112 protein-coding genes, 4 pseudogenes and 2 riboswitches are annotated in these 108,833 nt (G+C 37.5%); of the genes and pseudogenes, 33 read left to right on the top strand and 83 right to left on the bottom strand.

The genetic code is table 11. The annotated features are described in order from the left end of the window. Window positions 1–120: 120 nt before the first annotated feature. Window positions 121–1,170, bottom strand: a complete 1,050-nt coding sequence (locus tag B2R82_RS22325; RefSeq protein ID WP_286927121.1) for a DUF418 domain-containing protein — start codon at window positions 1,168–1,170, stop codon at window positions 121–123. Between the two features lie 279 nt (window positions 1,171–1,449). Here B2R82_RS22325 and B2R82_RS22320 point away from each other — a divergent pair, with 279 nt between their 5' ends. Next, window positions 1,450–1,734, top strand: a complete 285-nt coding sequence (locus tag B2R82_RS22320) for a Parvovirus coat protein VP1-like protein (protein WP_286927119.1) — start codon at window positions 1,450–1,452, stop codon at window positions 1,732–1,734. Window positions 1,735–2,173: 439 nt separating this feature from the next. Here B2R82_RS22320 and B2R82_RS22315 read toward each other — a convergent pair. Next, window positions 2,174–2,431: pseudogene (locus B2R82_RS22315) on the bottom strand (GNAT family N-acetyltransferase); the annotation flags it as partial. Window positions 2,432–2,660: 229 nt separating this feature from the next. On the opposite strand from B2R82_RS22315, the gene B2R82_RS22310 reads away from it, so the two are divergent. Beyond that, window positions 2,661–3,173: a GNAT family N-acetyltransferase gene (locus B2R82_RS22310; protein ID WP_286927117.1), complete on the top strand. Its 513-nt coding sequence runs from the start codon at window positions 2,661–2,663 to the stop codon at window positions 3,171–3,173. A gap of 39 nt (window positions 3,174–3,212) precedes the next feature. Here B2R82_RS22310 and B2R82_RS22305 read toward each other — a convergent pair whose 3' ends face one another. The 4 genes from B2R82_RS22305 to glnA (B2R82_RS22290) all read right to left on the bottom strand — a co-directional run bounded on the left by B2R82_RS22305 (window position 3,213) and on the right by glnA (B2R82_RS22290) (window position 6,279). Next, window positions 3,213–4,076: an AraC family transcriptional regulator gene (locus tag B2R82_RS22305; protein ID WP_286927116.1), complete on the bottom strand. Its 864-nt coding sequence runs from the start codon at window positions 4,074–4,076 to the stop codon at window positions 3,213–3,215. 341 nt (window positions 4,077–4,417) lie between these two features. After that, complete coding sequence (locus tag B2R82_RS22300; RefSeq protein WP_283871331.1) at window positions 4,418–4,624, bottom strand: hypothetical protein; 207 nt, start codon at window positions 4,622–4,624, stop codon at window positions 4,418–4,420. A gap of 34 nt (window positions 4,625–4,658) precedes the next feature. Further along, window positions 4,659–4,835 carry a sporulation protein Cse60 gene (locus B2R82_RS22295; protein WP_286927115.1) on the bottom strand — a complete coding sequence of 59 codons (177 nt, stop codon included), beginning with the start codon at window positions 4,833–4,835 and terminating at the stop codon, window positions 4,659–4,661. A 109-nt stretch (window positions 4,836–4,944) separates the two neighbouring features. Next, window positions 4,945–6,279: a type I glutamate--ammonia ligase gene (glnA, locus tag B2R82_RS22290; protein ID WP_286927114.1), complete on the bottom strand. Its 1,335-nt coding sequence runs from the start codon at window positions 6,277–6,279 to the stop codon at window positions 4,945–4,947. Window positions 6,280–6,704: 425 nt separating this feature from the next. On the opposite strand from glnA (B2R82_RS22290), the gene B2R82_RS22285 reads away from it, so the two are divergent. From B2R82_RS22285 to B2R82_RS22270, 4 genes are all read left to right on the top strand, one after another. Further along, window positions 6,705–7,835, top strand: coding sequence for a SpoIIE family protein phosphatase (locus B2R82_RS22285; RefSeq protein WP_286927113.1), 1,131 nt, complete (start codon window positions 6,705–6,707; stop codon window positions 7,833–7,835). Window positions 7,836–7,841: 6 nt separating this feature from the next. Next, window positions 7,842–8,273 (top strand): ATP-binding protein, encoded by a 432-nt coding sequence (locus B2R82_RS22280; RefSeq protein ID WP_286927123.1) that lies wholly within the window; start codon window positions 7,842–7,844, stop codon window positions 8,271–8,273. A 78-nt stretch (window positions 8,274–8,351) separates the two neighbouring features. Then, on the top strand, window positions 8,352–10,046 hold the full coding sequence (locus B2R82_RS22275) for a methyl-accepting chemotaxis protein (RefSeq protein ID WP_286927112.1): 1,695 nt from the start codon (window positions 8,352–8,354) through the stop codon (window positions 10,044–10,046). A gap of 140 nt (window positions 10,047–10,186) precedes the next feature. Continuing rightward, on the top strand, window positions 10,187–10,573 hold the full coding sequence (locus tag B2R82_RS22270) for an STAS domain-containing protein (RefSeq protein WP_283871326.1): 387 nt from the start codon (window positions 10,187–10,189) through the stop codon (window positions 10,571–10,573). A 65-nt stretch (window positions 10,574–10,638) separates the two neighbouring features. On the opposite strand, the gene B2R82_RS22265 is transcribed toward B2R82_RS22270, so the two are convergent. From B2R82_RS22265 to B2R82_RS22205, 13 genes are all read right to left on the bottom strand, one after another. Then, window positions 10,639–11,985: a sodium-dependent transporter gene (locus B2R82_RS22265; protein ID WP_286927111.1), complete on the bottom strand. Its 1,347-nt coding sequence runs from the start codon at window positions 11,983–11,985 to the stop codon at window positions 10,639–10,641. Window positions 11,986–12,189: 204 nt separating this feature from the next. Next, the gene (locus tag B2R82_RS22260) at window positions 12,190–12,777 is read right to left on the bottom strand and encodes an ECF transporter S component (RefSeq protein ID WP_286927110.1); all 588 of its coding nucleotides are present in this window, start codon (window positions 12,775–12,777) and stop codon (window positions 12,190–12,192) included. 217 nt (window positions 12,778–12,994) lie between these two features. Then, window positions 12,995–13,185, bottom strand: a riboswitch (FMN riboswitch). 194 nt (window positions 13,186–13,379) lie between these two features. Then, window positions 13,380–14,663, bottom strand: a complete 1,284-nt coding sequence (locus B2R82_RS22255) for an RNA polymerase subunit sigma (RefSeq protein WP_286927109.1) — start codon at window positions 14,661–14,663, stop codon at window positions 13,380–13,382. Beyond that, window positions 14,660–15,193: an RNA polymerase sigma factor SigX gene (gene sigX / locus B2R82_RS22250; RefSeq protein WP_376781218.1), complete on the bottom strand. Its 534-nt coding sequence runs from the start codon at window positions 15,191–15,193 to the stop codon at window positions 14,660–14,662. Before sigX ends, B2R82_RS22255 begins: the two co-directional genes overlap by 4 nt. 89 nt (window positions 15,194–15,282) lie before the next feature. After that, window positions 15,283–17,058 carry an ATP-binding protein gene (locus tag B2R82_RS22245; protein WP_286927108.1) on the bottom strand — a complete coding sequence of 592 codons (1,776 nt, stop codon included), beginning with the start codon at window positions 17,056–17,058 and terminating at the stop codon, window positions 15,283–15,285. Further along, a complete protein-coding gene (locus B2R82_RS22240; protein WP_049668637.1) occupies window positions 17,051–17,767 on the bottom strand; it encodes a response regulator transcription factor in 717 nt (238 codons plus the stop codon). Before B2R82_RS22240 ends, B2R82_RS22245 begins: the two co-directional genes overlap by 8 nt. 259 nt (window positions 17,768–18,026) lie before the next feature. Next, window positions 18,027–19,214 (bottom strand): c-type cytochrome biogenesis protein CcsB, encoded by a 1,188-nt coding sequence (gene ccsB / locus B2R82_RS22235; protein WP_286927107.1) that lies wholly within the window; start codon window positions 19,212–19,214, stop codon window positions 18,027–18,029. After that, on the bottom strand, window positions 19,211–20,884 hold the full coding sequence (gene resB / locus B2R82_RS22230; RefSeq protein WP_286927106.1) for a cytochrome c biogenesis protein ResB: 1,674 nt from the start codon (window positions 20,882–20,884) through the stop codon (window positions 19,211–19,213). Before resB ends, ccsB begins: the two co-directional genes overlap by 4 nt. Before the next feature lie 6 nt (window positions 20,885–20,890). Then, on the bottom strand, window positions 20,891–21,430 hold the full coding sequence (gene resA, locus B2R82_RS22225; protein WP_286927105.1) for a thiol-disulfide oxidoreductase ResA: 540 nt from the start codon (window positions 21,428–21,430) through the stop codon (window positions 20,891–20,893). 317 nt (window positions 21,431–21,747) lie between these two features. Beyond that, window positions 21,748–22,479, bottom strand: a complete 732-nt coding sequence (locus B2R82_RS22220; RefSeq protein ID WP_283871319.1) for a pseudouridine synthase — start codon at window positions 22,477–22,479, stop codon at window positions 21,748–21,750. A 326-nt stretch (window positions 22,480–22,805) separates the two neighbouring features. Beyond that, window positions 22,806–23,876 (bottom strand): D-alanyl-D-alanine carboxypeptidase family protein, encoded by a 1,071-nt coding sequence (locus B2R82_RS22215; RefSeq protein ID WP_286927104.1) that lies wholly within the window; start codon window positions 23,874–23,876, stop codon window positions 22,806–22,808. 209 nt (window positions 23,877–24,085) lie between these two features. Further along, window positions 24,086–24,679 (bottom strand): SMC-Scp complex subunit ScpB, encoded by a 594-nt coding sequence (gene scpB / locus B2R82_RS22210; protein WP_286927103.1) that lies wholly within the window; start codon window positions 24,677–24,679, stop codon window positions 24,086–24,088. Next, a complete protein-coding gene (locus B2R82_RS22205) occupies window positions 24,651–25,430 on the bottom strand; it encodes a segregation/condensation protein A (RefSeq protein WP_283871317.1) in 780 nt (259 codons plus the stop codon). The genes scpB and B2R82_RS22205 overlap by 29 nt, the downstream gene beginning before the upstream one ends. Window positions 25,431–25,485: 55 nt before the next feature. Between B2R82_RS22205 and B2R82_RS22200 the strand changes: the two genes are divergently transcribed. After that, a complete protein-coding gene (locus tag B2R82_RS22200) occupies window positions 25,486–25,989 on the top strand; it encodes a DUF309 domain-containing protein (protein ID WP_286927102.1) in 504 nt (167 codons plus the stop codon). Here B2R82_RS22200 and B2R82_RS22195 read toward each other — a convergent pair. The 12 genes from B2R82_RS22195 to B2R82_RS22140 all read right to left on the bottom strand — a co-directional run bounded on the left by B2R82_RS22195 (window position 25,986) and on the right by B2R82_RS22140 (window position 37,095). Next, the gene (locus B2R82_RS22195) at window positions 25,986–26,360 is read right to left on the bottom strand and encodes a GNAT family N-acetyltransferase (protein ID WP_286927101.1); all 375 of its coding nucleotides are present in this window, start codon (window positions 26,358–26,360) and stop codon (window positions 25,986–25,988) included. The two genes, B2R82_RS22200 and B2R82_RS22195, sit on opposite strands and share 4 nt — an antisense overlap. 199 nt (window positions 26,361–26,559) lie before the next feature. After that, window positions 26,560–27,879 carry a diaminopimelate decarboxylase gene (gene lysA, locus B2R82_RS22190; RefSeq protein ID WP_286927100.1) on the bottom strand — a complete coding sequence of 440 codons (1,320 nt, stop codon included), beginning with the start codon at window positions 27,877–27,879 and terminating at the stop codon, window positions 26,560–26,562. A gap of 512 nt (window positions 27,880–28,391) precedes the next feature. Next, window positions 28,392–29,840, bottom strand: a complete 1,449-nt coding sequence (locus tag B2R82_RS22185) for a spore germination protein (protein WP_286927099.1) — start codon at window positions 29,838–29,840, stop codon at window positions 28,392–28,394. A 15-nt stretch (window positions 29,841–29,855) separates the two neighbouring features. Further along, window positions 29,856–30,599 carry an RNA polymerase sporulation sigma factor SigF gene (gene sigF / locus B2R82_RS22180; RefSeq protein WP_376781219.1) on the bottom strand — a complete coding sequence of 248 codons (744 nt, stop codon included), beginning with the start codon at window positions 30,597–30,599 and terminating at the stop codon, window positions 29,856–29,858. Window positions 30,600–30,657: 58 nt separating this feature from the next. Then, window positions 30,658–31,098 (bottom strand): anti-sigma F factor, encoded by a 441-nt coding sequence (gene spoIIAB, locus B2R82_RS22175; RefSeq protein WP_054772225.1) that lies wholly within the window; start codon window positions 31,096–31,098, stop codon window positions 30,658–30,660. Further along, window positions 31,091–31,444: an anti-sigma F factor antagonist gene (spoIIAA, locus tag B2R82_RS22170; RefSeq protein WP_286927097.1), complete on the bottom strand. Its 354-nt coding sequence runs from the start codon at window positions 31,442–31,444 to the stop codon at window positions 31,091–31,093. Before spoIIAA ends, spoIIAB begins: the two co-directional genes overlap by 8 nt. 329 nt (window positions 31,445–31,773) lie before the next feature. After that, window positions 31,774–33,024: a thymidine phosphorylase gene (locus B2R82_RS22165; RefSeq protein ID WP_286927096.1), complete on the bottom strand. Its 1,251-nt coding sequence runs from the start codon at window positions 33,022–33,024 to the stop codon at window positions 31,774–31,776. Between the two features lie 11 nt (window positions 33,025–33,035). Further along, the gene (gene deoB, locus B2R82_RS22160) at window positions 33,036–34,217 is read right to left on the bottom strand and encodes a phosphopentomutase (protein WP_286927095.1); all 1,182 of its coding nucleotides are present in this window, start codon (window positions 34,215–34,217) and stop codon (window positions 33,036–33,038) included. Between the two features lie 90 nt (window positions 34,218–34,307). Then, on the bottom strand, window positions 34,308–35,210 hold the full coding sequence (gene xerD / locus B2R82_RS22155; RefSeq protein ID WP_286927094.1) for a site-specific tyrosine recombinase XerD: 903 nt from the start codon (window positions 35,208–35,210) through the stop codon (window positions 34,308–34,310). A gap of 173 nt (window positions 35,211–35,383) precedes the next feature. Beyond that, entirely contained in the window at window positions 35,384–35,848 is a 465-nt protein-coding gene (locus B2R82_RS22150) for a Fur family transcriptional regulator (RefSeq protein ID WP_004232171.1), read from the bottom strand. A gap of 124 nt (window positions 35,849–35,972) precedes the next feature. Further along, the gene (locus B2R82_RS22145; RefSeq protein WP_286927093.1) at window positions 35,973–36,485 is read right to left on the bottom strand and encodes a hypothetical protein; all 513 of its coding nucleotides are present in this window, start codon (window positions 36,483–36,485) and stop codon (window positions 35,973–35,975) included. 73 nt (window positions 36,486–36,558) lie between these two features. Beyond that, the gene (locus B2R82_RS22140) at window positions 36,559–37,095 is read right to left on the bottom strand and encodes an NUDIX domain-containing protein (RefSeq protein WP_286927092.1); all 537 of its coding nucleotides are present in this window, start codon (window positions 37,093–37,095) and stop codon (window positions 36,559–36,561) included. Between the two features lie 76 nt (window positions 37,096–37,171). On the opposite strand from B2R82_RS22140, the gene B2R82_RS22135 reads away from it, so the two are divergent. The 4 genes from B2R82_RS22135 to B2R82_RS22120 all read left to right on the top strand — a co-directional run bounded on the left by B2R82_RS22135 (window position 37,172) and on the right by B2R82_RS22120 (window position 39,139). Then, complete coding sequence (locus tag B2R82_RS22135; protein WP_286927091.1) at window positions 37,172–38,071, top strand: aldo/keto reductase; 900 nt, start codon at window positions 37,172–37,174, stop codon at window positions 38,069–38,071. Further along, window positions 38,068–38,523, top strand: coding sequence for a VanZ family protein (locus B2R82_RS22130; protein ID WP_286927090.1), 456 nt, complete (start codon window positions 38,068–38,070; stop codon window positions 38,521–38,523). Before B2R82_RS22135 ends, B2R82_RS22130 begins: the two co-directional genes overlap by 4 nt. A 107-nt stretch (window positions 38,524–38,630) precedes the next feature. Further along, window positions 38,631–38,804 (top strand): Zn-dependent hydrolase, encoded by a 174-nt coding sequence (locus B2R82_RS22125; protein ID WP_286927089.1) that lies wholly within the window; start codon window positions 38,631–38,633, stop codon window positions 38,802–38,804. A gap of 110 nt (window positions 38,805–38,914) precedes the next feature. Next, a complete protein-coding gene (locus B2R82_RS22120) occupies window positions 38,915–39,139 on the top strand; it encodes a hypothetical protein (protein WP_286927088.1) in 225 nt (74 codons plus the stop codon). 86 nt (window positions 39,140–39,225) lie between these two features. Here B2R82_RS22120 and B2R82_RS22115 read toward each other — a convergent pair whose 3' ends face one another. Together B2R82_RS22115 and B2R82_RS22110 are read right to left on the bottom strand one after the other, a co-directional pair. Further along, window positions 39,226–39,495, bottom strand: a complete 270-nt coding sequence (locus B2R82_RS22115) for a YqkE family protein (RefSeq protein WP_286927087.1) — start codon at window positions 39,493–39,495, stop codon at window positions 39,226–39,228. Window positions 39,496–39,517: 22 nt separating this feature from the next. Next, window positions 39,518–40,702 (bottom strand): acetyl-CoA C-acetyltransferase, encoded by a 1,185-nt coding sequence (locus B2R82_RS22110; protein WP_286927086.1) that lies wholly within the window; start codon window positions 40,700–40,702, stop codon window positions 39,518–39,520. Window positions 40,703–40,906: 204 nt separating this feature from the next. Between B2R82_RS22110 and B2R82_RS22105 the strand changes: the two genes are divergently transcribed. Continuing rightward, window positions 40,907–41,878, top strand: coding sequence for an alpha/beta hydrolase (locus B2R82_RS22105; protein WP_286927085.1), 972 nt, complete (start codon window positions 40,907–40,909; stop codon window positions 41,876–41,878). 44 nt (window positions 41,879–41,922) lie between these two features. On the opposite strand, the gene B2R82_RS22100 is transcribed toward B2R82_RS22105, so the two are convergent. The 3 genes from B2R82_RS22100 to sirA form a co-directional block, all read right to left on the bottom strand. Next, window positions 41,923–42,426: an S-ribosylhomocysteine lyase gene (locus B2R82_RS22100; RefSeq protein WP_286927084.1), complete on the bottom strand. Its 504-nt coding sequence runs from the start codon at window positions 42,424–42,426 to the stop codon at window positions 41,923–41,925. Window positions 42,427–42,559: 133 nt separating this feature from the next. Further along, window positions 42,560–42,778, bottom strand: coding sequence for a YneF family protein (locus B2R82_RS22095; RefSeq protein WP_004232154.1), 219 nt, complete (start codon window positions 42,776–42,778; stop codon window positions 42,560–42,562). A 99-nt stretch (window positions 42,779–42,877) separates the two neighbouring features. Further along, window positions 42,878–43,303, bottom strand: a complete 426-nt coding sequence (sirA, locus tag B2R82_RS22090) for a sporulation inhibitor of replication protein SirA (RefSeq protein ID WP_054772231.1) — start codon at window positions 43,301–43,303, stop codon at window positions 42,878–42,880. 353 nt (window positions 43,304–43,656) lie between these two features. Between sirA and B2R82_RS22085 the strand changes: the two genes are divergently transcribed. From B2R82_RS22085 to B2R82_RS22060, 6 genes are all read left to right on the top strand, one after another. Next, on the top strand, window positions 43,657–44,010 hold the full coding sequence (locus B2R82_RS22085) for an ABC transporter permease (protein ID WP_286927083.1): 354 nt from the start codon (window positions 43,657–43,659) through the stop codon (window positions 44,008–44,010). A gap of 15 nt (window positions 44,011–44,025) precedes the next feature. Then, window positions 44,026–44,664, top strand: coding sequence for a PspA/IM30 family protein (locus B2R82_RS22080; protein ID WP_286927082.1), 639 nt, complete (start codon window positions 44,026–44,028; stop codon window positions 44,662–44,664). Between the two features lie 171 nt (window positions 44,665–44,835). Then, a complete protein-coding gene (locus B2R82_RS22075; RefSeq protein ID WP_286927081.1) occupies window positions 44,836–45,894 on the top strand; it encodes an alpha/beta fold hydrolase in 1,059 nt (352 codons plus the stop codon). A 91-nt stretch (window positions 45,895–45,985) separates the two neighbouring features. Further along, window positions 45,986–46,669: a cell wall-active antibiotics response protein LiaF gene (gene liaF / locus B2R82_RS22070; protein WP_283871296.1), complete on the top strand. Its 684-nt coding sequence runs from the start codon at window positions 45,986–45,988 to the stop codon at window positions 46,667–46,669. Beyond that, window positions 46,666–47,703, top strand: a complete 1,038-nt coding sequence (locus B2R82_RS22065) for a sensor histidine kinase (protein ID WP_286927080.1) — start codon at window positions 46,666–46,668, stop codon at window positions 47,701–47,703. Before liaF ends, B2R82_RS22065 begins: the two co-directional genes overlap by 4 nt. Beyond that, entirely contained in the window at window positions 47,678–48,310 is a 633-nt protein-coding gene (locus tag B2R82_RS22060; RefSeq protein WP_054772235.1) for a response regulator, read from the top strand. The genes B2R82_RS22065 and B2R82_RS22060 overlap by 26 nt, the downstream gene beginning before the upstream one ends. 64 nt (window positions 48,311–48,374) lie before the next feature. Here the strand turns inward: B2R82_RS22060 and B2R82_RS22055 are convergent, their stop codons facing one another. Next, window positions 48,375–49,028 carry an HAD family hydrolase gene (locus tag B2R82_RS22055; RefSeq protein WP_286927079.1) on the bottom strand — a complete coding sequence of 218 codons (654 nt, stop codon included), beginning with the start codon at window positions 49,026–49,028 and terminating at the stop codon, window positions 48,375–48,377. A gap of 130 nt (window positions 49,029–49,158) precedes the next feature. On the opposite strand from B2R82_RS22055, the gene B2R82_RS22050 reads away from it, so the two are divergent. Beyond that, complete coding sequence (locus tag B2R82_RS22050; RefSeq protein WP_286927078.1) at window positions 49,159–49,506, top strand: hypothetical protein; 348 nt, start codon at window positions 49,159–49,161, stop codon at window positions 49,504–49,506. 30 nt (window positions 49,507–49,536) lie between these two features. Here the strand turns inward: B2R82_RS22050 and tkt are convergent. Together tkt and B2R82_RS22040 are read right to left on the bottom strand one after the other, a co-directional pair. Further along, window positions 49,537–51,499 (bottom strand): annotated as a pseudogene (tkt, locus tag B2R82_RS22045) (transketolase). A gap of 310 nt (window positions 51,500–51,809) precedes the next feature. Next, the gene (locus tag B2R82_RS22040; RefSeq protein ID WP_286927076.1) at window positions 51,810–52,043 is read right to left on the bottom strand and encodes a DUF896 domain-containing protein; all 234 of its coding nucleotides are present in this window, start codon (window positions 52,041–52,043) and stop codon (window positions 51,810–51,812) included. 190 nt (window positions 52,044–52,233) lie between these two features. Here B2R82_RS22040 and B2R82_RS22035 point away from each other — a divergent pair, with 190 nt between their 5' ends. After that, a complete protein-coding gene (locus B2R82_RS22035; RefSeq protein ID WP_286927074.1) occupies window positions 52,234–52,746 on the top strand; it encodes a GNAT family N-acetyltransferase in 513 nt (170 codons plus the stop codon). Between the two features lie 102 nt (window positions 52,747–52,848). On the opposite strand, the pseudogene B2R82_RS24125 reads toward B2R82_RS22035, so the two are convergent. Beyond that, window positions 52,849–52,929 (bottom strand): annotated as a pseudogene (locus B2R82_RS24125) (IS3 family transposase); the annotation flags it as partial. A gap of 229 nt (window positions 52,930–53,158) precedes the next feature. Between B2R82_RS24125 and B2R82_RS22030 the strand changes: the two are divergent. Both B2R82_RS22030 and B2R82_RS22025 read left to right on the top strand, forming a co-directional pair. Then, window positions 53,159–53,500, top strand: a complete 342-nt coding sequence (locus B2R82_RS22030; protein WP_286927072.1) for a hypothetical protein — start codon at window positions 53,159–53,161, stop codon at window positions 53,498–53,500. A gap of 186 nt (window positions 53,501–53,686) precedes the next feature. Further along, the gene (locus tag B2R82_RS22025) at window positions 53,687–54,034 is read left to right on the top strand and encodes a hypothetical protein (protein ID WP_286927071.1); all 348 of its coding nucleotides are present in this window, start codon (window positions 53,687–53,689) and stop codon (window positions 54,032–54,034) included. Window positions 54,035–54,272: 238 nt separating this feature from the next. Here B2R82_RS22025 and B2R82_RS22020 read toward each other — a convergent pair whose 3' ends face one another. Both B2R82_RS22020 and yneA read right to left on the bottom strand, forming a co-directional pair. Beyond that, a complete protein-coding gene (locus tag B2R82_RS22020; RefSeq protein WP_286927069.1) occupies window positions 54,273–54,938 on the bottom strand; it encodes a YneB family resolvase-like protein in 666 nt (221 codons plus the stop codon). Beyond that, window positions 54,935–55,249, bottom strand: a complete 315-nt coding sequence (yneA, locus tag B2R82_RS22015) for a cell division suppressor protein YneA (RefSeq protein ID WP_054772316.1) — start codon at window positions 55,247–55,249, stop codon at window positions 54,935–54,937. The genes B2R82_RS22020 and yneA overlap by 4 nt, the downstream gene beginning before the upstream one ends. A gap of 164 nt (window positions 55,250–55,413) precedes the next feature. On the opposite strand from yneA, the gene lexA reads away from it, so the two are divergent. Both lexA and B2R82_RS22005 read left to right on the top strand, forming a co-directional pair. Beyond that, entirely contained in the window at window positions 55,414–56,031 is a 618-nt protein-coding gene (lexA, locus tag B2R82_RS22010) for a transcriptional repressor LexA (protein ID WP_283871287.1), read from the top strand. A gap of 118 nt (window positions 56,032–56,149) precedes the next feature. Then, on the top strand, window positions 56,150–56,647 hold the full coding sequence (locus B2R82_RS22005; RefSeq protein ID WP_286927068.1) for a DUF4303 domain-containing protein: 498 nt from the start codon (window positions 56,150–56,152) through the stop codon (window positions 56,645–56,647). Window positions 56,648–56,724: 77 nt separating this feature from the next. Here B2R82_RS22005 and B2R82_RS22000 read toward each other — a convergent pair whose 3' ends face one another. The 10 genes and pseudogenes from B2R82_RS22000 to B2R82_RS21955 all read right to left on the bottom strand — a co-directional run bounded on the left by B2R82_RS22000 (window position 56,725) and on the right by B2R82_RS21955 (window position 66,534). Continuing rightward, entirely contained in the window at window positions 56,725–57,447 is a 723-nt protein-coding gene (locus B2R82_RS22000) for a gamma-glutamyl-gamma-aminobutyrate hydrolase family protein (protein ID WP_286927067.1), read from the bottom strand. Window positions 57,448–57,477: 30 nt separating this feature from the next. Further along, window positions 57,478–58,230 (bottom strand): prepilin peptidase, encoded by a 753-nt coding sequence (locus B2R82_RS21995; RefSeq protein ID WP_286927066.1) that lies wholly within the window; start codon window positions 58,228–58,230, stop codon window positions 57,478–57,480. A gap of 57 nt (window positions 58,231–58,287) precedes the next feature. Beyond that, the gene (locus tag B2R82_RS21990; RefSeq protein ID WP_286927065.1) at window positions 58,288–58,977 is read right to left on the bottom strand and encodes a hypothetical protein; all 690 of its coding nucleotides are present in this window, start codon (window positions 58,975–58,977) and stop codon (window positions 58,288–58,290) included. Beyond that, a complete protein-coding gene (locus B2R82_RS21985; protein WP_286927064.1) occupies window positions 58,974–59,567 on the bottom strand; it encodes a PilN domain-containing protein in 594 nt (197 codons plus the stop codon). The genes B2R82_RS21990 and B2R82_RS21985 overlap by 4 nt, the downstream gene beginning before the upstream one ends. Further along, the gene (gene pilM / locus B2R82_RS21980; protein ID WP_286927063.1) at window positions 59,564–60,541 is read right to left on the bottom strand and encodes a type IV pilus biogenesis protein PilM; all 978 of its coding nucleotides are present in this window, start codon (window positions 60,539–60,541) and stop codon (window positions 59,564–59,566) included. Before pilM ends, B2R82_RS21985 begins: the two co-directional genes overlap by 4 nt. A gap of 110 nt (window positions 60,542–60,651) precedes the next feature. Next, on the bottom strand, window positions 60,652–61,107 hold the full coding sequence (locus B2R82_RS21975; protein ID WP_286927062.1) for a prepilin-type N-terminal cleavage/methylation domain-containing protein: 456 nt from the start codon (window positions 61,105–61,107) through the stop codon (window positions 60,652–60,654). Between the two features lie 142 nt (window positions 61,108–61,249). After that, window positions 61,250–62,455 (bottom strand): type II secretion system F family protein, encoded by a 1,206-nt coding sequence (locus B2R82_RS21970; RefSeq protein WP_286927061.1) that lies wholly within the window; start codon window positions 62,453–62,455, stop codon window positions 61,250–61,252. Continuing rightward, window positions 62,452–63,498 (bottom strand): type IV pilus twitching motility protein PilT, encoded by a 1,047-nt coding sequence (locus B2R82_RS21965; protein WP_286927060.1) that lies wholly within the window; start codon window positions 63,496–63,498, stop codon window positions 62,452–62,454. Before B2R82_RS21965 ends, B2R82_RS21970 begins: the two co-directional genes overlap by 4 nt. 12 nt (window positions 63,499–63,510) lie before the next feature. Next, a pseudogene (locus tag B2R82_RS21960) lies at window positions 63,511–65,188 on the bottom strand (GspE/PulE family protein). Between the two features lie 17 nt (window positions 65,189–65,205). Continuing rightward, entirely contained in the window at window positions 65,206–66,534 is a 1,329-nt protein-coding gene (locus B2R82_RS21955; protein ID WP_286927059.1) for a VanW family protein, read from the bottom strand. Between the two features lie 397 nt (window positions 66,535–66,931). Here B2R82_RS21955 and B2R82_RS21950 point away from each other — a divergent pair, with 397 nt between their 5' ends. The 3 genes from B2R82_RS21950 to B2R82_RS21940 are packed head-to-tail and all read left to right on the top strand — an operon-like array spanning window position 66,932 to window position 69,550. Continuing rightward, the gene (locus B2R82_RS21950; RefSeq protein WP_054772309.1) at window positions 66,932–67,360 is read left to right on the top strand and encodes a type IV pilus modification PilV family protein; all 429 of its coding nucleotides are present in this window, start codon (window positions 66,932–66,934) and stop codon (window positions 67,358–67,360) included. Window positions 67,361–67,368: 8 nt separating this feature from the next. Further along, window positions 67,369–67,794 (top strand): PulJ/GspJ family protein, encoded by a 426-nt coding sequence (locus B2R82_RS21945; protein ID WP_286927058.1) that lies wholly within the window; start codon window positions 67,369–67,371, stop codon window positions 67,792–67,794. 52 nt (window positions 67,795–67,846) lie between these two features. Beyond that, window positions 67,847–69,550 (top strand): DUF7305 domain-containing protein, encoded by a 1,704-nt coding sequence (locus tag B2R82_RS21940; RefSeq protein ID WP_286927057.1) that lies wholly within the window; start codon window positions 67,847–67,849, stop codon window positions 69,548–69,550. Window positions 69,551–69,620: 70 nt separating this feature from the next. Here B2R82_RS21940 and B2R82_RS21935 read toward each other — a convergent pair whose 3' ends face one another. After that, complete coding sequence (locus B2R82_RS21935) at window positions 69,621–71,720, bottom strand: DUF2339 domain-containing protein (protein WP_286927056.1); 2,100 nt, start codon at window positions 71,718–71,720, stop codon at window positions 69,621–69,623. Between the two features lie 91 nt (window positions 71,721–71,811). Then, entirely contained in the window at window positions 71,812–72,063 is a 252-nt protein-coding gene (locus tag B2R82_RS21930) for a phage holin (protein ID WP_286927055.1), read from the bottom strand. Between the two features lie 425 nt (window positions 72,064–72,488). Between B2R82_RS21930 and B2R82_RS21925 the strand changes: the two genes are divergently transcribed. The 4 genes from B2R82_RS21925 to B2R82_RS21910 all read left to right on the top strand — a co-directional run bounded on the left by B2R82_RS21925 (window position 72,489) and on the right by B2R82_RS21910 (window position 75,143). Next, complete coding sequence (locus B2R82_RS21925) at window positions 72,489–72,848, top strand: GntR family transcriptional regulator (RefSeq protein ID WP_286927054.1); 360 nt, start codon at window positions 72,489–72,491, stop codon at window positions 72,846–72,848. A gap of 3 nt (window positions 72,849–72,851) precedes the next feature. Further along, complete coding sequence (locus B2R82_RS21920) at window positions 72,852–73,718, top strand: ABC transporter ATP-binding protein (protein WP_286927053.1); 867 nt, start codon at window positions 72,852–72,854, stop codon at window positions 73,716–73,718. Next, window positions 73,715–74,413 (top strand): hypothetical protein, encoded by a 699-nt coding sequence (locus B2R82_RS21915; protein WP_286927052.1) that lies wholly within the window; start codon window positions 73,715–73,717, stop codon window positions 74,411–74,413. The genes B2R82_RS21920 and B2R82_RS21915 overlap by 4 nt, the downstream gene beginning before the upstream one ends. Window positions 74,414–74,597: 184 nt before the next feature. Beyond that, on the top strand, window positions 74,598–75,143 hold the full coding sequence (locus B2R82_RS21910) for a CPBP family intramembrane glutamic endopeptidase (RefSeq protein ID WP_286927051.1): 546 nt from the start codon (window positions 74,598–74,600) through the stop codon (window positions 75,141–75,143). Window positions 75,144–75,206: 63 nt separating this feature from the next. On the opposite strand, the gene B2R82_RS21905 is transcribed toward B2R82_RS21910, so the two are convergent. The 5 genes from B2R82_RS21905 to B2R82_RS21885 all read right to left on the bottom strand — a co-directional run bounded on the left by B2R82_RS21905 (window position 75,207) and on the right by B2R82_RS21885 (window position 80,014). Further along, on the bottom strand, window positions 75,207–75,650 hold the full coding sequence (locus B2R82_RS21905; protein WP_286927050.1) for a DUF4362 domain-containing protein: 444 nt from the start codon (window positions 75,648–75,650) through the stop codon (window positions 75,207–75,209). Between the two features lie 339 nt (window positions 75,651–75,989). Beyond that, window positions 75,990–76,790 (bottom strand): ABC transporter ATP-binding protein, encoded by an 801-nt coding sequence (locus B2R82_RS21900; RefSeq protein WP_286927049.1) that lies wholly within the window; start codon window positions 76,788–76,790, stop codon window positions 75,990–75,992. 56 nt (window positions 76,791–76,846) lie between these two features. Continuing rightward, window positions 76,847–77,887, bottom strand: a complete 1,041-nt coding sequence (locus tag B2R82_RS21895; protein WP_286927048.1) for a FecCD family ABC transporter permease — start codon at window positions 77,885–77,887, stop codon at window positions 76,847–76,849. Next, a complete protein-coding gene (locus B2R82_RS21890) occupies window positions 77,880–78,896 on the bottom strand; it encodes a FecCD family ABC transporter permease (protein WP_313373165.1) in 1,017 nt (338 codons plus the stop codon). Before B2R82_RS21890 ends, B2R82_RS21895 begins: the two co-directional genes overlap by 8 nt. Before the next feature lie 116 nt (window positions 78,897–79,012). Continuing rightward, entirely contained in the window at window positions 79,013–80,014 is a 1,002-nt protein-coding gene (locus B2R82_RS21885; protein ID WP_286927046.1) for an ABC transporter substrate-binding protein, read from the bottom strand. Window positions 80,015–80,395: 381 nt separating this feature from the next. Between B2R82_RS21885 and B2R82_RS21880 the strand changes: the two genes are divergently transcribed. Further along, entirely contained in the window at window positions 80,396–80,746 is a 351-nt protein-coding gene (locus B2R82_RS21880; RefSeq protein WP_286927045.1) for a CotD family spore coat protein, read from the top strand. Between the two features lie 248 nt (window positions 80,747–80,994). On the opposite strand, the gene glnA (B2R82_RS21875) is transcribed toward B2R82_RS21880, so the two are convergent. The 3 genes from glnA (B2R82_RS21875) to B2R82_RS21865 all read right to left on the bottom strand — a co-directional run bounded on the left by glnA (B2R82_RS21875) (window position 80,995) and on the right by B2R82_RS21865 (window position 84,176). Next, entirely contained in the window at window positions 80,995–82,329 is a 1,335-nt protein-coding gene (gene glnA, locus B2R82_RS21875; protein ID WP_286927044.1) for a type I glutamate--ammonia ligase, read from the bottom strand. A gap of 61 nt (window positions 82,330–82,390) precedes the next feature. Beyond that, window positions 82,391–82,765 carry a MerR family transcriptional regulator gene (locus B2R82_RS21870; RefSeq protein WP_286927043.1) on the bottom strand — a complete coding sequence of 125 codons (375 nt, stop codon included), beginning with the start codon at window positions 82,763–82,765 and terminating at the stop codon, window positions 82,391–82,393. A 160-nt stretch (window positions 82,766–82,925) separates the two neighbouring features. After that, window positions 82,926–84,176 carry an aminotransferase class I/II-fold pyridoxal phosphate-dependent enzyme gene (locus B2R82_RS21865; RefSeq protein ID WP_286927042.1) on the bottom strand — a complete coding sequence of 417 codons (1,251 nt, stop codon included), beginning with the start codon at window positions 84,174–84,176 and terminating at the stop codon, window positions 82,926–82,928. A gap of 256 nt (window positions 84,177–84,432) precedes the next feature. On the opposite strand from B2R82_RS21865, the gene B2R82_RS21860 reads away from it, so the two are divergent. Next, the gene (locus tag B2R82_RS21860; protein WP_286927041.1) at window positions 84,433–85,038 is read left to right on the top strand and encodes a trimeric intracellular cation channel family protein; all 606 of its coding nucleotides are present in this window, start codon (window positions 84,433–84,435) and stop codon (window positions 85,036–85,038) included. A 67-nt stretch (window positions 85,039–85,105) separates the two neighbouring features. Here B2R82_RS21860 and cobT read toward each other — a convergent pair whose 3' ends face one another. The 21 genes from cobT to cotE form a co-directional block, all read right to left on the bottom strand. Continuing rightward, on the bottom strand, window positions 85,106–86,167 hold the full coding sequence (gene cobT, locus B2R82_RS21855; protein ID WP_286927040.1) for a nicotinate-nucleotide--dimethylbenzimidazole phosphoribosyltransferase: 1,062 nt from the start codon (window positions 86,165–86,167) through the stop codon (window positions 85,106–85,108). Between the two features lie 89 nt (window positions 86,168–86,256). After that, a riboswitch (cobalamin riboswitch) is annotated at window positions 86,257–86,433 on the bottom strand. 56 nt (window positions 86,434–86,489) lie between these two features. Next, a complete protein-coding gene (locus B2R82_RS21850; RefSeq protein ID WP_286927039.1) occupies window positions 86,490–87,350 on the bottom strand; it encodes a DMT family transporter in 861 nt (286 codons plus the stop codon). 204 nt (window positions 87,351–87,554) lie between these two features. Next, entirely contained in the window at window positions 87,555–88,859 is a 1,305-nt protein-coding gene (locus B2R82_RS21845) for a response regulator transcription factor (RefSeq protein ID WP_286927038.1), read from the bottom strand. Between the two features lie 26 nt (window positions 88,860–88,885). Further along, a complete protein-coding gene (locus B2R82_RS21840) occupies window positions 88,886–90,226 on the bottom strand; it encodes a sensor histidine kinase (RefSeq protein ID WP_286927037.1) in 1,341 nt (446 codons plus the stop codon). Window positions 90,227–90,250: 24 nt separating this feature from the next. Then, entirely contained in the window at window positions 90,251–91,009 is a 759-nt protein-coding gene (locus B2R82_RS21835) for an SDR family NAD(P)-dependent oxidoreductase (RefSeq protein WP_286927036.1), read from the bottom strand. Between the two features lie 20 nt (window positions 91,010–91,029). After that, entirely contained in the window at window positions 91,030–91,776 is a 747-nt protein-coding gene (locus tag B2R82_RS21830) for an SDR family NAD(P)-dependent oxidoreductase (RefSeq protein WP_286927035.1), read from the bottom strand. A 14-nt stretch (window positions 91,777–91,790) separates the two neighbouring features. Then, window positions 91,791–92,786 carry an ABC transporter permease gene (locus B2R82_RS21825; protein WP_286927034.1) on the bottom strand — a complete coding sequence of 332 codons (996 nt, stop codon included), beginning with the start codon at window positions 92,784–92,786 and terminating at the stop codon, window positions 91,791–91,793. After that, window positions 92,786–94,312: a sugar ABC transporter ATP-binding protein gene (locus tag B2R82_RS21820; protein ID WP_286927033.1), complete on the bottom strand. Its 1,527-nt coding sequence runs from the start codon at window positions 94,310–94,312 to the stop codon at window positions 92,786–92,788. The genes B2R82_RS21825 and B2R82_RS21820 overlap by 1 nt, the downstream gene beginning before the upstream one ends. An 84-nt stretch (window positions 94,313–94,396) precedes the next feature. Further along, complete coding sequence (locus B2R82_RS21815; RefSeq protein WP_286927031.1) at window positions 94,397–95,344, bottom strand: sugar ABC transporter substrate-binding protein; 948 nt, start codon at window positions 95,342–95,344, stop codon at window positions 94,397–94,399. 12 nt (window positions 95,345–95,356) lie between these two features. After that, window positions 95,357–96,217 (bottom strand): nitrilase-related carbon-nitrogen hydrolase, encoded by an 861-nt coding sequence (locus B2R82_RS21810; protein WP_286927029.1) that lies wholly within the window; start codon window positions 96,215–96,217, stop codon window positions 95,357–95,359. A gap of 16 nt (window positions 96,218–96,233) precedes the next feature. Next, window positions 96,234–97,088: a polysaccharide deacetylase family protein gene (locus B2R82_RS21805; RefSeq protein ID WP_286927027.1), complete on the bottom strand. Its 855-nt coding sequence runs from the start codon at window positions 97,086–97,088 to the stop codon at window positions 96,234–96,236. Between the two features lie 441 nt (window positions 97,089–97,529). Further along, window positions 97,530–97,748: a hypothetical protein gene (locus tag B2R82_RS21800; protein ID WP_286927025.1), complete on the bottom strand. Its 219-nt coding sequence runs from the start codon at window positions 97,746–97,748 to the stop codon at window positions 97,530–97,532. A gap of 88 nt (window positions 97,749–97,836) precedes the next feature. Next, window positions 97,837–98,139 carry a rhodanese-like domain-containing protein gene (locus tag B2R82_RS21795; RefSeq protein WP_286927024.1) on the bottom strand — a complete coding sequence of 101 codons (303 nt, stop codon included), beginning with the start codon at window positions 98,137–98,139 and terminating at the stop codon, window positions 97,837–97,839. Between the two features lie 108 nt (window positions 98,140–98,247). Continuing rightward, the gene (gene hfq, locus B2R82_RS21790) at window positions 98,248–98,478 is read right to left on the bottom strand and encodes an RNA chaperone Hfq (RefSeq protein WP_054770660.1); all 231 of its coding nucleotides are present in this window, start codon (window positions 98,476–98,478) and stop codon (window positions 98,248–98,250) included. A gap of 109 nt (window positions 98,479–98,587) precedes the next feature. Further along, on the bottom strand, window positions 98,588–99,490 hold the full coding sequence (gene miaA, locus B2R82_RS21785; protein ID WP_286927021.1) for a tRNA (adenosine(37)-N6)-dimethylallyltransferase MiaA: 903 nt from the start codon (window positions 99,488–99,490) through the stop codon (window positions 98,588–98,590). Further along, a complete protein-coding gene (locus B2R82_RS21780; protein ID WP_286927019.1) occupies window positions 99,477–100,394 on the bottom strand; it encodes an alpha/beta fold hydrolase in 918 nt (305 codons plus the stop codon). The genes miaA and B2R82_RS21780 overlap by 14 nt, the downstream gene beginning before the upstream one ends. 4 nt (window positions 100,395–100,398) lie before the next feature. Beyond that, a complete protein-coding gene (locus B2R82_RS21775) occupies window positions 100,399–102,045 on the bottom strand; it encodes a glycerol-3-phosphate dehydrogenase/oxidase (protein ID WP_286927018.1) in 1,647 nt (548 codons plus the stop codon). An 18-nt stretch (window positions 102,046–102,063) separates the two neighbouring features. After that, window positions 102,064–103,560 (bottom strand): glycerol kinase GlpK, encoded by a 1,497-nt coding sequence (gene glpK / locus B2R82_RS21770; RefSeq protein ID WP_286927016.1) that lies wholly within the window; start codon window positions 103,558–103,560, stop codon window positions 102,064–102,066. 24 nt (window positions 103,561–103,584) lie between these two features. Next, entirely contained in the window at window positions 103,585–105,453 is a 1,869-nt protein-coding gene (gene mutL / locus B2R82_RS21765) for a DNA mismatch repair endonuclease MutL (RefSeq protein WP_286927014.1), read from the bottom strand. A 14-nt stretch (window positions 105,454–105,467) separates the two neighbouring features. Next, window positions 105,468–108,035, bottom strand: a complete 2,568-nt coding sequence (gene mutS, locus B2R82_RS21760; RefSeq protein WP_286927012.1) for a DNA mismatch repair protein MutS — start codon at window positions 108,033–108,035, stop codon at window positions 105,468–105,470. Between the two features lie 128 nt (window positions 108,036–108,163). Beyond that, window positions 108,164–108,817, bottom strand: coding sequence for an outer spore coat protein CotE (cotE, locus tag B2R82_RS21755; RefSeq protein ID WP_283871248.1), 654 nt, complete (start codon window positions 108,815–108,817; stop codon window positions 108,164–108,166). Window positions 108,818–108,833: the final 16 nt, after the last annotated feature.

Below are 108,833 nucleotides of genomic sequence, written 5' to 3'. Positions count from 1 at the left end.
ACAACTTCAGAAATGCTTTAATTCACTTCAGAGAATACCACATATATAATAGAAGAAACTCTTAATTATTAAAATCCCTAACAGTCTCAAAAACTAGCTGTTAGGGATTTTTTACATGCTTTATTTTTTATTTGTAGTGCCCTTTCTTCCGTATGTCATAAAGCGCCATACCTTTTCAAACGGACCCATTTTAAAGAATTTAAACCAAATAACGCTAAAGATTATTTGAATCACAAAGACTAGGCTTGCTATTAGCACAGTATCCGAGGGTGAAACAACCTCTAGTCCCATTAAAGATATAATCGCTAGTCCAATAAAGCTTTGAGCTAAATAATTGGTAAACGCCATTTGTCCAACCCTTCCAATCGGTTGAAGAAATTTAGCAATTTTTTCGTTCTCTAAAATAGTAAATAAACAAGCTAAATAAAAATAAGTGGTTGGAATGACCCCTAAGCCTATTAGTAATGATAGATTTTCATTATCCCCTTGAGACGCAAACCAAATACATATCGAGATTCCTATAAAGAAAGGGAATGTTATAAATTGTACCCATTTTATTTGTTTGGAATAGTCACTTACATGATTAATCCACCCTGCTTTTGCCACTAAAAAACCAGTTAAAAACATAATAAAAATAGTTACTGCATCATTTCCAACTAAACTAAATGCTGTTGATAGAGCATCGTTATTCGGCATAAAAATTTGTCCCAGAATACCAAGCACATGAATAGTTATAAATGCAAAGAGCCATTTACCAATCGTTGCAACCTTTGCATTATAAAAAGGTAATAAAAAGAAACCTATTACGGCATAAATGGCAAGAATTGAACCCCAGAAAATAAAAATATGAATAATGCCTATTAAAAGCAAGGCTAATAAACGTCTTGCGAAACGCCATTTTGGTTTATCGCCCCGAGCTTCTGCACGAGAAGCAAAAATATAAAAGCCTACACCAAACAGGAAGGAAAAAATTGAAAAGAATTTCTTCTGAATAAACATATCGATTAGTCGATCGATTAGACCATTTATTCCACTATAGTCAGGCATCGGTCCTCCCTCTACAATTAACTGATAGGCAGCCACATTAATAAATAAAATACCAAACAGTGCTAATCCTCGAATAATATCTAAGGAAACTATTCTTTCTTTTTGTGAAACGGATGAATTCATACAGTAAAACTCCTTATCTTTCAAACTTTTTTAGCATAAGTGAAGCTCTTGGGCAAGCCGAATTGGATCGACAGCTGCTTGTGCCCCTTAATCTTATTGTGCTATTGCTATCATAGCTTTCCATCCTTACACCTATTTTTTTTAAAGCTTACAGTAACCTTACAAATTATTATTCTGTATTACCCTTCATTTTTTCACCTTTACTAGTTTTAAATCCCCTTTTTCAATTCAAAATTTCATATTTTATAATAACTATTTCTTTTAGAAAGGAGTTTGACGATGAACAGACAGCGTAAGCTTGGTTTTTGTTACCCAGGCTATAAATATTGTTACCCAGGCTATAAATATTGTGGACCAGGTTGTTCAGGACCAGGTGCACCAACGAATGCTGTAGATGCATGCTGTAAGCAACATGATGAATGCTATGCTCGATACGGTAGTACAAAACATTGTGATGAATTGTTTCAAAACTGCTTACGGCCTTATATGAAGACAAATAATAAAATGGCTAGAGATGCTAAATTATTTTACAATATTTTCGAAATACGTAATCGCTTCTTTTAAGATGAAAAAGCTCACATTGTGTGAGCTTTTTAACCAGTTATAATTTAGTATAAACTGTGTATTTTCTTGGATTTGTAAAGCCCAGCTTAGTGACTAAATGATACAAGATCACAATTCCAGCAAGGCTTCATATTGTTTAAAAGGCAATAGTCTATAAAAATGTCTCTGCAATCATGTTTGCGAACCCTTCTCCTCAATAATTCTGGTCATTTACAATATATCCACCTCTGCCTATTGCATCGACCTAAAAATAGATACCGCTTCACTAATCATTTTACCTTCATGCTGAAAACAAAAACCAAAACCATCTTCAAATTATCCCAATATTCTTAATAGTATTGATAAGTACATTCTTTACTATGATCAATATATTGCTGATTAATCTTAAAGCATTCAAAATCAATTGAATGATGTTTTTCCCTCTCATTAAACATTCTTATCAATGCATAACGTATATCGTTGTAATTTCATCCCCTATTAATTCTTGATTAATCTTTGCGCTCCAATCATCCGAATAAGTAAATAATGTGAAGCGTTTGTTGTGTTCATGCGATTCTTGTTGCAGCGTTACAATTTTACTTACATCAGGAGAATCGCCATAAATATAATATATTCCCGATTTTGTCTGTATTAGTATTGAATGATAGTTTGCATTATCGGCATAAATGTTGCCTTCTATAATCTGTTTAAGTACACTGTAAAGGAATGTCGGTGCCTCTTAAATAATCTCTCTTATTTCCAAAAAATCCTCTTCTTTCACTTTTATCATTTCTTTTCTCCAATCTTATTATAATGTATATTGTAAATAGTAGAACTGTTGTTTACTATTGGAAATGCGTCTAGTATAAACATTTGAAGGGACTGAATGATGCACAGATAGCAATATTTTTCATCCAAACAAAATGAAAAACTTGGAGGTAAAAGTATTGATAGAACAAATTGACACGAATAGACTGTATTTAAGAAAAATGAAAATAGAGGATGCCGATAATTTATTTCAAATTTGGTCTGATCCAGACGTAACGAAATACATGAATATTATTAATTTAACGGATATTAAACAGGCACAAGAGATGATTACACTACTTAATGAATTAGCGAAGGAGCAGAAAGCTATTCGTTTTTCAATTATTGAAAAAACATCTCATAAGATTATTGGCTCTTGTGGATTTAATTCATTTAATGTGGAGAACCATACCGCAGAAATTGGTTATGAGCTTGCGAAAGCTTATTGGGGAAAGGGTTATGCGCAGGAAAGTATTACAGCTTTAATTCATTATGCCTTCACAACTTTGAACATAAAAAAAATTGAAGCCAAAGTTGAGTCTGCAAATAAGAACTCTATAAAAGTATTAGAGAAGTTAAATTTCAGTTATGTAGGAACATCGCCCGAAGCTGAAACATCGGATGATATTAGTCTTTATGCTTTAATACAATAAATTCGTAAGGCCAAGAATCATCATTCTTGGCCTTTTATCTTACTTAATCGGTATCCAAATTTCAGAATAGCAATCAGGGCTAAATGGATCCTGTTCAGAATACACTTCAAGCTCTGCGGATGCTATCGGTTCGTAAGGATTAGATGGGAACCATTCAGAATATATTTGTTTCCAAGTATTCTGCATAGCATCTGGCATTGGACCATGCACTTCAAAGACAACCCATTTAGATGCTGGTATGTCCATTGCCAGTAAATTATCTGGTACATCTCCTACATGATCAGCGGCAATCCAATAATCGATCAGGCTATTCTGTGCATAGTTTGAATCAGGAACACAAACACCAAGTACACCCTTAATTTCTCCATTATTTAATTGAATTAACTGCTTATCAAAGTCTTTACTGTTCATTTCATTCCAAAATTGAGGAATCTCTCTCGTATTTTCACCACTTTGACAATTATAAGTTCTTTTTACCCCTACTACTTGAAATGCTTCTTTTTCTTCAATTCTATACTTCATTGGTTCTGCTCCTTTCAGGCTTACCTGGATGACCAGGCGATTGTATGATTGTAATGGACCTTGCTTTTTTCTAGCTTCACTAGGCGTTACATGATGTTGCTTGCGAAATGCCTTTGTGAAAGCTTCAGGAGAGTCATAGCCATATTTGTAGGCGAGATCGATTATTTTTTCATCAGTATTTAGCAACTCTTGTGCAGCCAATGTTAATCTCCTACGTCTTATATACTCTGCAATGGACATATCCGTTAAAATTGAGAAAGTCCGTTGAAAATGAAAGACTGAAGAATGAACCTCTTGTGCAATTTGCTCCATAGTAATATCCTCTAATAAATGCACTTCGATATAATTGATAGCTTTTTGAATCGACTCAATCCAACTCATTGCTCTCACTCCTTGTATATAGATTAACGAAACGACAGTATTTAATCCTGTTTTTTTATGCTTTCTTTGGACAGATTCATTCATACTCTTTGAAGAAATGTTTACTAAATAAATTCTTATTGATATCCAGTTATTGAAGGGTAGATATACTCATTCTTAAGACGATATCAACAAATAGTTATCACTTAATTTTTGGATGCCTAATAGCGTTTCGAAACAATAAATTTTGAGTATCCGTATGTAAAATAATCGTAACAAAAAGTCACGCTCTATGAACATGACTTAATATTTCTTTATAGTTTTTTGGTAAGATTAATATTCGTTTCTAGTTGTGCATTGCTTCAAAGCTTTATTTTTTCAATTGCTGCTTCATATATCGATTCATTTTTGATTTTTATATATTGATTTTTCGCTGCTTTGCAATAGCCTTCCTTTTCTAGAAATTCCTTTAATGCAGATTTCCTGGGAAATATTTTTTCCATTACACTTTGTACTTCTTCAAGCTCATCTATTCTTTTAGTAACGGACAGCATAAAAATTTTTGACAAAGGACATGCCCCTTTCAATTAGTTATGAAACGTATTATTTATAAATAATTAGAGCTGAATGTATAACAGTCTGTTCTCCAATGTATAAAGTATTATATTTAATATCGATTATTAGATATTCACTTAAATCTAAAAGTGCGTTATTAATATCATTTTCAAAATGTACAATATCATTATTTTGGATTGTTACTACTTGAGTCGGTTGCACCATATATTTTCCTCCCCCTCTATTTATATTAAATTAAAAGGAAAGGTTTGTCACAAAAAAACCAATCAAGCGGAAAAGAAGTGCTAGAGCGAAAAAGCTCTAACACTTCCTTTTAGTACATTCTTAAATATTCTTCACGTTCCCAGTTATGGACACGTGTACGGTATTTATTCCATTCTATTTCTTTAGCAGTTGTGAACTTTTCAAAAATATGTTCTCCAAGTGCCTCACATACAATATGATCCATTTCTAATTCAATTAGTGCAAATTCCAATGATGATGGTAAACTATCAATACCATTTAATTCCCGTTCATTTCGAGACATTTTATAAATATTTCGATCAACAGCGTCTGGAGGTGTTAAATCATTGCGAATCCCATCGAGCCCTGATGCTAAAATAACAGCCATCGCTAAATATGGATTTGCTGCAGGATCAACAGAACGAAGCTCAATGCGTGTTGAGAGGCCTCTTGCAGCCGGAATGCGAATGAGTGGTGAACGGTTTTGAGCAGACCATGCAATATAACAAGGAGCCTCATAGCCAGGCACTAAACGTTTGTAGGAATTCACAAGCGGATTCGTGACTGCAGTAAAGCCATGGACGTGCTTAATAATGCCAGCCATAAAGCTACGTGCTGTTTGGCTTAATTGCAGTTCTGCATTTTCATCATAAAAGGCATTTTTACTTCCCTCAAATAAAGATAGATTGAAATGCATTCCAGAGCCGTTAACACCATATAATGGCTTTGGCATAAAGGTTGCGTGTAAACCATGCTGTGCTGCAATAGTTTTTACAACAAGTTTAAATGTTTGAATATTATCACATGCTTCAATTGCATTGGCATACTTAAAGTCAATTTCATGCTGTCCAGGCGCCACCTCATGATGTGATGCTTCAATCTCGAAGCCCATTCCTTCTAGCTCTAATACAATGTCACGACGACAATTTTCACCTAGATCTGTTGGCGCTAAGTCAAAGTAGCCTCCACTATCATTTAATTCGAGTGTTGGATGCCCTTTTTCATCAAGTTTAAATAAGAAAAACTCAGGTTCTGGTCCTAAATTAAATGAAGTAAAACCAAGCTCCTCCATCTCTTTTAATACCCTCTTTAGATTAGAACGTGGATCACCTTCAAACGGTGTACCATCAGGTCTTGTGATATCACAAATAAAGCGCGCTACCTTGCCCTTTTCAGCTGTCCAAGGAAAAATGACAAAGGTATTAAAATCTGGACGTAAATACATATCTGATTCTTCTATGCGTACAAAGCCCTCAATGGATGAACCATCGAACATCACTTTATTGTCCAATGCTTTCTCTAATTGACTTACAGGAATTTCAACATTTTTAATTGTTCCTAATATATCTGTAAATTGTAGGCGAATAAATTTCACATTTTCTTCTTCCACTTGGCGTATAATATCTTCTTTCGTATAATGTTTCATTTTCCACCACTCCAATGTAATTTTAATTAACATACATTATTAATAACTGCTTTTAAATTACATTATAAAAGAAAAAAACGCAATACACATGTAAATTTTTATTACATTGTTTTTTTCGAAGATATTTATCTTTTTTATAGATATATAGAGCCTCATTTAAGATTCCTTTTACATATGAACGAAAGCTGTACAACAAAGATTTTCATAATTTGTTTTATGGAATTTAAATAAGAAATAATATTTCTGCATTTTATATCACAATAGTCTTGTATAATGCCATATTTATTGGTAAATTTATAGCAAATTAGAATTTCTATATTGTTCATCAGCTAAGTAAATAAGGCGTATATAATATAGTTAGAATGAAACTTAAAATTCCTAAAAATCTTCTATTAAAGATACATAAGGCGGTGAATGTAAGAAGTATGTCAGTACTAATTATTGGCGGCGTAAGTAATGATGTATTGCGTCTACAAAAATATTTTCATCGTATAGACATCAAAGATATTCATTGCTTTTCCTCCCCTGATGCAGCAATGAATTATTTATTAGATTCTTTGAAAGAAGAGCTGGAACTAATTATTCTTGATGCAAAATTAACACTTAAAAATTGCGAAGAAATATGTCAGCAAATTAATCGTTTAATAAACTGGATTGATGTCCCAATCCTTCTTGCTACTACTTATGAAAAAACAATTACGATTGATAGAGTTTTTGAAGCCGGAATATTTGATTTTATTTTAAAGCCATTTGATTTCACACAATTTAAAACTCGAATTCAAGTAGCCACTAAATATCAAAATGAAGCAAAACTTCGAAGGCAGCAAGAGAGCATGATTCAAAAAGACTTAATCGTTGCAAAAAAGTTTCAAAAAAACGCTTTATCACCACCATTAAATCTCGAGTACATACAGATTGATGGGCTTTATGTTACATCCAATACATTAGGAGGTGACATGTACTGTTGGTTCAAGATTAATGAACATTTGACGGCTATTCTCTTATATGATGCTATGGGGCATGGCATCGCCGCATCGCTTGTTACCATGTCCGTTCGATCTCTGTTAAAAGGCATGATTACAAAATTAATCGACCCTGTAACAGTTATTCGGGAGCTGAATCGTCAAATTTACGAGCTTTTTTCTGATGAAGATATGGACCGTTTTTTAATGACCGCTATCTACATACTTATTGATACAAAAAATGGAACATTACACTATGTGAATGCAGCCCATCCAGCTGGTTTTTTATTTGGAAAGTACGGAGAGACAGTATTTCTTCAAGCGAACACACCCATTCTTGGTCTATTTCCTACAATTCCTATCATAAAAAAAACAATTCCTTTATCTGGCTGGCATCGCATTATACTTTATACGGATGGATTATTGACATTAAATAAACAACACGATATCGATATGGATTTTTTCCATTCCTATGCCTCACAAGAAAATAGCTATGCCTTACAAAAATTTTCTCAAAAGTACAATTTATTCGACAATGATCACAGTGATGATATAACAGTAGTTTCAATAACAATTACATTACAGGGTAGGTGATTGGTGATGAAATTCACGCTCAATGTAAATCCTGATACACAAGCTATAGCATTCGTAGACCAAGTTATGGACAATTATGCAAATGTTTATAATCTACCTTATAAAAAAGAATTACGCTTTGTTGTACATGAATTAGTTATAAATGCTGTTGAAGCAATGGGGAAAATGGATGCATGCTCAGAAAAGGAAATTCAAATACATGTATACCAATCCAATGAAGAAATAAAAGTAACTGTTACAGATGAGGCAAAAGGGATAGCTGAAAATGATTGGGATAAGGTTCTTCAATACGATTTAAATGAAATTGATTATTCAGATCGTGGGCGTGGTTTATTTTTTGTTAAAAATATGGTTGACGATATTTGGTTTGAGCATATTTCGGAAACAAAATTTTTAGTTGGTGTCTCAAAAAAAATATATATAAATGAAGGGCTTTGATGAATCTTTAAACATTACTCAACTCTGGAATAAGATTCAACATCACACCCTATAAACGTATAATTGGGAGGAGTTTTAATGAGAGTGTCAATCCGAAAAAAAATAAGCCTGCTAATCTTTAGTTGTATATTACTACTTACCTCACTTTTAGCAGGAATAAATTATTATGTTGCGAAAAAAAATCTTTTAGAAAGCGCTAATACTAAGCTACTATCAGATATTCAGGTAAGCTATGAATATTTAAATGCAAAATTCCCTGGAGATTGGTCCATCAAAAATAATCAATTATATAAAGGCGATGTCAATATGGTTGAGAATTTTGAAATCGCTGATAAAGTCGGAGAACTAACAAACGGTAATGCTGTATCAATCTTCCAAAAAGATACACGAATTAGTACTAATATAGTTGAAAACGGACAGCGTGCCTTAAATACGAAAGTATCTGACGAAGTTGCCACTGTAGTATTAGGAGAAAAAAAACGTTTTATTGGTTCAGCGAGTGTTTTAGGAAGCATGCACCAGGGAGCCTATGACCCTATTTTAGATAGCAAAGGTGATGTAATAGGCGTATGGGCAACGGCCGTTCCAACAGCTCCTTATTTAAGCATTGCAACAAAATCTGCCCTTGAAAATATAGCCGTTTCCTTAGGGATTGCCATTCTATTAATTGTCGGTATTAGTTGGTTTTTACAACGACAAATCATTAATCCAATTAATATCCTAAGTTCCAATGCCCAAGAGCTTGCAGATTTAAATTTGAATGTAAAATTATTAAATCCTAAAGGCAAAGACGAGATAGCAGATTTAGCACAAGCATTCAGTAATATGAAGGATCGTTTAACAGAAACAATAACAATTGTGGCTGGCAGCGCTAATCAGATCGCTAACTCTTCCCACTCATTGGCTGAATCATCACACCAAACAAGCGAGGCTTCTAATCAAATTGCATTAACGATGAATGAAATTGCTGTTGGAACAACAACACAATCCGATCAAGCTGAGCAAATTGTATCAATGATGCAAAAAACAATTGAAGAAGCATCGAGTAGTTTACAAAAAGCTGAAATGACTTTGACTAGTGCAATAGAATCATCGAAAATTGCACGTAAAGGAGAAGAAGCGATTAATGAAGCAATTAAGCATTTAAGTGCTGTAACGCAAACCGTCTCTTATGCAACAGACTCTATTCAAAAACTAGGTAAACGCTCTGAAGAAATTGGTGGTATTATCACCGTGATTACGGGTATTGCAGAGCAAACAAATTTACTTGCCCTTAACGCAGCCATTGAAGCTGCACGCGCAGGAGATCAAGGAAAAGGCTTTGCGGTTGTTGCCTCAGAGGTACGTCAGTTAGCCGAGCAATCAAGCCTGGCATCTGGACAAATTACAAATCTTATAAATGATATTCAAGCCGAAACGTCAGTAACAGTTCGTACAATGGAAAGTAATCTACTTGCGGTAGAGGAGCAAGTAACAATTATCAACAAGGGGGGAACTGCCTTAAAAGAGATTGTGGAGAAGGTTGTAGAGACGGAAAAAGGTGTTGAACAAATGAAGTCAGCATTTTCACATGTCAATGACAACTCCTTAGGTGTTCAACAAGCTATTCATGACATTTCTCGCATCATTGAAGACGCTGCGGCAGCAACAGAGGAAATCGCAGCTACCTCCGAGGAGCAATATGCAACCGTAGCAGAGATAACACAAAACTCAGATGAATTAGCAACAATTGCTGATAAATTACAAAACGAGGTCAATAAATTTAAGTTTTAATTAAGGCTTAAATGATACTATGTATGTTAGAATCAGTGGGAGTTTATTAAAACAATTGCTTATACGGACGTGCACGACTCCCACAATGCCAAATATAAATTAATCGATAAACATGAAAAGGAAAATGGAGGCGCTATAGTATGAATCAGAAGAAAATTGCGATGGATGTTGGCACAAAGGCTGATTATATCTTAATTGCGTTTACTGGCGATTTAGAATACGGGCTGATTGAGGATATAAAAAAAGATCTTCAATCCCTTAATTTAGAAACAAAGCATGGCTATATTATCGATATGCAAAAGGTAACAAATATTGATAGTACTGGCTTTGGTATGATTGTCAACTTTGCCAAAAAAGTATCTTTAAAAGAAAAGAAAATCGCCATTATTGTCGTCGATGATTTCATCCGCAACTTATTCGCTATTTCACAGGTTGATAAAGTTTTTCCTATTACAAACAGCGAAGAGCAAGCAAGAAAGATGATTAAAGAAGACTGGCTAGGAGAATTATCACTTAACGAATATTAACCCTATCGTTGCCCCCATTATTACAATAGGGTGTATTCCTGAGAATGGAATACACCCCTGCTTTTTTAATATTGTAAAAGCATATTTAGTAAAACAACAAGAATAACTATCGGTACTACAATTAACATTAATAATCGATATGTAGAATAGTACCCCTGCCCCATCTGACTTCCCATCAGTAATTCCTGTTTCACAAATTCTTTATCGGCTATATGTGCAATAAAGAAAGCTATTAATAAATTTCCTAATGGAAGCATTAAATTCGATACTAGAAAATCTGTCGCATCAAAAATTGTTTTCCCGAAGAATGATACATCAGCTAAGGTACTAGATGACAGTGCTGCTGGAATTGCAGCAATAAAGACTACTATACCTAATAAAAGTGTTAATGCTGAACGAGACATTCGCCCCTTTTCTATAAATGCTGCAACGATAATTTCATATAAACTGAAGGAAGATGTTAACGTTGCAAATAAAAATAGTAATAAAAACAACGCTAAAAATACTTCACCAAATGGCATTTGGCTAAATGCTGTCGGTAGCACCATAAACAGTAAGCCTGGTCCAGAAGCTGGCTCTAAATCAAAGGCAAATACCACCGGGAAAATCGCTAATCCTGCTAAAAACGATACAAGTACCGTTAAAAGAACAACTGAGCCCGCCGAGTTAGGTAAACTTACATCCTTCTTTAAATAGGAGCTGTAGGTTACAAGGCAGGAAAAACCTACTGCTAAGCCAAAGAAGGATTGTCCTAACGCTTCTAAAATAGCCTTTCCCGTAATATTAGAGAAGTCCGGCCATAAGAAAAATTTCACACCCTCCATCGCCCCGTCTAATGTTACTGCTCGGACAACAAGTACAATAAACATAATAAACAATAGTGGCATCATAAACTTATTGGCCTTTTCGATCCCATTTTGCACACCAAGAGATATCACTAGTACATTAGCTAGCGTAAATAACCCTAAACCTAGTAAAGTAATCCAAGGCGTACCTATAATCTTTCCAAATAGTTCACTAGGATTATTAGCGGGATCAATAACTGTTCCAGCCACACCAAGACCACTATAAATAAAAATCCAACCACCCACAACACTATAAAAAGTTAATAATAAAAAACACCCCAGTACACCCATGCGGCCAATCCATGCCCAGCCTAGCTTCGTTGGTGCCACTTTTTTATAGGCAGTGACCGCCTCAGATTGGGTGCCACGACCTAACACATATTCTGATAATCGCATCGGTAAACCAATTAACAACGTAAATAGAACAAAGATTAGGAAAAATGCTCCCCCACCGCTTTGACCAGTAACATATGGAAGCTTCCAAATTGCCCCTAATCCGATTGCTGCACCTGCGGATGCCAAAATAAAGCCTAGTTTACTAGACCATTGTCCCTTTTTCTCACTCATCTCTTCAAACTCCTCTAGCATTTCTAAACTCTTTCTTAATTCTACATGAAATTACTGGGCTCGACTAGATTAAGTTCATTTGATGAATCTATCCATTATTTCAAAGATTCTATCCTTCACCTTCACATTGCTATTCATTACTTCAAGCGTTCTATCTATAAAAAAACCTCGAGCCTATGAAATCACTCGAGGTTAACTATAATCTTATTTTGATAAATACATATGACGCTGACGATCAATCCATTTGCGCATAGTTGTAAATAATAAAGCCATGATAACAGTTAATAAAATACCTTTGACAATATTAAATGGCAAGATTCCAGCCACAATCATTGTATATAATGAATCCCCTACAACAGGCTCCATCCCTAAAAAGTACGTGTACATCGGTAAAAATACAGCATAGTTAAGAACACTCATACCAACCGCCATAACGATTGTGCCTGCTGCCAAGCCCCCAATAAGACCCCCAATGTTTTTAAAACGCTTAAAAATAAAGGATACTGGTAAAATAAATAAAATACCTGTTGTGAAGTTAGCAATATGTCCTACTGGTACTCCCGTTGGCGTGCCTGAGAAAATCCAATCCAATACATTTTTAAATAACTCTACTAGGATTCCCGCTACAGGTCCCATAGTGATGGCTGCTAATAATGCAGGCATATCACTGAAATCCACTTCCAAAAACGCCGGGAATGGTGGAATTGGGAAATTAAATAGCATTAATAAAAACGAAATACTACTCAGCATGCCAATCGTAATAAACGATTGAAGTTTAACATTTTTCTTCATTGAAAACTCTCTCCTCTTTGCTGATTCAATCTCGCAAGAAGAAAGGCTACGACCTAATCATATGTTATTCACAAAAAAACCCTTATGCATTTTTGCATAAGGGAGAATAGGCATGATTAATAAACGCCATTAATTAGCTATTTTTGAGCAGGCTTTAAAGCCATATTGAAAAAACGCTCGTTCATAACCAATGTAAAATAACAAATGACGATCGTACCTCCATCTTCTCCCATCCAGACTCTAACTGTCGGCCTTGGAATTACACCAAGTCAGCCATGCAAAAAAAATTTTGCACAGGTCGCGGGCTGAAGAGTCTTTGGTAAATCCTTAGAGCCAATGTTTTTCACATTAGCGATTTACAACTCTATTACCGCCGGTCGGGATTTTCACCCTGCCCCGAAGATGAATCAATATATTATTTTTGTTCTACAGCTTTACTATAATGAATTATTTAGAAAAAGTAAATAGTTCTGCTTAAAAAATCCTATTAGATTTGTATGTTTTATGGATAGTTCGATGATTTATTACCACAAAATCAATAAGGAGTATTCTCGTCCCACTGTCGATGTACGAGAATACTCCTTAAACTTCACCATAAAGTTCTATGGCGTCTCCATATATTGCTTGTTTGGGCCAACTGGCTTGGGTAGGAAATTTTTAAAATCAAAGCCTTCCCAGCTTTCCTGAACTACATTATCTAGACGTAATTGTTTATCAAAGCTTGCAGCCGTTAGCATCATTGCTTCGATTAATTGTGTTGCCCGAACTGGGTCCATTGTTGTGAAATCAAGAGGATCATTAAAGGTTACAATTACACCCTCAGCAACCTCTTGCACAGTATAAGTCACATTTTCAGGAACGACAGGAACATAGAAATCATCATTTTTATTGCGCATACCCGTAATCGCTTCTGTTACCGAGGAAAAAGTTTGACGAAAATCAGGTGATAAATATTCAGCCCCATTATTCTGGTCCTTATATAAGTAATAATTAAAATGTCTTGGACCTGTTAACGACATGGCCTTACTCTGCTCTCCTTCTTGAGAGAACTCGTATGGTGTACCGTCTGCGTTTTCAAACTCAACCTCTGTATATTCTGAGTCTGAAAATGTATCCTGCAAGGTTCCCTTGTACTCATTCACAGGTGCAGAAGCTACATCATAATCATTTTTCTCAGGTAATACATGAATCAACTTATCATCCTTTTCCTTCAATTCACCTTGATATGGATGATAGTTCGTAAAGCCTTTTGCTTCCTCTTCAATTTGTGGTGCATATTTTTTATACATTTGTAATGTAGAAGGTTTTTCTTTCCCAAAATCTGCTTCAACCCGTTCATTGGGAATAACATATGTCATTGGTACACTTTCTACATCCCTGCTTGCTAAACCAATACGGAAGACAACGGCATCCGTTAAGTCTTCTTCATACACAGAGGTACGTAAAGACATAATTTTAGCATGTTCTGCAACAATGCTCGAATCCAAAAAACTATCATGATTTTCAGCACTTTTGACAGCTGGCGCATCTTCCATAGTAGAATACGGAGCAATGTCAGGTGCCGTTTCCTGATCTAGCTTAGAATGATTATTATTCATAAACATAGAGCCTACACCTACTGTTAATCCGAAAACAGCGGCAACACTCATAAGGATTGGCCATTTCCGGTTTTTGCGCTTTGTTGTTTTTGTACTTTGCTGTTGTTCCTGGACTGACATTTCTTCTATTGGCTGCTGGATGGCTTCTTGCAGATGAACATTATCCTGCAAGCGGGCATCTGCCAATAAGCGATTTAATATTTCTTCTTTAGAACGGCGGTCAGAAAGCTTAGGGGCATTGTTCAATACATGTTCTAGCTGGTCATCATCAAACTGGTTATGTGTCATTGCCTTTTCGCCTCCTGTTCTCTAACCTGTTGTAGCTGTTGCCTCAAAAATTTGATGGCACGATGCTGTGTCGTTTTTACCTTCGCTTCTGTCCAATCTAGTATTTGTGCTGTTTCTGCAATCGATAAATCTTGAAAGTAGCGCATAATGATAACCATTTTTTGGTCTCCTGTACAGTTTTCAAGTGCAGACTCTACCTGCATAAATTCATCACTGGCTTCCAACATATCTTCCGGTGATGGTGTGTTTGAATGGAGTTGTTCCGTTTCCCAGTCAAAAAAATCAAGTGAATGCTTCTGGCGTACTGCCTGCTTCCGAAAGTGATCAATTGCAACATTTTTAGCAATGGCAAATAGCCATGTCTTTTCACTGCTATTTCCTGCAAATTGATCGTATGAGCGCAACACTCGTACATAAACCTCGTGCGCTAAATCTTCAGCAAGTGTACGGTTTTTTACTAAATAAATAAGAAACTGGAACACGTCTTGATGGTATGCATCGTACAGTCGATGGAACACGGAGTCATTCAATGCACTCCACCCCCGTTCTATTATATTTGTCGTCTTTATGTTTACAGAAGTTACAGCCAATTAATACCACTAAAAGGCAATAATATGAATTACTCGAAAGGTAAATAAAACGTAAAGGTCGTACCCTCTTTCAGCACACTGTCTACCATAATCGTTCCTGAATGTGCCTTTACAATATTTCTAGCAATAGCTAAACCTAGGCCAGTTCCGCCTTTAGAACGCGTTCGGGCTTTGTCAGCTTTATAAAATCGTTCAAATACATAAGGTAAGTCATCATGTGGAATGCCATGTCCTGTATCCTGAACAGATATTTTTGCAAAGGTTGGCTCCTGCTCAATTTTGACAGTAACTGACCCTTCATCGGTATGACGGAGTGCGTTGTCAACTAAATTGGTTAACACCTGTTCAATCCGATCCTCGTCAATACTTATCCTAGCGTCATCATTAAATTCACTATCAAATAGTAGACGAACATGCTTCTCTTTAGCGACTTGAGCAAATTTTTGTGTTATCCGTTCAAATGTAGAATTAATTGGGAGCTCATCCTTATAAAGTGTCATATGCCCCGATTCCATACGAGCTAGATCCAATAAATCTGTTACTAGACGTCCCATACGCTTCGATTCATCATAGATAATTTTTGTTATCTCGTTACGTTCTTCCTGATCCTGGATAAAATCATCATCCATTAAGGCCTCAGAATAGCCCTGAAGCATTGAAATTGGCGTTCTAAGCTCATGAGATACATTAGCTATGAAATCTGAACGCAGCTTTTCTAAGCGATGCTGCTCTGTCATATCACGAATAACAGCGACTGCTCCACGTATCAATTCCCCACTATAAAGAGGACTAATCGTAAACGTATAATAATTTCCATCCATCTCAATTTCTTCTTCCAATTTATCCTCAAACATCAGAACATGATCCAGCATATGATATAGCTCTGGTGGAATTGGCTTCGCACTTTGAGAGCCCTTATTAACAAACCATTTTTGCATTAAACGCTCTGCTGGTGGGTTACTTAATAATATTGTACGATCCCGATTAAATGTAATGACTGCATCTGTCATCGATGTCAATATATTTGAAAGTTGTTCATTTTCCTGATTGATTACTTCAAGATTATGCTTTAATTGTCGACCCATTTGATTAAAGGCAACGGCAAGCTGACCAATTTCATCATTTTGTGTTGTTGGCATTTTCGCTTCAAAATTCCCTTTTGAAATTTCAAATGCCAATTCACGCATTTTACGCAATGGCGAGGTAATACGTGAGGATAGGAAAAAGGCAAAGAATGTCGTCAGCACAAAGGCTATAAAGGCAGATAAAAAGACAATTTTAGTTGTTTCTTTCGATGTTTTATGAAGAGCATCCGGACTTTGATATATAAAGACAGCACCATGCACCGCATTCTCTACATTTAATGGGAAGCCGAGGACAACATACGATTCTATTTTTTCCTTTTCTGTAGATGATGGCATCATCATTTCTTTCGTAATCGGTTCATCTGATTGGAAAATTTTATGGAAGGATTTATTCGCTAAAATTGTATCCTGTATTTCTTTTTTATTAACACCCTCCTGTAAAGCAAACGATACTTCGTTATCACCATTAGCAATAAGTGCATTCGTGCTTTCGGGTAAAATATCTTTTAATAATTCCGACGTTGACTCTGCTGTTTCATTATCATCTACTATACTTGCTACCGTTGCAGCAGTTTGACGTAACGAAATCTCTGCTTGCTGCATATGGTAATTTTGTAGAAATTCGAGCATCAAAACCGTGAAAACAAATAATACAAATGAAACGAGAAGCAATATGGTTACCCATAGCTTCCCGACAACACTATTCCATATTCTATTCATTGACAACCTCAAATTTGTAGCCAACGCCCCAAACAGTGACAATCATCTTTGCAGCGTTTTCAGATACTCGATTAAGCTTTTCACGTAAGCGCTTAACATGCGTATCCACGGTACGTAAATCTCCAAAGAAATCATAATGCCACACTTCTTTAAGTAATTGTTCACGGTCAAATACTTTATCTGGTGATTTCGCTAGGAAATAAAGCAATTCATACTCTTTCGGTGTTAAATTTACCTCAATTCCCTCTGCTGTTACACGATGGGCATCATGATCAATCATTAAATGCTGGAATACAACCAAATCTTTAGAGGAGGATGCATTTGTCGAAGGTGAGAATGCCTGTGAACGGCGTAAAATAGCCTTCACACGTAATACTACCTCACGTGGACTAAATGGTTTTACAATATAATCATCTGCCCCAAGCTCAAAGCCCTGTACACGGTTTGCTTCTTCGCCCTTAGCAGTTAATAAGATAATTGGTGTTGCTGCACGTTCACGGATTTCTGCACATACTTCAAGTCCGTCTTTTTCAGGCATCATGATATCTAGTAAAATACAGTGATACTCTTTTTCTAAAGATTTTTCGATCGCTTGTTCACCATTTTCTGCTTCGTCTACAAGGTACCCTTCACGCTCCAAATACATTTTTAATAAGCGTCGAATACGATCCTCGTCATCTACTACTAACACTGAAATATTTTCTGACACTTTCACGATCCCTCTCTTCCAATCTTTCTCTACATTCTATTGTACATGGTTCGACACATATTGAAAAGAAAAGAAAGCCCTCTTGCCACAAGCAAGAAGGCTTATCTTTCTAATACTAGCGACGTTGAAAATCCATATGTGCTTCCATACTAGTTCATCCTGCAAACTCTTAATGTAGACAGGACGTTATTATACAAGCGTTTTCATAGTAGATATAGGTATTAGCTTAAATTCCTCTACCCTAAGTACTGGTTTCGCTTTAGTTTGACGCGTATGAGTGTAAGCCTGCAAGAATTAAATTAACAGCAATTAGGTTAAATAAGATAATACCGAAGCCGATTAATGCCAACCAAGCTGACTTTTTACCTTCCCATCCTTTTGAAAGGCGTAAATGTAAGAATGCTGCATAAAATAGCCATGTGATAAGCGCCCATACCTCTTTAGGATCCCATCCCCAGAAACGACTCCAGGCAATTTGTGCCCAAATCATCGCAAAGATTAAAGCTCCTAATGTAAATACTGGGAAACCAATTAATACGGAACGGTAACCGATTTCATCTACTAATTGTAAATTGACACGTTTAACAAATGGTTGGAATATTGCACTAATACGTTGTCGTGCAATTAAACGAATTAATAAATACAAAATAGATCCTACTAATAATGACCAAACAACTGTTGTTAATTTCTTCGCATTAATAAGTGAAGGCATTTCTACAATTGGCGACATACCCTGTTCTTCAATTGCTTTAAATTCATTCATCCCAAAAATCGGTGGCATATTATAAGTAATTTGACGCTCCGTACCTTCTTTATCCACATAAGAATACTTAGATTCATAATCCATTGCATTAAATGTAGACGTAGCAATGACAAAGCCAACTACTACTACTAAGCAAAACATCACTGTTTCTAACCAAAAACGTTCTTTAGTAGGCTTCGTAACATCTACTACTTTTAATAAATAAATCAGTCCAGCTACTGCACTTATTGCCAAAATTGATTGCCCCAAAGCCGCAGTAATAACATGAATTGTTAGCCAATGACTTTGCAAAGATGGTACTAATGGACTTACTTCGTTCGGGAACATCGCTGCATAGGCAATAATTAAAAGAGCCACAGGTAATGCCACTAATCCTAATGCTGTCATGCGATAAATAAAGTAAATCAAAATAAATGCAGCAACAATGAACATACCAAAGGCTGTTGTAAATTCAAACATGTTACTAACAGGTGCATGCCCTGTATGAATCCAACGAGTAATAAAATACCCGAGCTGTGAAAGGAAACCAATGATAGTTATAGCAATAGCCAGCTTGCCCCATTTATCTGTATTTTTGCCTGTAGCATTTGATTGCTTAATCGAGCCACCAAAGAATAATGTTGCTACAAGATAAGCTATAAATGCTACATACAATAGATTTCCGCTTATATCAATCAAACTCATAAGGTGTTGTCACCTTCCTTTTTAGTAATGGCTGGTTTTGTCGACTTCTCGACATCTTCTGACTTCTCTAGCTGATCTATATACGGTGGTAAATCAGCGAAGGATGAAACAGCATCTAAATCTTTCTTCATGCTGAACATGTTTTTATTGACATGAGCTGCCATGATCACTTTTCCATCCGGCTCTACCTGTAACCATAAACGTCGGTGATTCCAATACGAACCAATTGCTACACCAATCATGAAAATAATACCCCCTACAAATAAAATAGGTATTGTACTATCTTTACGTATGGTAAAGTTTGCTGTATTTCGTGTGTCAGCACTAGCAAATTTCATTCGATATTTATTTTCTCCAAGCGGTTCAAGGGGCGGCTTCATAATTTCAACAAAACTTACCTCTCCCTCTGGTGTTTCTGGTGTTTTCATTTTAAATAAAAATGCTGGATTATTAGGGATAGAAGTTTTCGTTTGCGGTTCCCCATTCTCAAAACCAGAAAAATCTGGTGTATAAACTAGAATCTGTACAGAGGAACCATTTCCTAAGTCATATTCCTTTTTAGGATTTGTTAGATCAATTTCAGCCTTACCAAGTGATTCACCAGTTTCTTTATTCACCAAATCAAAATTCATCTGCTTCAATTCATTCAGTCGGTAATTCATTTGATATAAGGCAAAACCCTCTTCTTTTAAAGGATGGTTCACGCGAACTGAGTAATCTCTCACCTTTTCAAGATTATCTAAGTCACCAGGAAGGGAGCCTTCAGGTTGTTTGTACAATGTGACATCAGTTTGGAAGTTTTTCGCTACTACATTGACACCTTGTGCCACTTGCTCACCCTGTGGCTTGTTGTTATGAGTTTCTAAAATAAATTTATTATTTTTAATAAAATAGCCTTCCATCCCTGGTATAGCTCTTGTCTCACCTTCACGAATCCAAATCGACTCATCTACGTAAAAGCCAGGTACTAAACGTATCATGACCCCTGCTAAAAAAATAATAAGGCCGACATGGTTTATGTATGGGCCATACCTAGAAAAACGGCCGCGTTCTGCTAAAAGTGCGCTTCCATCACGTCGAACATTATATTTTAAGTCAGTCATTTTTTGCTGAACTTTTTCGAGTGTTTCCTCAGGATTTGAAACTTGTCCTTCCGCTATAATGCGTTGACGTTTCAAGAAACTTTCATGCCGTTTAACACGTTGATTTTTCAAAGACTTATGCAATGGTATCCCACGGTCTAAGCTTGCGACAATGATCGATATAGCTAGCATCCCAACCAAGATTTGGAACCACCAAGTGCTATACAAATCAGATAATCCTAAATAATTATAAAGTTTTCCAAACCAGCCGTAGACCTTCTCATAATACTCGGCCTTTCCTGCATCCGGAGCATTTACATATATCTCTTGCGGTAGAATAGTTCCGATTGATGCAGCAACCAAAGTGATAATAATCAGGGCGATTCCTACTTTTACGCTCGAGAAAAAATTCCAAATTTTATCGATAAATGTTTTGTTGTATGTTTTCGATCGAATTGCTGATCCATCATAGCGCATATCAACAACTTTTGTTTGCTTACCTTCCTCAGTTAAAGGGCGACCACATTTTTCACAGAGCTTCGTGCCATATGGGTTACTATGACCACAAGCACAAATGATATTTTCCATAGTCATTTACTCCTTATTCGGCTTCACTAATTCCATGTACGAAGCGATATTTGCCTCCGTCATTTCACCCGTAATAATTTTTGCTACCTTACCATCTGGATCAATAAGAACAGTTGCTGGTAATTGTCCAACATTGTAGGCAGTCATAACACTTTTCGTTTTGTCAATAACTACTGGAAATGTTAAGTCGTATCTATCGACAAAATTTTGTACTTCAAAATCGGTTTGTGCAATATTGACAGCCAGTGTTTGTACACCTTGGTTTTTAAACGATTTATACTGACGGTCCATTGCAGGCATTTCCTTTTCGCATGGCTTACACCAAGTTCCCCAGAAGTTCAAAAATACCCCCTGCCCTTTATAATCAGACAGTTTATGTTTCTCACCGTTTAAATCTACTAACGTGAAGTCCGGTGCTTTAGAGCCTATTGCTACTAACTCTACCTTCTCCTTTGTCGCTGTTCCATATACAGTGTACCCAATTGCAAAGACCAAAACTGCTAAAATAATGGTACGGATGACGAGACGTTTTTTCTTTTTCTCCAAGTTAATAAACCCCCTATACGGCTTAGAGTAACATTTTTTGACGCTAAGCTTTTATAAATTTGTATAGATTCCTTATTAAAAGCTTTTATGTTTGTCGGATTCTATACAATACAATTGCTTCTACGCCTAAGCTATTAATCAGAAGTGAATACTTCTAAACTTAATGTAGGTGTACTGTTCTCACCTATTATAGCAAAATGATTCAAAAACGCTTAGCTAATAATTATGAATGATTTATGAACGATTACACCACTAAGAAAGTGAAAACATTACCATACGGATAGTGGTATGCTCACTTTCTACTGGTTTATGTTCAATTAACCGATTTTCCCTGTCTCTGCTAACACTCTTAATTGCTTTACTTCATGCTTTGTCAATTCACGATACTCTCCAGGTGCCAGGCCATATAAATCTAAAAAGGCAAAGCGCTCACGTTTTAATTTGACAACAGGTGTACCAATTGCCTCAAACATGCGACGCACTTGACGGTTTCGCCCTTCGTGAATGGTAATTTCACAAATTGCCTTACCTGCTTTCTCGTCAAAGGAGGTCATACTTACTATCGCTGGTGCCGTTTTACCATCCTCTAGCTTAATTCCTCGTTGCAGCTTTTTTAAACCTTCAATCGTCGGAACACCTTTAACACGCGCAATATAAGTTTTGTCGATTTTAAATTTCGGGTGTGTCAACATATAGGAAAATTCCCCATCATTTGTTAGCAACAATAGGCCAGATGTATCATAATCAAGACGCCCGACTGGGAAAATGCGTTGCGGAATATGCTTAAATAAATCTGTGACAGTTTTGCGTCCTTTATCATCTGTTACAGCTGAGATGGTTCCACGAGGTTTATATAATAGGTAATAAACCTTATCCTCTTTTTCAAGTTTTACGCCCTCAACTTCAATCGTATCTGAGTTGGACACCTTTGTACCTAGCTCACGCACTACAACGCCATTTACCTTTACTTTACCTTCTAAAATCAATTGCTCGGCCTTCCGCCTTGATGCAACACCTGCATACGCAATGACCTTTTGTAATCTCTCCATACTTTCACCTCTAGTTTTCATTCACACTGGCATTCATGCCAATTTATAAACCTTATAGAATCAGGTTATTTTTCCCGCTAATCTGTGAAAATTATGTCATACTTTTGTGTATTATTAAAGAAAAACTAATTATCAATGAGTAATTAGAGTATTTGAAATAATTTTTTATTAGCTAGTTTCTATAATTTTTAACACCTAACATTTACATTAGATCCTTTTTATCCAGGTTTAGTATGCTCGTTTCTTTAAATGACAAATCGACTGTGTTTCTAAAAAATTTTTTTCTAAGGGAATATTCGAATGTCAAAAAAATCAGCGTCTCGCTTTTAACGATCCGCTGATTCAACAGTTACTGCCTTTGCATATATTCGTTCCTCACCGATAAAAATCGATAGAACAGCCTCCTGACGTTTCCTTGAAACATGTAACACTTGCCTTACGTTATCTTTTTCCTCTTTCGTTAACTGTAAACGAATTGGTTGCTCTAAACGAATGGCTACCTTCTTGTTCACATTATATTTCCCTTTTTTCACCACTGTCTCAAGGTGGTACTCTTCCCAGACTTTATTGGCTAACCCACGATGTACATTCCAATCATCGGATTCATTCAGCGTGACAACAATACAGGTTTGCCCATCCTTTTGAAAGGCGGTAGCAAGTGTGCGACCAGCGATCTTTGTAAAACCTGTTTTTCCAGCAAAGGCTGAACCCATTGCAGTTTTTAAGGAACTCACTTGCAATTTGCTGTTGCTATCTAAGTCAGCGGCGGTCCCTGCTCCCTCTCTCAATAAACGATGCTTATTTTCCCAAAGCATGCCATTCTCTGTATTAGCTCGATATAAAACAGTTGAGGCGATTTTCTTGAATGTTTTATTTTGAAGGGCAATTCTCAGCATTTCTGCAGTATCCCTCGCTGATGATAGATGCTCATCATGATGTAAGCCAGAAGGGTTCATAAAAACGGTATTTGTGAGACCGGAGATAACAGCTCGCTCATTCATTAATTTGACAAATCCCTCTACTGACCCTCCAGCGTGCTCTGCTAAAGCCGTGGCCGCATCATTTCCTGAGCGTAGCATTAAACCATATAATAGCGTTTCAACCGTCACCTTTTCACCTGCTTGCAAGTAAATTGATGAGCCTTCTGCCATTGCAGCCCTTGGTGAAATAACCACTTCATCCTGTAGATTGCTATTTTCAATAGCAACAAGCGCTGTCCAAATTTTTGTTAGACTTGCAATGGGTAGCCGTGCATCACTATTTGATTCTAATAAAACACGGCCCGTATCCCCATCTAGGACAGCATATCCGCTCCCTCCTCTTGCTAGGCTGGTTTGCGGAAGCATAAGTATTAACCCGACTAACATGAACAATAGTACACGTACTAACCGAAGCAACGAGCCACTCCTTATTAAAAGTAATAGGAAAATATAAATAATATGAAATCCGATCTAATGGTGGGTTTTTCCAACCATTTGATAGCTCAACTAATGAAATTTCTAAAAAACGATCTTACACGATTTCAGCTTCCATTTAAAAGGATTTTACTAGATGTTTTGTTAGATACATATTTATGTTGAAAGTAATGTTTGATATGCCTTAAATATTACTTTACCCCACTAAAAGTTTCTTGAAATTTCGTCATAAATAAGTCTGTTTCCTGCTCTGTTTCCACGTTATCCTCTTCAGGTAGAGGTGGCATTTCTTCAATACTATTTAAACCAAAGTAGTTTAAAAATTCTTTTGTGGTACCATAAAGAATTGCACGACCTGTCCCTTCTGAACGGCCAACCTCTTTAATTAATCCTCTAGAAACAAGCGTTTGTATAGGTCTTTCACACTTCACACCGCGTAAATCTTCTATGGCTACACGTGTAATCGGCTGCTTATAGGCCACAATCGCAAGTACCTCAAGTGACGCTTGAGATAATGATTGAACAGTAGGGTTTTCTACTAATCTTTGAATAGAGTCTGCTAGTTCGGATTTTGTTATTAGCTGATAAACGCCTGCCATCTCTTTGACAGTTATGCCCCTTGCTAAATCCTCTTCATAGTTTGCACGTAATGCCTGCATAGCCTGTACAACCAGTTCTTCGGCCTCGCCTAGTAGCTGTGATAATTGTTTGATGGTTAAGCCATCATCTCCGACAACAAATAATAAAGCTTCAATTCTACTCTGTAGCATCATTGTTTTCGTCATCATCCCAATCCTCCTTCTGTAAGGTAACCGTTAATTCTTCAAAGTTACCGTCTTGCTCTACGATGACGACCTGACGTTTCATCAGCTCAAGTAGGGATAAAAACGTCAGAATAAGCGTTGGCTTATCTTCATAGGGAAAAAGCTCGAAAAATGATGCACGTCCACCTGTGGAACGTAATGAATCAACAACTGAGCGCATTTGGTCACTCACTGAACGCTCCTGTCTCGCAACAGTTGTCTTTAATGGTTTTTTTAATTTCTTCCGACGCATCAGCTTTTGAAAGGCACCAAGCATATCATAGATGTTGATATTCATATCAAATAACGCCATTTGTTCATCTGAGGCCAGCCCTGATAAATCTGCTGGTGGTCGTGTAAATACCTGTGCTCGGTCTGTTTCAAGCTCTTGCAGATTACTAGCTGCTTCCTTATATTTCTTGTACTCAATTAAACGTTGTACAAGTTCCTCACGTGGGTCTGGTCCATCCACTTCCAATTCTGCATCCTCCAGCTCACCTTCATGAATCGGTAAAAGCATACGGCTTTTAATGGCCAGTAATGTTGCAGCCATCACTAAATATTCACTAGCCTCATTTAACTCCAGTACTTGCATAGCATGTATATGGTCAATATATTGTTGAGTAATTTCAGCCATTGGGATATCATAGATATCAATTTCCAGTCTGTGAATTAAATGCAATAATAAATCAAGAGGCCCTGAAAAGGCATCTAATTTTACTTCATAAGACATTGTTTTACCACCCTGTGTTTCTATGTTCTTTTAGTATAGTGGAAAGGAGTCCAAAATGCATCCACAGCATCATACTTTATTTATCGACTACTGCGCATATTTCAATGGCAATCAAGATTTTTTTGAATGTCATGAAGTTCTTGAGGAATACTGGAAGGATATTGCTCCAGGTGATAAAAAACATCCGCTCGTAGGATACGTACAGCTTGCAACAGGCCTTTATCATTGGCGACGTCACAATTATACTGGTGCAGCACGTATCCTTGAGAAAGCATTCCATAATTTTCTATCTAATAGGAACAATATCTTTTTAACAGAAATTAACTACGATAAACTCATGTTACAACTTACCGAGGTACTTTCTGCTATTCATACAGGTAGACCCTTCCATGCCTTTCAGTTGCCCCTTTCTCCTGCATTGGAAGATTTAACAACCGCTCGCATACAACTTTTACCAACTAGTAACGCTAACTATCTTCTTCATAAACATATGCTTCGAGATCGCTCACATATTCTTGCAGAGAGACAAGAAAGCAAACATAGAAAAAGCAGACGTTAATTTTCGTCTGCTTCTTCATCCATACAATTTATACATTTTCGAACAAATTTACGTGTTTCATTCGTTGCGCGCACACTTTCGAACTGACCAAGTTCAGCCACTTCCTGTAGCATTTCCTTCGCAACGCCCTCTCCTCTGTAAGAAGGGACTACGGATACATGTTGAATCGTAGCAATATTATTATCGTCTGTTACAAGTCCGACAATGCCAACATACTCATCGTTCTTTTTCCATAAATATAATACCCAGTTATCATTATTTTCATAGGAGTGGATTGTCTCTGTGAGCTTTTTTATGTCTTTTTCGTTAGGCATAAACGAGAGTAGCCCCATTGCTATTTTCTCGAAAGCTTTTTTATATCGAATTAACATATTTGTCTATTCCCTCTTTTTCTAGCTGTACATAATCTTTGACTATCCTACACGATTTGTACTTTTACCGCAAGCCAATTTCTGTCTTACGAACCAGGTCCAAGTATTCCTTTAGACGCCAACACCCAATAAAGCACGCCCCACAATAAGATAAAAATTGAAATGGACGCTAGTAAAACCCATTTATTTTTCCTCAAATTTACTCACCCTTTTTTAACGTAAGCGGGAGATCGTTTTGTACAATATCTTCATAACTTTCACGTCGAATTGCTAATTGATGTTTACCATCTTCTACGAACACTACAGCTGGACGTGGAACACGATTGTAGTTACTTGCCATAGAATATCCATACGCGCCAGTACAGAAGATTGCTAATACATCTTCAGAAGCTGCCTCCTGAAGTTTTGCATCGATAATTAATTTATCACCGGATTCGCAAAGCTTCCCAGCCACTGTATAAGTTTCACTTTTTGGTTCACTTGCTTTACTTGCAATAACAGCCTCATATTTCGCTTCATATAGTGCTGGACGGATATTATCACTCATACCGCCATCTACAGCAATATATTGACGCACATCTGGCACTGTTTTTTGTGAACCAATTGTATAAAGAGATGTACCTGCATCACCTACAAGTGAGCGACCTGGTTCAATCCAAATTTCTGGCATTTTAAGTCCAAGTACAGTCGCTTTATTTTTGACGACTGTAATCATATCTTCAACATATACTTGTGGCTCAAGAGGTGCATCTTCTTCTGTATAACGAATTCCGAAGCCTCCTCCTAAGTTTAACACAGTACATGTAAAATCGTGAACCTTGTGCCAATCCGAAATTTTATCGATTAATTTTTCCCCCGCTAGGCCAAAACCTGCTGTGTCAAAAATTTGTGAGCCAATATGGCAGTGTAAACCTAGAAGTTCTAAATATTGATGGTTAAAAGTTTGTTGGAAAGCTTCATCTGCTTGACCATTATTTAAATCGAAGCCAAATTTAGAATCCGCTTGACCAGTCGTAATAAAATCATGCGTATGTGCCTCGACACCCGGAGTGACACGCAGTAAAATACGCATTTTTTGTTGGCGGCGCTCTGAAATTTCTTTTAATAACTGAATTTCATAGAAATTATCGACGACAATACAACCAATTTTGGCATCAAACGCTAGCTCTAACTCAGCCATGCTTTTATTATTACCATGGAAATGAATACGCTCAACAGGGAATCCAGCTTTTAACGCAGTAAATAATTCCCCTCCTGAAACTACATCTAACGATAAATTCTCCTCAGCCGCTAATTGGTAGACAGCTACACATGCAAAGGCCTTTGAAGCATAAGCTACTTCTGCTTTAACGCCCAGTTTTTTAAATGTATCAATAAAGCCGCGTGCACGCTTACGAATAAGCGCAGTATCGTACACAAATAAAGGTGTGCCATATTCTTTTGCAAGCTCTAGTGTATCTACCTGTCCTATTGTTAAATGACCTTTTTCAGAAATTGCTTGTGTCCCATATAAATGCATGTGCATCTCTCCCTTTTCACATCGTTCCATCCTGTGATACATCACATGAACATTTTAAAATTATACTTGAGTATAATTTTATTTCGTTTGTTTGAATGCTTCAATACTTTTAAAGCTTTCAAACAATCCTTCATGTTTATCTCCGTTCACAAATTTGTATTGAATAAATCAATTTCGCCTTGGCGTAATTGCGTCTGGATTTTGAATTGTACCTGTACATTTCATTCCTTTGAAAATCCGTGACATCCGCCGGAGGCTTTATCTTCATTCAGTGGTGTTTGGACATCCACTGAAAAGGAACCAAAATTGCATCATCTCTCTACTGTAGAGGTGGGAGTCTTCTATATCTGCCGCTACGCTTATGCGCATAAAACCTTTGCCGCTTTACTTTCGATACAAAAAACATTTACTGAATGAAGATAAACCATTTGTTGTATGAAGATAATTTTTGCAAAAATCACAAAATACTATATGTGAACTTTATCACATGAAAAAAACGAGTGCAACGGCTCCTATGATCTTTTTCGCTGCTTGGAATCGACTACATAAGGTCTTAAGGCATCTTCTGTCATTGGGAAACGGACAAGCACGCGAAGCATGGCCTTTGGAAAGAACGGAATAAGCGGCCATAAATAGGGCGCTTGCATCGGACGTAATGAACATAAATACGTAAATAATAGAAAAATACCTATGAATAACCCATTCACACCCCAGATTCCAGTCATTATTAACAACACTAGTCTAAAGAGTTTAATGGAGATACCGAGCTCATAAGTAGGAATAATAAAGGTTAGAATAGCGGAAACGGCTGTATATAACACTACCTCTGACGAGAAAAGCCCAACATCAATTGCAATCTGACCGATAATTACACCCGCAACTAACCCCATCGCAGTGGATAATGGTGATGGGGTATGAATGGCGGCCATCCTCAAAAATTCTATCCCTATATCTCCAATAAGTACTTGCAGTAAAAGTGGGATATGGGATTTTTCCTTTGCACCTAAAAAGGATAATGCATCGGGTAATAAAGATGGATTCGTTGCAAATACATACCATAAAGGTAATAAAAGTAAGCCCATTATTGCCCCAAAATACCTCATAAAACGAACAAATGTTCCAACCAATGGAGCCTGTCTATACTCTTCTGCATGTTGTAGTAAATGAAAAACTGTTGCAGGTACAATAATTACAGAAGGAGACGTATCGACAATAATGGCGATATGGCCCTCCAGTAAATGCGCTGCAGTAATATCTGGTCGTTCCGTATAACGGACAAAAGGAACTGGATGAAACTTTTGTTTAAACAACCATTCTTCTAGGGATTTATCAGTCATCGTCAAGCCATCATGATGAATTTGTCCTATGCGCTGTCGCAATTTATCGAGCGTTTCATCATTCGCAATACCCTTTATAAACACTAGTGCGACATCGGTTTGACCGATTTCGGATATTTTATGTAGCTCGAAACGTAAATTGCTATTGCGAATTCGCCGACGAATCAAAGCGGCATTTTGTGAAATACCTTCAATAAAACCATCCCTAGATCCCCGAATCACTTTTTCATTGTCAGGCTCCTCAGGTGTACGTCCTGGATAGCTTCGAATCTCTGCAACATAGCCGTAACCACTTTTAGTTATAAAGACTACTTGTCCACTTAATATGGCTAATAAAATAGCTTCACGTTTTGTTTCCTCTGAACGGCCTTGGTAATTGAAATAGGCTTCAAAATATTCCTTTTCATCCTCAATGTCAACATCCTCTTCAGGTAACATATTTGAAAGTAATTGCGTTAACACTATCCCATCAACAAGTCCACTTATATATGCACAAAGAACCGGCAAATCTTTGACAAATACATGCTTGATTGAAACGTCAAATGATTCGCCGTCACCAAATTGCTCATTAAGAAAATTTTCGGCTTCTTCTAAGCTGTTAAAAAGTTTATCTTTATCTGTCATGCTGTCACCATTTTCTTAGTTGTCTTTTTTTAGTTCTTCCTCTTCTATAGTGGCACTTGTGGCCATCCAGGTTTTTAATTGGGCAAGAATCTTTTTCTCTAAACGTGATACCTGCACTTGTGATATACCCAACCTATTGGCAATCTCTGTTTGGGTACAATCCGAGAAATAGCGCAAATAGATGATCGATTGCTCTCGTGGATCAAGTCTCGTTAATACCTCTTTAAGCGGAATATAATCAAAAGGCTGTTCAGATTTTTCATCCTTCATTTGATCCATTAATGTAATGGAATCTCCTTCACTTTCATACAATTGTTCATGTAAGGAAGCAGGATCTCTCAGAGCATCTGAAGCTGTAATAATCTCCTCAGCCGTGACACCAAGTACTTGAGCTAATTCATGAATGGTAGGTGGGTGCTCATTGTTTTTAATGAACTCATCTGTTGCGTGACGAATTTTAAAATTTAATTCCCGAATTGAGCGACTCACCTTCACCATCCCATCATCCCTTAGAAAGCGCTGGATTTCACCGATAATCATCGGTACTGCATAAGTCGAAAATTTCACATCATACGTTAAATCGAATTTATCCACGGATTTCATAAGACCTATACAGCCAATTTGAAATAAATCCTCAAGCTCCACGCCTCTAGTCGTAAAGCGTTGTACGATGGACCACACAAGTCTCGTATTTCCTTCTATCATACGTTTACGAGCCTCATGATCGCCCTGCTGCGCACGCGCAATTAAATCACGCATTTCTTCCTGTGACAATAGCTTATCGGACGACTGTTCTAACGGCTTCACAACCCTTACCTCACATTACCGGTGTGCGAACCGAGTAAAATTTCTTGGTAAATGTAACCGTTGTGCCCTCTTGCCATTTAGACATTACTGTTAATTGATCAGAAAAACTATCCATAATTGTGAAGCCCATACCTGAACGCTCTAATGCGCTTTTCGTGGTAAATAACGGCTCCATTGCACGGCTCACATCTTCTATACCAGTACCTTTATCCATAACAGACACAGTAACAATATCATCCTCACGCTTTGCATGAACTGTAACAACGCCTTTGCCATCCTCTTCATAGCCATGAATAATCGCATTGGAAACAGCCTCTGAAACAACTGTTTTAAATTCAGATAGCTCATCAATTGTTGGATCTAATTGTGCGATAAAGCCCGTTACAGCTACACGTGCCAAAGCTTCATTTTCACTAATTGCTAAAAAAGTTAATGTCATTTCATTATCCATTTACAATCCCCCTAACTCGTTCAATCGCTTCTTCTTCTGTTGCATCCATCATCCATGGTCCTAGACCTGAAAATTGAAATACTTTTCGCATTGTCGGCGATGGATTTAATAAAATAGTTCGACCAGCCACTGCTTCTAACTCACGCATCCGACCAAGTACTAAACCTACACCTGAGCTATCCATAAAGGAAAGTCCCTCTAGGTTCCAAATAATTGTCGATACAGCTCCTTGAAAAATGGCTGTAGAAATTTTTGCTCGAATTTGCTCTACCGCATGATGATCGAGCTCCCCAAATAACCGTATTACCACAGTCTCTTTTGTTACCATTTCTAATTGAAAATGCATGAACATCGCCTCCTCCTCGTGCAATTCCACATTTGACGTGGTGATTCCTTGCGGCTGACAGAACTAGTGCAAAGTCTTCCGAAATAGTGTCAAATCGACATACTGATAGCTTTTTAGGTTAAGTGCAGTATGGGATAAATCAACAATTTTTAAACGCAATCGACGTTTAATTCTTGAGTAAGTGAATCTATCCGTCATTTTGGCTCTTTTATCCATCTGTTTATTTAATCTATCCATTGATTCATTGAGTCTATCCACCACTTTAGCCCTTCTAACATAATAAAAAGCGAGAACCCCCCTTCCTAAAGAGAGTTCTCGCTTCAAATTATTTATGCAATTGTAAAAGCTTTCTGTACTTTATCCATTGCTTCCACATCAATTTCGCGATTTGAATATAAATAAGCAATCGCCTCGCCCTTACCTACATGATCACCTTTTTTGGCAAGCAATTGGATACCCGCATCGTAATCAAGCTCAGATTCCTTCGTTAATCGACCCGCACCAAGGGAAACACTAGCTTCACCGATTAACAGGGCATTAATTGTTGCTATAGTGCCTTCAGCAGGCGCTTTGACAGCTACTTTATTCATTGTATCTTTTTGCACAATATCGTCCAAATCGCCGCCCTGTGCCACAATAAATTCTTCAAATTTTGCCGCTGCTGAACCGTCCTCTAACACACGCTTCACGGCTGTAGTTGCCTCTGGTTCATTTACACCAGCTGCAACCTGATACATTAATGAGGAGATGATTGTACATTCCTCAAGTAGATCCTCATGTGTCTCATCCATATGACCTTTAAGTAACGCATAAGCCTCAACTACTTCTAGCTTATTTCCAATCATTTTACCTAACGGATTATCCATATCGCTTATATGAGCAACAACTTTTCGTCCTAGCTTTTCACCAATTGCAGTCATCGTGTCAGCTAAAACTTGAGCTTCCTGTTCCGTCTTCATAAATGCTCCTGAACCGCATTTAACATCTAATACAATGCCGTCCGCACCACTTGCAATTTTCTTACTCATAATTGATGCTGCAATTAGCGGAATGGAATCGACAGTACCTGTCACATCTCGCAACGCATATAGCTTTTTGTCAGCAGGGACAAGATTACCTGTCTGACCAGCCACCGCAATTTTATGTTTATTGACATTGTCGATAAATTCCTGTGAGGAAAGCTCCGTCTTAAGCCCGCGAATAGATTCTAATTTATCGATCGTTCCCCCAGTGATCCCCAGACCCTTACCACTAAATTTTGCTACTGGAATACCTAATGCAGCAATTATTGGTGTAACAATAAGTGTAACTTTATCACCTACTCCACCAGTTGAGTGTTTGTCTATTTTAAAGCCTTCAATAGATGTTAAATCAATTACATCACCGGAATCTATCATTGCCTTTGTTAAATAAAATGTTTCATCATCTGTCATACCCAATAAACGAATTGCCATTAATAAAGAGCTTGCTTGATAGTCAGGGATTGAACCAGTAGTATAGCCTTCAACGAAATACTGAATTTCAGCCTGTGATAGCTCCTTGCCTTGTTTTTTCTTTTCAAACAGCTGTGCCATATTCATACGAAAACCCCCTATTTCAGTTCATTTAAGAAACTTTTACCGAATGCTGGTGCTTCAACGTTGAAGTTTTCAGCAATTGTAGCTGCAATATCTGCAAACGTTTCGCGCAGAGCAAGCTCACGTCCACCATTAAAACGTGGTGAATAGATAATTAATGGTACAAATTCACGTGTATGATCTGTACCATGGAATGTTGGATCATTTCCGTGGTCGGCTGTAATAATTAGCAAATCATCCTCTGTCATTGCCTCAGTAATTTCTGGTAATCGTGCATCGAATTCCTGTAATGCATTTCCATAGCCTAATGGATCACGTCGATGTCCGAAATTGGCATCAAAGTCTACTAAGTTTAAGAAGCTGATCCCGTGGAAATTACGGCGCACAACCTCCGCAAATTTATCCATACCATCCATATTATTTTTCGTACGAACTGCATCTGTGACACCTTCACCGTTGAAAATATCAGAGATTTTGCCGATAGCGATTACATCAAAGCCTGCATCCTTTAATACATTCATCGTTGTACGACCAAAAGGCTTTAACGCGTAGTCATGACGATTAGATGTACGTGTGAAGTTCCCAGGCGTACCGATAAATGGACGGGCTATAACACGACCAACTAAATATTCTGGTTGAAGCGTTAGCTCACGTGCAATTTCACAAATTTTATAGAGCTCCTCCACAGGAATAATTTCTTCATGTGCAGCAATTTGCAGAACTGGGTCTGCTGAGGTATAAACAATTATGGCACCTGTCTCCATATGCTCCTTACCAAAGTCCTCGATGACTTGTGTACCACTTGCAGGTTTGTTGCACAGTACTTTACGGCCTGTGCGTTTTTCGAGCTCTGCAATTAATTCTGCAGGGAACCCTTCCGGATACACTTTAAAGGGTTTATCAATATTTAGTCCCATGATTTCCCAATGACCTGTCATTGTATCTTTACCAACTGATGCTTCCTGCATTTTTCCATAGTATGCTTTTGGTTCTACTGCTGCCTGCATACCTTGTAGTGGTTCAATATTCGCTAAGCCCAAAGCCTCCATATGTGGCATTGTAAGCCCATTCATTTTTTCAGCGATATGACCAAGTGTATGTGCACCAACATCGCCAAAGTTTGCTGCGTCTGGAGCTTCACCAATTCCCACTGAGTCCAAAACTACTACATGAATTTTATTAAATGGTTTATTCATAATTGTTGCCTCCTAATCTCATGACTCTATTTTACCAAAAAAAAGCGAAAAATAAAGGTCAGACATCCGACTAACATACAATTTACATTCTTAAGCTCGTGGATGAAACTGCTTATAAACTTCTGATAGCCTTGTTTTACTAATATGTGTATAGATTTGTGTTGTGGAAATATCCGCATGACCAAGCATCTCCTGCACGGCCCGTAAATCCGCACCGTTTTCTACTAAGTGCGTTGCAAATGAATGACGCAATGTGTGTGGCGTTAATTCATGTTGGATGCCTGCCTTTAAAGCATGCTCCTTCATTAATTTCCAACAACCCTGTCTTGTTAAACGTTTCCCTCGTTGATTGATAAAAAAAGCATCGGTTTTTGGGTATTTTCCTTGTAATTGACCACGAGCACTATTTAAATAGTGATTTAATGCAGAAAGAGCGCTTTTTCCAAGGGGGATAATACGCTCCTTTCCTCCCTTACCGAAAACACGGACAAAGCCCATTGTTAGATGAATATCTGATAAGTCCAATGCAATTAGCTCACTAATTCGCATCCCTGAGCCATATAACAATTCCAGCATAGCCACATCACGCACACCCTGGGGCTTGCTGCGATTAGGTGCTATTAATAATGCTTCAATTTCTTCAATAGAAAGGATATTTGGTAGCTTTTGCTCAATTGTTGGCATTTCTAAATGCACTGTTGGGTCTGTTTCAGCACGCTTTTCTCGCAGTAAAAATTGGTGGAAGCTACGGATAGAGGAGATATGGCGGGCAACGGTACGACTTGTCTTCCCCTGCATCCGTAATTGCTCCAAATGACGTAAAATGATTGTTCTCTCCACCTTGCGGAAATCTGACATTGCCTCAACTTCCTGCAAAAAACTCACATACGTTTCTAAATCTCGGCGATAGGATGCTAAAGTATTGTCAGATAACTGCCGTTCAACTTGGATAAAATGGATGTAATCCTCTATTGCATATTGAAATTCATTCATCACAACGCCCCCTCTAACTGTCAATTATTCTCTATTTTAGCACGCATCCAAAAATTGTGCTTAAATGCCCACTTGCACCATTCATCCATCTCTCATGGAGTGGCTATGTAGGCAAAAAACAAAAAACTGCCCGATTCAATCTAGAACTTAAGATTAAAACAGACAGTTTCTCGTTATTTTTCTTCATTCGATTCGTCGTTTTTATCATGACAGCGCCAGCAAATGCCGTGGAAAGTTAGTCGGTGATCCTTAATGATAAAGTTCCAACGCTTTTCAACAACAGCTTCCACATCTTCAAGTAAATCTTCCTGAATTTCATCTACCGCACCACATTCGATACAAACCAGATGATGGTGGAAATGCGCAGCACCCTCTTGGCGTAAATCATAGCGTGATACGCCATCGCCAAAGTTGATTTTGTCGACAATTTTGAGCTCAGTTAGTAATTCTAACGTTCTATAGACAGTGGCTAGACCAATCTCAGGTGCCTTTTCTTTTACTAAAAGATACACATCTTCTGCACTTAAGTGGTCTTCTTCGTGCTCAAGCAGTACAGCAACTGTTGCTTCTCGCTGCGGCGTCAGCTTATAACTTGCACTATGCAACTGTTTTTTTATTCGGTCAATTCGGCTCTCCATGTGACGCCCCCCTAAACTCTTTCCATTATACCAAAGGAGTAAATCCTATTACAAGATAGTGAATAGATTTCAAATATGCTTTTGCAAGTTTTTACATCATGCTAACTTTGTGAATGTGAACCTATTATTTTAATACATATGAAATAACAATAAACTCAGCCACTATTATGATGAAAAACGCAACAAAATTCAACAAAATTGTCCGACCAGGTACCATTTTCCCGATTTTTCGCTTTGACCAAGCAGGTACAAGTAAATTGCATAGGATTAGCAACAATATACAATAGATGAGCTGAAATGGAAACCACCAAATCGTATAAACCCAAAAAGCTTCAAGTTTTTGTAATAAAAAAACAGAACTAAAGCCAAAAAAGGTTGCACGTATCGCCACTGTTACACGTACTAACACCTTTAAGACACTATGGGTAGCCAGCAATAATACAAGAGCTATTGAAACGGCAACTGGTAGTACTAATCGAAATATAGAATGCCTGTCCCCATCTGCTAAACGAGGTTCTATAAATAATATAAAAGGCTCCGCATTCGGTCCACCGATAATATGAAAGAAGATAACGCCACAAACAAAGCTCACAGCTATAATGGAAGAGTGATAAAATATAGACACCGTACGAGACATAAACATGCTCCTTTTCTATCAAGGTTTGTACAGCTTATGCTCGTCCGTCTCTATTATGCTAAAGATTATTTTCTTATTGTGTCGCAAGCCAAAGTACTGCAAACGCTGTTTTAGCATCATATATACGCTCATCTACAATCATCTGTTGGGCTTCTTCCAACGAAACTTCTAATAATTCGACAAACTCATCTTCATCTAAATCTGCTTTATTGTCAATTTTATATAAATCTTTTGCAATAAAAAGATGAATCACCTCATCTGCAAAGCCTGGAGAAGTTGCGAATGTTTGTAAAAAGGTAAAGCTTTGAGCACCGTAGCCCGTTTCCTCCTCTAACTCACGACGTGCTGTCACTATTGGCTCCTCACCAGGTTCAAGCTTCCCAGCTGGAATTTCAATAATTGACCGTTCAAGTGCTTTCCGATACTGCTCTACTAACACTAATTTACCCTCAGCAGTAACAGCAATCACCGCTACAGCTCCTGGATGCTTAATAATTTCACGTTTCGCCACCTGTCCATTTGGTAATGTGACATCATCAATTTGTAGCTTCACAATTTTTCCGTCATAAATAGCTGTAGTCTTTATTGTTTTTTCCTCAAACTTTTTCATTGACGATTACCTCGCTTGTTCTTCAGATATGTTCATTGTACCATTACAGATAGAGAAATCGAAGGAGGTCATTCACATGAAAAAAAGACAGCTTGGTTCTAGTGAATTATTTATTTCTGAAATCAGTTTAGGAGGTATGTCTCTTTCGACAGATAAGAAAAAGGCTACTGGTATTATCGATATGGCACTGGATGCCGGCATTAACTATGTCGATACAGCCGATTTATATGATTTTGGGGCAAATGAGGAAATGATTGGCACAATTTTAGGGAAACGTCGTCAGGATGTTATCGTAGCTACGAAGGTAGGTAATCGATGGACGGAAGGCAAAGAAGGATGGCATTGGGATGCATCACCTTCCTATATAAAGGAAGCTGTGCGCGCTAGCTTGAAACGACTTGGTACTGATTATATAGATGTTTATCAGCTACATGGTGGTACCTTTGAGGATGATTGGGATGGAATCATAGAGACTTTTGAAGATTTAAAAACAGATGGTCTAATCAGAGAATATGGTATTTCATCTATTCGACCAAATGTACTTAAACGTTTTTTACCAGCAAGCTCAGCGAAAAGTGTTATGATGCAATATAGTGCCTTGGATCGTCGTCCAGAGGAATGGCTCGATTTTATCGCTAAAGAAGGTGCCTCTGTTGTAACTCGTGGCACTGTTGCAAAGGGTTTACTAACGAATAGCTGGCAAGAGCGTTTGCAGCATGGTAGCGGCTTTAACACATACACAGCTGAGGAATTAACAACAGCACTAACAAACTTAGCCTCACATTATCATGATTTACATGCACTAGCCATTGCCTTTAATCTAAAGGAATCTGCTATTGCCTCAACTGTGATTGGTGCAAGCTCTCAGGAACAGCTAGCACAAACTCTAGCTGCCTATGAAAAAATAGATTCCATCACTGACTTTACAGTAGCCAACGAGCTAACAAAAGCGGAACTCTATTTAGAACACCGATGAAGAAATGGCTTGTCTTGGTAGTATTTTTGTTGGTGCTTGTTATTTCATCTAGCATGACCTATGAGCAGCAAAGCATACTTCCAGAATTAGAGGATATCTTAGCAAATAAACCCTTTGAGAAACAATTATCTTTATTACACATTCCATATTGGGATACGGTCGTTTCTGTGGAAGAGCGTGGTTATTTTAAATTTGTAGAGTTTTTAATTCGAAAACTAACGCATTTTGTGGGATTCGGTTGCATTGCACTTGGAATTTACTTTGCATGGGGCAAACGTCGATTTCCGGCATTAGTCGCAATTGTAGGAACAGCTATCATTGCCATACTTGATGAGTTTCGTCAAAGCTTTACACCAGGACGAATGATGAGTGGGCAGGATGTCCTTGTCGATACAGCTGGCGCCATTGTTTTTGTGGGTATTGTTGTGTTTGTTAAGAAATTAAGAAAGTAGAGCATTTTATTTAATGTAACTCTGCTATTCCAAAAAAGTAACGAAAAAATGATGGTTTGCAAAAGGTTACATTCCCTTCTAATAATTATTAGAAGGAAGCAATTTGAATGAAAAAAATACAATTAAACTCACCTGAATTTAATCGTGTACTGAAAAATTTACAATTTGAAAATTTATCACTAACTCCCACACTTCAAAAAAAAGTGCTTGAAATCGTTAATTCTGGTGAGCAAATTTCGCCAACTATTATTAAGGAAGCTTTAAAAAATGGGATAGTATAATGAGAAATTTAATGATGATTTCCTTCTAAAAACAAACCTTCTAGGTATTTCTGATTATAAAAATTTTGAATTAGCAGAAGCTTTTGTGTTTTCACTCAGAGCTACACAAATTGAACAAGGAACATACAAAATCAACTCATTCTATCTTCGTGACTTCCAACGTTTACACGCACATCTATTTTATTCTTTTTTTACAAGCATATGCTTTATCTAAAGGTGTTAACTGGAATTTTACAGATATAGATCAAGATACTTATTTAAAAGCTATGATTCAATCTGTTACCGATACAGAACTTCTAGAAAACCTATTTTTAAATACTATTGAATTTATCTAAACAATTGAAACAAATGTTACTATAAAACTCAAAAGCTCTTTTATAAACAAAAACAGTGAACCCGTATGTGGATTCACTGTTTTCTTTTAAAATTTTGAGCCTTTATCCCCGTATTCGTTTAGAAGTTCTTCAAACGATTTGTTCTTTTCACGCTGCTTACGCTCAAAGGCTAGTTTGGCTTGGCGCTCTTCTTCAGCAGCCTGCTCCTTCGCTGCTAAATCCTGTTTAGCTGCCTTTAACTTAGCAAGCACATCTCCACCAAGCTGATCCGCTAAGGTCATGGCCTCCTGCTTTGGTAAGGTAGCTGTCAAACTACCATCCATACGTTGCTGTTGCTGTTTTCGTTTTTTACCCATTACTTTCACCTTCTTACTGTCATCAAGGGCGTTTAACAATTGTTGCTACACCTTGACCCCCACCGATACAGAGTGTAGCAAGACCTGTTTTGGCATTAGTCTTTTCCATCTCATGTAAAAGTGTTACTAAAATACGTGCACCACTTGCACCAATTGGGTGACCAAGGGCAATTGCTCCCCCATTGACATTTAGTTTATCATGATTAAAGCCTAATTCGCGATCGACAGCTATGGATTGTGCTGCAAATGCTTCATTCGCTTCAATTAAATCAATTGCTTCTAAAGAAACATCAGCCTTTGCCAATGCTTTCTTTACGGCTGTGACAGGTCCAGTTCCCATAATGGCTGGGTCAACACCTGCACTTGCATTGGCGGCAATTAATGCCATCGGTTGAATGCCTAACGCTTCTGCTTTTTCTTTTGACATAACAACAACTGCTGCTGCGCCATCATTAATGCCAGATGCATTGGCTGCTGTTACTGATCCATCCTTCTTAAAGGCAGGACGTAATTTGGATAGAGACTCTGCTGTCACACCTTTACGAGGGAATTCATCTTTATCAAAAACAATTGACTCTCCCTTACGCTGAGGTATTTCCACAGCGACGATTTCATCATTAAATTTCCCTGCCTCAATAGCTGCTTCTGCACGCTGTTGTGAACGTGCCGAAAAAGCATCTTGCTCTTCTCGAGAAATCTCATAGGCATCACATAAATTTTCTGCGGTAATGCCCATATGATAATCATTAAACGCACACCATAAACCGTCATGAATCATCGTATCGACAACCTTCTGATCTCCCATACGGAAGCCTTCACGAGCATTTTTTAAAACATATGGTGCTTGACTCATATTTTCAAAGCCACCTGCCACGATAATATCTGCGTCTCCTGCTAAAATGGCCTGTGTCGCTAAATGCACTGCTTTTAAGCCTGAGCCACACACCTTATTAATCGTTAAGGCTGATACTTCATGTGGTAAGCCTGCTGCAATGGCTGCTTGACGGGCTGGATTTTGCCCAAGTCCTGCCGATAAAACATTCCCCATTATGACCTCGTCAACTTGTTCGCCTGCTACGCCAGCACGTGCCAATGCTTCTTTAATGACAATACTGCCTAAAGTTGTCGCTGGTATGTTCTTTAATGCTCCTTGAAAAGAGCCAATCGCTGTACGTACAGCACTTACGATTACTACCTCGTTTGCCATATCCATTCTCCCCTTTTCCCCGTTCAAAAATCAACACTGCTGCATATGCTACTAGCAGATATGTATATTTTAACAAATGTTTTGACGATTTTCGATAATAGAAATAATCGCAGTTTTGCCGAAGTTATTGTAAAATGTTGACGTGTTTTAAACAATCTTAGTTGGGAACATTACAAATAGAAACAGGACGTGGAGGTGCTAATCATGAAGAAGAAAATGCTATTATTGTCAGGTATTACAACGACGCTTGCCGCTGCAGCAACAGGACTGTTCGGCTTTGCGCTTTCAAATAAATTGATGTACATTCAACAAAAGGACCCCGAGTTTGTACGTGAACGGGAAACTACAGCTAAACGCTTTGACGAAGCTTGGTACAATAAAAATTTAAAATGTGAATTAAATATTGATTCACCTAATGGCTATACAATTCGAGGTATTATGTTTCAGCCGTTAGAAACCGATAACACCATCATTATTTGCCATGGCGTAACAGAAAATAAAATCAACTCTGTCAAATATGCTCGACTTTTTGAACGACTCGGATACAATTCTGTCATTTTTGATCATCGTCGCCATGGGGAGTCCGGAGGTAAAACAACTAGCTATGGCTATTATGAGAAAAATGACTTGGATGCCGTGGTGAAAACGGTCAAAGCGATGATTGGAGAAAATGCGATTCTTGGTATTCATGGGGAATCAATGGGTGCTGCAACAATGCTCCTTTATGCAGGAACAATAGAGGATGGTGCAGATTTCTATATTTCAGATTGTGCCTTTTCTGATTTTTCCATGCTCCTTCGACAAATTGCCAAAACAGAATTTAAGTACGGCTCTATTATTCCCATTCGTTTTGCAGATTTTTTTATTCGATTGCGTGACGGCTATTCCTTTAAAAGTGTGACACCAGCTGAAGCAGTCACAAATATTAAAAAGCCCATACTCTTTATCCATAGTATTCCTGATACATTTATTCCTCCTTCTATGTCACTGGACTTATACAATAAAAAGATTGGTCCTAAGAAATTAAAGCTATTTGATACAGGAGCCCATGCTCAATCCTTTAATGAAAATATGGCTGAATATGAGGATTTAATTCATGATTTTTTAGAAAGCTTCATTTATCAGAAAATGAATCGTGAATCTTCCTCCTCAAATGTTATTCCATTTCACTTTTAAAAATGGAAAACCTTGCGTGATAAATTTCACGCAAGGTTTATTTTTTATTCAGAAAAAACGATATCCCATTCATCACGTTTTGCTAAAAATTCTTTAGCTAATGCTTGTGCTCCTTCCAAGCTATGGCTTGCTGCCCAGCCACATTGCACCTCATTACATGCAGGAACCGCAGTTGCCTTTGTTACATCTGTAAATGTCTTTTCTAATATATCTAATAAATCCTCGTAATCATTATGATTAATCAATGATACATAAAAGCCTGTTTGACAACCCATTGGGCTAAAATCAACAATTTGATCTGAATAATTGCGAATAATGTCAGCCGATAAATGCTCTAAGGAATGTAATGCAGGCATTTCCATATGTTCTTTATTAGGCTGCTTAAAGCGAATATCGTATTTATACACTTCATCGCCATTTTTTCCTGATTTAACACCAGCTAAACGAACATACGGTGCTTTTACCTTCGTATGATCTAAATCAAAACTCTCAACATTTGTTTTTTCTTTCTGCAATGCACACAACTCCTTTAAATAGATTAAATTCATTATAACTAGTTTTCCGATAGAATTGTATGATTTTTATGAATTATAGAAAATATTTAGCAAATAAGAACTCTCGCTTAAAAATGAAAAAAACAACTAGCCAGGCTTGGACTAGTTGCTCTTTATAAAATGCTACTTATTTTTGGAACTTATTCATTTGTGCCATCATTTGACGTACTTGCTTTTCAGACGGCGTACGACCCATCTGCGCCATCATCATACGAATCATTTGCTCATTAATAGGTGGGTTTTCTTTTAAATATTTCATCATAGCTTGACGAGCGAAATAGAAACCAAGTGCCGCTCCCGCTGCTAATGCGATAATTACGATAATAATCCAGCCCCATGTAGGCATACAACCAACCTCCTCCACTACAATATACCGAGAAAAAACTCTCCACGCTCCATTATACACCAAATGATAGCGGGTTACTATATATTGTAGCGAATTTTGCTAGTGCATTGTATACTTCATAGGCTTTAGCCATCCACACTCATTGTCCTGTTTATTGAAGGCAATAAAACGCTCACTCATCTTCGCAAGCATCTGGAAAAGATCTAAATCGAGCATTCTGGATCCTTCACAGTAGACACAAATTTTACGTTCCACCAAATAGATTGCCATTTTCCCCTTTATAGGATGTTCTAAAAATAAGGCATTACGAGCTCTTTCTAAATGTGCATATTTGGAATCTAGTTGCACCTCTAGCATCGCAGCAATTTCATCGAAGCGAACAGATTCACATATATAGGCAAGCTCTTTTAAGGATTTCTCGTTAGCATCTTCGCAGCCCTGCATCATCTCTAATAACTTTCGTTCTCTACCGAAAATAAATGTTAAATGCTCTTCTTTTATTTTATATATGGAATAGGTTCTCACCAGAAATCCTCCTTCGTTCAAGTTTCTTTTTCATAAGTATAGCTCAAGCAACCTCCTTAATTTGTCAAACGAAGGAGGTATTCATCTTCTATTTTTGTCGAAAACCTTCTAGTTTCGGATCTATCAATGACATTATGACAGAACACAGTGTAAAGCCATTTTTAGCATGAATAAGTTGCCATATGACTGTGAAACTAGCTTATTTTTCCCCCATTATTGATTATAAAAGCCTTTATAGCAGGAGCTTAGACTGTTCTCAGCCTCAAGACCTAGAGTAAAATCAATTTCCAGTCCGTTTTAGAAGAGCTTTAGGAAAGGTACTATAAAGGTACAAACGAAAGGAGCTAAAACATATGAGAAAATTTCTTCTATTAACAGGAGGCATCGTTGCAGCATGTGTAGCACTTGCCTTAATCGGACCACTAGCAGGGTTACTATTTTCGGGGTTATTTGTAGCACTTGGTATGCACTTCTACATCGCAAGCAAATCAACATTTGGCAAAATCATTTGGTTCACAGTGGGTCTGATTGGTGTTCTTTCAGCCGTATCTAATATCCCAGCAATGATCGGATTAGCGGCGATCGCTATCATCTACGTGATCTATAAAAAATGGAATAACGAAGATGTTAAAATTCCAACAATTGAAGCAAAAGAAGAAGATCCGTTTACAAACTTTGAAAAAGAATGGTCAAACTTAACAAAATAAAAGGAGAGAGATTACATGAACTTATTTCAACGCTTTAAATATACAATAGAGGCGGACTTACATCAGGCATTTGATAAAAAGGAACAGAAAAATCCAATTGCCATGCTAAATCAATATATTCGCGAGGCAGAAAAACAAACGGAGCAAACAGGAACATTATTAGAGCGTCAAGGCCAACTAAAGGAAAAATTGGAGCAGGAGCTGAAACAAAACGCTGAGCTACTTACTAAGCGTGAAGCGCAACTAAAATTGGCTAGTAATAGCGGTGAACAGGATTTAATCGACTTTGCTACTGATGAGGTTGCTGCTTACACGGCACGAAATAATACATTACAAGCTAGTATTGAAGCAAGTACACGTGAGTACTTCGAGCTTGAGCGTAAATTTGAAACGATGAAGCACAAAATTAAAGATATGAAAGTGCGTCAATTACAGCTAATGGGCAAAGAAAACGTAACACGTGCGCACCATCAAATGGATGGTATGCTTGCTAAAAACAATAAAACGAACTTTGAGGATTTAGAAGCCTATATCGACAAGCTTGCTTACCAAATCGATAAAGATCATGAAGTCACTACTTTTGAGGCACGTCTTGCTCAGTTAGAAAAAAAAGCAGCGGAAGAAAACGCACCACTACTAATCGAAAATAAATAACATGGTATAATATAAAGAAATAAGGGATGCCTCTATTAGGAAGCATCCCATTTCTTTGAAGAAAAACTACTAAGGAAAACTAAATATACTTCAGTCAGAGGTTGTTGATTCATAACCCTTAAGTGACTGAATAAAGGAATTTTCATGATGAACAGAAAGTGGTTTAGTCATATGATTAAAATATGTCTTTTTGCTTTTATTATACTTCTATTATTTGCACTTATATTATTCGGTTATCGTTTTATTGCCCAACAGCGTATTCATCAAAAAAGTGCTGAAATTATCGAAAATGGCGGTATTAGTGAGCTCAAAGAAATAGCGATCAATGGAGATAAACAGTTTATCTTAGTGGAAGGGCAAGATAAGGAGAAGCCCTTTTGTTTATTCCTTCATGGCGGGCCAGGCTCTCCGTTTCCTTATGGTGTAAGTGCTCGAACATTGTATCCAGAAATAACTGAGAATTGTGTCTCCGTCTATTACGATCAGAGAGGTTCAGGGAAAAGCTATAATAAGGAACTATCTGTTACTACCATGAATCTATCTCAATTTACAGAAGACGCTAATCATATCGTTGATTATATTAGAGAGCATTATCAGCAGGAAAAAATCTTTATCATTGGTCAATCCTTTGGTACGATAATTGGTACTCAATTAGTGGCTAAATATCCCGAGAAATTCCACGCCTATTTAGGAATTGCTCAAATAACTGATATTATTAAAGGGCAGGAACTCGGTTATAGCTGGTTAAAAAATGAGGCCCAAGCAAATGAGGATGAGAAAACACTGCGCATTTTAGAGGATTTAGGAAAAGGGCCTTATCTAGCAGAGGATGAGGATCGATTTAGTGACCTAATTAATCGATTTAAAGGAATGAATTATTTTGATGAGACGATAGAAAAGGTTAATCTTTTTGATTTAATAAAAGGAGCTTTTACTTCACCAGATTACTCTTTACGGGATCTTTATAAGGCATTTATCTCTGGGCCTCAATTTAGTCTTGTTAAAAGCAAGTCATTAAAAGAAGAAATTATCCATACAAATTTTTTTGATACGATAAAAAGGATAGATGTACCCGTTTACATCATTCATGGTAAATATGATAAACAGGCAAATTATGAATTGGCAAAACAATATTACGAGCTTTTAGATGTGCCAAGTGGTAAGGAATTTGATTACATTGGAGCACTCTGCCCATTACCCAAATCAGCTCGATTCACCTATCATAAATGACACAATTAAAAAAATGCTAGAAAAACATTAACTTTGATTTTTAGAGAAGTTCGGCTTCTCTCATCAATAACTAGAAAGAAGGGTGACCCTCTTGCAAAATTTCACAACTAATAAGCTTACATTTTGGGTATTATGCTTCTTTTTACTCGTCTTTGTAGAGCTTACAATTTTTAATAATGGCGGCGCCTTTAGTCTATTGATTGGAGCTGGACTTCTTTACTTAAGTTTCTCGAAAAAAATTCGTTTCTTTAAATGGACAGGAATTTTCTTTATTGCCATTGCCCTCTTTACGATGTGGAGCCTGCGCCTGTTTATAGTTATCATACTGCTCTACATGCTTTATCAATATTTACAAAGAGAAAATGAAGCAAAGGTGGTCGGCTCAGAGCTATTTGATAAACTTCCTGCTACAAAAAATGAAATATTCGGTACGCTGCCTGCACCTATAGATGCCTATAAATGGCAAGATGTCCAAATTCAAAGACTTGCTGGTGATATTACAATTGATACAACACAAACCATTTTACCTGCTGGCACAAGTCTTATTACAATTCGTCAAGGCATTGGTAAGGTGCAAATTTATATACCTTATGAAGTTCCATTCCGTTTACACTATACAACACTATTTGGCGATATAACTTGCTTAAATATTGGGCCACAACGTCTACTAAATGAAAGTGTATGCTTCTCAGATGGCAATCCTGAAGATGCAAAGCGTACACTTGTTATACATGTTGCAACATGGCTTGGAGACTTGGAGGTGCTACGTAAATGATTGCCTTTATCTCAAGAATCTTTACGCTATTTTTCATTATAACAAGTGCGGCTTTCGGTCTCCTCGTAGCTGTTTGGGGTGAACCAAAGGAGAAAACCTGGGAACCTCTCTGGCAGCAACAATACGGCAATATGCCATTAGGTGGAATTATTATTCTCAGCATCTTTGGTATCAGTCTACTAATAGCGGGCTGGATTAGTATGACGGCTCGTGCTAGAGAGGCGCAGGCAACGCGCATTGTCAAACAATTAATTGAACCAGATTTTGTCTTACCCAAAAAGCAGCCATTGCCAAAGCCGCTGAAAAAAGCAATCGCGCAAACAAGCGAATTAATCGATACCCAACGAAAAAGCTTGCAGCGATTATCGAATGAACGTGCAGAAGCTAATGATAAAATCATACAAGAGCGCATTATTGCTGAACGTCAGCGCCTTGCCAGAGAACTACATGATTCTGTTTCACAGCAATTATTTGCAGCCTCCATGCTATTGTCCGCTTTAACGGAGAACGATGAAAATGCCACTAGCTTAAAGCAGGTTGAAAAAATTGTTCAACAGGCACAGCTAGAAATGCGAGCGTTATTACTACATTTACGCCCTGTTGCATTGCATAATAAAACACTTGCACAAGGTCTAGAGGAGCTCATTATCGAGCTTCAGCAAAAAGTATTTTTTCATATTGAATATGAGCTGGAGGAAATGTCTTTATCGAAAGCAGAAGAGGATCATTTATTCCGTATTGCACAGGAGGCATTATCCAATACGTTACGTCATGCAAAGGCGAGCGAGGTCGAATTAATGCTTGTTGCCCGAGATGATTTAGCCATTTTACGCATTCAGGACAATGGTCTTGGCTTTGATGTTGAAGCGGATAAATCTACTTCCTATGGCCTGCAAAATATTGCCGAACGAGCTGTGGAGATTGGCTGTATGTATAAAATTGTATCAGTGCCTGGGGAAGGTACAATCGTAGAGGTAAAGATTCCACTACAGAAGGAGGTCGAAGTAAATGATTCAAGTGTTAATAGTGGATGACCACGAAATGGTACGGATTGGTGTTTCTGCCTACTTGTCAGCACAGCCGGATATCACAGTTGTAGGTGAAGCTGAGAATGGCAAGGTGGCGGTCGAGCGTGCCCTTGCCCTTCGCCCCGATATTATTTTAATGGACAACGTTATGCCAATTATGACAGGGGCAGAGGCAACGGCTGAAATTTTAACAGCCTGGCCAGAGGCAAAAATAATGATGGTCACAAGCTTTTTAGATGACGACAAGGTCTATCCTGCACTAGAGGCAGGAGCCGTCAGCTATATTTTAAAAACATCCAATGCCAAGCAGATTGCAGACGCTATTCGTAAAACAATGGGGGGCGAAACGGTGTTAGAGCCTGAAGTGACATCTAAAATGATGCACCGTATGCGCCATGGCAATAGCACCCCACTTTATGAACAATTAACAGATCGTGAGATGGAAGTGCTGCTGTTAATGGCTCAAGGTAAGGCGAATCAAGAAATTGCGGATGACTTATATATTGCCTTAAAAACCGTGAAAACCCATGTCAGCAATATTTTAGCAAAGCTTGATGTCCAAGATCGCACACAGGCAGTTGTCTATGCCTTTCAAAATGGGCTGGCAAAATAACACCTGTTCAATCAACCCTTTTCATTGTAAAGAAACGAAACTGCATTTTTAGCAATGCAGTTTTTTATTTATTAAAAATCTCCTGTAGCTCTTGCACACTACTCACAATATACGTTGCTTGTGCATGCTGTAGTTCCTCCAATGATCCGAAGCCGTATGTTACGCCAATAGCATCAATTTGATTTTCTTGTGCGCCAGCAATATCGTATTTTCGATCTCCTATCATAATAAAATGCTCACGAGGAACCTCGCTAAAGCTTTCTAGAACAAACGCGATGATCTCACCTTTTGCGGATCGTGTGCCATCTAAATGACTTCCCACCACAAGGTCAAAGAACTGCTCAAGGTTAAAATAGCTTAAAATTTGTTCCGCAAAAATGGTTGGCTTAGAAGTAGCCACTGCTAATTGATAGCCTTGCTCCTTCAAATTCGCTAATAAGGAGGTTACTTGTGGATAAAGTTTATTTTCATACATGCCCTTTTTCGAAAATCGTTCACGATAATAAGCAATTGCTTGATGGATTTGTGCCTCATCCATCCCATATTGTTCAGCAAGAGATATTTGCAATGGTGGACCGATAAAAGTCTCAAGCCTATCCAAATCCTCCTCGATAATCTCCATCTTTTCTAAAGCATACTGAACCGATTTTGTTATTCCGATTTTAGGATCAGACAAGGTGCCGTCTAAATCAAATAATATTACTCTATAGTTCTTCATATCTCTACCCCACTTCTTCAAAATCTTCTCTAATTGTACACAGATAAGGAAATAATGGTAATATAAATTTTAAGGAAATTTGAACCTTCTCATTCTATTATCGTTATTACTTAGTATAAGGAGGAATTGTATGGAAACACATTTTACTTATAAACAATTTGTTACAAATCATTCGTTTTCTCTACTCGATCCTATTTTTGAGGTCATATTGCTGTTCGCTATTATATTGCTGTTGATTGTCTTTATTAAAAATGTACCAACTTGGTTTTGTCTTCTGTTTGCAGGACTTTCTACCCTTATTTCAGGTCAACTGCTTTGGTTTAGTGGTATTATAGCCGATGAGCTCAATATCGGAGGGAGTGCAAAGAGCTTCTTCATATTTATTGCCACTCTATGTATTCATGGCGCAGCTATTTGGATTTCCCTCATAAAATCTTCCAAAGATGAAAAAATACCGCAGCACTCAGAGGGTTTTTAACCCTACTGAGTATTGCGGTACCTCAAGATATTAAAGAGCTTTTACCTTCTCAACAACATTCTCTACTGTAAATCCATATTTCTCCATTACTAATTCACCTGGTGCTGATGCGCCGAACTTGTCGATAGCAAGAACGTCACCTTCAAAGCCAGTATATTTATGCCAGCCGAATGATGCACCCATTTCAATGGCAAGACGTTTTGTCACAGCTTTTGGTAGAACAGATTCTTTGTAAGCTGCATCTTGCTTTTCAAAGCGATCCATAGACGGCATTGATACAACTGCTACATCCATACCTTCTGCTTTTAATGCTTTTTGTGCTTCCACAGCAAGTGAAACCTCAGAGCCAGTTGCAATTAAAATTGCATCTGCCACGTCTTTTGAAGCTGGAGATACTGTATAAGCACCCTTCGCAACTCCTTCACGTACCGTATCAATAGATGCATTCAATACAGGCAAGTTTTGACGAGATAGCACTAAAACAGTTGGCGTTTTTTCTGATGCTACGGCAAGCTCCCAAGCAACTGCTGATTCATTTGCATCTGCAGGGCGAATAACAGATAGATTTGGCATTGCACGTAATGATGCAAGGTGTTCGATTGGTTCATGTGTTGGACCATCTTCCCCTACTGCAATCGAGTCATGCGTAAATACATACGTTACAGGAAGACCCATTAATGCAGAAAGGCGAATGGCTGGACGAACGTAATCAGAGAAGACGAAGAACGTACCACCAAATACATTTAAACCACCGTGAAGAGCCATACCATTCATAGCAGCACCCATTGCAAATTCACGAACACCAAACCAAATGTTACGACCAGCATAGTCATCCGCAGAGAAGTCGCCTGCCCCCTTCATCGTTGTTTTATTGGAGCCTGCAAGGTCAGCAGAACCACCAAAGAATGATGGTGTTTTCTTCGCAATGGCATTAATCGCATCACCTGAAGAAGAACGTGTTGCTACAGATTTACCTGCTTCATATACCGGTAACTCAGAAGCAAAGTCCTCTGGTAATTCCCCATTCATTGCTTTTTCAAATTGAGCAGCTAGCTCTGGGAATTCTTGTTTATAGGCTGCAAATTTAGCATTCCAAGCTTCTTCTGGCTGTGCGCCTTGCACTTCAGCAGCAGCATTAAAAGTATCGTAAACTTCTGCAGGAATTTGGAATGGTTCATGTGCCCATTCATAGGCTGCTTTCGTTAATACAACTTCATCTGTACCAAGTGGCGCACCGTGCGAATCTGCTTTACCTGATTTATTTGGAGAACCGAAACCAATCACCGTTTTCACTTCAATCAGTGTTGGTTTTCCAGTTGATTTTTTAGCTTTCTCGATAGCTGAGTTAATGGCTTCAACATCTGTGCCATCTGCTACTTTTAAATAGTTCCAGCCATATGATTCGAAACNNATCACCATCAAGAGAAATATCATTAGAATCGTAAAGTACGATTAATTTTTCAAGTTTTAAGTGACCCGCTAAAGAAATAGCTTCTGCTGCTACACCTTCCATTAAGTCACCATCACCACAAAGTGCGAATGTATAGTGATCAACAATGTCATGACCTGGTTTATTGTAAGTAGCTGCTAAATGACGCTCAGCCATTGCCATACCTACTGTCATAGCAATACCTTGACCTAGAGGACCTGTTGTAGCCTCTACCCCAACTGTATGACCATATTCAGGATGTCCTGGAGTTAATGAATCCCATTGACGGAAGTTTTGAATTTCCTCCATTGGTAAGCCGTAGCCACCTAGATGAAGTAAACTGTACAGTAGCATCGAGCCATGACCTGCTGAAAGTACAAAACGATCACGGTTAAACCATTTCGGATTAGCTGGATTATGGTGAAGTTGTTTTGTCCAAAGCGTATAAGCCATTGGCGCCGCCCCCATCGGTAAACCTGGGTGACCTGAATTTGCTTTTTCAATTGCATCGATTGACAATGTTCGGATAGCATTAATCGCTAGTTGATCCGCATGTTGAGTCATTTTGTTGTGACATCCTTTCTCGTCCTATATATTGTTCTTCTACAGTTTAGTCAACATTGTCACAGAAAACAATGCTTTTGTTATACTATTTACTCTTTGTAACATACTTTATCTTTATTCAGTAGAAAATCCAACCTCATTATAAAGTAATAGTTATAATATTTTCACAGCCATAAACCATATAAGGTCAACTGAATAAAGATAATGCCTCCGGCGGATGTCACGGATTTTGAATGGAGTGAATTGTGCTAACACAATTCAAAATCCGGACTCAATTACGCTGAGGCGTAATTGATCTAAATGTGTCACATTAATTTAGAAATTTATTTTTTTTCGCTTGTTTTACCTTTTCAGGTGTTACATCATTTCCTTCTATATCTACCACTTTTACATTTTCAATGGTATCACGCATAGTTGCTCTAAATGTATCTAAATACTCTTTACGAAGTGCTGTTTGCTCCTTCGCTTCTGCCTCCGATAATGTTCCATTCTTTGCTTTGGCAGAAAGTTCATTGATTCGCTTAATTTTTTCCTTTGATAACATAGTTACACACCTTTCCAGTACATATCTTAATGTATTTGGTATGCAAAGTATAGCATGTATTCCCTTAAAATGCAGTTATACCAACCCTTTTGCTTTAGTAAAAAATACCACAGATTACATGACTTTCGGGAGATAGATGTGTATAACTATAGTAGAGCCTTTAAAAATTTACTTGCATGGAGGAAAATACATGAAGATAGAAACAAATAGATTACTTATTCGGAATTTTAAGGAGGACGATTGGCTGGCAGTCTATGACTATACATCCGATAGCCAGGTGATGAAGTATATTCCTGAAGGTGTTTTTAACGAGGACATGGCTAAGAAGTTTGTATTAGACAATAGTGGCGATCAGGCAAAATACTTTCCAGTTACTTTAATAGAAGAGAATTTGATAATTGGTCATATTGTTTTTCATCAATATTTTGGCGACCATACATATGAAATTGGCTGGGTCTTTAATCCGAAATACTACAACAAAGGTTATGCTTCTGAGGCAGCAAAAGCTGTACTACACTATGGATTTAAGGAAATGAACCTTCACCGAATCATTGCCACGTGCCAGCCTGAAAATATTGCCTCCTATCGAGTAATGGAGAAAATCGGCATGAGACGTGAAGGATATTTTAAAAAATGTATCCCGAATGGTGATGAATGGTGGGATGAATACTATTATGCTGTTTTAGGTGAGGAGTGGGTATAGCAAATAAAAGTGAATATGATAGTGACTTCTAACAATTTACCAATAAAGATAAATACTAAATGCACTAGAAACCTTTTGGGCCCCCTTAGAGTTAGAATTTTATTATGCAGTTAATTGGCTGGCATACGTTCGGTATTTTACTGGACTCATGCCAGCCAGTTTTTGTTTAATTCGTTCATTGTTTCATTTTTCGAGATATTCATATTTTCTTCTATGAATATTATCGTCAATTATTAGTGCTATTCACTGAACAATATGAGGGTGAAAATTTACCTACAAATTTATAAAAATTGAATTATATAATTAATTAACAAATAAATAACTAAATTACCATTTATTTGTTTTCCGGAATGTATTATTATATAACTAAGGTTTTGTACAATTCCTAAAAAAACAAAAAGGAGCTAGGATTATGAAGAAGATAATCACCATCTTGACAGCATTATTTGCCGTATTTATTGTATTTGGGATTATGGGGAAAGCATCAGCATCTGAGTTAGATCAAGAACTAATGGAGGATTTTTCTTCCACTTTATTCACAGAAAATTCAATTGAAGAACACGAACATGATGCTTTTGTACATGATAGTATAACTGGAGATGAACAAATTACCGTTTTTGCTGTGTGTAACCATGTTGGTACTCTAAAAGAAACAAAATATGTTGGTTTTCATAGCAAATGTGGGGGCCCTTTATACAAGGTATATTGTAAGCCATGTGGTAAATTAGTAAATACCCTCTGTCTTTGTCCTTAACTAGACTCTCATTACGTGTAGATGAGAATGTAAGTTTTGAATTGATGTTTTCTAAAAAACAGTTTTTACCAAAAATGATACCATGGATTAAAAATACATGAAGTTTTCATAACTGGTACGGAATATGAGGTGGATTTTATAAACATTAATAATTTCAGTACATTTAATATTTTTACAAACAGCAAAATGAATAACGTTGTAGCTACTGTTCCAATAAAGACTTCTTTATTTGCAACAGTATTTAATGATTCTTTGAAAGAAAAGTCATCAGCAATAACTAATCCTAACGATTTGAAGTCTTCATTGGAATTACATCTTTTGGAGGACAAAGTTAATCAAACAGGTGAGCTTGAAGACAAGTATTGCTCACTGTGTGGTTCTATGATTGAAGATGATGGTAGTTGTCCATTGTGTATTGTGCCAATATTTATAACTGGTAACAGCAACCAAACATTTCAAAACCAAAATGTTTCACAAGTAAATAATTCCTATGTCGAGTTTGGAAGTAGAGTACACCACTTTTTTAGAAAGTAAAGAAACATCAATAAAATCACATGATACCAATTTAACATTTATGAAAAAAGCACCTATTTAGTTGAATGGGTGCTTTTTTGTCATTATTCGTTTTCAATCAATGTCTGTATAATTAACTATACAATACATTTCAAGAAAATCCATTTAAACTACCCGATAATGTGATAATTGAGAGCTTGTATTAATCATGCTCTTCTCTTTCATCAGTGGGATGATAAAAACTCCCACTGACCTTCCATTATTCACCTATTACCTTTTCCTGATGCTCCCGATACCTTCGATGTACTGTTGCCTTGCTGACATCAAAGCCTAAGCCTCGAAGCGTCATGGCAATTTCCTCGAATGTAAAGCCTTTGTTTCGAAGCTTAATAATTTCCTCTATCGGGACTTCTTTTCGCTCCTGCCCATTTGGATTTCCACGATTCGATAAATTATTTTCAGGTCTATAGCCCTTTTCCACCGCTCGACGCATACCACGCCGTATTTTAGCATTATGGATTCTACGCTGGTATTCCTCTACGATCGCTAATATTTCTAGCAGCATCGTATCCATTTCATTTAATTGTACAGGTCCTGCATCCCGCATGGAGAAAACATCTGTTTCTGTTTTTTGCAATAAATGCAGCACAGCCATTCTGGCATTCCCACGTCCTAAGCGAGTTTCATCCTGGACAAATAATGCATGAATTTTCTTTTCTTTAATGAAATCAAGCATTTCGAGTAAGCCATCTCGCTCCACATCATAGCCACTATGCTGATCTAAAAAAATGCCCTTTATATTGTAACCCTGCTCCTTGGCATAGCGCGTTAATTCTTCCTGCTGACGCTCAAGCGAGGAACTTTGTGTCTCTTTTTCTGTACTCACGCGGCAATAGATTACAGCCGATTGTTGTTTATTTATCATGGTTCATTTCTCGCAATTTCAATAGAGTTTATGGGATTGGCTTGGTTTCCCACCACTGGAATGACTAATGATTTACCTGCAATAATTTGAACATCAGGTAATTCATTTTCTGTCTTTACTAATTTAATCCAGTCTTCCTTACTCATTTTACCACGGTATTGCTCAGCTAACGACCATAGGCTATCGCCATGCTCGACTTGTATTTCCTTGTAAGTCACCTCACCAGGATCTGTTATGTAAAGGTATCCTGTAAACAGTAAGCAAGCCCCTAATAAAATGGAGATATGCGGATTTTTCTTTAACCAATTCATCATTATAACCTCTTTTCTAGAATGTTTGTTCGGAATGTATGTTCTTATAATAGTGCGAACAAATGTTTTTGTCAAACACTTTTCGAACCTATGTTTGCATAAGTGTTCGCATTCTGCTATACTATCTAATAAGTAGAAATAAAAGAAAAAAGAGGTGAGCAATCATGAAAAAAGTTTCGAAAAGACAAGAAGACATTTTAGCCTTTATTAAAGAAGAAGTACGCGCAAAGGGGTATCCACCATCTGTACGTGAAATTGGCGAAGCAGTTGGACTTGCTTCAAGCTCAACAGTTCATGGACATTTAGCTCGTTTAGAACAAAAGGGCTTTATCCGCCGTGACCCAACAAAGCCTCGTGCCATTGAAATATTGGAGCCAGAAGACTCGATCCAAAAGCAAAGTGTTATTCACGTCCCTCTTGTGGGTAAAGTAACAGCAGGTTCTCCAATTACAGCTATTGAAAATATCGAAGAGTATTTCCCGCTGCCAGATACTTATGGGACAAGTGAGGATCAATTATTTATGCTAGAGATTATGGGTGAATCCATGATTGAAGCTGGTATACTTGATGGAGACTTAGTTATTGTAAAGCAAAAATCAACAGCAGATAATGGGGATATTGTCGTGGCGATGACAGAAGAGGATGAAGCAACGGTTAAGCGTTTCTTTAAGGAAAAAAATCATTTCCGCTTACAGCCTGAAAACTCCACAATGGAGCCAATTATTGTCGATCAAGTTTCAATTTTAGGACAAGTTGTAGGCCTTTATCGTCGAGTGCACTAAAAAATATAAAATTTTTGGATGATTTTAAGAGGCTGATATGTTCCCTGATGAGCATATACCTCTTTTTCTTAATTTGAGACATAGAACAAAATACGATCTACATAGGGAGTGCATCCATTTGAAACAAAAAATTAAGCAGGCTGTACAAGAGGCTTATACGACAATGTATAGCTCCTTATACGATGAACAAATTTATGCGGCTGTTTTAGTGACAGATGGTGATTGTGGAAGCCTTTATTTAACAATGGGAACCGAAAAATCACTTATTGAAATTGGTCAGAACTATGAGGACGACCCCGAAAACTATCGTTTTTTAAAGGATGAATATTTACATTATGATGAAACGGATATGCTCGAAAAGGTAAGTCGTGAATTATTAGATACAATATTGCATATCGAAGACGAGGAATTTGTTAAACATAAAGAGATGCTTCATCAAGCAATGAGTGATACGATGTATGAATTGAAGCAGGAGGGCATTATCGACGAAAGCATTTTTGTTTTTATTTCGGTGACTGATGATGACCAGGATGAAATATTGGAGCTAACGTCAGCAAAGCGTTGTAATCCAAATCACCCCCTACTCCCTGCATTTATCCGTAATTGGCAGTATTAAATACCTTTACGAAGATATCGAACAAAATTTTTCGCCATCTTCCTTTATCAAAAAAAGAATCCACTTTACAATGGATTCTATGCCTCTAATTTGAATGTTAGGCTTGCCTTTATAAAAGCAGTAAATATTTTCTTTGACACTTCATCTCCTGCCATCGCCTGCTCTTCTGGATGCCACTGTACCGCCAGACAAAACGGGTGATCTTCATGTACGACTGCTTCTACAATTCCATCACTGGATTTGGCAGCAACCTTTAATTTCTCAGCTAATACGTTGACAGCTTGATGATGAAAGGAATTTACGGCTATTTTCTCTTTCTCGGTGATTCTGTTTAATAATGAATCAGGTGTAACCGTAACATAGTGGGTAGCAACACCCCGAGCTGCCTGCTGCATATGCTTTAATAATTTTTTACTATGATATTCGCTCTCCATATCCTGATAAATATTGCCTCCAAGGGCAACATTTAATATTTGAATGCCACGACATATACCAAAAATCGGCATCTTGCGAATAAAGGCTGCCTCGATTAAAGCAAGCTCTACAGAATCTCTTTCAGGGTGTACCTTCCCTAATTTGGGTGCAGGCTCTGCATCAAAGAGAAATGGATGGACATCACAGCCTCCCGACAGCAATAACCCGTCTGTCAAAGACAAAGCTTGTGCAACATCCTCCTCTATACCAGGTGGAATAATGAGCGGAATGCCCCCAGCTTCGATAATACTATTACTGTAGGCAGCATTTAATCTTGCTGACAAATCATCCTCCAAAAAGGCCGTTATGCCAATTATTGGCTTCACTTTATCCCCTCCATAATTTCAAGTTATCTCCTACCATAACCCAAGATACCAATTCATCAAGGCATCTCCATAAAAATAGACAACCATAGCCGCAATAGCAATGGATGGGCCAAATGGAATTGGTGTCTTTCTGCCCTGCTGTCTTGCCTTTAACACTATAATGCCAACAACCATCCCTATCACAGCAGCTATAAACAACGTTAAGAGTGTATTTAATGTGCCCAATACAAGCCCCAGTAAAAAGAATAATTTAATATCTCCCCCACCCATACCACCTTTTGACAGGACAGCTATACTATATAATATGCCAAAGCCAACAACTGCACCCAGCGCACTATCCCACCATGGTGTTAACGGTGAAAGTACACGTCCTATGAAAAGCAATGGGAGAAAAAAGAGCAGGACTTTATCAGGAATAAGCATATAGGCAAAATCTGATACTACGATAATGACGAGTAATGATATCAGCAATATAGCTACAAAAAATTCTACGTTAAAGCCTAGTTTCCAATAGGCAAATGCGAATAAAACCCCTGTAATCAGCTCCATTAAAGGATAAATCCAAGAAATTTTCTGTCCACAACTACGGCATTTTCCTCCTAGCCATACATAGGACAATACAGGTACTAAATCAAGGGCTGTTAGCTGCCTTTGACAATTTGTGCAATGTGAGGGTGGTCGCACAATGGACTCCTTGATAGGTACACGTAAGCCCACCACATTAAAAAAAGAGCCAAAAACAAGCCCAAAAATAAATACTGTCACGGTATAAGCCATTTCCATTTTTATGTCCTCCTAAACTAAGAGGCGCCCATACATATGAAGTATGCGCGCCTATCTTTATTCTTGTCCCTCGTAATAGAACGTCGTAATCTGTACAGTAGCCTTAATGATAGTATCCGCCTCTTTGTCCAGCTTTTCTTTCTCACCAGGAAGAGACATTTTAATCGTATCAATTTTCATCACTCGCTCAAGCTTTTCCACTTCTTTTAAAAAGGTAACCATTGAGTCAAATGTTAAGGCCCCAATATCAAAGGTAAAGGTTACTAGCTTTAGCTCTGGTGGAATGTTTTCCTGAGCAATCGTAGAAATAGGCGGAGTTTCCGTATTCTCTTGATTTTCCTCATTGACTTTTGCTTCTGCCTCAGCAACTGTATTCGTTTGACCCACATTGGCATCCGCCACAGGCTCATCATAATTATTAAAGGTTAGCGACTCCATGCGCGTACCTGTTACCTCTTCAATTTCCACCATATCCCTTAATATCTGTTCAACCGCTCTTACGCTAGGCACTTTTTTTTGCATCTCCAAAGTTTCCTGCATCGGAACCTCGAGCTGCTCATCAAACGAGGCAAGGGATTGCTCTAAGTTTTTAATCTCGGATTGCAGACTTTGAATACTAGCTTCCTTTGCTTGAACCTCATCCTTCTTTGGCAAAATAACATAATAATAGAGGGCAAACAATAAGGAGGCTATCAACAGGACAAGCAATAGTATGCCTGATTTCTTACTATTTAGTAATCTCGTCATGAGCTTCGTCCCCCTACCAGATACATAAAGTCAATAGTGGCTGTAATGGACACAGAGTAACGAGGCATCTGCTTAAATTTTTCCTCAGCAGGTAAGTCCTTGTCCTGCTCTCCTAGCTCAATGTCAAAATTAGTGATAGAGCCAATTTGGGCATCTGTAAAATAAGGGCTTGCTAATAAACGCTCGACATATTTAGAAATAGCTGTCATTGTTTCAAAATCTGCCTCAATTGTTACTTGGTTTGTGCCAAATGAATAGCTACGTAAATAGCTTGGACTTGGTAGCAATGCATTTGTTTCATCAATTAAGGGCGTTACGGGATAAGCAACACTTTGTACATATTGAACAGATTGCTTTAATGAGCCTGTATTTTGACTTTGCTTTGTGGCGATATCATTTCGTAGCTGCTCCTGTCTTTCCACTAATCGTCTCTCTTCTGCTGATAAATCCTTTAATGCTGTCCTAGCATCAAAAAATAGATAGGTCATAAACGCTAAAATAATAAGAATAATTGCTAGAATAATATAAATCAACAATGGCGAGGTTTTCCGCTTCTCTAATTTCGGTAAGAGGTTAATTTCTGGAATCATCCGTGAACCTCCTTCAAGGCTAGTCCAAGCAAGGAGGAAAACGCTCTTGTAAACTGTGGAAACTTCTTCTGCAGCATCTGATCATTTAACTCGGTTAATGGAACACCTAAATTGGCACGTAGAAACTCACTAATGGTAGGTAATAAAGGGTTGTCCCCTAAAATAATAATCTCATCAACAGATTTTTCACCCTTATGTAAAGAAAAGCGAAAGAAGTTCATCATACGATCAATTTCCAGCACCTGATCCATAACAATCATCCGGTAATCCTCTAGCTCTCCATTATATTGAAAGTTATAGCTATATTCGCCCTGTGCCTTGCTTTCCCATTGCTCCATATTCGTATCAATGGACTGATAGCGTAAAAATTCCACATTGCCCTGTGAAAATATGCTAATGGACAGCTCATTAATAGACCATTCTGCAATTAAATAGGTTTTATCCATCTCCAATAGCTGCAAATGGTGCAATAAACGAATATTACAAAGAGCACGGATATCCGCTGCCTCTGGCTCCAGTGCAATATCGAGGAGCATCGCCACAATTTTATTCACTTCCTCTGAGGGCGCGGCATATAATTGTGCCTTCCCATCCAGCGGATCAGCATCATAAACATCAATAAGGGGCTCCTGAAATGGGAGATGAATCGAGTGCCCAATCTCCATTTCCGCATAGCCTCTAAGCTCCTCTGGCTTCAAGTCATGAGGGACATCAAAGCTTTTCAAAAGAACAGACATATCCGGCACAAACATTCGAGCCAATTGTTTTTTGCCAGCCCATTTCGCGACCTCTTGATTCATCGATTCAAATAAAGCGACCTCATCATGGATAATGCCATTTTCAACAATGCCATGTGCTAACGGCAGCTCATAATGCCGCCAACGTGAAGGATCAGGCCCTTCCGCCACAATGGCACGCAGAACATAATCCTTCAATTCGAGGGACACATACGATTTTTTCTTTCTCTTCAACATGCGAAAAGACCCCCTTTTTTTAAGCTACTTCATAGGTGAATTAATTAGTCATCCATTTCCCACCCAGAAATGCATGTAGTACGCATTTCTGGGGAAGTTAGGAAAACCAATTATTTAGTTTCAGTTCCTACTATATAGGCACTTTTAATATCGCTACCTTTTTTAGTATCTTTATTAATAGCATCAAGTGTTGTACCATTAAATTCAATATTATAAGGAAATACTTTTGTAACAATAGTAGATAGTTTAAGATCATCCTTTGCAACAGATGCAGTATCTGGTAATTTACCTGTAGACTTTAAAAAACCTTTTTCCCTCAAAGTAGCAGCAGTTACAGAAGTAGCTGTTGAATCTGGAGTATCTGTATAGTATAAATTCGCTGCATTTATGACATTAATTGCATCTGCCTTTACTGCCGTATAACGTGAATTTTCAATAATATTGCCAATCGCAGGAATAGCAATTGCAGCAACAATCGCTAAAATAACGACAACTGCTAATAATTCGACAAGCGTTAAACCCTTCTGATTTTTCAAAAGCTTTTTGTTCAATAATTTTTTGAACATACCCAATTCCTCCTTAATATTTTTTCTATATGAAGTGTGTCGACACGTACTTCCTTCTTAAAGATAGGCAATTCAATACTGCACTAATATATTGATTAAGTGTTAGCCTATTAGTCTAGAAAATTAATCAAAAATTCTACTATTACATATTTTCGTATAGCTGGAACATCGGTAAGAAAATCGCTGCAACAATAATTCCCACTACCGCCGCCAGTACTAAAATCATTAATGGCTCAACAAGTGACTTCAGGGTATCAACTGAACGATCCACTTCCTCCTCATAAAAGTCCGCTACCTTTTCTAGCATATAATCGAGTGAGCCTGTTCGTTCACCGATAGCAGCCATTTGTGAGACAAGCGGTGGGAATAGCCAGCTTTTTTCAAGCGGCTCGGATAAAGTGCCACCCTTTTCTAAATTATCACGAGCCTCTACAACCACCTTGGCAATAACAGGATTGCCTGCAACCTTTTCAACGATGGTTAAGGCATTTAGGATTGGCACAGAGCTACTGAATAGTGTAGCTAATGTTCGGGTCATCCGAGCAATGACGCTTTTTTGCATTAATGGACCAAATATAGGCATCCGCAAAATCGTAATATTGATTGAATAATTAAAGTCTTTATTTTTTTTATATAAAAGGTTAAAGACAACAACGATAATCACCATGGCTAAAATCACAAAATACCAGTTAGCGATAAGCCAATCACTTATCCCAACGACAATTACTGTCAGCAAAGGCATCTCCAAATCCATATCCTTAAAGGTAGCCATAAAGGTTGGTACAATAAAGACCATTAAAAACAATCCAACACCAATTGTTAAAATAGATAAAATCGCAGGGTATGTAAGTGCCGAAGTTATTTTCCTTTTAATGCTATACTGCTTCTCTAAAGTATTGGCTAGTCGATCCAATGTATCGTCAATACTTCCTGTAGCCTCTCCGGCACGCATCATATTCACAAATAAAATTGGAAATGCCTTTGGATGCTTGGCTGCGGCGTCTGAAAAGGCTGTACCGCTCCGAATGTCCTCCTCTACCTCCAGCAAGGCCTTTTTTAACGTTTTATTTTTGGTTTGTGCGGCTAAAATTTGGGTAGCCTCTACAACGGAAATACCAGCACGTATTAATGTGGCATACTGGCGGCAATAGACAACAAAGTCCTGATGCTTTACCTTTCGTGCAATCGCAAGCTCCTTATGTAAAATACTAGTCGATTCCTGTACCTCACGCGCATTAATGCCTTGCTTTCGTAGCTTATCAATCGCAGCCTGTTTATTTGATGCTTCAATAACACCCTTTTTCTGTACGCCTGCTTTTGTGCGCCCATGATAGCGAAATACGGTCAACTATATTCCCCCGCATTCATATACGGTCTAGCATCCTCAAGTGAGATTTTCCCTGTTGTAATTAACTGCTGGATCGATGATTGAAACGTATGCATCCCTAGTGCCTTACTTGTTTGCATTACACTCGGAATTTGATGTACCTTTTCATTGCGAATTAAATTCGAAATAGACGGTGCCTGCACAAGAATTTCTGTTGCTGCAATACGTCCCTTTACATCCTTGCGAACAAATAATCTTTGTGAAATAATACCCTGCAGCACATTGGCTAGTTGTACACGTATTTGTGCCTGCTGATGGGGAGGAAAAACATCGATAATACGGTCAATTGTCGTTGGTGCACTACTTGTATGTAGCGTCGCCATCACTAAGTGACCCGTCTCTGCGGCAGTGATTGCTGTAGAGATTGTTTCATAGTCACGCATTTCCCCTACTAAAATAATGTCAGGGTCCTGACGTAATGAAGCTCTTAAACCATTGGCAAAGCTTTTCGTATCGACACCGACCTCACGCTGATTAATAATGGATTTTTTATGAGCGTGTAAGTATTCGATCGGGTCCTCCAGTGTAATAATATGCTTTGCTCTTGTTTCATTGATGTAGTCAATCATGGCAGCTAATGTCGTGGATTTTCCAGAGCCGGTTGGACCTGTTACTAAAAGTAATCCCTGTGGCTTTTCTGCAAGTTGATAGAGCACCTGTGGCATATTTAACGTTTCAATCGAAGGTATTTTTGCCTCGATTAAACGAGCCGCCACTGATACCTCATTTCGCTGATGATAAGCATTCACACGAAAACGACATTTCCCAGGTAGAGAATAGTTAAAATCCGTCTCCCCCTTCTCCTCGAATTCCTGCTGCTTATGAACGGGTAAAATCGTTTTCACCATCTCTAATAAATTGGCACTTTCTAATGGCTCCGTGCCATAGTGCTCAAGCTGACCGTGAATTCGATAAACAGGTGGCACCCCTTTTGTTAAATGTAAATCAGATGCCTTCACTTCAAAGGAACGATGTAATAACTCAATAATTGAATATGCTGTCATTGGGCTCACCTCCTACTCTTTACTTGCAACACGTAAGATTTCAGATATTGTTGTCTGTCCTGCCGCAACCTTTTGTAAACCATCCATTAGCAATGTTTTAAAGTGTTGCTGCTTCATATATTCTCTAATTTTCTGATCGCCCACCTCATGGATAATCAATTCCTTCACATGCCGATCAACTGGTAGGATTTCATGAATAGCCATCCTACCTCTATAACCAGTAAAATTACATGCTGCACAGCCACGTCCCTTACGTCCCTGCGTCACATGTGGTATACCATTATCTTTGAAAATAGCTAACTCATATTCAGTAAATGTATAAATCTCAGAGCAATCCCTACAATTTCGTCTAACAAGACGCTGTGCCATAATACCGACTAATGAAGACGATAGTAAAAATGATTCAATGCCCATATCCTGCAAACGTGATATAGAATCGACGGCACTATTGGTATGCAGGGTACTTAACACTAAATGCCCTGTTAATGAAGCTCGTGTTGCAATTTGTGCTGTTTCTAAATCTCTAATTTCCCCAATCATGACAATATCTGGATCTTGACGCAAAATAGAACGTATNNCGTAGCCCTGTTGCAAATGTGAGCCCAACCTCTTCCTTCACCTGAATCTGATTGACACCCGCCAATTGATACTCAACAGGATCTTCAACGGTAATAATATTGACACCATCATCGTTTAGTTCATTTAATGCCGCATACAGTGTGGAGGATTTCCCCGATCCAGTTGGACCTGTTATGAGGACAATACCATTGGGATGTGAAATCATGGAGCGAAATAATGCTTCATTTTGATCAGAAAAGTCAAGCTGCTCAATACCATTTACAGCGTTTGCTAAATCTAAAATACGCATTACGACCTTTTCTCCATAAACGGTTGGTAGGGTGGAGAGTCGTATATCAATCGGTCGGAAATTAATCGTTGATTTAATACGTCCATCCTGTGGAATTCGATTTTCTGTAATATTGAGATTCCCCATAATTTTTATACGGGCTAATACCACACTTTGCATATTTCTCGGCAAGGAACGCTCTGTTCTAAGGACACCATCAACACGATATCGGACACGTAGCTCGGTTTCCTGTGGGTCAAAGTGAATATCACTAGCCCGTTGTGCCACACCATTTGCAATAATTTGATTAACAAGGCGAACAATTGGTGAATCCTCACGCTCAATATCCGTTTGCATATCGATGCTGGATGTTGCCATATCAGACAGGGCTGCATCCATTGATTCCTGTAGGTCATAGTATTTGGTAATTGTTCGATACAAATCGTCCTTCGCCGCAATACTCGTTTCAATTTGACAGCCTGTAGCCATACGCACTTCTTCAATAGCAAAGTAATCCATCGGGTCTGCCATGGCAATAAAGAGCTTATTTCTTTCCTTGCGCACTGGCATAATGTTCGCGCGTTTTGCTAATTCAGCAGGTATCAACTGAAGTAGATCAGGGCTAATCGTATATTGGTTTAAATTAATATGAGGAATCCCAAGCTGAAACTCTAGGACTTCAATAAGCTGTTGTTCTGTTAAGTAATTCTTTTTAATTAAAAAGTCACCAAGCTTTTCTTCTTTTGACTTTTCAGTTAATGCATACTCTAATTGCTGTGATGTAATAACACCTGATTCTACGAGTAAATCACCCAGTCGTTTCCGTCCAGCTTTTGCTGCCATGAAAGTACTCCTCTCTTTTAAGGACTTGTTTGTACAAAATTTCCACCCTTATCATAGTAGCCATAGACAATCTCTGGTCCATCCTGCTTCTGCTCTGTTGCAGATGTATTTGCATCAGGTAAACCATTACCATCTAAATCCATCTCCAAATCAGAATCTGTTGCTGTCCTTTGCTGATCTGTCATGACACTTTCAGAGGCTTCCAGCTTACGGGATGATCGTACAACAATACGGTTGACAGGAGCATAATAGTCTCGGCTAACAAGCTGTTCCTCCGTAGAACCGCCATTGATACGGATGGAGCGATAAATTTCAATACGAACGCCCTCCTGCCCCTCCTGCTCAATCTTCTCCTGACCAGCAGCAAGTTCATCTGAATAGCGAGCTATAATTCTCGGTCTGACAATCTTATCCTTGGTCACACGAACGGTCACTTCCTTGTCTTTTTCCGCAGACCATATTTCAATTTTCAACTGATTTCCTTCAATCGTAGCTTTTAGCTTACTAAGCTGAGCTGAGGTATTCACAAATTGTAAATCCTTGGCAAGCACCATATTCACCTCTGCTTCCAATCCTTGCTGTAGGTAAGAAGGGGGAACGGCTTGAGCATGACGTTCTACAATGGCATAATCTGTTTGTAGTATCGTGCTATAGACCATTGAAGCTATAAAATTAAGGGTTTCTGTATGCACCGTATTCGCCTGCTCTCCAAGCAACTGTAGCAGTGACATCTTTTGGTTGGGTGCGATTAATTGATTATTCAGCGTATCGAGCAATCCCTCTAAATTATCAACATTCTTCGGAATATCACTTATTTGAAAAGCAATTCGTTCATTCTCTAATGAACTAACATCGACTAATTCTGCATTAATCTGATGGCTGCCTAAATTCCCAGCCTGATTCAGAATCCTCGCAATCGTTTCCTCTGTTTTCCATTGCGAATTATTTTTCACAGCTTTCTTTGTATTGACACTAGCTATTACAGGGATCGGGAGCTGAACAGTTCTTTTACTTTCCCAAAAGGCAAACCATGGCTTTTTTGACAGCTCCTCAAATTGTGACACTACCTGCTCTATATCAAACTGTACATCATGTGCATACAGTTCCTGCTCCGTACCACCACCACTAATAATAAGAGGTGTTTCCTGCCATTTCTCCACAGCATCACGAAGAATTTGGAGGATCTCTTCTTTATTCAGCCCTTCAACAGCAATACCACCAATTGTCGAATTTTCAGGACTTTCTTTCGCAAAAACTGTGCCATTTAGCACAAGTGACGGAACAAAAAATCCTACAATTAGAACAATCGCTAAAATGACGCTAATTATTTTTATGTACATTTTCATCCATCTCATCCTTCCATTCACTAATGGAATTTCTATTTATATACAAAATGATACTACAACTATAGTAGTTTGACACCCCTAAAAATGCAACTTTTTTCCGATTTAATTTTTATAATTCCTGAAAAAATTCAAAAAATATTCAAAAAGTAGTTCTAATGAATTACAAAACAAGATAAATTCCATTAGATATAGATCCGAAATTTCGTTATAATACCCTTAATAGTCATTTTTATCTAATTTCTAATAAAAGACTGCTTTAATGATTTCAATTGAAGTAGGAAGAAGTAATTAAAAATATATGAACAGGATTAAAAGATTTAATCTTTAAAATTAAATAATGTCGTTTGAAAATTAATTGAAAGGATTCAAAAAAATTATTTATTTCGGGAGGAGAAAAATGGAAAGTATTGGTTATGTTAATCAACAAAAAGGTCTTACTTTAGTAGAAGTTATCGCCTCAATTGTTTTAATCTCTATCATACTTTTAAGTTTTATGGGGATATTTATGCAATCTAATAAAACAACTGCAACCTCTGGAGATATTGTAAATGCTACATATATTGCGCAAAAGGAAATGGAGAATATTTTTGCTAACAAGGATAATTATCCATCAATAGATAAATTAGCTTATGCATTACTTTATACTTCAGTAGCAAATGGGGATTTTGAAAAACATCCAGGTGATCGTATACAAATTGTATTAAAAACAGAGCCCCTTCTTCAAAATTCGGAATTAACGACTATAATTATTGAAGTGTATGAAGAAGTAGACGGTAAAAACGTGTTGAAAAGTAAAATACAAAATATTTATAAAATTGGAGGTTGAACTAACAAATGAAGAAAACAGTCAAACTGCAACATGGTATGACCTTAGTAGAAGTGCTAGCTGTGTTGGTCATTGTCAGCATCATCTCCGTTCTTTTATTTAATATATTGGGTTCTAGCACAAGCACCCATCAAAAACAGTCTACAAAAAACGAAGAGTTACGGAATGCGTCTTATGCTCTTAAATTAATTACAAAGGATTTTCGTCGTGCTAGAAATTTTGATGAAAGCACCTATACTTTTACCATTGATAGTCAATCTTATGTCTATACAATTAGCAATAACACCATAACACGCAATGGTGAGACTGTTGCAAATAATATTGAATCATTTTCACTTTCTTATGTAAATAATATTCTTACTGTGAACTTAAAAAGTCAGAATGGTAAAGAAATCAGCACAAACTTATCATTACGTAAAGGAAAAAGTTCGTAAAAATTTTATCTTTAGTAATAGAAGGACAATCTAATGAAAAGGTGGGTAATTTATGTGGGTCAACGGAATTTTACGGAAAAACGAGAAGGGTTACGCTTTCTTACTTGTTTTTCTAACAATGATTTTAGTATCTGTACTAGGTTTAGGGATTTTAAGTGTTTCTAATAACACTTTAACAACTTCTGCGCATGAACGAGATGATCAGTCTGTTTACTATATAGCAGAGGCTGGGTTGAATTATGGACGTGAGCATTTTAATCAAAGTTTTGACAACGCTTTTAATAAAGCAGAAAAAGACTATCTTATGGCAAAAGCAAATTATGAACAAAACCCTATTGGAGATCCACCCATATTCGGAAATTACTTAATGAATGAATTGAGTCTATTAGGCTATCCAACTAATATAGATATAGAAGTAATGTTAACTAATACTTTCGTTAACATTGGTATACCATTTCAAGAACTAGAATTTGAAACCCAATTTAATAATATACCTGAAGCTAGTATAAGCATTACATTAATAAATGAGGATGTGAATGAACTACAGTATGCTATTAAATCAATAGGAAAGTTTTATATTTTAGATTCAACAGGTCAAAGAGAAGATACATCCATTAGTAGAACATTGGAACAAAACATTAAAATCACATTGGACTATACAGATACTAATGGCGGCTCAGAAAACGGAGAGAATAACAGTGGTACAAACAATGGAGGGTCAAATGGTGGGAACAGCAGTCATTATGTTCCAAGTGAATTTACTGTACAAACTAAAGGCAATATTATTGTAAAAGCTGGAGGAAAAATTGATGGGAATGTGGCAAGTGCTGGAGGTAACATTTCATTAACAGGCGGAGCATCTATTACGGGTAGTATAGGCACTTCTCCCGAAAACTTTCATGTTGATAATGACGGCTTAGAATACTTAAAAAATCAAGTAACAGAACAAAAGGATTTTCCTGCTGGCAATGTACTTGCGCCATTTCCAAGTAACATAATGAATGATTTATCACAGCTAAACTATCCTCCAAATGAGGAGGTTGCAGAGAGTCAATGGAATAAAACCAACATCATTAATAATGGAAATTTCCAAGCAGATAACTGGATGACAAATAATTATACACTTAATTTAACTGAGGATACACATTTTAAACAATTTAAAGTAACTTCAAACAATACAATTACGATTAATGTAGGGGATACTGATAAAGACTTATATATTGAAAGTCTGGATATTTTGCAAGGGCATATTAATATCATAGGGACAGGTAAGTTAAATATTTATGTAAAAGACTCGTTTAATATTAAAGGCTCCTTTAACAGCGGTGGTGATGTTAGTCAAATTAACTTTTTATATAGTGGATCTGTACCTCTAACATTTTCAAATGAAACACAAATTAATGGCTCCCTTTATGCAAAAGAAGCAGATTTAACATTTTCAGGTGGCGTTGGTGTAAAGGGGAATATCTATTCTGGAGGACAAAATGTGACATTTGATAGAGGCTTTAATTCAGTTGGTCAACATATTATTGCACCAAATGCTGATATTAGAGTGAATGCAGGGGCACATATTAAAGGAGCTGTTGTAGCAGATAATATTATAGTTGATGGAGGTGCTTCAATCACTTTTGGTGAAAGTACCATTTCTCCAGGAAATAATGGCGGTTCTAATAATTCGGGTGGTAATAATAATTCAAATGTACCACCTTCTCCACCTAAAAAAAATATTATCGAAGAAATCATATTAGAAAAATAAAAAAACTAACACATGGACAATAAATTATATTTTAATTGTCCATGTGTTTTTCTAAACCTATCAAATTCCTCTAGTGATCCTTCCTCAACAACCTACCCGACAACAACAATCCAATCCCACCAATCGCGATAAACAAAACAGCTCGTATTAATAGATCGAGTGCAGATAAATCAAAGAATATAAGCTTTATAAACGCAATGACCAAGATGGTAAAGCCCGTTAAGCGTAATGTACGGAAGTTGCGCACCGTACTCAGCCATAGGGCAATACTGGCTGTCACAAAAAGTGTAATGGTAGAGAGTGCAATGCTAAGCTTCCAGTCCAGTAGATTGTTATAGGCTAGCTGATGCACGAATCCCCAAATGGATAGCATTATCAACACAATAACAGCACTTACTGTTGGATCTACGTATTTCTCCATCTGTTGTTGATATATTTGATAAATACGGCCCTTTATAAGCACATCTATTAAAATTGCCACAAGCACAACAATATAAATGATTCTTGTTACTATATGGAGCCATTCTATTCCCTGCATTTCGGCTGGAAGGATACCGATTGATAGCGTGAAAAGCAGGAAAAATGCGCCAAGCACTGGTGTTAATGCGCGTCCTTTATATTTTGCTGGCACTAGAAGGGATGCTGCAAATAGGACAGCTAGCATAATACTCATCATATGCTGGCTGTTGCTAACACCAGCAAAATATACGGCATCAAGCTTACTAATATAAACTAAGAAGTACCCAGTCGTTATGACCGCTAAAAAGTCTACTACATATAAATCCTTCATCAGTTTTTCAAATACCGAAAGTGACTCTTTCGGACGTATTGCATTTAGATAAATAAGCAGCAAATAGATGACTGGCATAAAGAGGCTAGCATGGTTAATGCTAAAAAATGGTGCTGGCTCATGAATCATAAAGTTAATTATAATGGTAATAGCAAATATGACCGAGCTGATGACCTTCATCAAGCTTGCTTGTAAACGTAAGCTCATCATAACACCTGTAAATGCAATAAACGGCAATAGTAAATCTTCTACTTTCTCTGGTATATTCATAACGAGCAGCGTATTACATAGGGTGATAAACGCGAGTGTGATGGCACTATCAAATGCCTCCTGCCATTTTTGCCTATAGCCATAACCCGCTAAAGTCGCAAACAAGATGACCAATACGAATAAAAGCGCTTCACTATATTCGATTGGTCTAATCATAAGGTTCAAAAGCAATAAGCTAAAAACTCCTAGAGAAAATTGAAGACCGACATGAATATGCTTCCATTTAGATTCAATATTAAATAAACGGCACCAACTCGTATAGAAAATAGCTAATACAGCCATCAAGCCAAATGCCATTATAGCTCGATTGTCAGTGTTCATAAACGCTATAATGCTAACAGCTAGCATAGAGAAAAAGGTTGCTATATAGAGTGCCAGCTTTTGCTTATGCTGATAAATGACAAATTGTAGCATCGTAAATAACGCAAGTACATAAATTAAAATAATAACAGCACTAAAATCCATATATTCTAGTAAATATGGTAGCAAAAGTGAAGTGAATGCTACAAACACTGTTAATATCTCATTTTTCTTTAAGTAGCAAATAGCAATCCCATAGCCAATATAGATGATGGCAATAATGAGTGCCAGCGTTAAACCAATGATTTCATACAATATTGCACTGGCCGCTGTTGTTAAAATTCCTACGATAAATGCCCCACCATATAAGGAAATGGTGATAGCTGGAGATCCCTTTTTTCTATGCTCCAGCACATTTGCTAGTACGGCTAAGAAAATCGATAATGCATAGGCGAGGATGATTTTAACCTCATTCGATAAATAACCATAATCACTAACGAGCTTAAGACCCCAAAGCACTCCCATCACTAAAATTACCATGAATATTTTTGGTAAAGCCCACATGATACGTTCCTCCAGCGATTGCTGTGGTTGCTTCTTTTTTTCAGGTATTGGCCTTGGGTTTGGCTTGGAAGTACTAATTGGTTTTTGTTCTGCTAATGATGAAGATTGATTTATCATTGTTTTTCTAGCATTTATTGCCGTTGATTGACCAGCAGAATGTTGCTGTTTTAAGACATCTAACTCCTGCCTCAAATCCATCATTTCCTTCTCAAGCTTGGCAATCCTTTGCTCCATTTCAAGTGACATCCCATCATCCTCCCTACTTTTTCATTTTTTACATTATAACACCTTTTTGAAAGGTGTAAAATTATACTTTTAGATCATATTTATACTTTAGCTATCTAGGTCTTCGATACATTAAAGCACGCTCACTATCCTTCGTACCCCTTGTAGTTGGATCTATAACAACACCCATTAATACGAGAATTGATAAAACAGTATTTAAGATGAATGTTAGCTGCTCACTCATTGCACTCGTTAAATCATAGCCAAAAATAGCTGCAACTTGCTGTGCGAGTAATAAAATCAATGAAAATAGTGCCAATAAAAATGGCTTATGCTGAAGACGAATCTTCCAGTTAATTTTCATAGAAGCTCACCTCCCCCCTTCTCTCTACAATATATGCATAGTGAAAACTTGACACATATGCAAAGATGGAACTCGAACTATAGAAATACGGGGATTTAACAAACAAATTACTTAAACGAAAATTACAAATTTACTTTAAAAATTATATTTTTTAGGGAAATGATCACCATAAAAACAATGTGAAAATAGGCAGATATTTCTATTACAAGGATTTCTATTTTTGCTTTATAGTAATTCTTCTTACTAAGAATTTTAGTGTATTAGCATGAATTACAAATACTTAAATCCCCTACATAATGCTTTGCATACTTTCTTCATAACTTCTGTCACATTAAAATTTTTCCATCAAAACCATTGACAAAAAAACCCTTGCGTTATATGGTTAGTTACAAGAGTAATTAACCGATTAACAAAGGAGGTGGATTGTGATTCATTCTTTAAACAATGAAAAGCCTATCTTCCAGCAAATCCGTGAACGAATAGAGGATGCCATTCTAGATGGACAGCTACAGCCCGGGGATCGCGTTCCATCCACCAATGAATTTGCGAAGGAATATCAAATTAATCCTGCAACCGCTGGGAAAGGCGTGAACGAATTAGTGGATAAAGGTGTTATTTATAAAAAACGAGGTGTTGGCATGTTTGTTAGTACAGATGCTCGTGAAATTTTACTGGTAGAGCGCAAGGAAAATTTCTTTCAACAGCATATAGAGCCATTAAAAAAAGAAGCCACAAGATTAGGGATTTCCAATGAAGAATTACAAAATATGTTACAAAGGGGTTAGTGTATGAAAATCGACGTAAAAAATGTTGTTAAAACATTTAAACATAAGAAAGCTTTAAAAAATGTCACATTTACGCTAGAGGGGCCTAAAATTATTGGGTTTTTAGGTCATAATGGTGCTGGTAAAACAACCTTTTTAAATTTATTAGCTGGACTTATTGCCCCAACTAGTGGAAGCATCTCTGTCAACGGAGAAAATGTGTTCAATGCACCCGCAACTTTACGTGATATTTGTTTTATCGCAGAAAGTGGTAATTTTCAGGAGGAAATGACCATTGCACAGGCATTAAAAGCTAATAGTTTCTTTTATCCACAATGGGATGAAGCACTTGCGAGGGAGTTACTAGAGGTATTTGCATTAAATCCCAAGGATAAGGTTCGTGGTTTATCGAAAGGAATGGTTTCAGCTTTAGGCATTATTACAGGGTTTGCAAGCAATGCAGGAATAACAATTTTCGATGAGCCTTATATCGGGCTTGATGTCGCTGCACGAAATACATTTTATGATTTATTAATTGAGCAACAAACTGAAAATCCAAGACTTTTTATCTTGTCCACACATTTAATTGATGAGGCAAGTGATCTCTTCGAGGAAATTCTAATTTTGAATGAAGGGCAGTTGTTGCTTCAAAAAGCAGCAGAGGAATGGCACCAGCATATTGTAGCTGTAAAAGGAAACGCTTCAGATGTTGAGCAGGCAATACATGGACTAGAAATTATCTATCAACATATGTTTATGCAGGAATTAACTGCGGTAATCTATAGCGATGGTCGCCATATCGAGGGGCATAATATTAAACTTGAGCGTGTTTCCTTACAGGATATGTTGGTGTACTTAAGTAAGCAGCAGAAAGCGAGGGCTATTAAATGAATACAGTGAAGGGTAGTTTTTATATTCTATTTCAAAGCTATAAAAAGAAAAACATTATTTTTTGGAGCATTTTATTTTCTATCGTTCTATTGACTTTTTTCATAGATACTTTTTTTGGGCAATACTTGTTTTCTTTCGCCATTACGATTTCTATTCCAGTCTATATCTTTTACAGTACAACGGCATCAAAGTTGTTAAATAACACCTTGCCTTATTTTTTAAAACTCGGAATAAGTCGTACGCAGTATATGGTCAATGTTGGTCTCTTTTTTATCTGCTGGAGCCTAGCTGGCGCTGTAATCATTACTTGTACGCATAAAGTCATTACCTACTTTACAGCATTACTAAAAATTAAAGAAATACTTATTATTCATCCAATATACTTTTTCGGGAATTCCACCGCATTTATAGATACAGTTGCACTGGACACAGTATTACTACTATTCTCTTTAACATCTGGGCTATTATTAAACATTATCTTTTATCGTTTTGGAACTGTTGGTGGTTATAGCTTTATCGGAATACTTTGTTTAATTCCAATTACTATGGTCATTTTCGAGTGGTATACTCCATTGTTTGAGCTGTTTTCAAAAGTATCAGCTATAACAATAGTAAGTAGTCTATTAGTATTTAGTGTCCTCCTATACTTTATCATCTCACTGGCTTTACGGAAGGCTTCAGTAAATCCTGCTTAATTCAAAAAGAAGGGATCGTGTAGATGTCAAAAAAATCTTTTTTAAACTAATTGGCTTAGAACTTTTACTTATATTTTTCTATGTTATAAATGGTGCCTACGTTTCCATTCTACAACCTTCAAGCCCCTTTTTCCAATTTGCGCTGCTAGCACCTCTTTCATTAGGGCTCTTTGTGTACATTGCAGTGAAAAAGAAATGGCACCAATACTTCTTTTTAACTTTTAATAAAAGTGATATTTTACTTGTTAGCCCACTTATTTTTGTTTTATGTATCATTCTTTTCGGTACCAAAGGCTTGAATACAGAATCCTTTAGTAATTTAATCGTGATGCTGATCATGCAATTGTTCGTTGTAGCTTTTATCGAAGAGACCGTTTTTAGAGGCATCATGCTACGGATGCTAGTAGGAAAAGGGCCTTTAACAGCCGTTTGGGTATCAAGTCTCCTATTTAGCATCACACATGCCTTACAGTTACTTGGTGGTCAATCTCTTGAAGATACAGTAATCCAAATAATCTATGCACTACTTGTCGGGCTCGTACTTTCTTTACTAATTTTAAATGGTCAATCCATCATACTAACAATATTGTTCCATGGCTTGAATAATTTCTTTAACTTTATGGGCAACGAAGAAAGCCCTTTGTTATATGCATATATTATTATAATTGTACTTTTTATCTATATGTTACTATTATGGAAGCGTGTGAAGAAAAAAATAGTCATCCAATAGTATGTTCTCTTGATGCCAGGTCCTTTGACAAGAAGACTTGGCATCCTTTTGTCCGGTATGATATTATTTTTTAGCCTCTTTCTCATTTATTTGAAAAAGAGGAATTTCTCCATTTTTTATACAGTCAACTAATACATACTCCACTTCATTTTGATCATTTACGCTAGACATTATATTTTTGCAAACATCTGTCTCTTGCCCTTTGTCCTGCCCTCCAAATGCATCATGTGAATTATCATGCGTATATTGAATTTCCTTCCCATCAAAATGTAAATCTTCGAAGATGGGGTCCCCCTCTTTTGTATAGGAAGTCACTCGAACAGTATCCTCTTGATTATTAACTAGATGCTCAAGAAATTGTTCAAATCGTTCTAAATTATGTACTCCGTTATGTAAAATTGTAATATCCCCTCTTTTAATCGCTTTAGAGGAGTCGTATCCACCTGTTAAGGAACACCCAGTTAAAATGATTAAAACCATTAAAAAGAATAAAATTTTTTTAAGCAAGGCTTAACCCCCTTTTTATGACCACTCACCTCATTTCAATACAATATTTACCATAACGAAAAATAGATTAAGATGCAAGTCTTTCTCTTTTTCATTTATAATAGCATCTTAATACAGTAAGTGGGATAAAAAAACAAGTGAAAAAACACGCAGTTAAAATTCAGGTGCTTATTCACCTGTTTAGGAAAATAAAGTGACAATCAGATTCGTTTTATAGGTGATACAGAATTCTTGGCAGGAATTGAGTAAATCCAATCTGAATTTTTTTCGGTTGTAGGTCTATTCCCTTGCGTTAATGTTGCTATTTCATCAGTTGTAAGATCTAAACTCACCCGATGCTTACCTTCCTACTTTCCGTCCCTTACCATGCGGGACACATAATGGCGTCCCAAAAATTGGATCTTTAATGATCGTACAGTTCATTCGAAATACATTTTGCACCATCTCCATTGTTACAACTTCCTCAGGTTTACCTTGAGCGTATATTTGCTTATCTCGGACTGCAACAATATGATGGGCATAACGACATGCCAAATTTAAATCATGTAGTACCATAACAACTGTACGATTTTCTTTGACATTCAAATCATATAGTAAGTCTAAAATTTCTATTTGGTGAGCCATATCTAAATAGGTAGTTGGTTCATCTAATAAAATTAAATCCGTTTTTTGTGCTAAGGTCATCGCAATCCAAGCACGCTGTCTCTGACCACCAGACAAAGCGTCTACTGATCGATCTACAAAATCCGTCATCTGTGTTACTTCTAACGCTTTATTTACAATTTTTTCATCCTCATTAGACCACTGCTTTAACCAGCTTTGATGAGGATAACGCCCCTGTTTAATTAATTGTAAGACTGTTAATCCTTCAGGTGCAACAGGTCCCTGTGGTAGAATCGCTAAACGCTTTGCAATATCCTTTGTGGGAATTTTTTGGATTACGTCATCCTCTAAGAAAATTTGACCAGCTTTCGGTTTTATTAAGCGGGCAAAGGTTCGTAAAAGTGTGGATTTTCCACAACCGTTGGCACCTACCAATACGGTAATTTTTCCTTCAGGTATTTGCAAATTTAAATTCTCTAAAATTTTATTTTCCCCATAATATACGCTTAAATCATGAGCCTTTAAAACATTTTTCAAAATCCTGTCACCCTCTTTTATACTCTTTAGCTATTGTAGCTGTTGTTAAAAAGCATTTATTGATTGCGTGTTTTAAACAATAAATATATAAAAAATGGAGCACCGATAGCTGCCGTAAATACACCTGTTGGTAGATCTTTAGGTAAGAAGGCTGTTCGAGCCACAATATCGGCTGCTATAACAATAATGCCACCGATAATAGCCGTTACTGGAATTAAAGCAGCAAAGGAGCGTCCAACAAGCATTCTACTCATATGTGGTGCCACTAATCCGACAAAAGCAATTCCACCAGCAAAGGCTACAGCAGAACCTGCAAGCATGACACTGATTAGTAAAAAGAATAAACGATAGATTTGAACTTTTACGCCTAGTCCAATAGCAATATCATCTCCCAATTCCTTAACATTTACAATTCTAGCCATTACGAATGTCAATGGTAATAATACTAAAACCCATGGTAGCAATAGAAAAACATCTTGCATATTAGCCCCATATAAACTTCCTGTTAACCATAAATATGCTTTCGTGGTAGCAGCCACATTGCTAATAACGAGCAGCATGGTCACCATCGCTTTTGCTAGTGCCGAAATCCCAATACCAATCAACACCATACGTATAGGAGTTACACCCTTTTTCCAGGATAGAAGATAGATGATAGACGACACGATCGAAGCACCTATTATTGCTGCTAGGGGTAAAAATTGAATGCTGACTGCTCCCATAAAATACACGATAAAAACAATCGCCCCAACTGATGCGCCACTAGTTACTCCAATAATATCTGGGGCAGCAAGTGGATTACGAATAATTCCTTGTAAGATTAAGCCCGCAACACCAAGTGCTGCACCGACTAATAAAGCCATCAATACTCTAGGTAGTCTTAATGTATGTAAAACAAAATTATAGTCCCCACTTCCGTAGCCAAACAATTCCTGAATAACAATCCATGGATGAATAAAGTCACTGCCAACTGATAAACCAAGAATCGTTAATAGGGCTAATAAAAGACTCAGAATTAGAGTGATCAAGCATGTTTTTAAAGCAATTTGAAACGAAATACGATCAGATTTTGAGCGTATTGTCATGTACTTAGGCATTTTTCGCTAACCCCTTTCGTGCAATATAAATGAAGAAAGGAGCACCAATTAAAGCAGTCATAACACCAATTGGCATTTCCAATGGCATGATTATAAATCTAGCTGCTATGTCAGCCAACAGCAGTAGCGTAGCCCCAATCACCGCACTATAAGGAATAATCCAGCGAAAATCTGAACCTACAAGCCCTATTGCTATATGCGGTACAATCAGTCCAATAAAGCCAATTGAGCCCGCTACTGCTACAGAGCTACCTGCAAGCACAATAATAATTATACCCAGCATAATTTTAGTGATAATTGTTCGCTGTCCTAATCCTTTTGCAATATCATCACCAGATTGCAAGACATTAATGGATCTTCCCATAACTATTGAAACAATGGTTGCGACTAAAATAAATGGAAGAACAGGTAAAAGCATATCAATGCTACGTCCTGATACTGACCCCGCTAACCAAAAAAGGACACTTTGTAGGCCCTGTTCATCAATCACAAGTAATCCCTGTGTAAACGATACGAATAAGGCTGTAATCGCTGCACCTGCTAATACTATTTTGATGGGTGTTAAACCATCTCTTCCTAATGATCCTAAGAAAAAAACCATTGCTCCTGCAATACCTGCCCCTAAAAAGGCAATCCACATATAACTCATTAAGGAATCTATTGAAAACAAAGTAATCGCGCTGACAATAAAAAATATAGCTCCTGCATTAATACCTAAAATATCAGGTGCCGCTAATGGATTTCTTGTTAATGCACGCATTAAAGCCCCCGCAATGGCAAGACTAGCACCAACTACCGCAGCGATAATAGCGCGTGTCAAACGAGAAGTTCTTATAATGACATGCTCGGTATTTGCATCATTAAAATGAAAAAATGCCTGATAGATAGACTCTAATGATATAGAGGTTTGACCAAGTGCAATACTTAAAATAAATGTGCAAAAAAGCAATACACAGCTTATTAGTAAGCAAATTTTTTTCATTGAGGTACTGGAAAGAATAATTCTCATTTTATGCCAACTTTCTTCATCCACAATTTATCTCGAAAACTAGCTTGCAGTTTAAATATAAAGCTTTCTATCTACAAGAAGAGGGCTGTTGCTAAAGATACAGCCCTTACTTGCCATTATTTTTCTAATTCAAATTTGTCATAAATATCATCAAGCATTAAATTAGCACTTAGAATACCACCAGCTAGATTCCAATTAATTTCATCAACTTGGTATACTTGATTTGCTTTGACTGCATCAAGCTCTTTCCATAATGGATGATTTGTCCATTCTTCATAAACTTTTTTAACAGCCTCATCATTTTCCATAAACATATAAATCACATCTGCATTCATCTGTGTAATACTTTCTTTATCCGTTAGTTTTACAATCTCTAATGAATTATCTGTTAGATTTTTAGGACCCTTGAAGCCAAGTTCTGATAAAATTGATCCTGCAAAGCCTGTAACATAAATTCGTGCATGATCAGCTCTAAAATTAACAACTGAAACATGTAGTGGCCATTTGTCCCCAAGCTTTTCTTTAATTTTTGTTTGGAAATCTGCCACTCGGTTATCCCAATTTCCTAATAGCTCTTTGACCTTATCTTCTTGATTCATTGCTTGACCCATCATTTCTGCTGTTCCTTTGAAATCAAAAACAGTTTCATGGGCAACTGTTGGTGCAATTTGAGATAACTGATCATAAATTTCCTCATGACGCACTTTCGAAGCAATAATTAAATCAGGCTTAAGCTTCGCAATTTCTTCTAAATTTGGCTGTGTTTCCTGCCCAACGATTGTTACACCATCTAAATCATTTTTAAGATAGTTGTAGATAGGCGCTTCTGCCCACGACTCTACTGCACCTACTGGCTTAATCCCCATTGCAACTGCCACATCGGTAGCACCTTGATAAAGCGTTACTATTTTTGTCGGTGTTCCTTTTACTGTTGTTGTACCCATCGCATGTGTAATTTCACGACTTGCTTCCTCTGTTTTTCCTTCTTCTGATGCTTTATTTTCCTGTTCACTACTTTTTGATGTTTTATCCCCGCAAGCAGCTAGTAAAAATGCGAATGATAGTAATAATGTAAAAAGCAAATAAAAATTTCTTTTGTTAAATGTAAGTTTCGACATATAGGTCCTCCCAAATAATAATCAATAATGATAATCATTATCACTAAAAGAGTATACTGTACAAAAAATGTATTTACAATATCTTTTTTTATAAAAAACGTACCTTACTAATAATTTTAATAATATTTTATTTTTAATTGGCTGCTTATTATACAAATATACAAATTAACCTCTTTTGATAAAGAAAATCACCCGAAACAAAGGTATATATACTCATCTAATAAGCTATAAGGATATATTAGGCATATGTTACATAAGTTTCGATTTTCACTGATGTGTGAGATTTATCTAATAGTTAGTAGGCAAATAAATAGACCCTATCGACATATCACTCATATCTTAATAATGAACCACAACTTATTAAAACAGGAGGTAATAACCATGTTTAATCGTATGCGTCATCATGGGAAAGGTCCACATTGTTGTCCACCACAAGCAATGCCAACACAATTTGATCCACCACAATTTATGCCACCAGAGCAATATGTTCGTACAAATTATATCCATACTGTCGTACCGCATGTACAACCAACACATATTACAAATGTAAATAAACATATTTTCGATCATCAATACTATTTCCCATGTACTGAATCTGTCGTGAATGAATGTTGCGAAAACCATACACTTTGCGAAATGCCACCTAACCCTTGTCACATGCCGCAGCATCACTGCCATATGTCCCATCACCACGGTCATATGCCGTATCATCATAGTCGTATGGGCTATTAGTCAATTACACACCCCAGCGTGATTGCGTCAAGCTCGCTCAAAACGCTCCTCTTCAAAATCTGTGATAGCCAAGGGACTCTGTAAGCTAGCGAAATAAATGACCATTCATCTCGCCACTTACTTAATATTTTGCTAGAATCAAGATAAAAAAGAAGCGATGAGGTTGTTAAACGCCTCATCGCTTTTTGTGCTTTTTATATGTCTGTAAAAAACCGAGTATCCTCTATTAGATACTCGGTTAATCTTAATTAGTACATTTTTAAATATTGGTCACGTTCCCATTGATGGACAGTAGTGCGATACATATCAAACTCAATTTCTTTTGCTTCTTTGAAGTTTGCATAGATATGCTCACCTAACGCTTCTTGCGATACTTTGTCTTTAGCAAGTAATGTTAATGCATCATCAAGAGCTGGTGGTAAGTTTTCAATTCCATTTGCTTTACGTTCTTCTTCAGACATCACATAAATGTTACGGTTAATTGCAGCTGGTGGAGTTAGATTTTGACGAATCCCTTCTAGACCCGCTTCTAAAATAACAGCCATTGCTAAATAAGGATTTGCAGCTGGGTCCACAGAACGTACCTCTACACGTGTTGACAGACCACGAGCTGATGGAATACGAATTAGTGGTGAACGGTTTTGTGCTGACCATGCCACATAACATGGAGCTTCATACCCAGGAACAAGTCGTTTATAAGAGTTAACTGTTGGGTTTGTTACAGCTGTGAAGCCTTGAACATGCGCAAGAACGCCTGCCATGAATTGCATAGCTGTTTCAGAAAGACCTAATTCAGTCGCTTCATCATAGAAAGCATTTTCTTTGCCTTTAAACAATGAAACATTGAAGTGCATCCCAGAGCCAGCTTCACCGTATAATGGTTTTGGCATGAAAGTAGCGTGTAAGCCGTGTTTACGTGCAATTGTTTTTACAACTAATTTGAACGTTTGGATATTATCACAAGCTGTGATAGCATCTGCATATTTAAAGTCAATTTCGTGTTGTCCAGGAGCTACCTCATGGTGAGAAGCTTCAATTTCAAAGCCCATCTCTTCTAGCTCTAATACGATATCACGACGGCAATTTTCACCAAGATCAGTTGGCGCTAAGTCAAAGTAACCACCGTGGTCATTAACCTCTAATGTTGGTTCGCCTTTTGCATCTAATTTGAATAAGAAGAACTCTGGCTCAGGTCCTAAATTAAAGCTTGTGAAGCCCAAATCCTCCATTTTTCTTAGGATACGTTTTAGGTTGTTACGTGGGTCACCAGCAAATGGTTCGCCTTTCGCAGTGTATACATCACAAATGAAGCGTGCTACTTTCCCTTTTTCAGAAGTCCAAGGGAACACCACGAAGGAATCTAGATCAGGATATAAATACATATCTGATTCTTCGATACGAACGAAGCCTTCAATAGATGAACCATCAAACATCATTTTATTTTCTAGCGCTTTGTCTAATTGGCTTACAGGAATCTCAACGTTTTTAATTGTGCCAAGTATATCCGTAAATTGTAGACGAATAAAGCTTACGTTTTTTTCCTCGATAAGACGTTTAATGTCCTCTTTTGTGTATTTACCCACAGTTTTCCACACTCCTATAATTTGTCTAGCTTTTATCTTTACCCTACCCTATTAAAGGCTTTTAATAGAATCGGGATAAATCCCCACGTCGGATGGATGATTTTTGCATGCGCTGTGCTTGACGCATTTCCTCACGCATGATACGACGTAATTCTGAGTCACTTAAGTCTGGCTCATCTGTCGTCACAGGATTATTCTTTTTAGCGAATAACTTTTTAATTTTCGCCATATTCATGCCCTGTTCTAAGTAATCTTTAACTTCTAGCAATGTATCGACGTCATTTAATGAGAACATTCGACGATTGCCTTCTGTTCGGTGCGGCTCAATTAAATGGTGTTCTTCATAATAACGAATTTGGCGTGCCGAAAGCTCGGTCAATTGCATCACGATACTCATAGATAATAACGGCATAGTTCGTCTAATTTCACGACTCATTTAAGTCCCCTCCAATACCCGCTAATCATATAACGAAATTTTTACACTGTCAACAAGTATGTAAGGTTTCCTAACATCGTTTTTAAATATTTTTTCGACTGCTACAAAATTGTAAAAAAACTATTCAAAATCACGATTTGAATAGTTTTTTCCACCTTATCTATTGCTGAATTTTTTGAACTGCACTACAAATAGCAAATTTTACATGCTCATATGTGAGACCGCCTTGAATAAATGCCGTATATGGTGGGCGAATAGGACCGTCTGCTGTAAGCTCAATACTGGAGCCCTGAACAAAGGTACCAGCCGCCATTATGACATCATCCTCATAGCCTGGCATATAGGCTGGCTCTGGTGCGTAATGGGCATTGATTGGTGAGTTCGCTTGGATTTCGCGACAAAAAGCAATCATTTGTTCAGCCGTTTGGAATGAAACAGATTGAATTAAATCCGTTCGTTTCGCATCATAGCTTGGAGATGTAGACATGCCAACTTCTTCTAGCATTGCCGCTGTGAAAATTGCGCCTTTTAATGCTTGTGCTACAACGTGTGGCGCTAGGAAAAAGCCCTGATAAAAATCACCAAGCGTATTTAGTGTTGCACCTGCTTCTGCACCAATACCCGGTGACGTCATACGATAGGCACATTTTTCAACTAAATCGGCACGACCAGCAATATAGCCACCAATTTTGGCTAAGCCACCGCCTGGATTTTTAATCAGAGAGCCTGCCATTAAATCTGCCCCTACCTCTGTCGGTTCCTGAGCCTCCACAAATTCTCCATAGCAATTATCGACAAAGATGATAGCCTGTGGTGCTAATTCACGGATTTTCACACACATTGAAGCAATTTCTTCAATAGTAAAGGATGGACGTGATGCATAGCCCTTTGATCGTTGAATCGCAATCATTTTTGTATTCTCTGTAATAGCAGTCGCTACACCGTTCCAATCAATCAGTTGATTTTCTATTAAATCTACATGTCGATAACCAATTTTATAATCCTTTAATGAGCCAGTATCCTTATCACCGCCATCTACTATGGATTGTAATGTATCATATGGTTGACCTGAAATATACAGCAATTCATCACCCGGTCGCAGCACGCCGAATAGACTAAGCGTAATGGCATGGGTCCCTGAAATAATCTGCGGACGTACAATGGCAGCCTCCGCTCCAAAAACCTCTGCATAAACACGCTCTAAATTGTCACGTCCCTCATCATCATAACCATATCCATTAGAAGGGTGTAAATGATAGTCACTCACTTGATGCTTCCTAAAAGCTGCAAGCACCTTTTGTTGATTAAAGAACGCCATCTCGTCTACCTTCCTTTGAAACGGGCGAACCTTATCCTCTATTTTGGTAGCCAATGCTAACGTTTCTTCTGTTAAATTCGTTGTAAAAGTCATGCATTCTTCTCCATTCACATTTCTTCAATTGCGGGCATCTACACCCACAAATTGAAGTTTTCACTTTCTCCTATCTTATCTTAACAATTTGTAGATGTGTCTGCAAAACTTGCCTATTGTTTCTACTCGCAATTTGCGCTAAGCTAATGTGCGGACTTCTTTCATTATTTTTGAAATTTCATAGATTCTCTTACATTTAATAGAATTTTTTAACTTTAATGAGAAAGTACATTATTTTTCAGAAGGGGTGAAAGGGATGGCTTGGGAGGTTTTCAGTATTATCGGAACAATTGCCTTTGCTATTTCTGGGGCAATTATCGCCATGGAGGAAGAATACGATTTATTCGGTGTTTATATACTCGGTATTGTCACTGCCTTTGGTGGTGGCGCAATTCGTAACTTACTTATTGGCCTGCCTGTTACAACATTATGGGGACAGGATATGATGTTCCAAATTGCACTTGCGGCAATTACTATATTTTTTATTTTTCCACATCATCTAATTCAGCATTGGCATCGCTGGGGAAACTTTACGGATGCCATTGGCTTATCGGCATTTGCTATTCAAGGTGCCCTCTATGCTGTAAAGCTCGACATGCCCATTAGCGCAGTGATTGTAGCTGCTGTCTTAACTGGTTCAGGAGGCGGCATAGTTCGAGATCTTTTAGCAAGACGCAAGCCTCTCGTATTACGTGATGAAATTTACGGGGTTTGGGCAGCTCTTGCAGGACTTATGATTGGTCTAGAAGTATTGACAGGCGACCTCTTTTTATATGGATTATTTGGTATGATAACAGTGCTAAGAATTCTTTCCTATATGAAGAAATGGCGTTTGCCTTTACGAAAGCTCAATCGGGCATAGGCATTTTATAAATAGTAACAAGCCCAAATAGTTTTGAATATGGGCTTGTTATACTTTTTGTTACGATCTATTCTTTCGATTCTACTAGCACTACAGATTCCTCAAGTGTTGCCATGTTTTTCATCATAGAGCAAGCTGCATCTAAAATTGGAAATGCTAAAGCTGCACCAGAGCCTTCTCCTAAACGCATATTCATATGTAGCATTGGTTCAACACCAAGCAACTTGGCTGCTATTTTAGCCCCTGGTTCTTCTGAGGCATGGGAAGGAATGATGTAGTCCTTTACTTTTGGCTCAAGCTCAAAGGCAATGAGAGCAGCAATCGTAGAAATAAAGCCATCAATTACAACAGGTTTGTGATTTGCAGCAGCCGCAAGTACAATTCCAGCCATAGCACCTATTTCTAAGCCACCAACTTTTGCAAGAATATCAATAGCATCGTGGCGATTGGGCTTGTTTAGTGCAATAGCATGTTGAATAACCTCCACCTTATGCGCAATTCCCCCTGCTCCCACACCTGCACCTAGTCCTGTTACTATATTTGGATGACAGGCATGAAGCACGGATAGGATAGCCGCACTTGGTGTTGTATTCCCAATACCCATTTCACCAGTTCCAAGAACATCCGCTCCGTTTCTTATTTCGTTCGTTGCAACTTCAATTCCTACTTCGATGGATTGAATAGCTTCCTCTTTTGACATAGCTGGACCCTTTGCCATATTATCTGTCCCATATTTAATTTTCTTAAGAATGACACCAGCATCAAGCGGTAAATCTTCTTTTACACCAACGTCAACCGTTATAATTTTAGCATTGGTTATGTTGGCGATTGCACAAACACCCGTAAGCCCTTTTGGAAAATTCAATGTTTGTAAAAAGGTGACCTTTTGTGGATTTGAAGTTACATCTTCCTCACAAACACCGTGATCTGCTGCACAGACAATAATTGCTTTGCTCTCAATTTTAGGAAATAATTCTCCTGTAATACCAGCAAGCTGTACAGCAAGATTCTCCAATTTCCCCAAGCTTCCAGGTGGCTTGCTCAGAGAGTCTATATATTCCCTAGCTTTCTCCATCATACGGCTATCCGCATTTTGAATTTTTTTAATCGTGTGCTGTAATAATTGCATGAAACTATTCCCCTTTCAATCTTTCGAGACAATATAAAAAGCCTGCAGTTTATTCATGACAAATAAACTACAGACTTTTCCATCGTCTATATAATCGAAGCAATTAGGCAGGTCTCCTGGCTCAATTTCAACATTTCATAGAACCTTCCCAGCACCATGCTAGTGGCATTCTCTATGAAACTCCTTTTTACAGTGGTGGGACCGCTAAAGACTTTCACTTTATTCCCTATTCTCCCTCAATGGGCACCTAATGCTATTATGCAATTTCTTTTAATTTACTGTAAAGATATCTTTCTGTCAATATGTCACCTTTAAAGCTAAATTAGACTTCTTTCTGATCTATTTCACTAATAAATGTCGCGCCAAGCAATAGAATAGCTCCTATTATTTGCAGCATAGTCATTTTTTCTCCTATAATCATCGTTGAGATTACCAATGACGTTAGAGGGTCAATATAGCTTAGAATGGCTATGCTTTGCCCCTTTAAATGACTCATTCCTAAAAAGAAAAGATAGAAGCCTATACCGGCATGGACAATGCCCAATGCTATTAGTAAACTGATGGATTTTATATCGATATACATGATTTGAAATCCAGTTGTTCCATTAAGATAAAGTGCTAGAAATAACGCTGCTAAAGAAAGCTGCAGAATTGTGTTTGACGGTTCTTTAAGTCCATGAATATACTTATTGACAAAAGTTACCAACGTATAGAAACATGCTGCAATAAGCCCATACACAATGCCGATATCTTGCCCATTTTCTTCTGTAGCTTGGCTATGGACAATAAAGAATAATCCAACTAATGCCACACCTACATAGAAAATTTTTCTTAGATACAGTTTTTCTTTTAATACAATTGGTGATAAACAAATCACTAAAACTGGCGCAAAATAATAGCTAAGCGCTGCATTGGCAATGGTTGTTTCTTTGTACGCTTGAAATAGAAAAATCCAATTCCCACATAACGCTACACTAGATAGCAGTAATGGCCATATATTAGACAAAATGGATGCTTTCGTTATTTTTTCTTTTTTAACGATGAAAATTATCAATAAAAAACTAGAGCCAATCACACTCATCCAGAAGGCAATTTCACTGGATGGCAGGTGTATATATTTAGCAAAAACACCGATAGCCCCAAAGATAATCATAGATAAAACAAATGCAAATTTTCCGCTCACTTCTGATTCCTACTTTCTACTTATATAGTTTTTAGCCTATACAGTAGAATCTATTGCAAGAAGAGCAAGCTAGTGTGGAATGCCTTAAACAGTAGACTCTACTGTCAAGACATTGTTGGAGGCGCTATTGATCGGAACATATTACTCATCCTTTCTATTTTCAACTCGGTCATTCTATACTTATTTTACCAAAACACACTAGATTTAAATAGTTCGATATTTGGCTGGTGTCATTCCAACATATTTTTTAAATACTTTACTAAAATACTCTTCATTACTATAGCCCACCAACGAAGCGATTTCATTATTTCTTTTATTACTATGAACTAGTAGCTGCTTTGCCTTGTCAATTCTTAGCTCATTTAACAGGTGGATGAAATTTTTATCAATGCTTTTCTTAATTAATATACTTAAATTTGCTTGGCTTTTGTTAAATATGCCTGATAAATAATTTAAATCCAGCTGAGGATCATCAAAATGCGTATAAATATAATCGATTATTTTTTTACTTAAATCATCCCTATTGCCATGTAAATTTAGTATTTTATCTACGAGTGGCTCGATGTAGCTATTTACTATTATTAATAGATTGTCTTCTTTAATCATTTGATGGTGGATACCAATAATTTTTTGAGCACTGTTATATGTTTCAAAGCAATTGAAATGAATGCTATATTGTAATAAGAACGTAATCATAAATTCTAATCTTTGCTGAAAATCGATATCTGTATTTTGTAAAAACGCCATAAATTCTTGTAATTTAAATTCATTCGTAAAAATTTGCTTATCAAAAATGGATTTTCTTTTATTTACTGCAGTAATACCTGTATTTAGATGCTTCTTCAGCAGTAACTCTAGCACGGCTTGATTTAAATCATGCAAGTCTTTTCTTTGCAGAACGATCTGATTGTCCTGACCATACGACAATACAAGATCCGTATTCATAATCTCAATAGGTTCCCCAAAAATATTAAAATGAAATAGCTCATGAGCGTGTGGAATTCCTGTATTTTTTGTTTGATTGATGTTTACAATAAAGTATTCAAATGAATAGATATTACGATCAGTCATTTGTTGGTCAAAAGCCAATATTAAATTTAATAATTGATTATATTTGATGGAATAATCCACTTGTCTCTTCATGCTCAATGCTTGCATCGTTTGAGATAGCTTTATCTTTAGGTTTTTATAATCAATCGGCTTTAAAATGTAATCCTCTGCACCAATTTGAATAGCACTTTGTAAATATTGAAAATCATCATAGCCAGATAGAAAAATCACCTTAAATTGATGAAACTTTTTTAGCTCCCTAACAGCCTCTATCCCACTCATACCTGGTAAATTAATATCCGATAAAACAATATCAGGGGGAATATCTTTCGCTGCCAGCAGCATGTCTTCCCCAGTTGCATAAGAAAAAACATGTAAGGTTTCTGTAAAATTTCTGTTGATAAAAAAGCTTAGTCCCTCTCTAATAAAGTTCTCATCCTCTACTATAAATATATTCATAGAGCTCACCTCACCGTTAGAAGACATTATTTTTTATATGGTAATAGAATTCTCGATACAAAGTATCTTTGTTCGTTAACTAGAACTGTAACACCATACGCTTCTCCATATTTTATCTTTAATCGTCTATTTACATTTTTCAATCCAATGCTACCCTCGTGATTTTCATCATTTATTTTTTCATTTAGCATCGTTATTTTATCAATGTCCTTATATTCGTTATTGCTATAAATATCAATTACAACATCATTTAATTTCCGATAAATATCTATACTTATTGATATAGATGCTTTATGGCTGTACCCATGCTTAAAAATATTTTCAACGATTGGCTGTAGTATAAATTTTAAAATAGCATTTTGTAATAAATCGTTATCTTCTATCTGAATTTCAAAAACTAAATAAGAAACTCTTATTTTCATAATATTAATGTATTCTTCAATAATCTCTAGCTCTTTTTCTATTGATGTTTCATTTTCACTATTGCCCGTGTTATATCTAAAAAGCCTTGCTAGTCCCACACTTAATGTAGAAATCTCCTCAACCTCATGAATCATGGCTAAGTGATTAATATTGTCTAAGGTGTTGTAAAGAAAATGCGGATTAATTTGGCTTTGTAAATTATTTAATTGCGCTTCATAGTTTTCCCGAACATAGTCTTTTTCTTTTTCTACCATATATGCAATTGTCTGATTTAATTCTTGATTGGCGATATCCAACTCATCCTTAATCCAAGCAGATTTTCTTTCTTTTTCTTCAATATGATAAACCGCTTTTCTATACGAGGTAATACGCTCAATAAACATTTGTAAAGTGGTACTAATTTTATTGGAATATAAAAAAGTGATGACGGTTAGTAATAAAGTGGAGGCAATGGCAAATGCCGTTAAATCCTCCTTTTTATTATTCAGCTCTTTAAAAATGGAGTCAGACGTAGCAATGACAACATAGTAACAATTATTAAAAGGATCAAAAGAATACATCAGAATTCGTTCTACATTCAAATAATCAATTTTATAGTAATTGGTTTTCTGGGGCTCTAATTTACGAAAATACTCTTTATGCTCTGATATATGGGAATTCGTGCTGAATTTAATATCCTTTTGCTCTGTTAATAAAAGAAAATCAGAGTAGCTACCCCAAATTGAATTTAACACTTCATGGTATACTTTTGTGCTTGCTTGATTATTCTCAAAAGACGAATTAAAATAATGAATTTTTTTCAATACCTCTAGCCGTGTTTCTATTAGTAGCTTCTTTTGATATTCCCCCACATTATTTATATAAATCACGGTCATTATAAAATAGGGCAAAATAAATACAATGAGGGTAAGAATAAGATATTTATATTTTAAAGATAAATACATTATTCTCACCCCTTTTCTAGTTCCTTAGCAATGTTCCTCTTCCCAGATGGATTGACCGCTAGATACACCACCGTCAATGACCATTTCACTACCCGTAATATAGGATGCTTCCTCGCTTCCTAAATAATAAACTAATGATGCGATTTCCTCTGGGCGTCCCAATCTTTTTAATGGTACATACTTTGCCTGATCCTGTGGCGTCTTATTTGATTTTTGCGCTGCATACTCAATCATTTGTGTTTGAATATATCCAGGATGAATGGAATTCACTCTTACATAAGGTGCAAATTCCATTGCGGCGTTTTTGGTAAGCGTTCGTATGGCACCTTTAGTTGCTCCGTATATCCCTAGACCTTTTGCACCAAAAAAGGCTGCGTTGGAGGATGCATTAATAATCGAGCCATTTTCCTGTTTATACATAATAGGTGCTATATATTTTAAAGCTAGAAAGCTGCCCTTCACATTAATATCAAACATAGCCTGATACTCTTTCTCTGTAGTTGTAGCGATATTATTCATAACAAATATCCCAGCGTTATTAAACAATACATCAATTTGATAGTTCTTGTCATGTATATATCTTTGTAAATATTCCCATTTATTTTCATTTGTAACATCTAATTCTATAAAATCAACTTGAGCACCATAAATACTACCTAGCTTACTGCCCTCCTCTGCATTAATATCACATGCAAGAATATGAAAGCCCTCCTGATAAAATTTATCGAGTGTGGCTCTGCCAATTCCAGCAGTAGCTCCTGTAATTAGAATACGCTTTGTCATAAATACCTCCATAATAGTCTTTATTTCGCAATCCAACCACCGTCAATAACTAGCTCACTACCTGTCACAAAATTAGCCTCATCACTCGCTAAATATAAAACACCATAGGCTACATCCTTAGGTTTACCGAGCAATGGCAATGGCGTGACCTCTTTCATCCATTTCGCTTTTTCGCTATTCTCAAAAAGATCTCGTGTCATTTCTGTTTCAATCATGCCCGGATGCACAGAATTCACGCGGATATTGTATTCTGCTAAATCCATGGCTGCTGCCTTTGTTAAGCTTCTAACAGCTCCCTTTGAGGCATGATAGGAAACATAGCCTTTTTCGCCGATAATTCCATAAACAGAAGAGATATTAATAATACTTCCAGCCTGTTGCTTCATCATGTGTTCAGCACATTTTCTAACGCCTAAAAAAGTACCCGTCGCATTAATGGTCATTACCTTATTCCAGCCCTCTAAATCCTCATGTATAACTGAGCTTCTAGAAGGAATGCCCGCATTATTCACTAAAATATCTAAGCGTCCAAACATTTTGATGGTCTTTTGGATAACGATCTCCCACTCTGTCTCAGAGGATACATCATGTTTATGCACAAAAAGATTATCGTTTCCCGTGTGCCGCTTCTTTAAAAGCTTTAATGCCTCTCCATTAATATCTGTGGCAACCACTTTCGCACCCTCTTGTAAAAACAATTCAGCCTCTGCCAACCCTTGTCCATTTCCTGCACCTGTAATAATCGCTACTTTATTGTGTAAGCGCATTTTATTCATCCTCTCTATTTTTGAATCTTCGAACGACCATAAAAATCAATCATAACAGCGACAATAATAATGGCACCCTTAAAAATGGACTGCCAATAAGTACTAATGGAAAGACTATCAAAAACATTTGAAATCATAATTAAAATACTTCCACCAATAAATGTTCGCCAAATTGCACCTTGCCCACCTGAAAGTGAGGTACCTCCAATAACGACAGCGGCTATTACATCTAAAACAATTGATTCCCCTATATTTGCCTGACCCTGAGCAAGTCGGGAAGATAAAATGATTCCGCTCATGGATGCACATAAACCACAAATGATATAGGTGCTAATGATTAGTCGATTTGTTTTTAATCCTGCTAATCTACTAGCCTCACTGTTACCTCCTACAGCATATAGTGCCTTTCCATATAGCGTGTAAGAGAGAATTGTCCCTAGCGTAATAAAAATAGCAGCTAGAATAATGACAGAAACGGGGATTGGTCCGATATAATGAGAACCAAAAAATTTATAGGCTGGATCTTTCACAAAAAATGGCTGGGCCTTCGAATATACTAATGCAAAGCCAGTGAAAATAGAGCCTGTTCCCAGTGTTGCTACAAAAGGAGGTACCTTTAAATAGGTGATTAAAACACCGTTTAACAAACCTGCAATAAGGCCAATAGCTAAACCGACAATCACTGCTACAAAAATAGAAGTGCTATCTACTAGACTTGCAGCAACTACAGCCGTTGCAGCGTATAATCCTCCGATAGACATATCTAAGCCGCCGGTGATCATCACATAGGTCATTCCAGCAGCCATTATGCCAATTATGGCTAATTGACTTAGCATATTTAATATATTAGTAGGATTTAAAAAACCATTGTAAACAATTGAAGAAATAATAATCAGCACAACAAATGCGAAAACTACGCCATACCTAAACCCTAAGTTTTTAATATTTCCAAAATTCAGACTTTTATTTCGAGAAGAAGTCAATCTCTGCCCTTCAGATAGTTTATTCATTATGTCTGGTGACTCCCTTCCAAAAACGTTGATTCAACGATTTTATTGACACTAATGTCCTTGCCTTTTAGTTCACTAACTATTTCACCTTTAGAAATAACAAGTACACGATTGCTGACAGCAACCACCTCTTCTAACTCTGAGGAAATAATAATGATACTCATACCTTGCATTGCTAGCTCCTTTAATTTTCGTAACACATCTAACTTAACGCCAACATCAATCCCTCTAGTAGGTTCATCTACTATTAAAACCTTCGGATTAACACTTGTAACCTTTGACAATAAAACCTTCTGCTGATTTCCTCCTGATAAATTTTTAACAATGGAGTTAATTGGTCGTGTTAACTTAAACTCCTTTATATATTGTTGAGCAAGTTGTTTTGATTTTTTAGTAGATAAAAAACCATAGGAACCAATACGTTTTAAATCAATTAAATTTATGTTTTCATGTACCTCAAAGCCTAAATGAAGTCCCGTTTTTTTCCTGTCCTCAGGGGCTAATACGATGCCATTTTCAATTGCCTGTCTAGGTGTGGAAGGGATTTTAACTACTTCTCCTTGTATTTTTAGTGTTCCTTTACAATTTTCTCCTAACCCATAAAGCGTGTTAGCAATTGCGCTTCTGCCCGAGCCCACTAGCCCTCCCAAGCCTAAAATTTCTCCCCGCTTTAATGTGAAGGAAATATTTTTTAAAAAGTGGAAGCTCTCTAAATTTTCAACCTCTAAAACAATCTCCTCAGAGGGAATTTGAGTAGGATACTCTTGTACTAAAATCTCTTTAAAATCGCTGTCGATTTCCTCTCCAAGCATAGCATGTACAATTTTTTCCTTTGTCCATCCCTCTATGCTGCTATGCTCCGTGACTACACCATTCTTTAACACCGTAAATGAATCACAGATTTTCATGATTTCATCCAAATGATGACTAACATAAAGGATCGTGATTCCTCTTTTTTTCAATTCCATTAAAGCCTCTAATAAAGCCTCCCTCTCATTTTGTGCTAAGGACGATGTAGGCTCATCCAAAATTAATATTTTGGAATCTAAATTTAAACATCTCATTATTTCAAGAATCTGCTGATCCGCTACAGATAAATCAATTGCATAAGAATTCGGTGAAATTCGGGTATTCAAGAGTTTACTCAACTCATAAAATCGTTCTAATCTTTTTTTTCGATTGACCAAAATGGACTTACCTTCCTTAAAGCCAAGAAATACATTATCTAAGGCAGTCATATTCGGTATGATGGTTAATTCCTGAAATATTGTTGCAATGCCAGCCTCTCTAGAGCTATGAGGATCGCCATAATGTAATTCATTTTGGTCAATAAAAATATTGCCTTCTGTAGGCTTAATTCTGCCTGAAAGCATGCCAATAAGCGTTGATTTACCTGAGCCATTTTGCCCAATAAAAGCGTGGCAGTGACCTTTTGATATTGTGATATGAATGCCTTGATTCGCAAAAAATTCACCATACTTTTTTGATAAATTAGTGATATTGATAATGGATGTTGCCTTTGTCATAGAATCACTCCCCTTCTGATAAAGCAAGCACACAAGGTAATTGAAATGGACCCGTGAGCTTGCCCTATATGTTTAAAATATCGTCTAATATTCTGGTAACCCTTTAGTCTCAAAATCTGCGATATTATTTTTATTTACATAAGGTGNNTTAATCGCTTCCATACCTCTTTGTACCTCTTCTTTAGGAAGCATTATAACTGTTTGTTCAATATCACCGTTTCTGACTGCTTCAAAGGACCACTCGTCCCCACCAAAATCATAAATTTTTACTTTTCCCTTTTTGCCCGCTGCGTTCACAGCCTCTACAACTCCTGCCGACATACCTGAATAGTTTGAAAATATCACCTTCAAGTCAGGATGTGCTTGCAATGCGTTTTGTGTTACCTGGAATGCTTGATTTGCTGTGTAATCCGTTGAATACGGGCCGATAATTTGCCATTTATCATGACTAGCTATTTCAAGCTCCATACCTTTTATATTGTTTAAATAAGGTGTACCAGTGGATGGACCTCCAATAATAGCAATTTTCCCACCATCTGGATTGGTCTCAACAATATCCTTATAAATATCCTGATAAACATTAACTCCTTGTCCACCGACAAACGTAAGTGTTCCTTCAGCAGCATTATCTACTGCTCCACACAATTCAATATTGATGGCTGACACGGCAATATTCGCTGGAAGAACTGAGCTTTGAACCATGTCACATAGCTGATTGCCATCCACCGCTTCAATTAAAAAGGCATCAAACTTTTTTTGCGCTACTGCATTTTGGAGCTGGTTAAGTTGTTTAAGCGGGTCGAAGCCACCATCAAATATTTCAATTTTCCAACCGTATTCCTTTGCCACCCTTTCAGCCTCTTTAATGCCTGTTTGTAAATAATTATTACTAGCACCCGCAGAGAAAAAGGCAACCGTTTTCTGATCATCAGAGGATTGCTTGTCATCCGAGCTACCTGAATCATCCGAACTACTACATGCTGCTAAAATGACAGCAAAAACGAACAAACAAACTGTTAACCATTTCTTCATAAAATACACCTCTTACTTATTATATTTTTGATATAAATCATTTCTTCGTTTTCTATCATAGAAGGTAGTAGCTACACCACTTTTTCGTTTTTCATATAACGTATCTATGTCTAGTATAGAGGTAATAACCTCAAAATCGCTTGTAGTACATTCTTCCATCATTCCGTTAGACGTCCATGGAAGCTCACATGGCGATAAATTAGCAGAGCTGCCAAAGCCAGTTTCGATGACGCCTTCTACCTCTCCAATAATTGGGGAATGAATAACGTATAGCTGATTTTCAATACACCTTGCTTCAGCACAATGTCGAACACGCCAAAAACCATGCTCCGTAAATGTATAGGAAGGACAGAAAATGATATCCGCTCCTTGTCTACTATAAATTGTCGCGATTTCAGGTATTTCAATTTCATAGCAAATTGCTACACCAATCCTTACTGGTCCAATATCAAATGTTTCAAGGATATCGCCTTCTTTTGTATCCCAATCTGATTCGGCTGGGAAAATATGTGTTTTTCTATGCTTAACATAATTCCCTTTTCCATCAAAAATATAAGCTGTATTATAAGTATGCGGCCCCTCCTGCTCAAGCGTGGAACCAGCAATAATAACTTGATTTCTAGCTTTAGATAACTTATTAAACAGCTCTATATAATCATCTAAAAAATCAGCAAGCTTACAATTATCTCGACTTGTAAATTTGGAATAACTTTCATAGGTTGTTAGTAGACCAATTGTTACTAGCTCTGGGAATAAAACGTAATCACTATCTAAAGGAATATCTTTAAAAATACGTTGAACCGTATTGGCAAAATCCTCAAAGGATGAATAGCCCTCAAATTTAAATTGAACATTCGAAACCTTTACTTGCATGGATATATTTCCTCCTTTAATTTGCATTTTCCTCATATGCCAAGCAAATGTTTTCAAGCGTAGTGAACCAAGCTCCTTTCTCCTCCATATATTGAATTAGCATTTCAAGCATTTGAATATTGTGTGCCCGTCCTATTGTTTGAGGATGAACGGTTAAAATATAACAGGAGCCCTCTAAATGATCGACTGCAAAATCGAAAATAGATTTCCAGCGCTCATAGACTTCTGTATTTGAGCGAAGACCCTCTCCCCCTCCAATCACATATTCTTGGGTTGGAAAATCATCTAAATACCATGAAACGGGAATTTCAATAATATGACTTGGAGGGCCAAAAGTGTTGCCATTGTCAAAATCTACATTTACCTCTCTTGGACGATATGGATGTAAATCATTCCCCATTAAACTACTATCATATTTAAAATTATATTTTTCTAATAGCTTTAATGTATTTGGGCTGTAATCCCATGCTGGTGAACGATAGCCCACCGGCTCAACACCAACACGTTTTAAAGCCTCTAATCCCTTTAACATTATGGATTCCTCTTGCTCATAGCTCATATCTGTTGGATTTTCATGTGCGTAGCCGTGATGGCATATTTCATGTCCGGCTTTAATAATGTCTTTAACAGCCTCCGTATGTGTATCTATTGTGTGTCCGGGAATACAAAATGTTGTTGTAATATTATATTTCTCAAACAAATTCAATAATCTTGGCACGCCGACCTCAGCTCCAAACTCACCTCTCGCTAAATAGGCTGGAGATGTTCGACCAAACGTGCCATACCATACAGATGCTGCATCGAAATCTACACCAATGTTTACGGCAACTTTCTTTCCTTCAGGGATTCTTACTCTACCAGTACTTTGCATATTAAATTCCTCCTTCGTTTCATTACAACAAAAATATACATAATTCTGATTATTTTTAAAAATGCAAAAAATTAAAAAGCAGCTATTTTTTAAATAAAAACAAAAAATAGCTACTTTTTACATCATTCTTCTCATTATTAGTTTTTATGTATTAAGCTTTTCGATGAAGATCACTTTCATCGTGTAGCTTTCAAATACTCCGAAATTTTATTATGCCTGTAATACTGGTAAAAAAGCCTCATTATTTTCTACACTGTAGCTTCGACAAAGCCAAGGGCCATGCCTATAAAACATGCTCTTCTCATAGACATACTTTGGATAAAGAACACCAGACCTCCATTCATCTTCCATCAGTTTTTATTTATCTTGATGAATAGATTTTAAGTGCATAAGCAATCTCTGAAAATCACTCGCCTTTAATAATTGTTGACCAAAATGCTGTTATTTAGTTGCTTTAATAATATTGGGAAATAGCTTTGATGCCGAAATATGATCTACTGGATAGATTAAACTTTCTATTTTTTCATCCGAAGTTATACGAATACATTGTCTCTTTACATCCTCAAAATCAAGTTTTCCTAAATTATTTTTAATTTCGATTAAGCATAGAAAATGTGGTGTCACAAATAGTGTATCGATTCTGCACATTTTCCCCTCCATTCAGCACTCCCCCCATCAAAACACAAATTCCCACTTGTATTCGACAAAAAAGCCTCCGCATACTAAAGCGAAGGCTTCAAAATCAATGTTATTTAAATTCTAACTCGCCATCATAGGCAAGCATACCACCTTCAAGGTTTGTTACATCAAAGCCTTGAGCTTCTAAATAGGAGCAAGCATTTGCTGAACGACCGCCAGCCTTGCAAACAATAATATATGGTTTCGTCGCATCTAATTCCTCTAGACGTTCTGGAATGGTTCCAAGTGCTATATGCTGAGCACCAGGAATCATACCTTGAGCTACCTCATCTTCCTCACGAACATCTATAATGTAAAGATCTTCATTAGCGTCTAATAGTTCTAATAATTGCGTTGTATCCATTGATTTCATAAAAGTTTGTCCTCCAAAATATCAATTTCCTATTACATTATAGCTCGAAGGCAAAAAAACAGCTAGTGTCATGAACACTAACTGTTTTCATATCATATTTACATGCTTTTATTGCTCTGTTTCTAAAAAATCTACTTGCTTTACAGGAACGAATGTAGAAATAGCGTGTTTGTAAATAAGATGCTGCTTACTTTCAGCATCAATTAACAACACTGTAAAATTATCATAGGATTTTACAGTTCCTTTTAATTGAAAGCCGTTTAAAAGAAACACAGTTACAAATACACTGTTTTTACGTAGATGGTTCAAGAACGTATCTTGCAAATTAATTGACTTCATCAAAAATGCCTCCCTACTCTCTTTCTACCTCTTCATTCCTATAGTAGCATGTTCTACCATTTTAGCAATTAGTAATTTTTAGAAATTCCCCATTCTGTAATGGGACGTTTTAAATTTGTTCACCATTTGAAATAAAATAGATATCCATCTTATTACGGAAATAGGTTAATTGTCTTTTGGCATAGCGACGAGAATTTTGCTTTAAGCTTTCAAGTGCTTCATCAAGTGAGCATTTACCATCCAAATAATCATACAATTCCTTATAGCCAATCGCTTGAATGGATTGTACACCTCGAATATTTTGCTGCCATAACCCCTTTACTTCCTCTAACAAACCGTTGTCCATCATCACATCAACACGGTGATTAATTCGATCATATAGCTCTTCTCGAGACATATTTTGACCAAGCCCTAATACGACATGGTTATAGAGAGGAATTTCTCCACGATTTTGTGCCTCGGAAGCCTTAGAAACACCACTTAGCTCAATCATCTCTAATGCTCGTATCACACGGCGCGTATTATTGGGATGGATGGACTCCGCTGTTTGTGGGTCAAGCTTCTTTAGCTTCTCATGCATTGCCTCAGGTCCTAATTTTTCCAGCTCTTCATAATAAGCCTTTCGTGCCACCTCATCTACCTGCTCCTCTGTAAATTGAAAATCATAGAGCACTGCCTGAACATATAAACCAGAGCCCCCTACAATAATAGGTAGCTTCTCCCGTGCTCGAATTTCTGCAATTTTCGTTCGCACCAATCTTTGATAGTCTGCTACTGAAAAAGCCTCCGTTGGCTCCTTAAAGCTAAGTAAATGATGTGGCACACCCTCCATCTCTTCCTCAGTAATTTTAGCCGTACCAATATCTAAGCCTCGATAGACCTGCATGGAGTCACCATTAATAATTTCACCATTATATTTTTTTGCTAGTTTAATACTTAATGCTGTTTTACCTGAAGCAGTTGGGCCAACAATTGCGACGACCTCTGCCTGTTTTATTTTATCTTGTATCATTTTTTTCTAACCACCGTAATAAAACTTGATAGACTGCCTCTTGGTTATCCTCGTTTAAAATTTCATGGCGCTTATCCTCAAATAAGTAGACTGTCACATTCTGCAAGCCTGCCACAGTGAATTGCTCAGCAACAGCATAAATACCCTGCCCTTGATCTCCTACTGGATCCTTACTACCACTTATCAAAAGAATAGGAAGATCTTTTCTTACTTTAGCCATTTCATTTTTTCGATTTAAGGTCATAAAACCTGTTGTCAAATCTACAAAAAATTGATTTGTTGGGATAAAGCCACAATATGGATCATCTATATATTTTTGTACCTCGTTTTCAACAGAGCATAACCAATCATACGCCGTCTTCGAATCGGGAAATTGCTTATTAAAGCTTCCAAAGCTCAGCTTATTTAATAGCTTGCTTTCTGTCTCTTTTCCAAGCTGCTTCGCTAAGGCTCTCGCTACCAAATTTCCCATCGCATGCAAGGTTGTCACATGCCCTGTTCCACAAAGAATTACCCTATCAACATGGCGGCTGTACAGTTGTATAAATCTTCTCGTAATAAACGATCCCATACTATGTCCAAAAAGTATGAAAGGGACATCTGCAAACTGTTCATGTAATGCAGTAACTACCTCATGGACATCCTCTACGACTCGATCAAACCCATTTTGTTCAGCAAAAAACCCTAATGTACCATTATAGCCTGCCGTCTCGCCATGCCCACGATGATCATGCATAGTTACTGCATACCCAGCTGCCGTTAGTGCGCTAGCAAACTTTATATAGCGCCCACTATGCTCCGCCATACCGTGCAAAATATGAATATGGCCAATACATGTACTTGACGGCTGTAATGTACGCGTAAAGACAAAATGGCCGTCTGACATTTCAATGTAACGTTCCATTTCCCTACACTCCCTCTTCCACAAAACTTGTTGCATCTAAAATAGCCTGTTCTAGATGAGCAAAATACATGTTTTTTTGTGGCTCTGTATAATGTAAGCGTTGCTGCATCACTTGAATAACCTGTTGTTTATAGCGTTTAACAGCATCGATATCAAAGTATAACAAGCCTGTACGACGAATAAAGAAGTCACTTGGCGTGTATACCATCTCTGCCTCGATACCATAGAGCAGCATTGCATGGAGAGCAAGTGGCATTGTACTACCATGCTCATGTAAATATTTTACCTGATCAAACAACGCATCGACATTTGTGCCATATTTTTGAACAAGCATTTTTGCTTCATCATAGTTTAGCCCGTACTGAACGCCTTCTCTTGCTTTATAGGCTATATAATCGGGGAAATTAATCGCATTGATGCCCTTTGCACCAGAAAGTGATAACTCACGTGTTATACATGGACTTGCATGCTTATATTTATGCGTTTTGACAATTTTATCTACAATTGTTTCTGCCATTTGACGATAGCCTGTTAATTTTCCACCAGCAATTGTCATGAGTCCACTTGGAGCCGTCCATATTTCATCCTTTCGAGAGATTTCAGACGGATTCTTTCCTTTTTCAAAAATAAGTGGACGTATGCCAGCCCAGGAAGATTCAATTGTTTCTCTTGAGATTTTCGCTGTTGGAAAAACAGTTTTTGCCGCAGCAATTAAATAATCAACATCCTCTTGTGTCGCAAAAGGATGTGCTATGTCCCCTTCGTATTCTGTATCGGTGGTACCTACATAGGTTTTACCATCGCGTGGAATAGCAAAGGCCATGCGACCATCCATGATATCGAAGTACACCGCTTGCTTTAACGGGAAATCCTTTTGATCTAGAACAATATGGACCCCTTTCGTGAGTCGTAATTGCTTTTTGTCTGCCACTTTATCCTTTTGACGGACAGCATCCACCCATGGTCCTGTTGCATTGACAATTTGCGCAGCATGCACTTCTATCGTTTTTCCTGTTATATGATCCTTAACTTCCACACCTACAAGTTTTTTCTTATGATATAAAAATTCTGTCATCTCGGCATAATTAATGCATAATGCTCCATATTCTACTGCTTTTTTCAGAACCTCAATGGTAAGACGCGCATCATCTGTCCGATATTCAACATAATAGCCTCCACCGACCAGCTCATCTTGATTGAGTAAAGGCTCAAGTGCCGCAGTTTCCTGTGCACTTAGCATTGTTCTACGCTCATTCTTCTTGACACCAGCTAAGCGATCATAGACCTTCAAAGCTAATGATGTAGTTAAGGGACCAAGTGAGCCTTTTTTATATAACGGTAGAAGCATCTTTTCGGGTGTTGTCACATGTACGGCGTTATCGTATACAATTTCCCGTTCACGCCCAACCTCAGCCACTACGCTTACATCAAATTGCTTTAAATATCGAAGTCCCCCATGAATAAGCTTTGTAGAGCGGCTTGAGGTGCCAGCAGAAAAATCCTGCATCTCAATCAGAGCAACTGACAGCCCTCTAGATGCAGCATCGAGTGCTATACCTGCACCTGTAATACCACCACCAATGATTAAGACGTCAAAGCTATATTGTTCTAAAAAATGCATAATTTTAGGACGATGCTCAAATGAAAACATATCTTATTCCCCCATCAGCTATGATTTAAATATTCTTGTAGCCGCTACAGCTCTTTGCCAGCCCTTATAAAGAGCTTCTCCCGCTTCTGCATTCATTTTCGGCTGATACGTTTGACCATGCATCCATAATGCAGATAATGCCTCTTGATTTGGCCAAAAATTTGTCGCAAGCCCTGCTAAATAGGCTGCTCCAAGTGCAGTAGATTCATTAAGCTTAGCTAGCTCCACCCTTAACTGCAAAATATCGCTTTGGAACTGCATTAAAAATTCATTACTTACTGCTCCACCATCTACTCGTAGCAACTCAATAGGCGTACCTGCATCTTGCTCCATTGCATCTAGCACATCTTTTGTCTGATAAGCAAGTGATTCCAGTGTTGCACGAATAAAGTGCTCCTTGGAGGTTCCTCGTGTTAGGCCAAAAACGGCTCCCCTTGCATCGGTATCCCAGTAAGGGGTCCCTAAACCTACAAATGCAGGTACAACATACACTCCATCCGTGTTTTCCACCTTACTCGCATAGGTCTCAGAATCCTCGGCTGAGCGAATCATTCGCAAACCGTCTCGCAGCCACTGTATCGCTGAGCCTGCAACAAATACACTTCCTTCTAATGCATACGTCACTTGACCATCGATTCCCCATGCAATGGTTGTTAATAAACCATTCTCTGATTTAACTGCCTGTTCACCTGTATTTAATAGCATAAAACAGCCTGTGCCATACGTATTTTTAGCCATTCCCTTAGAAAAGCATGTTTGACCAAAAAGCGCTGCCTGCTGATCTCCTGCTATCCCTGCAATCGGGATTTCCTCACCAAAGAAAATACTAGGTGCTGTATGTGTATAAATCTCAGAGGAATTTTTTACACTTGGCAGCATGGACATTGGAATATCTAACAATTTGCAAAGCTCTTCATCCCACTTCAAGTCATGGATATTGTAAAGTAAAGTGCGCGCGGCATTTGAATAATCTGTTATATGTGCCTTTCCTTTTGATAATCGCCAAACAATCCAAGAATCAATCGTACCAAATAATAAATTTCCATTTTCTGCCATCGTTCGTGCGCCATCAACATGATCTAAAATCCATTTAATTTTTGTTGCAGAAAAATAGGCATCTAAACGTAAACCTGTTTTTTGCTCAAAGAGTTCCTCTAGGCCTTCTTGATCCTTTAAGTCATTCACAATGTCCTGTGTTTGCCGAGACTGCCAGACAATGGCATTGTAAACAGGCTGACCTGTATGTTTATCCCAAACAACAGTTGTTTCACGTTGATTCGTGATTCCAATGGCATGTACTTCACTGGCTTCATGCCCACTTTCCGTTAATACGGCTGCTATCACAGCTAGGATAGAGCCCCAAATTTCATTGGCATTATGCTCTACCCAACCGGCTCTGGGAAAGTATTGTTGGAATTCCTTTTGAGCTACATGGACAATTTTGCCCTTTTTATCAAACAAAATTGCTCTTGTGCTCGTAGTGCCCTGATCTATAGCTAAAATAAATTCACCCATTCATTCTCCCCCTTTAATACAGTTCTACATAACCCGTTTAAACATTTTTTCTACTTCATAAGTCGTAAAATGAATGAGTACTGGACGTCCGTGTGGGCATGTAAATGGATTATCAGCATTTCGTAGATCATTCAATAACATTACCATTTGCTCCCTTGTTAAAAAATGATTGGCCTTGATTGATTTTTTACAGCTCATCATAATTGCCGCTGCCTCCCGTAATTTCTTAACGTCTGCCTTTTTCGTAGTCAGTACCTGTTCAATTAAATCTTCAATAATTTCCTGTTCTTCCCCTTTAGGAAACCAGCTAGGATGCTCCCTTACGACAAATGATGACTGTCCAAATTCCTCTAAAAACACCCCAACAGCCTCTAATTCTTGTTTGTTCTCTCTTAATAAGAGTGCCTCGTCAGCGGCATAGTGGAAAGTTAATGGTAGCAGTAAAGCCTGACGTTCATTTGGGTTCACCATACCCACCTTTTCTCGGAAAAATTCATATTTAATACGTTCCTGAGCTGCATGCTGATCGATTAAATAAAAGCCATCCTCCATCTGTGCAACAATATATGTGCCATGAATTTGACCCACTACTTCCAGTGCAGGAAATGGTTCTTTTGTAGACTCTTTCATCGAATCTTGCCTTACTTCCTCATCTATCACATTTTGAATTGATTTTTCCTCGATTGGCTGTGTATATTCAAAGCTATCTTCAACAGGGGTAGGGGATGATTCTGGTAATGATTTTACTGGCTCTAACATGCTTGATTCCTGAACGGTTTGCACATCATATAGCTTTTCTACAATGGCATTCATTTTCTCCACATCTAGCTTCGGAGCTGGCTTCCAGATATTTAACTGCTCAGTTGTAGACTTCACTATCTTTTCCTTCTTTTCCATTTGTGGCACTCTGATAACATGTCGTATAGTTTCGCGAATGGTCTCCTCAATGAGTTTAAGTAGCTCTGGTTCCTTACTTAAACGGATTTGATGTTTGGCAGGATGAACATTGACGTCTGTTAAATAGGGGTCACCCTCTATAAAGAGAGCCACTATAGGAAAACGCTCAATTGGTAAATACGTATGATAAGCATCGACAATCGCTTTTTGCACTAAATAATGCTTGACCCAACGACCATTGACAAAGAGGGACATATAATTTTTCGAAGCACGTGTCACTTCAGGTAAGGATACGAAGCCTGTAACTTTATAATCATGTGACTCTCCCTCAAAAGGCACCATTTTCTTGGCATTATGCACACCGTAAATTGCCGCTAATACTTGCTGCACATCACCTCGTCCATTTGTTTGTAGCAATTGCTGACCATTATGTAGCAATCTGAACGCAATTTGTGGATTGCCAAGTGCAAGACGGTTCATTAAATCGATTGTATGTCCAAGCTCGGTTTGAATCGTTTTCATATATTTTAAACGTGCAGGTGTATTGAAAAATAACTGTGCCACTGTGATATCTGTTCCTTTTCTCAGTGGACCAGGCTTATTTGTCACCACATGCCCACCCTCAAGCTCTAAATACGTGCCTGATTCTCCATTAGATGTAATAAGTGTCATCTTAGAAACTGAAGCTATCGAGGCTAATGCTTCACCTCGAAAGCCCAGTGTTCGAATGCGGAATAAATCATGTTCTTGATGGATTTTACTTGTGGCATGACGGGAGTATGATATCAATGCATCCTCTTCATCCATGCCACTTCCATTATCAATCACCTGAATTGAAGTGAGGCCCGCTTCTAGTAAAAAAACATCGATGGACGTACTACCTGCATCTATGGCATTTTCCACAAGCTCTTTCACAACAGAGGCTGGTCTTTCAACTACTTCCCCTGCAGCGATTTTATTGGACAGCCATTCGTCCATAATTTGTATTTTTCCCATTGCGCATCACTCCTTTATTTTTTAGCATTTAGTAGCTGCTGCTGTAGCTCGTATAAAATATTCATTGCCTGCATGGGTGAAGTGCCTAGAATATTTACTTTTTCTAAATTTTTTAGCACCTCTGCTTCGGCAGATGAAATTGGCTCCTCCTCTGAGAATAACGTCATTTGAACGGGCTGTTCGTTAATTTCCTGAGGGGTAGTTATTTCCTTCCCAGACTCAAAGTTTTCAAGCAGCACACGTGCCCTCGATAAAATTTCCTCTGGTAATTGAGCAAGCTGTGCAACATGAATACCGTACGATTTATCAGCTGCCCCTTTTTTGACCTTGTGTAAAAAGACAACTGTTCCACTTTTTTCGGTGGCTGAAACATGAACATTTTGTAGACGTGTAAGTTCCTTCTCAAGAGCTGTTAATTCATGATAATGAGTAGAGAATAGCGTATTTGCTCCAATTTTATCATGGATATACTCCATCATGGATTGCGCAAGGCTCATACCATCATAAGTGGAAGTCCCCCGCCCAATTTCATCAAACAGCATTAAACTATTTTTCGTAGCGTGCATAATGGCATGTTGAGATTCTAGCATCTCTACCATAAACGTTGATTGCCCTGCTGCTAAATCATCCGCTGCCCCAATGCGTGTAAAAATCTGATCTGTAATAGGCAATCTCGCTCTTTCAGCAGGCACATAGCAGCCCATTTGCGCCATAACGACAATCAGTGCAACTTGACGCATATAGGTGCTTTTACCAGACATATTCGGACCTGTAATGAGCATCATATTATTATTTTCCTCAAGCACACAATCATTAGGCACATACATTTGCTTGTTGAGCATTTTCTCTACTACTGGATGACGCCCTTCTATAATTTCTAAGGAGCGACCACCGTGGAATTCAGGCTTTGTAAAGCGATATTTCTCAGAAACACTCGCAAAACTGACTAACACATCTATCTCACTAATGCTTGCTGCCAGTGCTTGTACCCTTGGAATAAATGCCTTTAATTGATCACGAATTTCCACGAACAAGTGATACTCTAATGTTAAACTTTCTTCTTCTGCGTTTAAAATTAATGCTTCTTTTTCCTTTAACTCCTGCGTGATATAGCGTTCCGCATTCGCTAAAGTTTGCTTGCGTTCATAGCGTGTTAAATCAGCTAGATGGATATTCGATTTTGTTATTTCGATATAATAACCAAAAATTCGGTTATAGCCGATTTTTAAGTTTTTAATACCTGTTTTCGCTCGCTCCTCTAGCTCTAACTGTGCAATCCAATCCTTGCCATTTCGTGAAGCGTAACGTAGCTCATCCAGGCGTTCATCATAGCCATCACGAATAACGTCCCCCTCTTTAATAGTAATCGGTGGGTTATCTGTAATCGCATGAGCTAGCAACGTCTCTACATCTGCGCATGTATCCAGTGCAGCACCAAGTTTTTGTAGGGTTTCATTTTTGGCACTTAGCAAGTGTTGTTGAATAATCGGCACCTGACGTAACGAATCACGAAGCTGTGCTAAGTCACGTCCCCCTACATTTCCAAAAGCAACACGACCCGCTAAACGCTCTAAATCATATACTTGCTTTAAGGAAGCCTGTAGCTCTGTTCGAACAAAATATTCTTCTAATAAGTCTGACACAATGTCCAGTCTAGCCTCTATGGCTGAACGTGTGGCAAGAGGCTGATGTAACCATTGCTTTAGCTTTCGCCCACCCATGGCTGTTACCGTATCATCTAATAACCATAAGAGTGTACCTTTTTGATCGCCACCTCGTATTGATTGAATAAGCTCTAAATTACGCTTTGAACTAGAATCAATGCGTAAGTAATTTTTCATTTCATGATAGGTAAATGCTTGAATATGTGATAATGAACGCATTTGTGTTTTATCGATATAAGCCAGCAAACGTAAGCATGCAACTTGTAATTCACTTGGTACAGCTTGTAAATAGTTTGTAGCTTTATCCATTGTCATTTCATCTGTTTCAACAGATAGTACGATTCCAGCATTGACTGCATGCTCCGCCAATAAAAGCTGTAAACTTTCTGTCACAATCAGTTCACGCACTCCATATGCCTGCATTTGTAGTAAAAGTGCCCGACCATCTCCCTCGATGGAGGAGACGACCGCTTCACCAGTAGAGAGATCTAAATAGGCATAACCAAACGTCATATCATCAAGCTGCTCAGCAGCACCAATAAAATGATTGGATTTTCCTTCTAGGGATTTCCCCTCCATTATCGTTCCTGGTGTAATAAGCTGCACAACTTCTCGCTTCACTACACCTTTTGCTTGCTTTGGATCTTCTGTTTGCTCACAAATAGCTACCTTGTATCCCTTTTGCACCAGTGTTTCAATATAATTTTTCGCTGAATGATGCGGAACACCGCACATTGGGATACGTTCTTTTGCACCTGCATCTCGGCTTGTTAATGTTATTTCTAATAGTTGTGAGGCATTAATCGCATCCTCAAAAAACATCTCATAAAAATCACCTAATCTAAAAAATAAAAAGGCATCCTTGTAATCTTCTTTTACCTGCAAATATTGTTGCATCATTGGTGTATATGTAGTCATAATAAAATTTCCCTCGCTCTTGCCATATAGATATTTTTATTATAACAAAAGATACATGCGAAACGCTTCATTCATCTTTTTTAAGATGTTAGCGTTTCGCATGTATCAATAACTTATCGTTTTGAATATTATCTTGGTCTTTCATCAGGAAACGATGAGGACTCTAAAACATACCTTCCTTCTCCACTCGAGCTAGACGATGAGCTGGAACTAGAGCTAGAGGAAGATGAGGATGAACTCTCATCATTAAAGTTCCATTCTTCTTCAAAATCTAGTGGATGTACACTAATACAAATTGTCGTTTCTCCCATAACCTCTACAACTACTTCACGCTCAACAACGATTTCAAATTTCGTGCCACATGGAGAGATGATAGCCTCTATACAGTTTGGCTCTTGAATAACACGTACACGAACATCATCACCAGCACTTACATCGCCATCTCTAAAATGAAGCTTCACTTTGTCTTTATAGTGAACCGTTTCAGAAAACACTGCTGTTTTCGAATGATTACTATAGGCATACCATACATTAACATCAAATTTCCCTGATACTTCTACAAATTTACCGACTTTTTTTGCGGAGCAAGTATGGTTAATAACCCAGCATCCAAGAATACTTGTCGGTTTATTTGATGGACTTAATGTTACACGTTCTTCCGTTTTCTTCTTCCCTTTGGCAACTACTGCTCTCGTCACGATATGTCGTAAACGTTTCAGCGCAATTCCTCCTTCGACTCTTTTCACTCCATCATATGCAGGTAGCGCCCATTGGGTGAACATATATTTTTATAGAAAT

The sequence above is a fragment of the Lysinibacillus sp. UBA6686 genome (assembly GCF_002455205.1).
Lineage (GTDB): Bacteria > Bacillota > Bacilli > Bacillales_A > Planococcaceae > Lysinibacillus > Lysinibacillus pakistanensis.
Note: the sequence above shows the minus strand (reverse complement) of the source record. Positions and strands in the feature narration are given on the sequence as shown.

Coding starts and splice junctions, on each gene's coding strand:
- cobT (WP_286927040.1), bottom strand. CDS start 86,167: ATGCAATTATTACAGCACACGATTAAAAAAATTCAAAATGCGGATAGC.
- B2R82_RS22130 (WP_286927090.1), top strand. CDS start 38,068: ATGAAGAAATGGCTTGTCTTGGTAGTATTTTTGTTGGTGCTTGTTATT.
- B2R82_RS22030 (WP_286927072.1), top strand. CDS start 53,159: ATGAAGAAGATAATCACCATCTTGACAGCATTATTTGCCGTATTTATT.
- B2R82_RS22320 (WP_286927119.1), top strand. CDS start 1,450: ATGAACAGACAGCGTAAGCTTGGTTTTTGTTACCCAGGCTATAAATAT.
- B2R82_RS22205 (WP_283871317.1), bottom strand. CDS start 25,430: ATGTCTTATGAAGTAAAATTAGATGCCTTTTCAGGGCCTCTTGATTTA.
- B2R82_RS21975 (WP_286927062.1), bottom strand. CDS start 61,107: ATGTTCAAAAAATTATTGAACAAAAAGCTTTTGAAAAATCAGAAGGGT.
- B2R82_RS21845 (WP_286927038.1), bottom strand. CDS start 88,859: ATGAATATATTTATAGTAGAGGATGAGAACTTTATTAGAGAGGGACTA.
- B2R82_RS21930 (WP_286927055.1), bottom strand. CDS start 72,063: ATGAAAATTAACTGGAAGATTCGTCTTCAGCATAAGCCATTTTTATTG.
- B2R82_RS22295 (WP_286927115.1), bottom strand. CDS start 4,835: ATGGTGCAACCGACTCAAGTAGTAACAATCCAAAATAATGATATTGTA.
- B2R82_RS22085 (WP_286927083.1), top strand. CDS start 43,657: ATGAGAAAATTTCTTCTATTAACAGGAGGCATCGTTGCAGCATGTGTA.
- deoB (WP_286927095.1), bottom strand. CDS start 34,217: ATGAATAAACCATTTAATAAAATTCATGTAGTAGTTTTGGACTCAGTG.
- B2R82_RS22105 (WP_286927085.1), top strand. CDS start 40,907: ATGAAGAAGAAAATGCTATTATTGTCAGGTATTACAACGACGCTTGCC.
- spoIIAB (WP_054772225.1), bottom strand. CDS start 31,098: ATGGATAATGAAATGACATTAACTTTTTTAGCAATTAGTGAAAATGAA.
- B2R82_RS21780 (WP_286927019.1), bottom strand. CDS start 100,394: ATGGAACGTTACATTGAAATGTCAGACGGCCATTTTGTCTTTACGCGT.
- B2R82_RS22095 (WP_004232154.1), bottom strand. CDS start 42,778: ATGCCTACATGGGGCTGGATTATTATCGTAATTATCGCATTAGCAGCG.
- B2R82_RS22080 (WP_286927082.1), top strand. CDS start 44,026: ATGAACTTATTTCAACGCTTTAAATATACAATAGAGGCGGACTTACAT.
- B2R82_RS21990 (WP_286927065.1), bottom strand. CDS start 58,977: ATGACGAGATTACTAAATAGTAAGAAATCAGGCATACTATTGCTTGTC.
- B2R82_RS22325 (WP_286927121.1), bottom strand. CDS start 1,170: ATGAATTCATCCGTTTCACAAAAAGAAAGAATAGTTTCCTTAGATATT.
- B2R82_RS22110 (WP_286927086.1), bottom strand. CDS start 40,702: ATGGCAAACGAGGTAGTAATCGTAAGTGCTGTACGTACAGCGATTGGC.
- B2R82_RS22255 (WP_286927109.1), bottom strand. CDS start 14,663: ATGACACATAACCAGTTTGATGATGACCAGCTAGAACATGTATTGAAC.
- B2R82_RS22100 (WP_286927084.1), bottom strand. CDS start 42,426: ATGAATTTAATCTATTTAAAGGAGTTGTGTGCATTGCAGAAAGAAAAA.
- hfq (WP_054770660.1), bottom strand. CDS start 98,478: ATGAAGTCAATTAATTTGCAAGATACGTTCTTGAACCATCTACGTAAA.
- B2R82_RS21965 (WP_286927060.1), bottom strand. CDS start 63,498: ATGACAGCATATTCAATTATTGAGTTATTACATCGTTCCTTTGAAGTG.
- B2R82_RS22060 (WP_054772235.1), top strand. CDS start 47,678: ATGATTCAAGTGTTAATAGTGGATGACCACGAAATGGTACGGATTGGT.
- B2R82_RS22135 (WP_286927091.1), top strand. CDS start 37,172: ATGAAAAAAAGACAGCTTGGTTCTAGTGAATTATTTATTTCTGAAATC.
- B2R82_RS22125 (WP_286927089.1), top strand. CDS start 38,631: ATGAAAAAAATACAATTAAACTCACCTGAATTTAATCGTGTACTGAAA.
- mutL (WP_286927014.1), bottom strand. CDS start 105,453: ATGGGAAAAATACAAATTATGGACGAATGGCTGTCCAATAAAATCGCT.
- yneA (WP_054772316.1), bottom strand. CDS start 55,249: ATGAATTGGTTAAAGAAAAATCCGCATATCTCCATTTTATTAGGGGCT.
- B2R82_RS22165 (WP_286927096.1), bottom strand. CDS start 33,024: ATGAATATGGCACAGCTGTTTGAAAAGAAAAAACAAGGCAAGGAGCTA.
- B2R82_RS22020 (WP_286927069.1), bottom strand. CDS start 54,938: ATGATAAATAAACAACAATCGGCTGTAATCTATTGCCGCGTGAGTACA.
- B2R82_RS21935 (WP_286927056.1), bottom strand. CDS start 71,720: ATGTCACTTGAAATGGAGCAAAGGATTGCCAAGCTTGAGAAGGAAATG.
- B2R82_RS22220 (WP_283871319.1), bottom strand. CDS start 22,479: ATGGAGAGATTACAAAAGGTCATTGCGTATGCAGGTGTTGCATCAAGG.
- B2R82_RS21880 (WP_286927045.1), top strand. CDS start 80,396: ATGTTTAATCGTATGCGTCATCATGGGAAAGGTCCACATTGTTGTCCA.
- mutS (WP_286927012.1), bottom strand. CDS start 108,035: ATGACTACATATACACCAATGATGCAACAATATTTGCAGGTAAAAGAA.
- B2R82_RS22150 (WP_004232171.1), bottom strand. CDS start 35,848: ATGGAGAGCCGAATTGACCGAATAAAAAAACAGTTGCATAGTGCAAGT.
- scpB (WP_286927103.1), bottom strand. CDS start 24,679: ATGACGAAAACAATGATGCTACAGAGTAGAATTGAAGCTTTATTATTT.
- B2R82_RS22195 (WP_286927101.1), bottom strand. CDS start 26,360: ATGTTAATTCGATATAAAAAAGCTTTCGAGAAAATAGCAATGGGGCTA.
- B2R82_RS22270 (WP_283871326.1), top strand. CDS start 10,187: ATGAATCAGAAGAAAATTGCGATGGATGTTGGCACAAAGGCTGATTAT.
- B2R82_RS21950 (WP_054772309.1), top strand. CDS start 66,932: ATGGAAAGTATTGGTTATGTTAATCAACAAAAAGGTCTTACTTTAGTA.
- glnA (WP_286927114.1), bottom strand. CDS start 6,279: ATGAAACATTATACGAAAGAAGATATTATACGCCAAGTGGAAGAAGAA.
- B2R82_RS21985 (WP_286927064.1), bottom strand. CDS start 59,567: ATGATTCCAGAAATTAACCTCTTACCGAAATTAGAGAAGCGGAAAACC.
- B2R82_RS22305 (WP_286927116.1), bottom strand. CDS start 4,076: ATGAGTTGGATTGAGTCGATTCAAAAAGCTATCAATTATATCGAAGTG.
- B2R82_RS21800 (WP_286927025.1), bottom strand. CDS start 97,748: ATGGAGGGGAAAATGTGCAGAATCGATACACTATTTGTGACACCACAT.
- B2R82_RS22275 (WP_286927112.1), top strand. CDS start 8,352: ATGAGAGTGTCAATCCGAAAAAAAATAAGCCTGCTAATCTTTAGTTGT.
- B2R82_RS21775 (WP_286927018.1), bottom strand. CDS start 102,045: ATGTTTTCATTTGAGCATCGTCCTAAAATTATGCATTTTTTAGAACAA.
- B2R82_RS22075 (WP_286927081.1), top strand. CDS start 44,836: ATGATTAAAATATGTCTTTTTGCTTTTATTATACTTCTATTATTTGCA.
- lysA (WP_286927100.1), bottom strand. CDS start 27,879: ATGCATTTATATGGGACACAAGCAATTTCTGAAAAAGGTCATTTAACA.
- B2R82_RS22185 (WP_286927099.1), bottom strand. CDS start 29,840: ATGACAGATAAAGATAAACTTTTTAACAGCTTAGAAGAAGCCGAAAAT.
- B2R82_RS21890 (WP_313373165.1), bottom strand. CDS start 78,896: ATGAGAATTATTCTTTCCAGTACCTCAATGAAAAAAATTTGCTTACTA.
- B2R82_RS22065 (WP_286927080.1), top strand. CDS start 46,666: ATGATTGCCTTTATCTCAAGAATCTTTACGCTATTTTTCATTATAACA.
- B2R82_RS21945 (WP_286927058.1), top strand. CDS start 67,369: ATGAAGAAAACAGTCAAACTGCAACATGGTATGACCTTAGTAGAAGTG.
- B2R82_RS22040 (WP_286927076.1), bottom strand. CDS start 52,043: ATGTTATCAAAGGAAAAAATTAAGCGAATCAATGAACTTTCTGCCAAA.
- B2R82_RS21940 (WP_286927057.1), top strand. CDS start 67,847: ATGTGGGTCAACGGAATTTTACGGAAAAACGAGAAGGGTTACGCTTTC.
- B2R82_RS21860 (WP_286927041.1), top strand. CDS start 84,433: ATGGCTTGGGAGGTTTTCAGTATTATCGGAACAATTGCCTTTGCTATT.
- B2R82_RS22025 (WP_286927071.1), top strand. CDS start 53,687: ATGAATAACGTTGTAGCTACTGTTCCAATAAAGACTTCTTTATTTGCA.
- B2R82_RS21840 (WP_286927037.1), bottom strand. CDS start 90,226: ATGTATTTATCTTTAAAATATAAATATCTTATTCTTACCCTCATTGTA.
- B2R82_RS22200 (WP_286927102.1), top strand. CDS start 25,486: ATGCATCCACAGCATCATACTTTATTTATCGACTACTGCGCATATTTC.
- B2R82_RS21830 (WP_286927035.1), bottom strand. CDS start 91,776: ATGCGCTTACACAATAAAGTAGCGATTATTACAGGTGCAGGAAATGGA.
- xerD (WP_286927094.1), bottom strand. CDS start 35,210: ATGAATGAATTTCAATATGCAATAGAGGATTACATCCATTTTATCCAA.
- spoIIAA (WP_286927097.1), bottom strand. CDS start 31,444: ATGCATTTTCAATTAGAAATGGTAACAAAAGAGACTGTGGTAATACGG.
- B2R82_RS22145 (WP_286927093.1), bottom strand. CDS start 36,485: ATGTCTCGTACGGTGTCTATATTTTATCACTCTTCCATTATAGCTGTG.
- B2R82_RS22285 (WP_286927113.1), top strand. CDS start 6,705: ATGTCAGTACTAATTATTGGCGGCGTAAGTAATGATGTATTGCGTCTA.
- B2R82_RS21915 (WP_286927052.1), top strand. CDS start 73,715: ATGAATACAGTGAAGGGTAGTTTTTATATTCTATTTCAAAGCTATAAA.
- B2R82_RS21810 (WP_286927029.1), bottom strand. CDS start 96,217: ATGCAAGTAAAGGTTTCGAATGTTCAATTTAAATTTGAGGGCTATTCA.
- lexA (WP_283871287.1), top strand. CDS start 55,414: ATGAAAAAAGTTTCGAAAAGACAAGAAGACATTTTAGCCTTTATTAAA.
- B2R82_RS21870 (WP_286927043.1), bottom strand. CDS start 82,765: ATGAGTCGTGAAATTAGACGAACTATGCCGTTATTATCTATGAGTATC.
- B2R82_RS22115 (WP_286927087.1), bottom strand. CDS start 39,495: ATGGGTAAAAAACGAAAACAGCAACAGCAACGTATGGATGGTAGTTTG.
- B2R82_RS22280 (WP_286927123.1), top strand. CDS start 7,842: ATGAAATTCACGCTCAATGTAAATCCTGATACACAAGCTATAGCATTC.
- B2R82_RS22050 (WP_286927078.1), top strand. CDS start 49,159: ATGGAAACACATTTTACTTATAAACAATTTGTTACAAATCATTCGTTT.
- B2R82_RS21835 (WP_286927036.1), bottom strand. CDS start 91,009: ATGACAAAGCGTATTCTAATTACAGGAGCTACTGCTGGAATTGGCAGA.
- cotE (WP_283871248.1), bottom strand. CDS start 108,817: ATGTTCACCCAATGGGCGCTACCTGCATATGATGGAGTGAAAAGAGTC.
- B2R82_RS21895 (WP_286927048.1), bottom strand. CDS start 77,887: ATGCCTAAGTACATGACAATACGCTCAAAATCTGATCGTATTTCGTTT.
- B2R82_RS22260 (WP_286927110.1), bottom strand. CDS start 12,777: ATGAAGAAAAATGTTAAACTTCAATCGTTTATTACGATTGGCATGCTG.
- ccsB (WP_286927107.1), bottom strand. CDS start 19,214: ATGAGTTTGATTGATATAAGCGGAAATCTATTGTATGTAGCATTTATA.
- B2R82_RS21820 (WP_286927033.1), bottom strand. CDS start 94,312: ATGACAAAGGCAACATCCATTATCAATATCACTAATTTATCAAAAAAG.
- pilM (WP_286927063.1), bottom strand. CDS start 60,541: ATGTTGAAGAGAAAGAAAAAATCGTATGTGTCCCTCGAATTGAAGGAT.
- B2R82_RS22055 (WP_286927079.1), bottom strand. CDS start 49,028: ATGAAGAACTATAGAGTAATATTATTTGATTTAGACGGCACCTTGTCT.
- B2R82_RS21865 (WP_286927042.1), bottom strand. CDS start 84,176: ATGACTTTTACAACGAATTTAACAGAAGAAACGTTAGCATTGGCTACC.
- B2R82_RS21995 (WP_286927066.1), bottom strand. CDS start 58,230: ATGGAAATGGCTTATACCGTGACAGTATTTATTTTTGGGCTTGTTTTT.
- B2R82_RS21825 (WP_286927034.1), bottom strand. CDS start 92,786: ATGAATAAACTATCTGAAGGGCAGAGATTGACTTCTTCTCGAAATAAA.
- B2R82_RS22265 (WP_286927111.1), bottom strand. CDS start 11,985: ATGAGTGAGAAAAAGGGACAATGGTCTAGTAAACTAGGCTTTATTTTG.
- B2R82_RS22140 (WP_286927092.1), bottom strand. CDS start 37,095: ATGAAAAAGTTTGAGGAAAAAACAATAAAGACTACAGCTATTTATGAC.
- B2R82_RS22035 (WP_286927074.1), top strand. CDS start 52,234: ATGAAGATAGAAACAAATAGATTACTTATTCGGAATTTTAAGGAGGAC.
- B2R82_RS21805 (WP_286927027.1), bottom strand. CDS start 97,088: ATGCAAAGTACTGGTAGAGTAAGAATCCCTGAAGGAAAGAAAGTTGCC.
- B2R82_RS21955 (WP_286927059.1), bottom strand. CDS start 66,534: ATGAAAATGTACATAAAAATAATTAGCGTCATTTTAGCGATTGTTCTA.
- sigF (WP_376781219.1), bottom strand. CDS start 30,599: ATGCGTGATTTAATTGCGCGTGCGCAGCAGGGCGATCATGAGGCTCGT.
- B2R82_RS21795 (WP_286927024.1), bottom strand. CDS start 98,139: ATGAAATCAATGGATACAACGCAATTATTAGAACTATTAGACGCTAAT.
- B2R82_RS21885 (WP_286927046.1), bottom strand. CDS start 80,014: ATGTCGAAACTTACATTTAACAAAAGAAATTTTTATTTGCTTTTTACA.
- resB (WP_286927106.1), bottom strand. CDS start 20,884: ATGGAAAATATCATTTGTGCTTGTGGTCATAGTAACCCATATGGCACG.
- glpK (WP_286927016.1), bottom strand. CDS start 103,560: ATGGGTGAATTTATTTTAGCTATAGATCAGGGCACTACGAGCACAAGA.
- B2R82_RS22245 (WP_286927108.1), bottom strand. CDS start 17,058: ATGAATAGAATATGGAATAGTGTTGTCGGGAAGCTATGGGTAACCATA.
- miaA (WP_286927021.1), bottom strand. CDS start 99,490: ATGATACAAGATAAAATAAAACAGGCAGAGGTCGTCGCAATTGTTGGC.
- B2R82_RS21920 (WP_286927053.1), top strand. CDS start 72,852: ATGAAAATCGACGTAAAAAATGTTGTTAAAACATTTAAACATAAGAAA.